This is a genomic window from Halobacteriovorax marinus SJ (genome assembly GCF_000210915.2).
Classification (GTDB): Bacteria; Bdellovibrionota; Bacteriovoracia; order Bacteriovoracales; family Bacteriovoracaceae; genus Halobacteriovorax; species Halobacteriovorax marinus.
Genome location: NC_016620.1, coordinates 2,359,587 through 2,474,929 on the forward strand (window position 1 = coordinate 2,359,587; position 115,343 = coordinate 2,474,929).

Genomic DNA, 115,343 nt, shown 5'->3' on the forward strand with positions numbered 1-115,343 from the left:
AAGACCTTAATTCCTGGTCTTAGAGGGGCCTTTGAAATCTTAGATTGTGCTTCCAGAGCTTTTAAGAATTGAAATGGAAGTCTCTTTTGAAGCATATTAACTAACCAAATTGGAAGAGATCCTCTAGGGTCAACTAATAAGGTCATCTGAACACTGGAGTTATTCTGCGCTCTCTTAAAGGCAAGTGTTCCAAAAGTCATATGGGCCCTTACGACATCCTTAGGAACGGGATAGTTTTCATAATCAACTGAATAGGTATCGACAATAAGTTCTTTCTTTTCCTTATCAAGCCTGAGTTCATTCATTTGTATCATATCTCTATCGGCAGCAGGCCACGGAAGGTCGTTATTACTATAAGTAATTGCCTTTACATCACTGATCTCTTTTAGCGTTGATTTTTCAATCATATTTGGGGCCCAACTAATCGTGCCTTCCACATCTCTTAAAGTCGCCAGTATATTCTCAAGAGGAGCCTCTAAAATTGCCTCGGCCCTAAAGCCAACTAGACTTGAGTGCTTAGACTTTTGTGAGTAAACCACAACTCCACTCTTAGTATAAATTTTCTCCCACCCGTCTGGGTTAAAGAACTCTTTAAAATCTGCATTGGCAAATGTTGTAAAAGATAAAAGAAAAGTAAAAAGAGCAAGCGTCTTCAAGATAGCAGTCCTCAAAATAATTATTTCATTTATGGTAGCATAAACTTAGATTTTTTATACGGGAAATATCTAACATTCTTCCTTAATTTCAAGAAGTTAGCTAAATAATCTATTGCGCTCCTCGCAAAGTAAATTTGTCTATTTTAGAGACTTATTATACATTCTCTGCATGAAAATAACTCTCTTACTCACTTTCTTTCTTTCGTTATCTGCTACGGCGACTAAGCTTGAATTCATAAGCCTTTCAAATATTCACCCAACTCAAGCATTTGTGGGCCACGATCAAATCCCTTTAAAAATAGAAAAGATTCAAAAGAAGTTAAAAAAGAAGAAGCTAGACTCTTATTTAAAAGAGAAGTGGAGTCCGGCCATTATTGGCCCAGATGAAAAATATTGGATACTTGATCGCCATCACCTGAGTTATGCACTTTTAAAGTCAGATATTGCTGATAAATATAAAGGCCTCTATATTCGTGTTCTCCATGACTGGTCAAGCTACTCGTGGAATCACTTCTATAATTCTATGAAAAGAGAAAACCTCTTTTATCTAAAGAATTGTAAATTTGAAGAAATTTCTCCAGAAGAGATCCCCACTCAAATCAATACTCTTGGCAATAATCCCTATAGAAGCTTGGCCTACTTTGCCAGAGAAAAGGGATGCTTTAATAAAGTAGACATCCCTTATCTAGAATTTATGTGGGGAGAATTTTTCTATAGGAATGGCCTAACTATTAAAGAGAGTGCCAATAATAAGAAATTGATTAAGAAAGCGCTGTCCCTATGCTCTAAAAGTAGTGCCTCCCACTTACCAGGATTTAAGCACTGAGTTCTTCGAAGTTTTCTTTGATTCTTGACTTTATCTCATCCAAAGTTTTACCTCTTAACTTCGAAGCACGAAGATAGACCTCTTCAATTTTTAAAGAGGAGTCATCAGTTTCAAAGAATAGCTTGGAGAGAGGAATTAATGTAAAGGACTTGAATCCCTTTGTCTGCTCATTAAAGAGCTTAATTCCATATGAGAAGTAATAACCCCTTCCGATGAGCTCTCTCGTGATTTGTTCATTTCCATTATAGTCGTGAAAGATAAGCACTCCTTCATAACCCACTTCATTAACGAGTTTTAAAATATCGTTATATGCACGAACACAATGAATAACGACAAAAGGATCTTTTCTCTTTTTGGCAAATTCTAATTGAAAACGAAAAAAGTTACATTGAGTTTCAAAATCGACTTCTTTAAATGCACGATCTAAACCAATTTCACCAATACATTGATATTCTCTACCTTGAAGTAGTGCTTCTAATTTTTCTAAATTGTAACCAGAGAAGGATTGAATCCACCATGGATGAATACCAACACATCTAAAGTGACCTTTTGAAAACTCATCATCACCCTTTCTTATATCGACATTATAGAATTCAATATGACTAGGGTCCTTACTAAGAATGTGAGTATGGATATTGATGTACATAGGTTTATTATAAGACTTATTTAAAGAAAATAAAATTAATCTCTAGAACAGATTGATTTTACGACTTCCCCAGCAGCAACAAAGCCAAAAGTCCCCGTCACAAAAGTAGCACTGCCAAAGCCAGTATAACAATCTAGACGATAACTTCTTTGCTGATCCTTTCTTATCTGACAAACCTCACCTTCTTCATCGGCGAGAAAAGGAAGCTCTGGAGAAAAGACGCTCTTAACACCAAAGAGAGAATCATCCAATGGGAAGTCAAAATCTTTTCGAAGCTTCTTTCTAAGCTTTTGTAAAAGTCTATCATTCCAAGATTTAGATAAATCATCGACTCTTATCTGAGTAGCGTCTTGCTTTCCACCGGCGCCACCAACTGTAATAATTGGCAAAGACCTTTTTAGTGCTTCATTTATAAGAATGGCCTTATTGTCTAAAGAGTCGATAGCATCAATAACGTAATCAAATTTTGTGCTCAGAATTTCATTCACAGAGTCCGCAGTGAGAAAGTCCTCTATACAGTGAATTTTGACTTCTGGATTGATTAATAGGCATCTCTGCTCTAGGGCCCTAATCTTTAGCTTACCGATATTTCCATCTAGGGCGTGGAGCTGTCGATTCACATTAGTAATACAAATATCATCTAGATCCACTAAAGTAATTTCACCAACACCAGAGCGAACAAGGGCCTCAGCGCTCCATGAGCCAACTCCCCCAAGTCCAATAATACAAATATGTGAGTTCTCTAGTAGCTTTCCAGATCGAGCTCCATATAATCTAGAGATTCCTGTAAAGCGAAAATTTTCTTCAGTCATATTTTTCTAATAGCATATCTTCCCATGGTTGCAAAAGTTAAGTTTGCAGAATATATAATAATGATGACATCCAAAGAAGCAGCACATTCATTTTATAATCAATCCCTTGAAGAGCTCTCTCACACTCTTCACGAATCAGGGTTTAAGCAAAAGAGTGCTGATGAGATTTTTAGATTGGTTTACAAGAGATTTAACCCTAACTTTGAGGCTGTCGATACTCTTTCGAGGAGAACTATAGATTTTATTTCTAATCACTACAGATTTGATTTGCCAAAAATTGTAAAAGTCCAAAACGCTGACGATAACACTGTGAAGTTTCTCGTTGAGCTTGCAGATGGAAACCAGGTTGAATCGGTCCTCATTCCCTTTGCTAAGAAATATACTATTTGTCTCTCTAGCCAAGTTGGATGCGCAATGAAGTGTAGCTTCTGTTTTACAGGTCTTCAGGGACTCAAGAGAAATCTAGAGGCAAGTGAGATAATTGGGCAATATATCGTTGCATATAAATGGTTGCGAGAAAATCGACCTGAGAAAATAGCTTCTCCTAATATTGTCTTTATGGGACAGGGAGAACCTCTACATAATTTTGATCAAGTAAAGAAAGCAATTGAGATTTTTCTAACAACCGAAGGGCTTCACTTAGGATTTAGACAGATTACTCTTTCAACTGCGGGGTATTTACCAGGTCTAGAAAGGTTTAGTGAACTTCCAAATATTAATCTAGCACTCTCTCTTCACTCTCCTATTGATGAAGATAGAAATAAACTCATTCCCCTGAATAAGAGATATAGTCTGGAAAAACTCTTTGAGAAATTAGATCAAATCAAACTTCTAAAAAGACAATTCATCACTTATGAATACTTACTCATTAAAGATCTAAATGATAGAGACGAAGACATTACTCTTCTAAATAAATGGCTGGGACAAAGAAGGGCGATAATCAATATTATCCCTTTTAACGAGTTTCCAGGTGCACCCTATAAAAGACCTCTCACGAGTAAGGTCAATGAATTTAAAACCAAGCTTGAGCGCCTAGGTCTTACTGTAAAGGTCAGAACAACAAAAGGTAGTGATATTCTGGCAGCATGTGGCCAATTGAATACCTTACAGAGTAAAACCCTGTAATAATTCCAACTTTTCCTTTCATTCATATGACTTTATTACAGACTCGCAAATATGAATTGCTAGTTTCTTTTTAAATATGATTTTATATCGTACGAGGGAGAATCTATGCGTAAACTAAATCTACTTATTACACTATCACTACTATTATCAATAACTGCCTGTGAAGACGAAGTGGCCACTTGTAAGGATACATTTCAGTCTGATTATAAGTCATTGATGCAATCATTCAGTGATGTTTACAATCCAAAAACAACTGTTGAAGAATTTAATCAATTCAAAAATAAGATTACTGCTTTCCAAGAAAAATATCCTGAAAAGTGTGCTTTAAATGATGAGATTTATGAACACAATAAAGAGCTAGATAAGTTCCTAGCGATGGTAAATCAAAAAACAGTTATTACTCCTAAAGTTATTTACGGTAAGGATGATAGACTTGATATTGCAGACTCTACAGATGCAAGACACCAACAATGGGCAAAGTCTGTTGCGGTACAGGTTTCTTCAGCTAAGATTGGTGCTGGTGGCGAATTAAATAGTACAACAATCGCTGATAATATGTATCTATGTGAAGACGAGCCATTTGCAGATCAAATTAATCCTGGAAGATGTTCAGGGTTCCTAGTGGGTGAAAATATTCTCGTAACTGCTGGTCACTGTGTAGAGAGCCAGAGTGATTGTTCAAATTATAAATGGGTCTTTGGATTTAAGAAAGGCGTATCAAAATTAAGCGATGATCAGATCTACTCTTGTAAAAGTATTATCTCACAACAATTAAGTAGCTCTACTAAAGCAGACTTTGCTGTACTAGAATTAGATAGAGCAGTAGTAGACGCCGCTCCACTAACATATAGAGCTTCAGGTTCTGTTTCAGTTGGTGACCCTATCACAGTAATGGGACACCCTTCAGGACTTCCAATGAAAGTAGCACCTGGTGCAAATATTAGAACAAACTCAAACGATTGGTACTTTGTCGCAAACTTAGATACTTTTGGTGGTAATTCAGGTTCTCCAGTTTTCAACTCAGACACAGGTATTGTTGAAGGTATCTTAGTTAGAGGTGAAACAGACTATACTTGGAAGACAGATAGCAGTGGGAATTCTTGTAGAGTCTCATTTCAATGTGCAGATGATTCATGTCGTGGTGAAGATGTTACTCGTATTACGAAAGTGACAGGGCTTCCAAAACAAGAGACTCCTAAAGAGGTTCTTGCTAGCTTTTTTCCTAACTCTACTCTACCACTAGACGCGAAAGGTATCTCGTTTAAGGTTCAGGTAAAGAATGGTCCAACCAAGTACCTTGCTGGAACAAAATTTCTAGAGGCCTGTGCACTCCATACTGCTGAGAATTCAGATCCAAGAAATTGGCTAGATTCGATAGTGGCAAATTGTGAAAGAGATCAAGTTCAACTTCTTCAAATAGTTGAAACTTTTAAAGACTAAAATTCAATAAAGACTATTTTTAACAAAATCTTCATACTCCTTAGCTAATCTTTAAATAACCTTTTAGCTAAGGAGGAGTCATGCTCACAACACATCTTCACCCTATTTCTTCTGCAGATGAAGACGAAGTCGAAATGTACTACAAAGTCGAAGAGACCATGGTTGAGAATGGTGACTTAAAAATGTCACAAGAGGAGCTCTATGATGAAATAGACTCCCATCACAGTCTTTATATTCTTAAAACTCATGAGCATTTCCATATATTCACACTCATTGTAGCTGCTTTAATTTACTATATTGCCTACGAGCAATATCTCGCCTTTGACGGACCTTCGATATTTGGAATAATACTGACAATACTTGGAACACTAATGTTAGCTTTAAGCTGGGTTATATCTAATCCGACTCTAAAGCATGAAACAGAAGTTCAAGATTACTACAAGTCCCATCGTATGCTATTTCTCTACGATAAGGATCATTCAAAAGTTAGAGAATTAAAGTGATTAGACTCTGGGCTCAGGTGAGCATCGACCACTTGAGCCCATCATATTTATAGCTCTGCAATTTTAATGAGTTCTCATTGCACTTCGCACAGGGTTGATACCAAGGGTCTGAGCGTACGATTTCCCAATCTTCATCAATCGTCTCTGTTAACTCTTCAAGTAACTCTGAACTAGTTTTTCTAAGAACAGCAAAGCGCTCATAAAGAGTTTTCATCGGAGAGCTAAAGATATCCTCTAGAATTAATGTATTAATCTTTGCAGGAATCTGTGTTGCTATTAAATCTCGTTGGGTCACAAATCGACTTTGACAATGAGAACAACAGTGGACTTTCAAGCTCTCAAGTTTCTCGTCTTGAAATTCGCTCAACTGAGTTTTTATATCTTTATCTAATTCCAGACATTGAAAATAGATTCCAATAATCGCTCTAAGTTTCCAGAATAATGTAAAACTCCAAGGGTCTTGAAAGTGAATATCATTCAAAGTCCCTGCCCCGCCAAAGGCTTTAGAGTAATGATCATAGGCATCCATTGCATTGGCGTCGACCATCTTCTCCACAGAGTTCATCCAATGGGACCATTGATGATGATTTTCATAATCAAGTAATGCGCTAAAAGACGCTAGAAAAGATTTTAGATTCTCTTGCATAAAGACCTTCCTGAGTTAAGTATTATATAACAAAATCAAAAGCTTATGTCGTGTAATTCTTTTCATTTCCATTGTGTTTTCCCCCACTCTCTGCTACTTATTCCCCCTTATGACAAAGAAACCAGAACTTCTACTTCCTGTTGGAAATATTGAGATGTGCAGGGCCGCCATTCACAATGGCGCCAATGCAATTTATGTAGGTATGCCTGAATTTAATGCTAGAGGTAGAACTACAGATCATAGCTTTGAACAATTAGAAGAAATTATTCAACTGTGTCACCTCTACGGGGTGAAAGTTCACGTGGCCTTTAATATCGTCATTTTCCAAGATGAACTTGCAAGAGCGATAGAGTTACTACAGAAGCTACTTCCCCTTGGCCCAGATGCACTAATAGTCCAAGATCTAGGTCTAGTAAGAGTTATAAAAGAGATGGCACCATGGCAGGAAATTCACGCCTCTACTCAAATGACCATTACAAATGAGTTGGCCATTGAATTAACTAAAGACCTGCAAATTGAGCGCTACGTTCTAGGTAGAGAAAATAGTCTAAGTGAAATAAAAACGATTAAAGAGAATACTGATAAAGAAATAGAAGTCTTTGTTCATGGAGCTCTCTGTGTTGCCTATTCTGGACAGTGCTTTACTAGTGAAAGCATTGGAGGAAGAAGTGCAAATAGAGGTCAATGTGCCCAGAGCTGCCGTTTTGAATACGATCTCATTGTCGATGATAAGAAAGTTGATCTCATCGATCAAAAGTACTTGGTCTCACCTCAAGATTTATGTGGAATTAACGAAATCGAATCACTTAAAGAACTTGGTGTAGACTCACTCAAAGTAGAAGGTAGACTTAAGAGTCCTAACTTTGTTGCCAGTGTAGCAAGTAGCTATAGAAAGGCCATTGATAAATCTAAATTTACTAAAGAAGATATTGAACAAATGGCCATCAGCTATTCTAGAGGATTTTTTCCAGGCTGGCTTCACGGAGTGAACCATCAGGAATTAGTTGATTCAACATTTGGTAGTAATCGTGGATTAAAAATTGGACAAGTTCAAGAAGTAAGGAAGAGCTCTATTGTCATTGCTTCCGATAAAGACTTAAGCAATGGAGATGGCCTACTCTTTGCCAGTACAAATCGTGAAAAGAAACTAGAACTTGGATCTATGATCTACGATATAAAGTCTCTAAAGAATAGAAGATTTGAAATCTTCTTAGCGAAGGATTTTAAAACACAATCTGTTCAAGCAGGATTCAATGTCTATCAAACCTCATCACCTTCACTCACTAAAGAATTAACAAAGTCATTTAATGATAGAGAAAAGCTTTTAAGAAGAGAGATATCTATCTCACTAGATGCGAAGGTGGGAGAAAAATTACAACTTACGGCCTCTATAGATAAACAAGAAGTAACTGTACAAAGTGAATCAGAACTTGAAGTCGCAAAGAATGATATTAACTTAGATAATATTAGAAAAGAGCTATGCGCTCTTTCATCGACACCCTTTAAGTGTCAAACTCCAATCATTAATATATCTGAAAACTCTCCTTTTATCGCAAATAAAGTATTAAAAAATCTAAGACAAAGAGCAGTTAAAGAGTTGAGTGAAAAAATTCTCAAGCATGACTTGGGAGAAGTTCTCTCGGCAAAGCTACCAGATTTAAGTGAGTCATTTAATCAAAGAGAGAGTAAAATAAGGCCTCTCTTAAGAGAGTTAAGTCAACTTGAGGGGCTCATTCCTCTATTAAACTCTAATCCAAATATCAAAAATAAGATTGAATTCATTATTCTAGATTATGAATTTGGAAAAGATTATAAAGAGTCATTAGAGCTACTAAAATCTGCAGGTATAGAGTCTGCTATAGCAACAAATAGAATACTAAAACCAAATGAATACCACCATCTAAAAGTCTTAACGAGGCTAGCACCTGACTATGTCTTAGTGAGAAACTTAGGAGCACTACAATTCTTCAAAGAGAATGCGAGCAATTTAAAACTCATCGGTGACTTTAGCCTAAACGTTACAAATTCAATCACAGCAGATTACCTCTACTCTAAAGGACTAATGACTCTAACACCAAGTTACGACCTCAATAGAGATCAGTTACTGTCCATGGTTAAACATAGTCAAAGAAAGGACTTCGAAGTCACTATTCATCAATACATGCCAAGTTTTCACATGGAGCATTGTGTTTATGCTGCCTTTCTCTCAAACGGTAAGTCTTTTAAAGATTGTGGGAAACCGTGCGAAAAACATAAAGTTGAGCTCCACGACAGCTTTGGAAATAAACACTTTATTAAAGCTGACTCGGAGTGCAGAAATACAATGTATAACGCCGTTGCGATTTCAGCGCCTACATTACTTAAAGACTGTTTAGAAATAGGTGTCTCGCGCTTTAGGATTGAGGCTCTACATGAAGAGAGTTCTGTTATCTTTGATAAGCTTAAAACTTTTTGTAAATTACTTGAGAATGAATTGTCTCCAAGTGAAGTTAACCTTCACTTAGGTCTCCATGAAAACTACGGCCTTTCTCAGGGACAAATTTTTAAAGAAGATACTTATGTAGATAGAAAGAAGAGCTAGTTTAGCTCTTCTAATGCAGCATCCATATTCTCTATCGCTTCTTTCATCACTTCAACATCATTATTTTCAACAGCAATCTCAACCTCTTCAGCTTCTTCTTTTTGAACTTCTACCTCAGTTTGAACTTCTAACTCTACTTTCTTATCTAAGATTTCAAAAAATCCTGCACTTTCATTTCTTGTATAATACTCTTGTCTCTCACTTGAAAATAGATCGAGAAAAGAATTTGTTTCTAAAGATAATTGTATAAAGATGCTCTCTCCTGCTGACACAGTAAAGGACATAGGAGGAAGCACAAGTGAAAATTCCCCCTCACTACTATCTTCAAAGTAAATAGAGCTTCTACTAATTCCATAAGTCATATAGTGAGGAACTTCCCATGCTCCCTCTTTTGAATAGAAGAGTGAAGCAACAAGTGAAGACTTAAAAAGGGAGCTCTTTGCTTTTAACTTTAATTTAAGTGGACCATTTACGACAATTTTCTTATCTGTCGCTACGGTGAAATATGTCTCACCTTTTAACTGAGTTCCTCTTCGATTCGTTATCGGGCTCGTATCCATCTGTGGAACTTCTATGTTGATCGAATTAAACATCTCATCAATTTTCGAAGTCGGTTGTGAATTAGAAGTTAGAGTTCGATACTCTTTCTTAAGCTTTGAAAACTCCAAGTTCATAAATTCATTACCAAAACTAGTTTCTAGGAAATCGCCACAACCGTGTCCACCATGGTGGATATAGAGATAATTATTTTCTGGATACCTACCTTCATCAACTAAGTACTTATGGCCCAGAATAGTATCACGACCATCTTGATCATTATTAGTACCAGCAACATGGAAAATAGGAATATGACTCTCTTTTAACTCGTCCAGAATTGAGCGCTCTAACATATATTCATTTAAACTTCCTTTATCTCTGGCATTAATTAGATCTTGCCAATCAGCAATATCTCTTCCGTAGAGAATATTATCAAACTGAGAGTATGGAATACCTTGTTTGACAAGATAATTAATTTTCTCTGCAAAGAGATTAATATCTTTATGATTCTCTCTCTCTGCGACATAGGCCAAGAGAGAGGACTCAACTGTTTCTGCGGCAGTGAAGGAATCTGTACTAGCATTTGCTGGTGCACTACAGGCAATTGTGTAAAGTAAGCCTTCTGCATTACTGGCAGCAGCAGCGAGAGCATTATATCCATCATAGGAAACGCCAAAAGAAAACACAGAACCATTTGAGAAGGTTTGATTTCGTATCCAATCGATAGTTTCTTTTGAGTCTTGAATATTTTTTTCGTGCAACCATTTAAAGTTTCCACTCGAAGCATGCGATCCTCTATTGGATTGAATGACTACATTGTGGCCTTGAGTAATAAAACCTGCAGCCTTAGTTAAATAATAACCGAAGCTTTCAGTATGTAGATATGGAGTTTTTATGAAACCGACTCTAGAGGCCTTATCATCTTTAGAAAATACTAATGATGATATTCTCTCTCCATCACTCATCTTAACGTATCGATGATCAATATTCATATCATCACCTGATAGAAAGTAGTACTCTACAATTTTACCACTCTCATCAACTCTAAAGAGTCCGTAGAGAGAGTGAGGGTTTGAGAGCTTAAACTTAATGATAAAAAGTGGGTTATAATCAAATACAATTTGTGTCGATTCGCATACATTTGAGAGTGAGAGTATATTCTTCATATACGCTTCAAATTGCTGAAACTTAACTTTCTTTGAGAAGTACGCATCAAAGAGAAATGGGTTATCATACGAGCTTGTTTGAATCATCTGACATAAGTCACGACTTAGGTTACTCACGTATTCACCAGATGATTTCTCTTCATTATTTAATTTAAATGCTGCTTGCTGATTAGCACTCACCTGCTGGGCCTGTTGCATATTAAGGTATTCAATTTGAGAAATCTTTCTTGTGTATTCAAAGTCTTTTTCCTTCTTTGAACAAGAAACTAAAGTCAAAATCGATAAACAGAGTATAAGACTCTTCTTCATTACAAACCTTCTTTAAAATGAGTAAAACATTAGATAAGAAGCAAGAATGATGCCGCCTACAACTCATTGTTAAGTCGTACTAGAAAGCAAGAAAGTGTCTAAATTTTAAACAGATGAGTTAACTTGAAGACAGTCTTTGAGTTTGTAACTCCCCTAAAAGAAGTTATATTGCCAATTCAATCAGGCTATATTTTCATTTCAATACCTTAGAGTTGAGTTAAATCCTATGCATAAAGGAGGGAGAAAAAACTTTACTTTCTTAACCTCTGCCATATTCGCACTATATAGAAATCAAGTATGAAGGCATCTTAAGCTCAAAGAGAAATATATGAAATTTAACCTCGAAACTGGTTCAAAGTAGTAGATATGAAAGTAATTATAGCGATGGCCATTATTTTACCATTTCTAAGCCTCAATACGATGGCGGCGTCTTCTAGTGCCAGGGCCACCCTTTTAGTTACTGAACAGGTAAAGATCACTGTAATAGAAAATAAAGATTCTAAGAGGGTTATAACTAAAAATCGTATTCAAGTGATGCCTCATAGAATGCTTACAATTCAATACGGCAAAGATTCACAGACAATTTCTTCAGGGGAAAATGGAATCATCTCTAATGATAATAAGAAAAGTAGCGACATATTCTTTTAATAAATCACATCAATAGTAAATGAACCGGAATAAGCGCCAGGGGCTTTATTTACACCAATAGCGTTCAACGTAGCTCCGACTTTGACAGTTTGCTTACCTTTAGAGTTAAGTAAACCATTCGCTCCAGCAGCAGGTCTTGATTTAAAATTTCTGACCTTTATCTTTTGACTCCCGTTACCACCTAGATATATATAAGCTTCCGTAGGCAAGAGAATGGTGTAGGATGTATTCTTATCGCCTTTAACTAGGAATCTTGCATTATTCGGTTCACTACCCTTGGGAGAAATGACTTTCTTAGGGTCTCCTTGAACTAGAGTACCAAAGTCGAGATCTCTCTTATTTGTAACAGAGATGGGTTTTGAATATACCGAAAAACAAAATAGAAATATCAATATTCTATAGATCATATTCTAACTCCTTCGAGAAAGAGGCTATCTCCTTCCTTTGGCATATTAAAAGTCTTTTCAAAGACACGACCATCACAATCATCACAAATAACTTTTAAAGTATACTTTCCAGGCTTAATTCCTCCTGAATAAAAGTATCCATCTTTATCAGCATGTATTCTCTTTAATATTTTTCCATTCGACACAAGATTAGCAGTAATCTTCTTTCTTTTATTCCCATCGATGAAATCAATCTCTCCTTCTATATCACCCTCGATCTGTAGTGGAAACTCAACGCTCGCCGTTTTGCCTACCCTTCCCCAAACTCTCTTCCCTAAAGTCTTAGGCCTTAAATATATATTTTGTATATTTGTTAAACTTATTTTTATGTCGGTAGGACTAAAGGGCTGAACAAAACTAAAGAAGGCATAACCTGTATGATTGGTGCTCTCTCTTTCATTTCCAGATAAGCGATAGAATTCTACATCTCGAATAAGCTCTTCATTATCATTTCTAATGCCATCACCATTTAAGTCATGAAAGGCAGATGCCTTTATATTTGAGTACTCTGTAGTTCTCTTATTATATAAATTGATTCCAGTGTCCTCATCATAAACAAGTCCATATGAGAGATTAACTCCTGCTCCATAATCACCTTTATTCCCTACATCTAGACTTACCCCAGCAAAGAAGTTCCTAAATCTTCTATCAGCTCTAAATCTTAGATTAGTTGTACTTTGCTCATAGGCATAAACCAATGCAGATGAGTAACTATTCTTCTTTCTATTTGAGAATGTATAACTAAGCTCACTATCCCTCAGTCCTTCTTTTCCCCATCTATTTTTAAATTTAAATGAAGATTTACCAAAGTTATATCTAGTGAAGATTTCATTGGTAAAAATTGTATTTTCAACGCTCATAGAATTTGAAATATAGAAATTTCGAATTGAAAGTGAGATGCGATTTAGAAAATCTGTATAGTTATCATCAATTCCAATTTTCTTCTTATAACTTATTCTATTAAATGTTTGTAAATTTTTAATAAATCTTAAAGGTAGTAAGAAGTTTGCATTCCACGAATAATCCACAGGGTTGGAATGACCTAGAATGCTAGATTTAACTCCACTATTATTGATATAGGACAAGTTTGTATTAACACCGAGAGTATTAAATTTAAGCGCTGTTTCTATGGCCCTATTCTCGCCATCATTGATATAATTTAGATCCAACAAAGTACTATTTAAAAATGTATTGAGCGATCCACCAAAATAATTAGTAGTAACTCCAGTTGTATATTCGTAGGATTTTACAGTATTGAGTTCAAACTGAACTCTCTTAAATAAGTTCTTTGAGAGACTTAAGCTATAATTCTCTTTATCATTCTCATCAAAACCATAAGCTCCTGCTACATTTACTAATTTGTCTGCTTCAATAAATGCGTCAGTTATATTAAGATTTTTACTTTCATACCTTCTCTCACCTTTTGGTCCATAGAAGATAAATTTAAATCTATTCATGCCATAATACAGATCAACACCATTAAACTCATAGCGCTGCTTCTCTGCTGTTCCAAGCTCCCTTGCGATGAGAATATCATTTTGATAGAGCTCAACTTCCCAGTCTTTTTCTAAAGGTCCGGAGAAATCTTCCTTTGTAAAATTTGATGCCTTATAAAGAGAGCGATTTGAGAAATAAATCCCTGTAAGTTTTTGTCCTCCTCCTACTAAGTTCGTAGTAGGAAGATTGAAGTTCACTACTTTAACTTCACTTAAACCAACATCACCAAATATTCTATTTCTATAATCATTTCTCTCAAGACTTAGCCAAAACGACTCCTGCTTCCTATCTACTCCTCTATAATCAGTATAGAGCTCAGACTTTAGAAATTCTGCAGAAAGTGATGTCTCATGCCTTATGGCCCCTCTAGAATCTCCCGATTGAGATCTATAAATATCTCCCGAAATATCTTGATCAAAATTGAATCCATCAATCCAGTCTCGCTCATTTTTCTCTACCGGGAAGATCGCTCTACGCTTGGCCTTACCTATTTTTCTCTCACTCCTCTTCTCTTTTTCCTCTGGTGGAAATAGACTGTGATACTCTAGTGTCATTGAAGAGCTAAGTGAGTCGATTTTTATTTTAATATCTATTAATTTTTCAACTACGGGAGTACTAAGCAGAAGGTAGTCCTCTAGAGGGATAAAGTCATTACACTCAAACTTTTCTTTTCTATTTTTTAAATAAAGAACGCATTCATTTAGATCAATTTTGTAAACATTACTTTTTTTAAAAATGAATCCCTGAATTACTCTCTCATTCTTATTGTACTTATAATTTGCACCAATAGAATCAAATAAATCCTCCAGCGGAATATACCACTTATTGGATTTACTATATGTAATAAGACCTTCATCCAAGATAAAATTACTTTTAGACTTAATGAGCATAATTCTTTCATAGTTATACCACTCTTCACTAGCGTGAGTTTGCATAATTGAGAATATGATCAATAAGAATAGTTTCACTTTCAGAGTTTAAAGCTATCTTTTGCTACAGGTTGTTTGGCAAATTCATTTTCGTAGAATCGTATTTCATAGACTCCACTCCTCTCCTTAAAATCTTCCATTTTAAAAGTGAATCGTCTCTCTGGAATATATGAACTGACTCCATTTACAATGGCGACCATCTCTTCTTTTTTATCGCCAACTCTAAAGACTTTAAAAGTTCCAAAGGGAAAGATTGCTCCCTCTTTTTTCATAACGACATTAAAGTAATTTCCATCTTTATTTTTAGAGATTGAAAAATTCTTTAAATCAACTTTTCCATCAACATTTCCATGGGTATAAATAATTGGAACATTGATCGCAATTCTTGCATCAATCTTCATCATAACTAGATTGTCTCTCCCACTACCGCTCTCATCTTCTTTCTTGATAGGTTCAAATCTAATGTGGGCCCTATAATCTCCCGTGGAGAGACTCGCAGTCTTTCTAACCATAAAGCGCACTACTTGCTCGTCATTTGGCGCTAAAGTAATCCTACGAGGAGAGAACCTTAAGAATTCAATAATCGAGTGCCCACTTGACCCCGGATCTTCAACCTTCATCATTTGCCCATCAAATGATTGTTTGTAATAAACTGCGCTCAATTTATAGGTTGTTTTAAAAGTGGATTTATTTCGAATTGTTACAGTTGCAACCTTTGTTCTAGTCGATAATTTAATCTTTGTTGGAAACACCTGTAGACTAGCTCGGGAATGCATAGAGAGCAGAAATAATCCGGTTAGCCATAAAAATCTTAACTTCATTAACTTCTCCACTTTTTCAAGTACTTACACATGATTATCCGTAAAAATTGGCTCAAATGTAAGGGGGAAATAAAAAACCCCTCACTAGTAGTGAGGGGCATAAATAACTTCTATTTTTCTGTAAATCTTAGTAAACAACGTCTACTGTGAAGTTTGCAGAGTAGTTACCTGCAACTTGAGTTGCACTAAGAGCGTCTCTTGTTGCACCTACATTTAGTGTCTGTGCCCCAGAACCGTCTAGAAGTCCATTGGCCCCTGCCGCTGGAGTAGAAACAAATGAATTTACTCCAATTTGCTCATCCGCTGTAGCACCTGCACCAGTAATCATAGTAACAGTAGCATCGGCCGGAAGAGTGATTGTATAAGCTGTATTGGCCTGTCCTGTTACAGCAAACTCAGCAGCTGTACCATCACCAGGAGCCACTGTTGAAGCTGCATCACCTTGTACAGATGAACCAAAATCTAGGTCAGAGACCTGAGCAATATTAATGGCCGCTGTTACTACAGCAAGAGCTTGAGCTGTGTCTGAAGCGGCCTTAGTCACGTCTACTGACATAAGTCCAATAGTTGATAATCCTAGAACACAAGCTGCTGTAGAAAATTTCTTCATCGTCTTTTTCATCATTCCCCCTAATTTAGAATGGTTAATTTTCTTAATTTCGATACAACTCTATCGGTTAAGAAAATTAACTCTTGAGCAATTTTAACATCTTGAGGGATTATTCTTTAAGAATCTTTAGGAATCAAGTAGTTGTAAACCTATAAATAATATTTAACTACTTACTAGCTGGCCTTGGAACAAACATAGAGAGTGAGCTGTTTCATGGTCGTTTTACTATATGGTTTATTGATGAAGAGAATTTTATCAGTTGGTCCAAAGATCTCTAAATAGTCCTCCCAACTATATTGTTGAAAGGCCGTGCAAACGATAAATTCAGTCTGAGGATACTCTTCTCTAATATGTTTAATAGTTTGAATACCATCCATACCAGGGGGCATTCTAATATCCATTATGACAAGAGAGTATGGCTCTTTATTGCGATAAGATTCCCTCACCTTCAACACACCAACTTCACCTTGAAAGCAGTGATCAAGTTTAAATTGCATTCCAAAATTTTTTGCGTTCATGGTTTCAATGATCTTCTTGTAGAGTTCATGCATTTCTTCAGAATCATCTACCATTAAAATTCTATGTTCCATTATTTAATTGTCGCTTAAATTTAGTTATAATTCCTCTAAATTTAATATAAAAATAATGAAAGTTTAGGAATTCTAGTATGATAAAGATCGCCATTTTAACTTGTAATGAAATAGATCCTCTCGCCTGTAACGATGATCATCAAATTATTCCTTACTTACAAGACCAAGGAATTGAGGCAGTTGTTAAGGTTTGGAATAGCCCCAATGAAAATTGGCAAGATTTCGACTTTCTCATTATTCGATCAACATGGGATTACTGTGAAAATATCAGTGAATTTAATAAATTCATTAAGAGTGATGAAATAAAGAATAAGATTTTTAACTCTCCAGATATTGTTTTAAATAATTATAATAAGTCCTATCTCTTAGAATTAGAGAAAAACCATTTTGAAATTATTCCAACGACAATTTCCCCTCTAGATGAGAGTGTGATCAAGAGTTCATTTGAAAAGTTTAATACGACGAAGCTAATTGCCAAGCCATTAGTTGGCGCAGGAGCCTCAGGAATTACCGTACTCGAAGAAGGAAGTTTATCTATTCCTAAATCTGAGCAAGAAATGATGATTCAACCCTTTCAAGAGAGTATTGTAAGTGATGGTGAAGTCTCACTTATTTTCTTTAACTCTAGATTTTCTCATGGAATTTTAAAGCTTCCTAAGGAAGGAGACTTTCGTTCTCAAGAGGAATTCGGGTCCAAGATAGTAAGTTTCACTCCCGATAAAGAACTTGAAGACTATGCTAGAGAAGCACTACTCTCTATGACTAAGGAGAGCCTTTATGCAAGAGTTGATCTCTTAAAAAATAGTGAAGGACACTGGCGATTAATTGGTGAAATAGAACTTATAGAACCGGCCCTATACTTAAGTTTTGACCAACAATCTCCAGAGAGATTTGCCAAAGCTATCTCCAAGAGAGTTAAAGGGTAATAGCAATTATTTGAGTGCGCTTGATTTTGTCGATCTTATCGCTCCAGCGCACTCCTTGAATTTCATCATTAGAATTTACCTGCAAGAAAATATCCCCCTCGCCAACTCCACTTTGCTCCCTAGTATCACAAGCATGAGGAGTCTTTGTGCAATCAAATACTCTCACTCTTCGAAGACTCTTCTTTGTACTCATTTCAAGATCAATGACTATCGCCATATGACCAGTGTCACCACTTTTTGGAACACTATCTTTTCTCCAGCAAAGAATATCTCCCACTTCAAGCTTGGAGTAATGACTTTTGAATTCAAAGTGATTCCTTACATAATCGTAGAACTCATAACTTTTAAAATACTTCGCCTCACCAACGATATCTTTATATAACTTTGGTCTTTCAATTGAGAGTAGTGACGAGAAGAAAGATGCGCAGTCGCAATGGTAGTCACCAGAGTAGGAATAAAATAGACCACCTCTTTTAAATGAAGTGGTCTTAAGACTAGTTTTAATTTTAAATATAGAATCTAAAAGAGAATGGATCATTATTCTAAAATTTTAATAAACTTCTTTCTATCAAAACGAATTTGCTCTCCATAAATTCCTTTCTCTGATCTCTTTCCTATACTGATAACCATCACAAAGTGAGCACCACTTCCTAGATGTAGTAGATCCTTAATTCGCTTAGAATCTGCTCCCTCCATTGGACAAGAGTCATACCCTAGGGCCCTAGCGGCCAACATAATATTTTCACAGGCCAGAGCTGTAGACTTTGAGGCCCAAGTAATCATCTGAGCATTTGAAACAGGCTCTCTTGGAACAACCTTCTTAAGTCCCGTAATAAAAACAGCAAGTCTTTTAATAAGCCCAAAGAGACCAAAAGGACCTTGCGAATAAGCTAGTGGAACTAATTTCTCGTAATAATTCTTAGCGGCATCTGGGACACCTTCAGCGCTATTGAAAATCTCTAACATTTGCTTAGCATTCTCTCTCCATGTATCTGTTCGAGCAATACACACAATGAGCTCAGGCGCTGTAGCAGCAGCAGGTTGAGAAAGGCAGGCCGAAACGAGTTCTTTTTTCTTCGTTTCATTCTTTACCCAGTAAAACTCCCAAGGTTGAAGATTTGAAGAGTTTGGTGCAAGAAGAGCAGCATCTAAAATTTTTTGCATATCTTCTTCTTTAACTGGATCATCTTTAAAGACGCGCACACTTCTTCTGCTTCTTAAAACTTTAAAGAATTCTTCGCTAATTATCTCTTGGGCCTCTTCTCTGTAGCCTGTATCCTTTACCTCTGAAAATATATCATTTCCCATTATTTTTCCTTTTCTTTGAACTCTCTTCTATATAGAGTAAGTTTTATGAAAATATTATTTATTTCACTATTTATTTTATTTGGAACATCCATCCAAGCAAAAGATAAGTTTCTTTGTAGCGCCCTTACCCTCTACAAATATAGATCATTAGTGCCTAAAACGGAATTCGATAAGGTTAAACATTGCACTTATTCTTGTATTATGGCCAAGAAGTGTGGAGCATTAGAGTCTTGGTCAGTTGGAATTGCAAAAGAAATTGCTGACTTACTCGGCATGGGAACTCCAGATCTAGAGGATATTGCTGCCAATAAATTAGGAATAAGGCTCTCTAAGAAAATTGATCACATCAATGAATGCCTCCCCTCTTGTCGGGAGTTATACGATAACGGTTATCTATGAATTGGAGACTCATTTCCCTGGCCTACTTAAGCCTCTTTGCACTCTCCCTTCTAGATAATGGTAGATCTCCAACCTATAATGCAATTCTAAAGGATTTAAGTCTAGGCCCTGCTAAGGGTTCTTATATATTCTCTATCGCAAGCTTCATAAGCCTCATAGTGAACCTCACGGCCATTAAGTGGCTCCCCAAGCTAGGTCCTGTCGTCTCAACTAGAATTGCTCTCTCTCTAATGGGAGTGAGCGGATTATCTATGTACTTTACAGGAGTCTGGGTCAGCTATACTTTTCTCATTATAAGCTCTATTTTTCTTGGACTAGGTCTCGCTATCTGTACAATAACCATGAATGTCCTAGTCATAAATGGTGCAACACTTAGTGCCCGTAAGAGACTCTTCTCAGGACTTCATGCCATCTACGGATTCTCATCACTGTTGGCACCTTTTATTCTAAGCTTTCTTATTAAACTGGGTGGAGACTGGAAGGGATACTTTCTCTTAAGTGGTCTCATCGCTTTCTTTGTCATTATTCTCACCTCTAAAACAAAGACACTTCCTCCTAAGAGTGAGGAAGAAGTGAAATCCAATCAAGATGTTGCACTTAAGTATAGAGTTGTCTTTGGACTACAACTCGGTTCTTATGTTGCAAGTGAAATCGCCCTTTCAACAAGGCTTCCCTACTACCTCAATCATACGCAGGGAATAGATGAAGTAAGTGCAGGCTATTACCTCAGCCTCTTCTTTCTTGCTCTATGTGCGGGAAGATTACTTTTTTCATTGAAGAACTTTAATTTTAAGAATGAACATCTCATTGCTTTTTCTCATATCACAACTCTTATTTCATTCTTTCTAGGTTACTTTATTCATCCTCTCTTTCTCTCACTCTGTGGACTAACTATGTCTTATGCATTTCCTATGGCCATGGACTACTTAGTAGAGGTCTTTCAAAGAAAGAGTGACTATATGATTACTTCTGTAATGACATGGATTGGAGTGATGCTAGCGCTGATGCACTTTCTCTTTGGTCAAATTAATGAAGTCTTTGGAGCTAAGATAGCGCTACTAATATGCCCGGCCCTTACAATTACTTCTCTTATGTCTCTCATTATTTTTAATCTACAAAAAAGGAAGCTTAATGAAAGTAGTGGCCATTTCTGACACTCATCAAGCCTATTTAGATAATATGCCTGCTGGAGATATTCTGATTCACTCAGGAGACTATTCTCTTTTGGCTAAAAACATAAAAGAAACAAATCCAAGTCTCATGGAAAGTGAGTTAAGAGATTTAGCCGCTTGGTTTAAATCTATTTCTCATCTCTATCGCCATATGATTTTGGTACCAGGAAATCACGACTGGATATTTGAGTGCGACTACGATTTCGCCTGCTCAATTCTTGAAGGAGTGAGCGTTCTCAATGACCGATCTATTGAAATTGATGGAATTAAAATTTGGGGAAGTCCTATTAATTTAGAATACAGAGACTGGGCCTTTAATAGAGCGGCCGGTGACGAAATTTTAAAACATTGGAATGCTATTCCAAAAGATACGGACATACTCGTCACTCATGGACCACCTCTTGGTATTCTTGATCAGGCCTACCCTCAAGATAATAGTCCCCTTCTCGGAGATATTGATCTTTTAAATACTGTTAAGAATTTAAACTTAAAGGCCCATATCTTTGGCCATATACATGGCTCTCATGGAACAAAGGAAGAATTTGAAACTTTATTTGTAAATGCGAGTATTATGGATGAGAGTTATAGCCCAACTTTTAAGCCAATCACTTTTGAAATTTAAAAAACCAGAGAGATAATATTTTACCTCTCTGGCCTCTTCTGTTCTTTAGAATCTGTAAGAGAACTCAATATTACGACCTTGATTTTTCTTAATCGTAACTTCGTTCTTGCCGATACTGATGTCGACTGGAGCACTAACTCCCTTCTTAAAGAACCTCTTCACAAACCTTTTAACTTTAGACTTTGAAGAGTTCAGGGTTTCATTCGAAACAACTAAATCCCATTCATCATCCCCAACTGGCGTTAGTACAAAGTTTGCAAATACCCCAATACCTAACTGTAATCTAATCGTAGGATTATTATTTCTTTCAACTTCTGTCCCAGTAATATATAGGTCAGAAATTTCAGTACTAAAGTCTTCTTCTTCAAAGCTTAAATCGGCCTTTCCTCTAGCATCTACCTTAACAGAGTCATAATAAACAACTCCTGAATTATCATTCTCTGGTTGATCCTTATCAGCGATATAAACTGCAAGAGACTTATCAATACTCTTATCCATAATCATATAGTCAGGTGCGATTTCATCTCTAAAACCACCCTTACCAATTTTCTCGTGCTGAGGGTGAGCATAATCTTCTAAAAGACCTGCATCAACATAGAGCACACCTTTCATTTTGGACTCGTCAACTCTATAAACGTTACCAGTCGTATTAGTCTTTGCTTCATAAGAACCAAGGTCCTCACCATCAGTGAAGTTGAACATTGTTGGATAAGTATCCATAACAAATGTCCCCTCTTCTAATCTTCTATTCATTGGAATATTTCTACTCTCAACCTTTTCTTTATCAGAAGAGAAGTTCTTAGTAGAATAAGCATTATTCTTAGTTAAGATATAACTCCAATGATTCGTCTTCTTAGCATAATTAGATCTATGCCCATCAAGAAGTGCTTCTTTAGCATAGACTTTAATGATCGGAGTCCCTACAGGTAAGATCTCTCTTAAGTAAGCAATCGCCTCATTATTCATTCTAGAACAACCAGAACTTCTTGGATTAGCAAAAATATTTGTAAACGTTTTCTTAGTCGCTTTAATCAGGTCATCTTTATCTGATCCCCAACCTACAGTTCCGTGTGTCCACTGCGAATGATGGTTAGGACCAACCCATGCAGTATACCAACCGAAAGCTCCTCTCATATCACCTTTTTTCTTTCCACCAACTTCTGGCATATACTTATTCTTAAACCATTTTAAGAATGAAGATCCCGCCTCAGGTGGCATTGGGTAATTATCTTGATACCAAGATGGGTAGTGAGCGGCATGATCCTGATAGAATTTCCACCAATCAGTTATTCGGTATGAACCAACATATGATCTCGTCTCTTTTGTATCTTCACCAATGGCCATCTCTGTTTCCATAACCATTTTATTGAGACAAACATTCTTTGCATCACATGACTTCTCATAAACTCTAAGTCTCTCAGTCGCCAAGTTTTGGATTACAAAGTACTTACCATTAAAGTCTTTATAGTCTTCGATTCTGTCTAATAAATACTTGAAAGAAACAAAGTACTTATTTGCTGTTTGAATATTGTGATATCTCATGGATTTAAAAGTCACTTGCACATAATTTTCTTTACCTGCAATTCCCTCTAAACTAACAACAGTCACTTTATCGTGTCTTGAAAGTAGACCTAAACGATTACCATTCTCGTCTCTTACAATAAGAGCGGATGTTGTGTAATAGTTATTTCCAACTTCAACTTCACTTAGTGAAGTCATGGCACCCATCATTGTTTCATAGGCGGCATTACCAGTATTAGGATACTTTTCATTCCTTCCCCCACAACTCGTGAGAAGAACGCCAGACACGGCCAAAACTAAAAGGGACTTATTCATAGATGTCTCCTGACAAACGCATAAATTAAACTTTTACTGGCTTAAAATACATAATTCGACACATCGCATCAACACAATACGCCTACTCATGTAAAGATTACTTAATCTAACTAGCTGAAATAACGATATAAATAAATTCATTTACAGGAATCCTTCTGGGAAACTAATAGATATTATTAGAAATAATGAAAACTTTCCTTGAAATTCTATGGCAATAGTCCTAGATTCGATGCACCTCACAAACTAGGATATTTAGTGAAAAGTATTGCCCCTATTTGCGCTCTCTTAATACTCACCTTGGCCTCTGGAAATTCATATGCCAGAAACCAATCTTGTGAAGCAACTTGGAAGAAGCTCACCTCTTCAAAAGAAATAAAAGCAAAATTTAAAAAGCTTATTGGTATTTGCGATAGAGATGCCAAGAGAATACTAGGCCCAATGAGCCGACAGTCTAGAAGTTTAAGCTATAGATCTGCTCGTGAGAAGATGTTTGGAGCAGTAGATAACCACGGCGGAAAAGTATGTTCTGTGTACTCTAGTGAATGCCTTCGCACCAACTCTATTCCAGACCACAGAGTAATGAACGCTGAGCACACATGGCCTAAGAGTAAGGGAGCGAGTAAAAAGCCTGCTGTTAGTGACCTTCACCATATCTTTCCTGCAAACTCTGAGGTAAACTCTATTAGGTCTAGCTACCCTTTCTGTGAAGCCCAAGAAGTTAAATGGACAAATAATATGTCTAGCCTTGGAAGCGTGAGAGGACTTGGAACTTGTTTCGAACCACCAAAAGAGCACCGTGGCAATATTGCCCGCGCCATGTTCTACTTCTCTGTGAGATATAGCCAATCTATTAAAGACGTCGAAGAAAGCTTCCTAAGAAAGTGGCACTACGATGACCCAGTGGACCAAAATGAAAAAGATCGAAATAGTGAAATTCAACGACTCCAAGGTAACTCAAATCCATTTATAGAGCAGCCCGGTCTAGTTGAAGTTATTGAGAATTTTTAGATTCCAAAAAATTTAGATAGACCCTTCGCATCGACAAGTTTTCACACAAAAATTTGTCAAGCCCTCTTCTTTACAGGTAATATCACTCTTCATACACAAAATTGAGAGAGGTATTATCCATGAAGAAAATGGCAACATTAATGGCCTTTTGCGCACTTCTAAGTTCGTGTGTAAAAGAAGGTCCAAGCAAGAAAACTTTTGTTTACTGTTCCGAGGGAAGTCCAACGGCATTCAACCCGCAAATCACAACAGATGGAACTTCTAATAATGCTTCCGCCCATACAATTTATAACCGCCTTGTTGAGTTTGAATATGGTTCAACAAAATTAGTTCCTGCCCTAGCTGAGTCTTGGGATATTTCTGAGGACAAATTGGCCTATACTTTTAAGCTAAGAAAAGGTGTTAAATTCCATACAACAAAGTACTTCACTCCTACTAGAGAGATGAACGCCGACGATGTGATCTTCTCGTTTGATAGAATGAGAGATGAATCTAACCCTTACTATAAAGTTAGTGGTGGAACTTATGAGTACTTTAATGGAATGGATATGGGTAACCTTATCAAAGATATTATTAAAGTAGACGAGCACACTGTTAAGATTACTCTCACTAAGCCAGAGGCACCTTTTCTAGCGAATATGGCAATGAGCTTCATGAGTATCCTTTCAAAAGAATATGCCGATCAATTAATTAAAGAAAATAAACTTGGAAATATTGATAATATTCCAGTTGGTACAGGACCATTTGTTTTCAAGTCTTACCAGAAAGATAATATTATTAAGTTTGAAGCATTCAAAGATTTCTACGGAGAGAATGCCAAAGTAGATAGACTTGCTTTTGCAATTACACCTGATGCTTCAGTTCGTTACCAAAAGTTAAAAACTGGTGAATGCCACCTTATCATTGAGCCTTCACCAGCAGATTTAGATTCAATGAAAGAGAATAAAGATATTACTCTTCTAGAGGGTCCAGGTCTAAACGTTGGTTACCTAGCGATGAATACGCAAAAGAAGCCTTTTGGTAATTTAAAAGTTAGACAGGCCATTAATCACGCTCTCAATAAGCCTGCATATATTGATGCGATTTACTTATCTCACGCTAAAGTAGCTAAGAACCCTCTTCCTCCAACAATTTGGTCTTATAACGATGCTGTCGTTGATTACGATTACAATATCGAAAAAGCGAAACAACTTCTTAAAGAAGCGGGATATCCAAATGGTTTTGAAACAGAAATTTGGACTCTACCTGTAACTCGTCCTTACAACCCTAACGGTAAGAAGATGGGTGAAATGATGCAAGCGGACTTAGCTAAGATTGGAATCAAAGTGAAGCTCGTTTCATATGAGTGGCCAACTTACTTAAAGAAGTCGTCGGCCGGTGAACACGCAATGGTTCAACTTGGTTGGACGGGTGACAACGGTGATCCAGATAACTTTCTTTACACACTACTTGGTTGTTCTGCTGTTGAAGCTGGATCAAACTATGCTCGTTGGTGTAATAAAGACTTTGAGTCACTTGTCGTAAAGTCAAAGAGAATTACAAATATTGACGAGAGAACAGAACTCTACAAGAAAGCACAAGTGATCTTCAAAGAGCAGGCTCCTTGGGTTCCAATCGCACACTCAATTATCTTCAGGGCCATGAGCAACAAAGTTAAAGGATATAAGATCGATCCACTAGGTGGAGATATCTTTAAGACTGTGGAACTTAAATAATGCTAAAATACATTTTAAAGAAACTCTTAGATCTAATCCCTACATTAGTAGGGATTTCTATACTCTCATTCATTCTTATTAGACTCGTTCCAGGTGACCCTGTCATGTTAATGCTAGGTGAAAGAGGAGCTGATCCAATCGTCTACGCAAAAATGCAAAAGGCCCTAGGTCTAGATCTACCAATGCATGAGCAGTATATTTCATTTGTTAAAAAAGCGTTCACCGGAGATCTTGGAACAAGTATTGTCTCTAAGAGATCTGTAACGAGTGAGTTCTTTTCTAGATTTCCTGCAACACTTGAGCTTGGAATCTGTGCTATTTTCTTTGCGGCCATAATTGGTATCCCCTTCGGTATCCTGGCAGCAGTAAAGAGAAACTCCTTCTACGACTACTTCCTAATGGGAAGCTCTCTAGTAGGTTATTCAATGCCTATTTTTTGGTGGGGACTTATTCTCATACTCTTCTTTTCAGTACAGCTTGGAATCACTCCAGTTTCGGGAAGAATCTCAATTATGTACGATGTACAAGTTGTCACAGGCTTTATGCTTATTGACACTCTCCTACCACAGAATATTGCAAACGAAGGACTTGGACCATTCTTTTCAACAATTAGTCACCTCTTACTTCCGGCCATTGCGATGGGAACAATCCCACTAGCAGTGATGGCGAGAATGACAAGATCAAGTATGCTCGAAGTTCTTGGAGAGGACTACATCAGAACTGCGAAGGCCAAAGGACTTCCCCTAAGAAAAATCATTGGTATTCACGCCCTAAGAAATGCCCTCATACCTATTGTTACAGTAGTGGGACTTATTTTTGGTTCAATTATTACTGGCGCAATTTTAACGGAGACTATTTTCTCATGGCCAGGAATTGGAAAATGGCTTGTGGCCAGTATCAACGCTAGAGACTATCCCGTAATTCAAGGTGGGGTACTCTTCATTGCCACAATGATAGTTCTAATAAACCTAGCAGTAGATTTTATCTACGCTATCGTTAATCCAAAGATGAGATAATTGAAATGGAAAATATATCAGTAGAAAAAATTGACCACCCATTGGTAGAGTTTTGGCAACAATTCTCAAAGAATAAAGGAGCAATCTTTGGACTAGCGATTATCGTAATCTTTACTTTAATTGCACTACTCGCTCCTCTCATTGCACCACACTCTCCTACAGCAATAGACCCTGAGTTTCTAAGAGTCTCTCCAGCATTTTCAGAGGGAGGAACATCTAAGTACTTCTTTGGAACAGATGATGTGGGTAGAGATCTACTTAGTCGTCTTATTCACGGTGCTCAAATATCTATGCTTATTGGATTTTTCGTCGTTATCATCTCCTGCGCTATAGGAACTTTTCTAGGACTTATATCTGGTTACTATGGTGGATGGGTCGATAGACTCATTATGAGATTCATAGATATTCTTATGGCCTTCCCATCTATTCTCTTGGCCATCGTTGTAGTTTCTGTTATGGGCCCAGGTATTTCTAATGCCATTATTGCTGTTGCTATTGTAGCAATTCCCGGCTTTACAAGAATCGTCAGAGGTTCTGTACTAGCAGAGAAGAAGAAGCAATATGTAATGGCATCAAAAACATTTGGAGCAAGCTCTTTTAGAATCATGTTCTTTGAAATTCTTCCAAACTGTATGGCACCGCTCATTGTTCAGGCTTCACTAGGTTTCAGTGATGGGATTCTAAATGCAGCTGCACTAGGCTTTCTTGGACTGGGAGCACAAGCACCTACACCTGAGTGGGGAATCATGCTCGCCGATGCCAGGCCATTTATTGAGAGTTCTCCTTGGATGGTAACACTACCAGGGCTTTGTATTCTCTTTGCCGTATTAGGATTCAATCTCTTTGGAGATGGACTTAGAGATGCACTAGACCCAAGGCTAAAGAGGTAAATATGTTACTTGATATTCAAAATTTAAATTTAAAATTTCACACCTCTAAAGGGATTCTTCACGCCATTAGAGACCTCAGCTTTCATATAAAAGAAGGAGAGACTCTAGGAATTGTTGGTGAATCAGGTTGTGGAAAGTCTATTACAAATCTTGCTTTAATGGGACTCCTACCTGACACAGCAGAGCTTACTGCTGACAAGCTTGAATTCGAAGGAAAGGATCTACTCTCTTTTAATGAAAAGCAGTGGCAAGGAATTCGCGGCTCTGATATTGCGATGATCTTCCAAGATCCTATGACTGCACTCAACCCATGTTTTACTGTCGGCTATCAAATTGAAGAAACATTAGAACTACACCGTAAAGACTTAAGTAAAGAGCAAAGAAAAGAATATGTCTTTGAACTTCTCGATCAAGTTGGCATTCCAGCTCCTAGAGATAGGGCCAAATCATATGCTCACGAACTATCAGGGGGAATGAGCCAAAGAGTTATGATTGCTGGTGCCATTGCATGTAATCCAAAGCTTCTCATTGCAGATGAGCCGACGACGGCACTAGATGTAACAATCCAAGATCAGATTTTAAAACTTTTAAAAGATATTCAAGAAAAGAATAATATGGCGATGATTCTTGTTACACACGACTTAGGAGTTGTGGCCGAGAATGCCGATAGAATACAAGTGATGTATGCAGGTGAAGTTATTGAGTCTGCAAGTTCATCAAGTGTTATTCAATCTCCCAAGCACCCTTATACTAAAGGACTATTAGACTCTCTTCCAGGTAACGGCAGTGCAGGTTTTAGAACACCATTATCATCAATAGCAGGGATGGTTCCAGATCTTAGGTCAAGACCAAGTGGATGCCAATTCAATCCTAGATGCTTTAAGTTTCAGGATGATTGTTCTAGCAACAGACCAAGTCTCAACAGTGACTCACACCAAGTTAGCTGTTTTCACCCACTAAGCGAAGGTTAAGATGATTTTAGAAGTTAATAATTTAAAGAAGCACTACCCAGTGAATAAATCATATAACGAGACAGCCTTAGTTAAGGCCCTTGATGGAGTTAGCTTTAAGGTTAGCAAGCAGAAAACGCTTGGTATTGTAGGTGAATCAGGTTGTGGAAAATCAACACTTGCAAAAGCTCTTATGGCACTTGAGCAGAGAACTCAGGGCTCAATTGAAATTGAGAGCAAGAATATTGATGATCTTCACCAAAAGACATTTAAGAGTGCAATACAGATGATCTTCCAAGATCCCTACTCTTCTCTGAATCCAAGAAAGAAAGCGTGGCAACTTATCAGTGAGCCACTTCAAATAAACACAAAGCTCTCTAAGAAAGAGTGTTTCGAAAGAGCGTGTGAGTTAATGGAAAAAGTGGGTCTACGTCCAGAGATGGCCCAGAGATATCCACACATGTTCAGCGGTGGTCAGAGACAGAGACTAGGAATTGCTCGTGCTCTTGCTCTTCATCCTAAGATTCTTATTTGCGACGAACCTGTATCTGCACTTGATGTTTCTATACAAGCTCAAGTACTCAACCTTTTAATGGAATTGCAAGATGAAATGGGTCTGACTTACCTCTTCATCTCTCACGATCTTCACGTCGTAAATCATATCAGTGATGATATTCTTGTTATGTACCTTGGAAAGATTGTAGAGTATGGCCCAAGGGATAAAGTTTTTGATAATCCTCTCCACCCATATACAAAAGCGCTTATTGCAAGTTCACCTTCTGTTAAAACTGATAAAGAGGATCATGAACCAATTAGTGGAGAACTTCCGTCACCACTTAATCCTCCAACGGGATGCGCATTTCATAAGCGTTGTCCTATAGCGACTAAGAAATGTGCGGAGTCTTCACCAACTCTCAAAGAAGTAGATGGCAGAAGCGTTTCCTGCTTTGAAGTCTAGTAACAAATAAGAATTTGTAAAAATTACAGCACGGTGCCCGCTGACACCTAAAAAACAGTATCACTTCGGCTCCACAAATCGGTGGAGCCATTTTTCCAACTCTAACTCTACATAATCATTGTCCAAACTTTGGCACCAAAGTCGCATTAGCATTGTCCAACAAGCAAAATTCATAAAGGAGAGAGAAATGAAAAGTAATTCGACTATGATTAATGCTTTATTAAAGAAAGAAACATTCTTTTTAGTACTAGTACTATTTTCTTTAACATCAATTAATGCTCTAGCTGTTGAGAGAGAACTTGTTACGATTACAAATGATGACACTCCAACAGTCTTTAAAATGGTTATCGACACAGACAATAACTCAGACATTCAGAAGTTCTATAAAGATACATATGAAAGGAATAAGAGAACGAGCCGAGAAATTATTCCATTAGATAAAATTGTTGATGGGGTTAATCTTGAGAAGAGAGACAAGTACGAGATAGTAAATCTTAAAAGTGATAACTTTGCAGCTCATAATGGTGGAGATATCGAGTTGGACACTCTCTACAACGGTGCCAAGGGAACAAGAAAGAGCTATGACTTAGAAATCGAGAGAATTGGTGACTCTTGGGAAATTCAAAAAGACGGACGTCCAGTAAAAGTTCTTCATCTTAAATCGAATAAGGTTTTTCTACTCGGAACAGTTGGTATCAAAGATATTGAGGTTAAGAAGTGAATTACACTGAACTTCTAACAAATAGGGTAGTTTTTAAAACTACCCTTATTTATTTCTCAGTGATGTTGGCCCTAATCTTGAGTCACAACAATGAAATCACTAGGCGGCTTCTTGCTCTAGTGGACGCTCAATTGAGATCTTAGAGATTTCATGACTCAATTCTTTTTCTACAATATCGACTAAACCACCAAAGAGTTCGTATGGAGTTTGTTCCTTACATGAGAATGTAATTTCAGAGTAAGGAATGAAAAAGAAGTACTCACATCCATTACTATAACTAGCATTATTCATATTGGAGATATTAGTAAAACTACTCCCCTTTATATACATATAGTCCTTACCATCTGTAGCATTTGCCTTAAATGACTTTAGAGATTTAAAGTCTTCATGTTTTTGGAAAGCATTAATATTCATTTTAATGGCAATACTCTCACAACTCTTCAACTTATTAAATGAGTGACCATCAATTGATAAAATCACACCTTGCTTTGAGAATTGAGTTAACTTCATTTTCATCTGACTTAAAGGTGAATTATTAACTTCGGCCATTAGCTCAATATTTGCAGAGAGCCTAAATTCTCGTAGAGGAAAGTATCCTGTTAGTAATTTTCTATAGACAAAGAAACTATATGTGGACTTATCCATCCAGCGCATTGAAGTCAGAGAGATAAAAGGACCTGCTTCATGATGTAATGAGACCAGTGTATTTTTTTGAAAGTCATGCCAAGTGACCTTTAATCTTGGATCAAGGTAAGCTTCATAGAGTTCATAGAGATTTGACTTAACTGACTTCAAATTTCTTTGAAACCAAATTGTTTTTGTCTTAAGGGCCTCAAGAGTATTATCTATGAAGTCAATTTGATCAATTCCCTTTCCAAGTAAGTCTTTTTGAAGTTTACAAGTCTCACGCCAATTGGCCCAATGAAAAAAGAGCTCACCATTAGAGCTAATTTCAAAATTATCTTTGAACGTATTCGAATGAATATAATCTACCAACTTCATAGGTCCCACTTTGTTTTTTCTAATAGGAAAATGCTATTCAATACTACTATAGAGAAGCTAGGCACAGTTGATAGTAAAATTAGGTTAACTTAAGATATACGTTTAAAATTGGTGTCTTATCTTAATTTTTAACTAAATAAGAGCATCTCTTAAATCCCAAAATATCGCCCATTTTCTGAGTATTTCAACAGAAATTAGTGAATAGAGAGCTCTTTTTGAGTCAATTTATGCCTGCGCTGTAAAGACCTTCAATTTAAAGATATTATTAACTTATGACTGCTTTTGATGCTTTAAAACAAAATTCACTCAGCTTCCAATTGCTACCAGTTTCAATTAGAGAATTATTTTTTCTAAGTGAAACTCCATGCGATATCTTTGGAATGTCGGATGGACTTTATAAATTGATTCTAAGAAAGCACTCCTTTGTAAACGCCCAAGTCTTAAAGGACTTAATTGCAAAGAATCACTCTACTATTTTTGTTCATCAAGATATGAGAAATAATCTCATTGAGCTTCAACAGAATAACTTAAGAAGTGTTACGCGCTCTCTTTCCATTGGTGACCCAATTGAAAAAGGTCGTAAGCAAATTGGTCTACTCACTTTGAATATGAGTTATCTTTATAGTGACCCTACAAATGATGACACTCTAAACTTACAGTATCAATCAGTTAAAAATCTATGCGCCTTTCTTTATGAGAGACCAGAGATTCACGAGAAGCTATATAAAGAGTTTATTAAGCAGAAGCACCATTTTATTTTCGCTCAGCCACTACTTGCATCACTCTTTCTAATTGGAGTGCTAAAGCAAAGTCACGTCTATAGTTTTAAGGAAGTTGAGTCTCTCTTTATTACGAGTTATTTTAAAGATATTGGCATGAGTGTGATCCCATTAGAGAAATATGATCAAACGACACTTTCAGAAGACGATACAGAACTTCTGCGCTCACACCCTCACACAAGTATACAAATTCTTCAGGGAAGAATAAAACTCTCCCCTGCTCACTTAGCTGTTATAGAAAATCATCACATGTTTTCACTTTTAACCAACGATCTACATGTTCCAGATACTTCTAAACTAGATGAGAAGAGTGTTCGTATGATAAGTGGATTTGAAACAATGATCGTCTCTATTACAGATGTCATTGCGGCCATGATTACACCAAGGCCTTATAGAAGTGCGACATCGCTCTTTGATTCTCTCGACTTAGTAAAAGCACTAATAAGCGACGACTACCCTACGGAGTTTCGTCTCATTGTTAATTACTTCAAGAGTGTCTTCTTTAGAAATAATTAAAGTAACCGACCTTTCTAGTCTAACTCTGTGAAATTATTTACTTTTTTCTTTTACAATTCGTTTTCACTCATACATCATTAATTATGAGGAAAATTTTGCAGGGATCGCTAATTTTCCCAAGCTGCTCATTGAAAATTTTACGTTTTTAGTTCTAGGGAGGGAACATGGCGTCGTATCAAGAAATAAGTCCTGTCACAGGAATCATTGACGAATGCCAAGTCGTAATCGACTTTGGTGAACACGAAGGAAAATCAGTACTTGAAGTTGCTGATGAAATTCCTGACTTCTATGACTTTCTTATCGAAAGTAGAGAAAAAGGCTCTTGCACAATTAGAAGATCTAAAGATAAGTGTTTTAGACTCTACGTGACGTCAACTCTTCAATAGAGAAGGCCACTACAAATGACCCCTATTTCATAGGGGTCGAAATTTATTCTCCGCTTACTAGTCCACGACCTCTAATATCAGAAACACCTCTAAGCATTCCATCTTCAAATGAAATGGCCTGAACTCTACATCCAAGCTTCTTGTACTCAATTTCATGTTCCATTCGCTTTAGTTCTTTAATCGTTCTCTCAGGCAGTCCACTCTCCTCTACATAGAGAATATTTGGCTTCCATTGATGATGCACTCTAGTCGCGGCCATAGACTCATAGAGAGGAAGATTATGATCGATATAATTCATAATCGTCTGTACAACACAAGTTAAAATTCTCGTACCAGATGGAGAGCCTAGTCCTAGAACAGGTTTTCCATCTTTCATGACAATAGTTGGTGACATAGAACTAAGAGGTCTCTTCTCTGGCTGCACTAGATTCTTTTCACCGCCAACTGCACCAAAGAGATTATTTGCTCCAGGCTTAGTAGCAAAGTCATCCATCTCATTATTTAGAAGAATACCAGTTCCAGGAACAACTACTCCTGAGCCAAGGTAACCATTTAATGTTTGTGTAGAGACAAAAATATTTCCTTTTCCATCTGCAATAGTAAAGTGAGTTGTCTCATTGGATTCATGTCTCTTTAATAGCTCTCTTCCCTCTTTTGCATCAAATTTAAATGGGTCATTCATATTTGCCCAGAGAGAGTTGAGGGCTTTATTTTCAGGAATAGAGAAACGTATATCGTCTGCATATTTCTTTGAAGTAAGACCTGTTACTGGTACGTAAGTGAAGTCAGTATCACCTAAGTAATTTGCGCGGTCAGAAAATGCGGCCTGCATGGCCGATGCTCTTAAGTGAACAGTTTTAGAGTGCTGTAAACCATAAGTCTTTAAATCATCTTTTCTAAGAATATTTAAAATCTCTACAATATGAACTCCACCAGAGCTTGGAGGACTCATCGAGAAAACTTCATATCCTTTATAGTCACCTCTTATTGGTGTTCTATATTTCACTTCATATTTATCAAGATCTTTTTGAGTCATTAGCCCTTTAAGTCTTCTATGTTCTCCAACGAGTGCTCTTGCAATTCTTCCTTTATAGAAGCCGTCTCTTCCATTTTTAGAAATCGTCTCGATTGTTTTAGCTAAATCTTTTTGAACGAGAAGGTCTCCCTCTTTTAAAACTTCCCCTTTCTTATTACAGAAAATCTCACACGTGGCCTTGTATCTCTTAATGATATTTTCACGCTTTGAAATTGCGTGGGCCAGCTCCGGGTAGATCTTAAAACCGTTTCGGGCCAGATCAATTGCATCTTTTAACACCATAGCAAGAGGAAGCTTTCCATGTTTCTTATGTAATTCAAGCATACCGGCAACCATACCTGGAACACCTGCTGAGAAAATTCCATCCAGACTCATTCTAGAAATAACTTCACCTTTATCATCTAAGAACATTTTTTCATGAGCATCAATTGGGGCCTTTTCTCTGAAATCAACAGTGAGAGGAAAGTCTTTATTTCTCTTCACATCATGAAAGAGCGCGAAACCTCCACCACCTAAGCCTGTAGACTGAGGTCTTTCTACAGCTAATACAAATGAAGCAGTTGTTGCGGCATCAATTATATTTCCACCTTTTTTGAAAATAGAGTAAGCCGCCTGAGAAGCGAAGCGTCCCTGCGTGGCTATACTAATATCCTTAGTTAACTTCTCATGATCTTCTCTCGTTTCACCGGGAGCCAAATTTACAAAGCGTATTTCTTTTTCATATGGAATAGATGCTTTAAAAGCAGAACAAGAAGAAATAAGGGCCAGTACTGATAGAATATATATTTTTTTCATTGATACCTCTGAATTTTTGGACCCTTAACTCTAGCCATATATCCATCAAGTGACCAGAGGAAACCCTATTTTTTATGTATTTTCAAAAGGTTATACAACATCGACAAAGCGTCACGCCCCGCAAAGCAAAATCAAATAGTCATCTAACACAATCCTAACAAAGCAGTTTCCATATATTGCTATAAATTAATCAAGTATTTTTACAAATGGTTTAGGAGTTCAACACAATGAAAAAGTTATTTTCAATTTTAGCCGTATTACTCATTTCTACTCAAGTACAAGCAGTCACAAAAGTAAATGGTGCAGGAGCCTCGTTTCCTTACCCTATCTACTCTAAGTGGTTCTCAGAGTATGGAAAATTAAATAAAGACGTTCAATTTAACTATCAGGCCATTGGTTCAGGTGGTGGAATCAGACAACTCATTAAGCAAACTGTAGACTTCGGAGCTTCTGATGCTCCTATGAAGGACAAAGATAAGAAAAAAGCTGCTTGGCCAGTAAAGCATATTCCTACTGTACTTGGTGCAGTGTCAGTTGCCTTCAATGTTGAAGTTGGTGGAACTTTAAAGCTAGATGGTCAGACACTAGCAGATATCTTCATGGGAACAATTACAACTTGGAACGATGAAAGAATTCAGAAATTAAACCCAGGACTAAAATTACCAGCAAAAGATATCTTAATCGTAAGAAGAGCCGATGGTTCTGGTACAACGTCAATTTTCTCAGACTACCTCTCTACTGTTTCAAAGAAGTGGGAAGATAAAATTGGTAGAGGGAAATCTCTTAAGTGGCCAGTTGGTATTGGAGCAAAAGGAAACGATGGTGTAACAGCTGCCGTTAAACAAACTAGTGGAGCAATTGGTTATGTAGAGCTTGCCTATGCACTTAAGAATAATCTAGCAACTGTTGCTCTTAAGAATAAAGCGGGAGAATTCCAAAAGCCATCAGTAAAGGGAGTTTCTCTTTCTGCGGCAACTCTTCCAGAGAACGCTTCTGTTACAGCTTCAATAGTAGATGCCAAAGGAAAAGGTGTTTATCCAATTTCTGCATTCACTTATATTCTACTTCCAGTAAAAGAAGAAACGACTCAATTAAAAGAAGTAAAGAAATTCTTAAACTGGGCACTAACTGATGGACAAGAAATGACTGAAGAGCTTCACTACGCTCCTCTACCAAAGTCATTAGTTAAAAGAATGTTAAAAGAAATTAAGTAAGGGACATTGTGATTAGAGATTCTGAAAATATTCATAAAAGTTTTTCCAACGAGATGAAGGAAGATATCTCTAAACAATCTAATAGTCCTAAAAAGCTCCTCAGCTACGGTGAGCAAGATAAATTTGCTTATCTCTTAATAAAAAGTATTGCCGTAGCTGTAGTCATTCTTCTGATAGGAATGATTATTATGCTTATCAATGCCTCATCATTGGCCATCAATGAGTTTGGGTTTGATTTTACTATAAAAGACAATTGGAACCCTGTTGAAGATGAGTTTGGAGCACTCGCCTTTCTTTACGGAACCATTGTCACATCGTTTATTGCGATTCTTATAGCTGCTCCAATAAGTATTGGAGTGGCCTTGTTTATCAACGAAGTTCTCCCTAAGAAAATTGCCAATATCGTCTCACTCTTTGTGGAGATGATTGCAGCTATACCTAGTATTGTCTTCGGACTATGGGGAATTTTCTTCTTGGGACCATTTGTTAAAGAAGTACTCTCACCAATTCTAAAAGAGTACTTAGGCTTTCTTCCGCTTTTTCAGGGAGCAAGTTTTGGGATTGGGATCTTAACAGCGGCCTTAATCCTAGCAATTATGATTACACCTACTATTACATCGATCTGTAGAGAAGTTCTTAAGACGGTACCCAAAATTCAAAAAGAAGCTGCTCTCGCCCTTGGCGCGACTAGATTTGAAATGATAAAAATCGCCCTTTTAAAACCATCTTTCTCTGGTCTAATGGGAGGAGTCGTCCTCGGACTAGGTAGGGCCCTTGGAGAGACAATGGCGGTTGCGATGGTCATTGGGAATTCTGCAATGATTTCAACTTCCCTCTTTTCACCAGCAGCGACTATGGCCTCTGTAATAGCCAATGAATACGCTGAAGCAGATAGTGATCTTCACCTTTCAGCACTTTGTTATATTGGTCTACTTTTATTTCTTGTTACCTTTACAGTAAATGCAATCGCCAGAGCTATCGTTTGGAAAAAACAAAGAGCAGTAAGGAGTAAGAAATGAATTACTTCCAATATAGAAAATTAAAAAATATCGTTTTCCATAGCTGCCTTGTGCTTGCGGCAATTATTGTACTTCTGCCACTATTTCTCATTGTAAGCTATGTATTTAAAATGGGTGCTACCTCTCTAAATCTAGATTTCTTCTTCTCGCTTCCAAAGCCAGTAGGTGAAATTGGAGGGGGAATGAAGCACGCTATAATTGGAACACTCTATCTCGTTGCCATTGGAAGTTTAATCTCTATTCCAATTGGCCTCTTTTGTGGGATCTACCTCAGTGAGTTTGGAAAAGGAAAAGTTGCAACACTACTGCGCTTCTCAATTGATATGCTGACGGGAGTTCCTTCAATTATTATTGGTATCTTTGCCTATATTCTCATTGTTGTTCCCCTAAAAGGCTTTTCCGCAATTGCTGGGGGCGTGGCCTTGAGTATAATCATTCTTCCAATTGTTTGTAGATCAACTGAGGAAATTTTAAAGCTAGTTCCACAGCACATTAGAGAAGCAGGACTCGCTCTTGGACTACCCAGATGGCGAGTCATTCTCAATATTGTCGTAAAGGGAAATCTCTCATCACTTATTACAGGAGTAATGTTAGCAATCTCTAGAGCTGCTGGTGAAACAGCCCCCCTACTCTTTACTGCATTTGGAAATATGTACTTAAGTTACAGAGTGGATGAGCCAATGGCCTCACTACCAGTTCAAATTTATAATTATGCAATTTCTCCTTTCGATGATTGGAGAAGACAGGCCTGGGCAGGTGCCTTTGTTCTTATTGCCCTAGTACTTGGGATAAATTTACTTGCTAGAGTTCTAGTTAAAGCTCCTAAGTTAAAAAATCTTCTGCAAAAGAGGTCTTCATGAGTAATGATATTGTTTTAGAAGTTAAGAACCTAAATGTTTGGTATGAAGACTTTCATGCTGTAAAAGGGGTCTCAGTTTCTTACCCTAAGAAATCAATTTCAGCGATTATCGGACCTTCAGGTTGTGGTAAATCGACATTCTTAAGATGCTTAAACCGTATCTATGAAGAAGTTCCAGGCGCAAGGGCCACGGGAGAGATTATCTTAGAAGGAAGAAATATCTTAGATAAAGGTGTCGACCCAGTAGAGCTTAGAAGAAGAATTGGAATGGTCTTTCAAAAGCCAAATCCATTCCCATCAATGAGTATTTATGAGAACGTTGTTATAGGATTAAAGCTTCAAGGAATTAAAGACAAGTCTTACCTTATGAATGTAGCCGAGCAATGCTTACGAAAAGCCGCACTATGGGACGAGGTTAAGGATAAGCTACATCAACTTGGAACAAGTCTCTCAGGTGGACAACAGCAGAGGCTCTGTATAGCAAGAGCATTAGCGGTCAATCCTCCAGTGCTTTTAATGGATGAGCCAACTTCAGCTCTAGATCCAATTGCCTCGGCTAAGATTGAAGATCTTATGAGTGAACTTAAAAAAGAGTATACTGTTATTGTTGTCACTCACAATATGCAACAAGCAGCAAGGATAGCAGACTATACTAGCTTCTTTGTTCTAGGTGATCTTATAGAGCATGGGCTTAGTTCAGATATATTCACCAACCCAAAGCAAAAGAAAACAGAAGATTATATTACTGGTCGATTTGGTTAATTAGGAAAGTTTATGGAAATTTCTAGCGCAGACTTAAGAGAAATGATTTTAAAGATGGCAACATCTGTTGAATCTATCGTAGAGAACTCAGCAAAAGAGAATGTCTCTCTACAAGATATTTTTCAAAATGAAAATGAAGTTAATAAATTTCATACGGATATAGATGATCACGTATTCAAATATATTGCTTTAAAAACACCTGCTGCAACAGATCTTCGAATTGCACTCTCTGTAATGAAAATCAACTCAGAGCTTGAGAGAATTGCCGACCAAGCGGTAAATATTAAAAGAAGCATGAATAAGCTATCAAAGCCCTATAAACAACTCGCCTCACTTAGTGATGAAGTTAAGGCCATGCTCAAAAATAGTATTGATGCCTTTGTTAAGCTCGACTCAAAACTTGCAACAGATGTGATTCAGCACGACCAAGAAGTCAACGATCTCTACCGCGAGATTATGAGAGACTTCATTAAACGAATGAAAGCAGATAGTGTTGATTTTGATGAGGGATTTGCTGTGATTCGCGTTGCAAAATGCCTTGAGAGAATTGGTGATCAAACCACTAATATCGCAGAAGATGTTATATTTTTAGAATCAGGTGCAGACATTAGACATAATGCTGATGTAAAATTTGGACGTAGAAAGGAAGATAAAATCCTATTAAAAGGACAACAAGAGGATAAGTAATGGCAAAGGGTCATATTCTAGTCGTTGAAGACGAGAGAGACATTTCAGATCTATTAAAATTACAACTTCAATCTATGGACTATCAAGTCACAGTTATTGAAAATGGTGATAGTGCCCTAGAGCTTATCCAGACTCCTGTCGAGCAAAGAGAAAATAGTACACCTATAGACCTCTACATCTTAGATCGAATGCTTCCCGGAACTGATGGCCTAGAGATCTGTAAATTTTTAAGAATGTATCGCCAGACCAAAGAAAAGCCAATACTGATGGTAACCGCACTTACTGAGCCTGAACATATTATTGAAGGTCTTGATGCTGGTGGCGACGACTATATTAATAAGCCATTTGATATAAATATTTTAGCAGCAAGAGTTAGATCACTAATGAGAAGATCTACTCAAATGGAAAAATCCAATGCCACAACAGAGGAAGTCATTACACTTGGTCCAATCACTCTAGACATGAGCCAATGTAAAGTTTCTATTGATGGAAGTGATTTAGATCTTACCCTAAGTGAATATAAATTAATGGTGGCCTTCTTTCATCAACCTGGAAAAGTTCTTACTAGAAACCAGTTGGTAGAGTTTATTCAGGACGGTCCCGTTCATGTAACAGATAGAACAATTGATACGCATGTCTTTGGCCTTAGAAAAAAACTTGGTGATCACTCTGAGTTAATTGAAACTATTAGAGGTATTGGATACCGAGTTAAGAGTTATGTCTGAACAAAGAGTTAAAGGATTTATAAACTCAATTCCTTGGCGATTCTTTAAGAGGATTACACTCTCTCAAATACTGCTAACGACGATAATCATTTTAGTTACAGCGTTCTCTGCAAGGTACTTTCTTAAAGTCTACATTACAAACCAATCAATTAATCAAGTAACCGAATCACTAGAGCTGATTAAGCACTCAATTACGACTCAAAAAATTGATCCTATCGCTTGGTGTAAGTCGTTAAAACTCAACTGGGCCACACGCTACACTCTAATAGACTTAAATGGTAAGGTCCTATGTGACAACTACCTCGACTCGACTAAACTTGATAACCACCTCTATCGTCCAGAGGTTCAAAGTGCCCTAAAAAAAGGAATTGGAACATCAAAGCGCTATAGTGAGAGTGCCGAAATCGATATGATCTACGGAGCGATGAAGTTTAAAACGGATAAGTCCTATATTATTAGACAGGCCGTTCCTCTAAAGCAAGTCTCTATTGCCATGAGAACGCTCGATAGATCGATCATCATCTTCTTCATTCCCCTATTGCTCTTCACTTCTCTACTAAGCCTTTGGACTTCGTTACAAGTGTCGTTTCCACTTAGGTCATTAATTAAGAAAATTTCAAATTTAGAGAACTTGAAGCTAACTCCCAAGGGTCTTGAGTCCGCCATGGCCATAGACGATGAGTGGCATCTCGTCGAGAGAACCCTTGACCGCGCAGAGGTTGAGCTAGCAAATTATATTGAGGAACTACAATTTGAAAATAAGAAGTTCTCAATTCTTATGGAAAGTATCTCGGATGCCATCTTGGCCATTGATATCCATGAAAATGTTCTCTTTATAAATAAGAGATTTCAAAAGAGTTTTCTAAATGAAAGAGAGTCTAACTCTAAGAGTGCGAAAGGCTTAAAACTAGTTGAAGTCTCCAGAAAGAAAGAGGTTCACGAACTACTTAGAGAAACAATTAAAGATAGAACAAGTAGTAAGGTTAGAAATATTGAAATTGAAATGTCAGATAGAACTGAGAAAGGCTGGTTTGATATCTCTACAAGCCCTCTAATTGCTGATGACGGCCAAATACTTGGGGCCATCTGTACATTTAGAAATATTTCCCATAAGAAGCTAGCTCAACAAATGAGAGAGGATTTTGTAACAAATGTCTCCCACGAAGTGAGAACACCTCTTACAGCGATGAAGGGATACGTTCAGATTCTTCTAGGAATGAAAGAGCTTACAGAGAACCCAACGGTAAAAGAGTCTCTCAGCAAGATTGAACACAACTCCAATCGCCTTGCGATCCTCTTTCAAGAAATACTGAATCTATCTATGATTGAGTCTAGACATAAACTTGATCTGGTAAAGTCATCTACTCAAGATATCACCCAAAATGTATTGATGAACCTCAAACAAGTTCACAAGAACTCCAATAGAAAAATACATTGTGACTATAGTGCAAAAGAAGTTCTCGTCGATAGTTCACTAATTGAACAAGTTCTCACAAACTTAATAGATAACTCGTATAAATACGCTAATCAAGATGGCGAGAGTTTTATAAAGTGGGAGCAAAACGAAAGTTCATTCACTCTCTTAGTGGAAGATAATGGTCCGGGTATTGAAGCAATTCATCAAAAGAGAATCTTTGAAAGATTCTATAGAGTCGACTCTAGTAGATCTAGAAGCCTGGGTGGTACAGGGCTTGGTTTAAGTATTGTTAAACATATTGTGCAAAAGCATAAGGGCACAATCTCTGTTTATAGTAATGACCTTGGAGGTGTTAGCTTCAAGATCATTATTCCAAGTGTGTAGATAAATTACTCTGCGTCTAAATCATTTAGGTTATTAAAGAGCTTTCTCTTTTCCTCTAAATGAATCACTTCCTTATCATCAGATAAGCAAACAGAGTGGTAATTATGTGACATAATATCTTCAAAATTATTGTCACCGATAGAGATATTATCTTCAATGGTCGTAAAGGCCCAAAGCCCTTTTAGATTAATTTCCCCATCAATACGCTGAAAGATAAGTGCTGGCATTGAGCTCACTTTCTCAAGCCTTCCACCATCATAATTGGCCATAAATATACTGGTAGGAGCAAGATACAGATTACAATTCTGTTCTACATCTCTCACTTTATAAACTTCGCCAAATGATTTCGCGCAGATACATAGAAATACTAATAGTAGTAAAGCTCTCACATTTATCTCCTTTTATGAAAATATAGCAAGAACTAATCTTTAATTTGAATTGAGTGTAATAAAAATAGAGGCCGTCAATTTTTTAGACACGTTTTGTCTTACTCTCTAACACTGTCCACTCGACGCACCAAGGTTACAATTCTTTAGACTGATATACAAAAAGCTATTTTTAGAGAGAGTACACCTATGAATTAACAGCCACTCTTGTACGCGTAGTAATAATTTGGCCTCTCTCCTTTTTTGTAAGGAGTATACCAAAATTCAAGTTTTTCAGTATAACTGATCCCCTCTGCACCACAAGACCCTTTTTCACTAGAGAGCTTTACCCATAGAACTCCATCAATCCACTTATATTCTTTTGGTAAAAAGTCTACCTTCTTAGTTCTATTTTCTGAATAACGCTTTAAAGAGTCTGGAATGGTAAAAACTTCACCTCCAGGAGTTTTAAAAAATTCTATTTTGTTAACATTCGCAGTTATTCCCCTAGGGTCTAGGATTAAGTTTTCAACTTTAGTTATCCGATGATAATTTGATTTGTGTGTCCAAAAGTATTCACCTTTATAGAACACCTTGTAGAAATCTCCTCTTCTCTCTCTACTATATATTCCCATGAATTTGTAAACCCCACTCTTATCATCAAATAGCTCATAAAAGTCCGATTGATATTTACTAGATTCGTTCATGTACTCCACTTCATGCAGGATCGGAGAATTTCTATCAGGATCTTTATATAAAACCAATGATTTTAATTTTAGAGTTTTCAAAAAAGTGCCTTCAGCAGTACCAACATTTAACTCAAACAATTCATGAAATGCCTTTGTTGGTCTTGTTCCATCTGCTAGTGCACTACTAAACACTAAAGAAAATATAAGAATCGATAATATAGATCTAGAAAAAATCATAATTTAATCCTCTTTAATTATTAATAAGCATAACAGCTTCCGTACTTTCACAATTTTAGCATCTACGTAATATTAAGTCCCCAAGCAAAAGCAGCGTGAATATGTACCTTAAATTATCCTCTATAATTGAAGAACAACCAAAATTATTTCTATCGAGAACTTTACCTAAAAGAAATGAGGCAGTTAGAGTAGTAACTATCAAGGTTTCTAAAAGAGTGACTTTTGTACTTTAAGTTACTGAAGTTAAGAAAAGAAATCACCAACAACCCCATTAACAAAGGATTTCAGAAGGTGGCAATAAATTGTGGAACTGTCTCTCTATTTCTCAAGAAATCTTAAACAATTTAATTATTAGGGCCACCCTCCCATGAGAGAGACTTGGGAGGGAGGCAGAGTAATGAGCACTCTAAGTACGAAACGATCTAATCTCGTGTGAGAAGATTAGAAGAGATTGGCATGTTTTCTATGTAGCCTTTGCTCATACTTTATCTTTCTAGGTAATGAGCTTTTCATTTTTCTAAAAACTTTTAAGACAGAGGCGTAAGCGTTACCTGCCTTGCCCTCCATTTTAAAAATCTTACCACTGGCCTTAAATCGAACTGCTGCTTTATAAAGTCCGCCTTCTCTAGAAATGTCCCAATTAATGTTTGAGAACTTTTCCTTGTTTTGAGAGAAATGCTTCATCTTCTCTTCAACAAATTCATTTAAAGCATTTGATTTGTCTACGTGATGATAACTAACTTGCATACATAACCTCCGATGTTTGATAAGTTTCTATCTTATCTAAGAATTATATTACCCCTTTAAATCGAAAATCTGTCGTAGCTTAGTCATAACTTTGTAAAGATTAAGTAAATTAAACCCGACTATTTTACTACCCTTAAAATGACACACCTCTACCTTATAACTAGTTGCAAAAAATTCTCAACTTTAAGAGAATAGAAGGGATATTTTTATTGTAAGGAGAAATAATGAGAGTAATTGATTATATAGAGCAAGGCGGAGTAATAATGTATATTTTACTGGCCTTAAATATCATTGGGTTCGCTATAATGATTTCAAAGTTCTTTATCTTAACTAAAGAGTCAAAGAGATCATCTCAAGTAGCTAACGAATTAAGTGACAGAGTTAAAACTGTGACTAAAGATAGCGATACGAACACTATTATTGAAATTGCTAAGCAAGAGCTTTCTAACCACATTGCAGGGCTTGAGAAGGGTTTAAATACGGTTAAGATCATCGCTTCTATCTCACCTCTACTTGGACTTCTAGGAACTGTTATTGGTGTACTTGTTGCTTTTAAAGTTATGTCACAGACAGGACTTAATAACCCAGCATCTTTTGCTCAAGGTATTTCCATGGCATTAATAACAACTGTTGGCGGTATGATTGTTGCGATTCCACACTATATTGGTCACAACTACCTTATTGGTATGGTTGATCAATTTGAAACAAGACTTGAGAAAGAACTACTCTCCGACGTACTTTAAGGAGCACTCATGAAGAAAAGATCTAGAGAAGCAGCAGCTCCTGATATCACTCCAATGATTGATGTCGTTTTTCTCCTACTCATCTTCTTTATGGTTTCGACTGTATTTAAAAAAGATGAGATGGCACTGCTCTTAAATCTACCTAAAACAGAAAAGGGAGAGAGTGTTCAAAAAGAGCAGAAGACAATTTACATTGAGTTATCAAAAACAGAAATTGCTTACAATGGAGAGAAGACAACTCTTGAAAATATAGAGGGATCACTTAAGGCCATTGTTAAGAAGACTATGCCAATAGATCTTCGCATTGATAAAGATGTTAAATACGATCGTGTCGTTCAGTTAATTGGTAAGCTTAAGAAGTATGAACTCACTAATGTTTCACTCATCACAGATGAGTAGTATAGAGATTCATTAAGTCATTGGCAGTATTCTTCCAATGAAATTTCTGAACAAATTCATGGCCCTTTTGGGCCATTTCTTTTTGAAGCCCCTCATCTCTTAGTATATCCAGCATACCTTTAGAAATATCTTTAATATCGTAAGGGTCTACATACCTTGAATTCGGCCCTCCAGCTTCCGGAAAGCACCCACCTTTTGAAGTGACCACTGGCGTTTTTGAAAAGAGTGCTTCTATAATCGGAATTCCAAAACCTTCATAGAATGATGGAAAAACAAAGAGCTTGGCCAATTGAAAGATGGCGGGAAGATCTTCATCTATCGCCTCGTCTAAAATGCGAACTCTATTTGAGAGGTTTTTCTCTTGAATATACTGAATAACTTTTTGCTTATACTTCTTACCTCTCCCTATAAGAATTAAATCCTCCTCAACTTCAGAGTGAATTAACTCATAGGCCTTAAGTATTCCTAAAGTATTCTTATTCTCTTCCATCGTTGCGATATGAAAGATAAATGGTTTTTGTATTTTATATTTCTCTTTAATTCTAATGAGATCATCAATAGATTTATGATAATAGAATTTAGGAGAACAGCTTTGGTAGACGACGTGAATCTTATCAGGTGAAACTTTATAATGCTCTATAATATCAGCTTTAGTTTGTTCACAGATAGCAATAATAAGATCACTCTTCTCACAGCTATATGTAAATTTCTTGTGATACGTGAAACGATCTATGGCCGAAAAGAATTGAGGGAACTTCAAGTATAATAAATCATGAATAGTAACAACTTTAAGAGCATTGACTCTCTCGATACCAATGGGAAGTTCATGACTTAGACCATGATAAATATCGATGTGATTATTTTCAATTTCACTTGTGAGCTTAAAGCTTCTCCATAGACTTGGAACCTTGCTAGAAATAAAACCTTGAGGAGAGATTAAATGAGCATTGTCACCTAAGCCTTGGTACCAAGTTAGTAACTCTTTCTTTTTAGTTTCTGGGGAAAATAGATAGAGTTCATTATCACTATAATGCTCGTCTAAACTCTTTATTAATGTTCTACTATAATTTCCAAGACCTCTAAAGTTATGAAGGGCCCTCTTTGCATCAAAACCAATTTTCATAACTTCAGTCTATCTTAGAATGATGAACTTGCCTAGCTTTCACTAGGTATGATTAAACTCTGACCTTTATAGATTCTATGTCCTCTTAAATTATTGGCAACAACAATCTTTCTAATTGAAGTATTAAACTTTCTAGCAATAACAGTTAAGTTATCCCCTCTTCTTACTTTGTATCTACTGACAGTCATTGGTATAGATAACCTTTGACCAACCATGATTTTACTTCCACGAATATTATTTGCTCTTTTAATTTTTCTAATTGGTAAGCCAAATTTCTTAGAAATCCCTGTTAGATTATCTCCTCTCTTAACTCTATAAATAGAGCTAACCTTTCTAGAAATAGACTGAGAAACAGATCTTCTTGCAACTGGTCTCTTGGTGCTAAAGTTCAAGCTAGCAAACTTCTGAGAGTATCCTTTTGGAATTAATAATTTAAAAGGTCTTCTTCTTGTTACAGCTACCCAATCTTTCTTTACTTCAGGATTTAAGGTTTTCATATCTTTAAGACTAACTCTTAAACCCTTTGCAACTTTTGAGAGAGAGAAAGATCTAGTGGCCTCAACCTCTTCAACATTAGTGTAAATATCTGAATGAAATCTCTTTGCTCTTAGGCCATACTTCTTTCTATTTTCAAAAAGGTACTTAGCAGCAGCAACTTTTGGAACATAGTTTATTGTTTCTCTTGGAATTAATTTCTTTCTAACTAACTCTCTATAGTCCCTAGTATTCCCTCTTCTAATGGCGTTAATAATTCTATACTCTCCTGCATTATATGCACAAAGAGCAAGTTCCCAACTACCAAAAATATTGTAGAGATCTTTAAAGTAATTCGCCGCTGCGTGAGATGCTTTATAGATATTTCTTCTCTCATCTAAATATCTATCTATTTTTAATCCGTATCTCTTTCCTGTTCCCTTAATAAATTGCCAAGGTCCAACTGCCGAGGCGTGAGATCTAATATGAGTGTTATATCCCGACTCAATTAAACCAACATAAAAGAGATCCGCAGGGAGCTTATGTTCCTTTAAAACTTCTTTAACAATAGATTCAAACTTAACACCATTACTCATATGGCGCTGGAATCTCTCCTTCTCTCTCTTTGAGAAGTATTTCTTCCAAAAATTATAATGCTTTTCTTTGTATCTAAGGTTTAAACCTTTCTTATCAACAGATGAGACTGTTGCTGGAAATATTTTTTCTAAAAATGATTTTTCTTGATCAATCGGGTCAGTTGTTTGAACAACCTTCTTTTTTACTACAGATTTCTTCTCTACCTTAGGAGTCTCTTCAATATTAATTTTAACGCTATCGTAGCTCTTATTTGAAGTGAGAGAGGCGATACTTGATCTAGGCTGGGGCTTTATCTTTCCAAGCAATGGTCCAATATGAGAACAACTAGATGAAACAAGTAATACAAGTAAAATGCTCAAATTCTTCACGATACAAAATCCTTTAGTAGCTAATGAGTACTACTATTTTACTTAAGGATTTATTTTTTTCAAACGCGGAAAGAATTAGGGTTAAAAACCAGGATTGATTTTTATTAAAAAATCAAATTTTGTTTTGAGTCTAAGATTTGCTTTTGGAACGGCATCAACTTTAAGTCTTATATCAATTGAAAATGTTCTATTATTTTTTAAAATATCTTTAACCTTTCCATTATCAATTTTCATTCTAAAACACTTAAAATCACAATTCTCATCAATCTTTCCATCCCTCTTATAACTAAAGAGAATGGTAGAATCTTTTCCGTCGTATATAGGATTTGGATTTTCAGTGTCGAGATAAGTCGGTTTAACTTGTGTAATAGTTGCTGGAAGCTTGTCCACAATAAGAAAGACATCTAATGATTGTACGAAGCTCAGGTCTACAACTTCTTGTGTAGTGGCCTCACCATTTGCATCAACTTTTTCAACTACCGCTTCAGAAGTGTCAATAAGCCTTACTTCTGCACCTGTAAACTCAACTTCTTTTAAAATATTAAAGTCTATTTCATTTAGCTCAGGAAATTCATAGGTCATTGTCTCAAGCTCAATATACTGCCCGTCACCCTCTTGTAATTCAATATCGGCGAAGCTAGCTATAAGACGCTGAAGAATATCCCCGACATCTCCACCTATACCTCTGACTTCTGTTCCAAAAGCATCAACGTTTATATCATCAACATCATATGAGAGCTCCACTGCATTGTCCTCTAGCTGTGCCTCAAGGGTCTCTATTCCAAAAGCAGGAGTTATTTTCTCTTTTGAACAACCAAGAGTGCAAAGAGAGAGAATAAGTAGCAGTGATACAATTTTCATAAGTCTCCAGTCATTTACTAACGCAACCAGTCATACCAATAATCTCCATCACAAACAATATCTATGTATAAATTTCAGGAGGATAAATTTATAATAAATACAACAACTTAGCCTTGAGTATTTTTTTCATACAGACTATCAATTAAATATTTTTTAACTATAATGACACCATGCACAACAAACTAAAGCAAACGCTATTTACCGTGGCGATTCTCTTCTCTAGCGAGATGACTCTGGCCGCCAGCTACGACACTTTACCAAAGGGAGTGCGTCTAGGTGGATATCGTCATGTCTTAACTGATGGAATCAACTCTGACTATGGATCAAGTAGTACAGAGAGCCAGTACGCTTTAAAAGAAAGCCTTGATGCAAAAAATCTTGAATCAATTAACGATGCAACTAAGCAATACTTTGAGCAATTAAAAAGTATCAACCCAGGTGCCTATGATAGCTTTACCTTTGGAGAATACGCCGCAGATGCTGAAGGTAGAGTCTCTGTAAATGGCTTTGGCCTTGGTTGGGGAATCACTAATAACTTAACCGCCTATTTCTCTGTTCCAATCTATAAAGCAAATGTGAAATTAAATATTCACAGAACTAAGGGAAATAACCATAGTGAGACTCTTAATCATATTAATCAAAATTCAAACTTAACTGCTGAACAGAAAGTTATCCGTGATATCACGGCTCAACTTCCAGACGCTAAAGAAGAGTTACTTCAATCTATTATCGTAAATTACTATCAATATAAGCCAATCGGAAATTGGGAAGCCCAAGGACTCGGAGATATTGAAGTTGGCGCTATCTATAAATTAGTAGATGCTGGAGATTATGGACTCGCTGTTGCCGGCGGCGTTGTTCTCCCAACAGGAAGAGAGGATGATCCTGATACACTTCAGGACATATCATTTGGAGATGGCCAAAGTGATATCTTTGCAGAAGTATTTACTGGAAGAAGTTTCTTTAAACGAAAGCTAGACTTAGATTTAAACTTTAGGCTTACTTATCAAATGTCAGCAGAAAAGCGCTTAAGAGTTCCAGAGAGCTACGACTTTCCCCTCTCTAGAGAGGTCGATTACTTTAAAGAAAAACTTGGGAATAAAGTAAATCTTTCTTTTGGACCTACTTATCACTTTACTCACTGGGCTTCACTATCTTCAACATATGGTTACGAGCTCCAAGGAAAATCGAAATACGAATCATCCCATTCTCAGGCAAACGATATACTTGCACACAACTCTGATAGTGAGTCCCACAATATTAGGCTAGCTGCTAGTTTTAGTACAGTGTCTCTCTATCAAATGAAGAAATTTGTTATGCCTCTATCAGTTTCTCTTAGAGCACAAAAGAAAATTGCTGGAAGAAATACGCCTAAGCATTCTCAGTATGAATTAGATTTTAAGTTCTTCTTTTAATGTAGATGGGCCAAGAAAACTTGTCCTCCATCTTCATATAAGTAGTTAAATGGGTCCTTCTCGAGTAATAGAAAACCGTCTAAATCCAAGTAATCTACTCCATAGGCAATATTAATGGCCGAATTAATTCCTAGAGAAGTCTCAACCATACATCCAACCATTGTCTTTAGCCCTAACTCTCTTGCACTACGTAGTTGGTTAAGTGCTTTAAAATAACTTCCGGACTTCATCAATTTGATATTTATTCCATGAAATTGATTCGCCAAATCTCTATTCACATCCCCGTTTGTAATGGATTCATCAGCTATAATCTCTACAGGAGAAATTGGCTTTAATGCTAAGTATTCTGCATGAGAGTCACTCGAGAATGGTTGCTCTAAGAATTCAATATTGAAGTTTCGAAGAGGTCCTTCAAAGAGCTTCATAACTTGGTCGGGGTCTTTCCAACCTTCATTGGCATCAATGCGAAGAGGTCCTTTGTAAAACTTCTCTACTTGTTTAAGAAATTCAATATCTGACTCTGCGCCTACTTTAAGCTTTAGAGCACTAAAGCGCTCTAGCCTATTGTCAGCAATAAAGGACTCAACTTTTGCTGGATCCATAATTGGCACAGAGAACGATGTTTTTACTTTTGAGAGTGTATTTGCCCCAATGATTTGGGCCACAGACATATCGGCCACGTGGGCCATATTGTGTATAAAGGCAGACTCTATTCCGAATCTAAGAGAGCTACATACATCAGCTTTCTTAAATACCGGTTCTAGATCGGCTAAAGTCGTTAATGATCTTGGACAAAGAGAGATAAACTTAGCAAATTGTTCTTTTATCAGCTCTAGAGACTCTCCATACCTTGAATTAAATGCGACCTCTCCTAGCCCAAGAACACTATTGCTATTGTACTCAACAATTAAATTCTTCTTAACGTCACAAGAACTCCTTGAGATCGCCCAAGAAAATCGCAGTGGTAACTCTATTTCTCTAATTTTCCAATTACTCATAATGACAACTTTTCACTCACAACATATCATAGATAATAATATTACTATTATCCCTCGAATTGCTATGAATTTAAAGCTTGAAGATTTGTCACAATATATAGTTCTTTTAATTTTTATCCTAGTCATTATAAAAGTTCTAGGGGCAGGTTTCTCAACGACCTTAATGGAACTACTCACAGGAAAAAAGAAAGAGGAAGAATTCGATCTAGACACCTTAGTTAAGAGAAAGGCCAATCAACTAAACTTCTCTAATCCCCCATCAACACAAGAGAAGCAGAATTTAAAAACAAAATTAAATCAGCTAGAGGGAGATAAGAAACAGGTCTTAATTGAGCTTTTAAACTCTCTTGAATGGGGAGATATTATAAAAACTGAAGCTCCTGAAAGTACAAAGTTACTCACCGACTTTCAAAGTACAAGAGGACTTTCTAAAATAGTGAGACACTTCTTTGAAAAATGTTTTACCTCTGACTCTGATGAACTTTATAAGAATTGGCAGAAAGTTTATGACAACTCAATTCTTTGGACTTCACTAGTTAACGGGTCCAAGACAGTACCCGAGAAAAAAGCTCTCATACTATTTAGAGTCAATAATATTGAAGAAGTTCATAAGATGAAGCCTGAGCAGATTACTAGGGAAATGGAGGCTTCTCTACTTCCAGAACATATTGAGCAAATAAAGTTTAACGATTCAGACTTCACAACTGTAAAAACTGCGGAAATATTTGAAAATTTCACTAAAAAAACGAATCTTTTCAAAAGCTTATTGCCTATTTCTCCGAAGAGTAAGGAAAATACAAAGGAATGGGCTTACGAAGTACTGGAGTTAAATGATACGCCTGCAGATGAAGAAGTAGTAAAGAAAAGATATAAAGAGCTAACATCAAGAATTCATCCTGATAAGTTTAGTTCTCTTAATCTAAACGAAGAAATGCTTCTTACTCTAAATGCGAATCTTGCTCTCGTTAATAAGGCCTATACCTTTTTGAAAAAATAGGTGTGTCATGAACAAGAAAAGAGAACAACTCGTAAATCAGCTAAAAGTTGAAATTGTAAAAATTATTAGTGAGACAAATGGGATCTCTCTCAGTGACACCCTAGAGCTTTTAATTCAATCAATTAAAATTAAAGAAAACTCGCTAGTTGAGAAGTCACTTTTGGAGTTCAATCATTTACTAACAGGTTTTCAAATTGATGAAGTCGATATAGACACGCTCCTCACTCACCCTGTGGGAGAAGCTCTGTTTGGTTTCTTTAAGTCATTTCCTATTCCCTACAATGAAGAACATATTCACTTAACAGGTTCACTGAATGCTGAATTTATCTACCCAAGATTAAAGAAACTACTTGAGGGAGAGAATAAGGCCATCTATGAAAAGAAGATTAAAGATGTATACGGCGAAGACTCAATCCCTATTAACTCCATTGATGATGTAGATAATTTAATTCGCTTAAAAGAAGGTGAACAATTTAATAAATATTTAGAGATTCTCTATCTTGCTAAACTTGTTCTTGTAGATAGAAAATCTCATGAAGATGCCTCATATCACATGGCAAAAGAGCTTTATACGAAATTCAACGTCGGTCAGATTAGGCTAAAGTTTACCCTCTCTAGATCGACGACAATTGAAACAGAAAAGATTCCTGGAATTGAAGATATAACAGAAGAAGATGTTGTCCTAGGGCTCTATGATGGATTTAAAAAGTTTCAACAAGAGAATAACTTCTTTAAGTTCATACTCTCTCCAAGTTTTAGGAAAGAGAATAACTTCTTTGACTCTGAAAATTATGAAACTAAGCAAGATCATTTTAATGCACAAGTGAACTCTCTACTGGAAATTCTCGATAAGCACTCCTTTTTACGTCCTTATGTATCAGAGGTAGATACAGTTGGAGACGAGAGGGAGCTCTATAGAAAAGTTCACTTTAAACAGATGAAGTCAGGCCTTAGAAGATTACAGTACAATGGTTTTCAAATTAGATCACACCACGGTGAAACCTGGAAGACTCTAAAGAAAGGTGTGCAGTCTGTAGATAATGCTATGAATATTTGGCATATCGATACTCTAGAGCACGGTCTCTCTCTTGGTATAAATCCAAACTTCTACTATCACTCACTTATGCAAAGAGTTTTAGAGAAAAATCAAAAAGAAGAGAAACTCAAAGAAGGAAGTCAGGAGTATAACGAAATTCAAGATATGGAGTGGCATGATCAAAATGTTAAAGAAAAAGTTCTTGGCGGTACTCCTTTATCAGATGATGAAATTATAAGCTTTACCAAAACGAAGTTCCATACTGCAAGAGAAGTTGAACACTACCAGCATGACGTACTCAATCGTATGATTAATAAACAAGTTTCACTAGTGGCACTTCCCTCCTCTAACTTAAAGCTTACCGGATGTTTCCCTGACTATAAGGACCATCCGTTCTCTTGGTGGGAAAAGAAAGGTGTAAAACTTGGTGTTGGAACTGATAACTACATCACTCTTTCTACAAACTTTATTCAAGAGATGCTAATACTTCTCTTTTCAGACCCTATTAATTTAAAAATTACAAAATTACTTATGGTCTCTACAAAGGAAAAGAGAAGACCGTTTATTAGTCACTTACTCTGGGAAATGAGAAAAGAAATTGTTAAAGGGAAAGTTGAGCCTTAATCTCACTGGAAACCATTTCTGGTGTTATATCAACCATACACTTTTGCCAGATATCTTGAGAACACTTGCCGCGTCCGTCCTTTGTACACGGTCTGCATGGAAGATCTACTTCCAAGGTCTTAATGTGATCTCCTGTTGCAAAGCCAAAGGCAGTTGGGCCCATGAGAGAAATCCCTTTTCTTCCTAGTAGATCGGCCACATGAATGAGCCCCGTATCAGCAGAAATTAATAATTTAGTTTTAGAAACAATATAACAGCTCTCAATTAAGCTCAATTTTCCAGCAAGGTTCGTTACCCTTTGTGGATCAATCTCTCTGAGTTCCTCGCAAAACTTATCCCCTGGGCCACCAAGTACAGTAAACTTTAACTCTTTATTTAAAGAAATTAATCTCTTCCAGTAATCCAGTGGCCAGCGCTTCATTTCCCAGGCAGCGGAAGGAGCAATAGCAATAGAGTCACTTTCAAATGAAGTTGGAATACTTAACTTAGAAAAGTCCCACTCTGTCGGTTTAAAGTCTCTCGCATCCTCAATTCCCCACTTTAGCAATGGAGTGAGATAGCTAATTATTCCGCGATATGGATTTTCAAAGTAATTCTTTCTAAACGTAAATAAAAGAATTCTCTTAATCCTCTCCTTACTTCTTCTTATAAAGTGAGGTGGAAAGAGAAATGAACTTAGAACTCTTGAGCGTAAATTGGAGTGAGCATCATAGACGTGAGTATAATTCTCTTTTCTTAGCTCCCAAGCAAGTTTTAATAGACCAAGAAATCCCTTCTTCTTATCAAAACTCCAAACTTTATCTACAGATTTATTTAATAATAAGAGCGAGGACATATCACTGCGAGTCACCCAGTGAACTTCTCCCGGAATATTCTCTTTAACCTTGGGCAAGATACTCATACATTGTACAATATCTCCAAAGCTTGAAAATCTTATTATCAATACTTTATTCATCTTTCCATCATAACTCATTTTTTTTAATTTGCCCAAGAGCTGAATAAAGTCTTATTATTGAATAATAACAAAAGAGAGAATTATGATGCGTATTTTACTTTGCCTAGTCCTATCAATAAACACCTATGCTTCTGTCCAAAATGATGTACTAACCACACTTTGGCACGAATTAGGTCATCCACCAAAGAAGATAGTTAAAAAAGAGAATGATCAGCGCAACTATCCTAATACTCTGGCTAAGAAAGAAGAAAAGAAAGTCATGCCCATAAAGGAAAAAGAGCTCAGCCCCGGTCAAAGAAAAATAGAAGAAATAAAAGCGCGCAACAGAAAGTTAATTCAACAAAGAAAGGTAGAGTCTCACGCTTCAGATAATATATACGATCAATATAGAAAGAACTTAAGCGATCTAAAAAGACAAACAACGACTACACTTGCCTCTCAAAAAAATATGATCAACAAAACAAGAGAAAGGTGGAGAGCAGCAAGAGATGAGTTCTTAAAAAATCTCTCTCATTATAAAGAAAATACATTTTCACTTGAAAGTGTCGGTGGAAACTTCCAGCGAGCACCTCTTAAACTTCTTTCAACTTCGACTCCCCTCTCCAGAGGAGAAGATTACTACGTCGTTAAAAATGCTTTTAAAGTTGGAATTAAAGACCAAGGAAAGAGACCTACCTGTAGTGCATTTGCAGGAGCCAGTGCGATAGAGATTATGCTAAGGCAAAATCAATCGAATGTGGATGTCTCTGAACAATATCTATATTGGTCCTCAAAGCCCTATTGTCAAAAGTCTCCATGCTCTAAAAAAGGAAGCTGGATTAGCTACGCCTATGACAATTCAATCAACTCTAAAGGATTCAACATTCCTAGCGAAGGAAACTGTCCTTATAATAGTTTATCTAGGCCAGGAAATGAGACTCAGATCCCTCTCAGTTCAAGTTGTCAAAAAGGAGTCGTAAAAGTAGATAGCTATCAGAAAATTTCTACATCTTCTAAAATCATCGAAGCTCTCGAAAAGGATCGTCCCATCATCATTGGGGTAAAACTCTCTCCTAATTTCTACACCACTTCAGGAATCATTACCTACCAAGATTCACTAGTTGGTGGTAAAATGGATCAACATGCAAGTGGTCACGCACTCTTACTTATCGGCTATATGAAGCTGCCTAAAAAGCTCGCCCATGAAGGAAGAGTTTGTTACATCACTGCAAATAGCTGGACTCAGGGATGGGGAGCTGGAGGCTACGGTTGCCTTAGCGAGAAATGGTTGACTCAATATAAAGTGAATAATCCATTTCTAGCACTTTCAAAAGTTAGGAGTTTATAAATGCCGTTTACATTACAAAATTTTACAAGTCTGATAAAGGTTGCGGCCCAAAATAATGCCAGTGATGTACATATAAGAAGTAATGAATCTCCTAGTTTGAGAATTAGTGGTGAATTAGTTCCCGTTCAATCTAAGCCATTTAGTTCTGAAGATATTGAAGACATTATTAGAATTATTTCAAAAGATAAAACTCACGAAGTAAATATAGCCGAGTTAACTGAACTCGACGGCGGGATGGAAATAGAGAACCTCTGCCGAATAAGATATAATATTTTCAAGTATAATGGTATGTTTGGAATTGTTCTAAGGTTAGTTAAACTTCAAATTCCAACTATAGACCAATTAAACCTGCCACCAATTATTAAGAAGATTTCAGAGAATCAAAGAGGGCTCGTCCTAGTAACAGGGGCCACAGGCTCAGGTAAGTCTACTACTCTTACGGCGATGATAGATCACATGAATAAAACAAGGGCCTCACATATTGTGACGCTTGAAGACCCTATTGAATATATTCACACAAATAATAAATCTAGAATTTCTCAAAGAGAAATTGGTACAGATACACCTAATTTTACAGTGGCCCTAAGGTCAGCTTTAAGACAAGACCCAGATATCATTCTCATTGGAGAAATGAGAGATGCGGAGACGATTTCAACAGCTCTCAAGGCAGCCGAAACCGGTCACCTTGTTCTCTCTACAGTTCATACTACAAATGCTCTATCTACTCTTAGTCGTATTATCTCAATGTTCCCACACGAGGAACAAGATGAAATTAAAAAGAGGCTTGCAACTTCACTAAAGGCCACCATTTCTCAAAGAATGCTCAAGGCAAATACAAAGTCAGGAATTGCAATAGCCCAAGAGATAATGATTACCAACCCTGGTATTAAGGAATGTATCCTTGGAGAGGAGCCTCTAAGTAGAATCGTTAATATTATCAGAGAAGGAAAAGGAAGATCTGGTACAGGATCACAAAGCTTTGATCAACATATTATGGATCTATATAACGATGATTTAATTACTAAAGAAACAGCGCTTGGTGCAGTTGAATCAGAGTCAGATTTCTTACAAATGTTAGATTTCGAGTAGTTCTAGCTATTGTCTAGAACTACTGTTCCCGAAATATAATCGTGAAGTCCACGCCTTCTTCTATTTAGAGGTATCATCACAATGCCAATAACTGAGGCTATCGCAATTGGCTTAGCAAAGTACTCCCTTATGATTATAACCCCTAGCGGTGCCTTTGCCTTAAGAGTACCGATTACTTTCAACTTTAAAATCTTTTTTCCAAGGGACTTCTGTGTTGAGGCCTGGGGAATAACAACGATTAAAAAATGAATGACTAGCGCTATGACTATACCGCCAATATCAAGAGGGATTAAATTAATGATTTCTGGGCCAAGTATTGTTTTAAAAGTTTCTCCGAACTCAGGATAGAAAACAACACCTGCTTGTCCTGCAGCAACGATAACAATAAGAAGCGCCAAATCAATAATAAAGGCGATACCTCTTTTCCAATTTGGTGCCGGATCTACGATATCTCTATCTTTTATAGAAGTGCCTCCCGCCTCTCTTGCCATTTGTCTTCGAGACTTTCTACGAGGAACAGATCCTGCATCTAAATCTATTTTCACTTCTTTTTTAGAATTTTTTAATAATGGTTTATTGGTAATTTTCTTCTTTTTCTTCTTCGCTGGAGCTTCATCGTCTAGGCTGAAGTTCCAATCATCTTTCTCATCTGACATAGTATGTTTAACATCCTGTTAAAGGGCCTTAATTTCGGCCACAACTCGATCAACTTCTTTCTTTGCCTCATCACAGGCAGTCTTCCACTCCCCGTGACTTAGGTCTTTATTTAAGTTCATTAATAACTCACCTAACTTCTTGGTGGCATTATTAAATTCTCTAAGTTTCTCAACTGCGAGAACTTCATCATCTAAGTTCTCGAGTTTTTCCATAATTTCATCTAATTCAGTATTATCAATACTCATACTTATTTAACCGCCGTGAGCTTTTCGCCTTTTTGCATGTGAATCATATCATTTAGAATAAAGAGAGCTTCTTCTAGACCTGCATCTTGTCTAAGTTGCTTAGTCCAATCATCATTACGATCTTTGAAGTCTTTCTTCCACTTCTTCTCATCACCTTTTTTAATCTCTTCATGCATACGAACACTATCTTCGTAAAATGAAACCATTAGATCTTTATTTTGCTCATCTAACTTTAGTTTTTCAGACATTTCTTTATTTAACTTATCTTCTTTAATTACTTTTTGCATATTTAAAGAAACTTTTGTGTCCTCTCTTCTCTTTGTTAAATACTCTACCGATTCTTGAATTTTAGAGAATCTCTTAGAGCTCTTAACCCTCTTAGAACTTCTCTTCTTAAGAGTTGAAAGATCATACTTATTCTTATCCCAGTGCTTAAATGTGAGCGGCTGAACTCTATCCCAAGGAAGAGCATATTCTAAATCTTGCTCTCTACTCTTTGTATATTCATAAGGATCTGGAATAGTAATATCTGGAGTTACACCTTTAAATTGAGTTGACCCACCAGTTACTCTATAGAACTTTTGGATTGTTACTTTTAGTGCTCCCATTTCTCCACCAAGAAGTTGCTGAATAGGTCCATGGTTTAAGTTTAAAACTGCTTGAACAGTTCCCTTACCGTGAGAGTGAGCCCCACCTACAATTACAGCTCTACCATAATCTTGTAATGCTGCTGCTAAAATTTCTGACGCCGAAGCTGAGAATCTATTCGTCATAACAATCAATGGTCCAGCATAAGTTACTGAAGAGTCAGTGTCGTTTAATACATCTACTTTTCCATCGTGATTTTTAATCTGAACAATTGGACCTTTTTCGATAAATAGACCAGACATCTGCTTGGCGTCTTCAAGAGCTCCACCACCATTATTTCTAAGGTCTAAAATTACACCATCAACGCCTTTAGTTTTAATTCTCTCAAGCTCTGCTCTAACATCAGCTGTACAATTTATTGATGAATTTTCAAAATCTCTATAAAACTTTGGTACGTGAATATAGCCAACCTTTAATCCAAGACCTTTTAACTCTAAGACAGAAGATTTCGCGAATGACTCACCAATCTGAACAACGTCTCTTTCGATCTCAATTTGCTTTCTAGAACCGTCAGCTTTCTTAACCTTCAGTTTTACGATTGTTCCCTTCTTTCCCCTAATATATCTAACAGCATCGTCAACACGCATACCTACGAGGTCTACAAAGTCACCTGTCTCTTGCCCAACAGCTAGAATTAAGTCATCAACTTCTAATTCCTTCTGTCTCCAAGCAGCTCCACCAGGAACAATTTTAACAACCTTGATATATGGATCTTCTTCCGAGAGAACTGCTCCGATCCCTTCTAAACTTCCAGAGATATCAATGTCGAAGTCTTCTTTTCTCTTTGGTGGAAGGTATTGTGTATGTGGATCATAAATTGAAGCTATTGCATTAAAGAATTTTTCTTCGTAGTCATTTCTATCATCTTTCATAAGACGGCTAAAGAAACTCTTATATTTTTTAGAAATTCCTTCATGAGCTTTTTTTCTAATTTGAGCATCTGTTAGGATCTCTACCTTCTCTTCTTTCTTGGCCTTCTTCTTTTTCTTATCTTTTTTCTTATCATCTTTTTTAGGATTCTTTAATTCATCCTGCTCTTCTTTCAAACTTAGGTATCTATTTAAAGTTGCCTGCTTAAAAACTTTTCTCCAGTGATTCTTAAGTTCTTTGTGATTCTTAGAGAAGTCTCTTTTTTCAGGATCTAGCTCTAAGCTCTCATCTAAAGACCAATCGAATTCTTTCTTAAAAATTTCTTGCCTTACCTTATCTACTTCAACAACTCTTTCTCTAAAGATTTTAATCGCATCATTAACTAATGAATGCTTACCTGAGAGCATTTCATTGTGCATCTCACCTTTATACTTACTGAGAAGCTTAACATCACTCTTTAAGAAGAATTGCTTACCGTAGTCTATCTTCTTAAAGAATTGATCATAGGCCTTCACCGATAGATCATTATTAATTTTTAACTTTCTATAATGATAAGTCTCAAGAGCATTTCTTAGGATATTTCCAATAATCTTTTCTTTTTTTACATTTGGAACAATGTCGGCAGTAATTAAATCTACACTTCTCGCTTCTTCCTTCTTTTTAAAACTCGTTTGAGCCAATTTCTTAGGTTCTTTAGCATTAATTTGAAGGCTTAAAACAAGCGATAAAATTAATAGAAAATTTAATCTTCTTTTCATTTCTTCTCCGACTTAGACTATTTAGAATTGCGATAGTCCTGTAATTTTACATCTTTATATGATACGTGCAAAATACAACACCATAAAGTGAGAAAAATATCACAGATAAGAAAATTAATTGTTATGGGAATGTCAAAATATTAACGTAGCAAAGTATTCGGCTATTTAAGCAACTCTTCACACTCTCCTAATACATTTATACGATAAACCTCTGCATCCTTAATTGCCTTCTTTAAGAGGTCTGTATAATTGTGTTCAGTTGCAAAGTTCTCCATATACTTATAATCGGCTTTTATAACTGGGTGCTTCGGAGAAAACAAACTACAAGCATCATCATGTGGAATGATGGAGATATCGTGTGTTCCTACTTCTTGGGCCTTTCTAATAATTTCAATTTTATTAAAACCGACTAGAGGTCTCAGGATTAATCTCTTAGAGAAATTATCTAAGACAGACATATTCCTCATTGTTTGACTTGATACTTGACCAAGAGCATCTCCTGTTACTAGAGCATCAGCTTTTACTCTATTTGCTAAAAGGTTTGCTGTATCGATCATATATTTTCTAAAAAGAATTGTTCTATACTCTTCATAACAGTCGTTAGAAATTGCATTTTGAATTTCTCCAAATGGAATAACCCAAAGCTTACAGTTCTTTTGGTACTGTCCTAGAACACTACAAATATCAATGATCTTTTCTTTTACCTCTTCACCTACATAAGGATAAGCGTAGAAGAAAATGAAGTCTTGCTTACATCCTCTCTTAGACATCATGTAACTTGCGACAGGAGAATCAAATCCTCCGGAAATAAGTGTTACCACGTGTCCACTTGTTCCAACAGGAAGTCCACCTGTCGCTTTAAACTTCTCAGTTGAAATAAAAATATTCTCCGACATAACTTTAATATCGATAAGAATTTCTGGATTTCTTACATCAACCTTCAATTGACTAAATTCTTTTAAAAGAAAGTGTCCTAACTCGCGTTGTAAGTCCATTGAACCATGAGGAAATGACTTATCCACTCTCTTACACTTTACTTTAAATGTAGTGATTCTATCTGTTAGCTCTTTCTTTAACTTTTCTACGATCGCTGGAAGAATTAACTCTTTTTCTCTATCGATACTAATGGCAGGCTGGACCGTTGAGATTCCAGGGATTTTAACAATCGCGGCAATACACTCTGATGAAAATACATTTTCGGCCTCAGCGACTAGTCTCTGTTGATCATTTCTAAGACTAACTTTCTGTTCAGTTTCACAAGCTCTAAGCACTGCTTGAACATGCTCTCTGAGGGTTTTAAAGTAGAACTTTCGATTCTTACCTTTTAGCCACAACTCATCTATATTTATAATTAAATTTTTGTACATTTTATTCTCTCTATATTCTTTTAATTTCTTTAATGACTCTATTTAGATTCTCTATAAAAGAATCAACCTCTTCTCTAGTCGACTCTCGTGAAAAGGAAACCCTTAATACAAATTTATGTTTTGCTTCATCAATCCCCATCGCAGCATAACCAGCATTATACCCCTTGGCCTTTGAAGAACATGCCGAAGAGCTTGCCACAAAAATATCTTTCATCTCTAAATGTCTAAGGACAATATCACTTGAGATCTGAGGAAGTATTAAACTTAAAATATAAGGCGACGTATTCTGGAAAGAGAAAGGAAATTCAATTCCAAGATTAAGTTCCGCTAACTTTTCTCTCAGATAGACGTTTAACTCACTTACTCTACTAAAATTATCGCTCAGTTCACGTTGGCCAACATCTATGGCCGTAGCAAGACTTAAAATAAGTGGAGTATTCACTGTGGATGATCTTAGGCCTTCCTCATGTCCACCACCAAGCATTTGTGCGCTTAACTCTACGCCACTCTTTATAAAGAGCGCCCCCACTCCCTTTGGTGCACCTATTTTGTGTCCAGAGATAGTGTAGCTATCAATACCTGTCGCTAGCTTTACTTCGATTTTATTAACCGCCTGAACACCATCGACGTGAATATGAATGCGAGGATTCTTTGCCTTTACCTCTTTTGAAATCTTTTCTATATCGTAGAGATTACCGCTTTGGTTATTCACATGACTTAAAATGAGCAGAGCTGATGAGTCATCAATTTTATTAACGAGATCGCTCAGGTCTATATCCCCACCTAAATGTAATTTAATTTCTTCTTTTTGTGTTTGTAGACTCTGTGCTGGAACAACTGTGGAAGGATGATCTCCCATAGAGAAGTGAACTTTATCCGAATCTCTTAACTCAAGTCCCTTAATAATGAGATTATTCGCCTCAGTTGCAGATGATAGAAAAATGAGTTGATCACCACGCTTGGCCTTAAAGGTCTTTAGAATATTAGCTCTGACTCTTTCAATCTTCTTCTTTGAAAGTTTTCCCAGTTTATGAGCGGCAGAGGGATTAGCATAATCCTCTTGCAGTGATTTTACTAAGACATCTAACGCATCACTAATTAGCGGCGTAGATGCTGCATGATCAAAGTATATCATCTTAAGTCCTTATATTTCTAAGTGAGGGATCATGCCTTACGTAACACCTAATGTCAAAACAAGTTTTCCCCTCTAGACCCCTATATAAGTTTTGGATTATTTACGGACAAGAGTCTACAATTAGCTGTTATTTTATTTAATCAAAGGAATGATTTATGTCTCAAGCTGGATACTATAGTGCACCTGAAATATATGGAAATAAACTCTACTTTATTTGTGATGATGATATCTGGTGCCAAAAGCTAAATGAAACGTCTTCTTTGGCCACAAGAATAACTTCAGAAAAAGGAAATATAACTGGGCTTAAGGTATCTCCTGATGGAAGTAAAATTATTTATACTTCAACACTAGAGGGAGGAAGAGATATCTACCTCTGCTCAAGTGAAGGTGGAATACCTACGAGATTAACATTCACTCAAGGAATGAAGATCCTCTCTTGGAGAGATCAAGATGAAGTCATTTGCTCTTCTTCACATGAGCACTTTACTGCTAGAGAAACTCTTCTCTACTCACTAGATTTAAAGACTAAGAAATTGACGCCCTTAAGCCTTGGTCCTGCAACTTACTTTGAGCAAGCTCATACAGGAGAGCAAGTTCTCGGCAAGAATAATGGAGACCCTGCAAGATGGAAGAGATATAGAGGTGGAACCGCTGGAACTATTTGGCTAAAAGAAGTCGGAAAGAACTTTAAACAAATCCTTAAAAATATTCCTACAAATCTAACGTGTCCAAAAATTATCAACGATCGTATTTTCTTTATCTCCGACCACGAAGGTATTGGAAATATCTACTCAGTGACTTTAAAAGGACGCGGACTTAAAAGGCACACGCACGAACAAGAGTTCTATGTAAGAAGCTTCTCTCACTATGAAGGAATTATTGTCTTCTCTTCGGGGGCAAAATTACACTCGCATAACTTGATGACTGATGAGAGCTTTACACTTGATATCGTCGTAAACTCACAATTTCTTCAGGCCAGAGATAGATTCATCTGCGCAGAGAAGTACCTCCAAGATTTCTCACTTTTTAAAGACGCGCAAAGAATTGCAATTAACTCTAGAGGGAAATTATTTGTAATTCCTCCTTGGGGTGGAGCTCCAACAAGAATTGGTTCTCCAAGTTCTCGCTACAAATTACCTAGAGTCTTAAATCTAAAGAAGAAAGAAGTTATATGCTCCCTCAAACTCGATGCAGAAAATGAAGAGCACCTGGTTTTCTTTAATTTAGAAAGCAATAAAGAGACTTCCGTTTTTGAAAAGGAGGATTGGGGGAAGACTTTTGAGCTCTCCCCAAACCCAGTTGAGCCTATCATTGCACTCGCTAATAATAGAAATGAATTATTTATTATTAATATTGATAAAAAGAGTCGAAAGAAAATAGAAGACGGTGTTGGTGATCATATTAGAGATCTCTCTTGGTCTAAAGACGGGAAGTATTTAACTTATATAAAGTCTGATAGTCCATCAGAAGTCGACAAGAGTATAAGAGTTTATGATCTAAAAAAGGGAAAGACTCATAGAACAATTAACAATATTGTTTCAGACACTTCTCCTATTTTTAGTGACTGTGGAAACTATCTCTACTTTATTGGCGCTAGAGAGTTTAATCCTTGCCCTTCAGAGTACCTATTCCAATTTGGATTCCCATTTCTTGGTAAGGTTTACGCCTTGGCCTTAAATAATCATACCCAACCACCATCAAAGAAGTTTTTAAACCTTGATATCGAAAAAGAAGATGAGAAATCTGACGATAAAGAAAGTGAGATCACTATCGACTGGAACGGTTTATCAGATCGAATAGAGTCGCTCCCCTTCTCTCAAGGTGGCCATTACAAGCTCTTCACATATAAGGATATGGTTATTTCATTAAAATCAAGTATCGCTCCAAACGATCCTAACCAAGAGAGGTGGGGAAGTTCTTCTTATGAGCTTGTCAGCTACTCTTTGAAGGATAAGAAGGTAAAGACACTACTCTCTCAGGTAAGTCCTGAGAGAATTGATATTCAAGGTAAATATCTAATCTGTGAAACAGAGGGTGAACTTAGAATTATTAACTTAGAAAGTAAGCCTACTGATGAAGATGAATACAATAAAGTAGATGGATGGGTCGATTTATCGAGATTAAAAGTAAAGCTCTCACCTCGAGAAGAGTGGAAGCAGATGTATAGAGAGGCCTGGATACTGCAAAGAGAGCATTTCTGGGTAAGTGATATGTCAAAAGTAGACTGGGAAGAAGTCTACTTAAAGTACTTGCCAATACTTGAGAGAGTCAATACTAGGAGTGAATTTAGCGATCTTATTTGGGAGATGCAGGGAGAGCTTGGAACAAGCCACGCCTATGAATTTGGAGGAGAATACCCTAACTCTGGAAACAACTTAAGAACGGGAAGCTTGGGAGCGACTTTTTCATATAATCCAAAAACTCAATCCTATACTATAGAAAATTTTCTCAGAGGAGATAGCTGGCTTCCAGGACACCACTCACCATTGGTTCAAGCAGGTGTCTCATTAGAAGAAGGAGATCAAATCTATTCACTAGATGGAGAGCGTTTTGAATCTCAAAGCTCCCTAAACCTTCTTCTTGAAAATAAGGCAAACGAATTTATTTCACTTGAAGTTTTAAGAAAGGGAAAGAAGAAGAAGGAAAGTGTCGTAGTTAAGACTTGCTCAAGTGACACCATCATTCGCTACCGCCAGTGGGTCAATTCTAATAGAGAGTATGTAAAGAAAAAATCTAATGGAAAACTTGGCTATCTTCATATCCCCGATATGAGTTTAAAGGGTATGTCTGAATTTTGGAGGGCCTATTCAGTTGAGAGTTTCTGTGAAGGTCTAGTTATCGATGTTCGCTATAACGGCGGGGGAAGTATTTCCCAGCTCCTACTAAAAGAACTTCAACAAAAAGTTCTGGCATTTAATACGAGTCGATGGTTTGGAGAAAGTCACTACCCTATCTATTCTGTAAATGGACCGCTCGTCTGTGTTACCAATGAGCACGCCGGAAGTGATGGAGATATTTTCTCCCATGCTTTTAAAATGCTCAAACTTGGTAAGCTCATTGGAAAGAGAACTTGGGGTGGTGTAATAGGTATTTGGCCAAGACATACTCTAAATGATTTCTCTCTAACGAGTCAGCCAGAGTTCTCTTTCTGGTTTAACGATGTTGGATATAACGTAGAAAATTATGGAACAGAGCCTGATATCGAAGTCGATATTACACCAGAGGATTGGCATATGGGTAGAGATACTCAATTGGATATGGCCATTGAGACAGTTCTTAAAGACTATAAGAAATCGCCCCCAATTAAGCCCAATCTTTCAAAAAAACCTAACCTTAAAGCGCCAAGGCTTCCTAAGGATAAGTCATGATCAAAAATCCTATGAAAATTCTAGGGTGGAGGGAGTACTGCTCCCTCCCAAGCCTAGGGTGTAAGAAGATTAAGGTAAAGGTAGACTCCGGAGCAAAGACCTCTTCACTTCACGCTTACAACTTAAAATATTACAAGAGAAATAATAAACAATATGTAAAGTTTGACATCCATACTTTTGAAAATAAAACTCCAGTTTCAATTGAGACAAAGGCCCGCGTCTTAGAATTTAGAAAAGTCAAAAGTTCTAACGGACACGTGGAAGAGCGACCAGTTGTAGAGACTGAAATAATTTTACTAGGCGAAACTTGGAAAATAGAGTTAACCTTAACCAATAGAGATGAGATGGGGTTTAAAATGCTCTTAGGTCGAGAGGCCATTAAAAAGAGATTCCTCATAAATCCAGCAAAATCATTTCTATGTAACAAGAAGGTAAAGAATGAAACTAGCAATTCTCTCAAGAGAAAAAAATAATTACAGTACAAGAAGATTAGTGGAGGCCTGTAAGGCCAGAGGTCATGAAGTAAAGGTATTAAATACTTTAAAGTTTGCACTTGATCTTGAGGAAGGTGATCCTGATCTATATTTTAACCAAAAGAGATTAGCCCACTACGATGCTATTCTCCCAAGAATTGGAGCTTCTATCACTTACTTTGGTACGGCGGTAGTGAGACAATTCCAGGCAATGGAAGTGTATACTCCCAATTCAGCAGACGGTATTCTCAACTCAAGAGATAAGCTTAGAAGTTTTCAAATCATGAGTCGTCATCATATTGGTCTTCCCTACACAACTTTTGTTAAAGACAAGAAAGATATCATACCTGCCATTAATAGAATTGGTGGTGCGCCAGTAGTTATAAAGCTTCTCGAGGGAACTCAAGGAGTTGGTGTTCTTCTGGCCCATACAATGGAGTCTGCGACTTCTATTATTGAACTGCTCCAAAGCCAAAAGCAAAATATTCTCGTTCAAAAGTTCATTGCTGAAAGTAAAGGAAGAGATATACGTGCGATCGTTGTTGGAGATCAAGTTATCGCAGCAATGAGAAGAGTTGCCCAAGGCCAAGAGTTCAGAAGTAACGTTCACAGAGGTGGAAAGACTGAACTTGTTGAATTATCGGATGAGTATAAAGAAGTCGCTATTAAGGCCGCCAAAATCATGGGTCTTGGTATTGCTGGCGTTGATATGCTAGAAGGAAAAGACGGGCCTCAGATTATGGAAATCAACTCATCTCCTGGTCTTGAAGGTATTGAAGGATGTACTAAGATTGATGTTGCTGGTGCATTTATTGATTATATCGCTGCACAAGTAGACTTTCCCGAAATTGATGTTCGCCAACAGCTCTCTGTGAGTAAAGGTTTTGGAGTCTCTGAAATCTATATCCCAAAAGAGTCTGCCTTTGTTGGAAACTCCATTATAAAATCGGGACTTCAAGAAAAAGATATTAACGTTCTCACTCTACACAGAGCGGGAAAAGTTATCCCCAACCCTAAAGGCGAGAGAATTTTAGAGGCCGGAGATAAGTTGGTATGCTTTGGAAGAATGGACTCTATGAAAGAGCTTATTCCGCTTAAGACTAGAAAGAAAAGAAGTCCAAAAATTAAAAAACTTAGAGTTAAAGATATTAATAAGGCAAAGTCTACAGAAGAGAAATATGAAAAGTAATGACAATAGAGATCCTGAAGTTTTAAAAATTGGAACTCACTCTATTAAAAGAGGACAGAGAGTTAATATCTCTATTAAAGTTGCTGCTCTCTACGACCACACTCCTCTATCAATTCCATTAGAGATTATTAGAGGAAAAATTCCGGGGCCAACTCTCTTTATTAGTGCCGCCATTCATGGTGATGAACTCAATGGTGTTGAGATCATAAGACGTATTTTAAAGAGAAAAGAAATTTCTCATTTAAGCGGAACTCTCATTTTGGTTCCTGTTGTAAATATTTTTGGGTTTAATAATAAATCGAGATACCTTCCCGATAGAAGAGATCTCAATAGATCGTTCCCAGGAAATAGTAAAGGATCACTGGCCAGTAGAATGGCCAAGATCTTCATGAAAGAAGTTGTTAAGAAATCTACTCACGGTATTGATCTACATACCGGAGCCATACACCGTACAAATCTTCCGCAAATTCGAGCTTGCTTAGACGACGAGAAAACTCGTGAGCTTGCACAGAGCTTTGGCGTGCCAGTCATCATAGATTCTAAACTTAGAGACGGCTCACTCAGAGAAGCGGCCAGAAAGAATAAGGTGACAACACTGCTCTTTGAGGGTGGAGAGGCCTTAAGATTTGATGAAGATGTTATAAAGTCAGGGGTAAAGGGCTGCATATCGGTGATGGAAAAAATCGGCCTCATCCCCAAACATAAGGCCAAGAAAGTTAAGAAAGTTCAAGAAGTCTATATTGCGAACTCTAGCTACTGGATAAGATCACCCCACTCGGGAACATTGAGCTTTAATAAGTCTCTCGGAGATAGAGTAAAAAAGGGAGATATTCTGGCCACAGTTTCCGACCCCTTTGGAAGAGAAGTAATAGAAATAACCTCTATAGATAACGGGATCTTAGTTGGGCAAAGCAAGCTTCCTCTCGTCAATCAAGGAGACGCTCTCTTTCACATTGCCACCTTTAAGAATTCAACTAAGGTGAAGAAAGCTCTAGAAGAATACAAGGATTCTCATACATAAAATCAAGGTGTTGTAAGATTTATTGAATAAGTAATAATTTCAATTTACACCCGCGCCGCACCATTTCATGATACAAGATGCCATTAATTTAGTTAGGAATAATTAATGGCAAAAATTGTATCGACAATCATGCTCATTTTCTTTTGCGCCAATCTTTGGGCGAGTGAAGTTGCTGGAAGCTTTATTTCTAGCGCACACTCTTTATTGCCTTCAAAGATGCAATTCCTAGAGACTGAAGTAAACTTCAAAAGAATGAATGAGAATGAACTAAACTCTCCATGCGATGAAGAAGGGTTCATCTACGGAAAGTATACTGAGAAGAGTGATGCCATTACTCTAAGTGAGCAGTTGCTAGATCACCTCCACCCTTCAGAGGAAATTCAATTTTCTTGTAAGCATAGAAATTTTTATAAGACAGCTCTCTCAACACTACTCCACGAATATATGCACGCCTACGAAGCAACACTTGATAAGTCAGAGAAGCTTTCAAATAACTATGAATTTCTTGCTCTAGGATTTTGGAAATTAAAGAAGGGCAATAAAAATAGAAATACTTATGCTCAGAGATCTCCAAATCTCTACGAGTACTCTTCAGCTAAAGAATTCATCGCTGTAAACTTTGAGTACTTCCTACTTGATCCAGAATATAAGTGCCGAAGACCAAACCTCTACAAGGCCTATGAGAAAAGTTTAAAACACTCTCCATTTAAAGATAAGCAATGTGATTCTTTAAGCGATATTTCAATGTCTGATACACAAGAGATAGACCTATTAAATATTGACCCTAAGAAGATTAGAGAAATCCACTACCTCTTTGCCTCTAAAGGAGAGGCCATGATGAGTCGTTGGGGTCACAGCATGTTTAAACTAGTAACTTGTGATGAGAGCTGGACTCTAGAGAAGTGTAGAAAGAGAGGAAAGTTTGTAGTCATTGGTTTTCTTGCCCAAGTTGCAGACGTTTCTATAAATGCTATTAAAGGAATCTTCGGCGAGTATCCAAGTGATATGGTTATCACAAGCCTAGATGCGATGAAAAAGCAGTACAATAGGGCCGAGCTTCGAGACTTAGAGAGTATTCCTCTCGACCTGAATCAACAGGAGAAGCAGAGATTTCTAAACCATCTCTTAAGAGTTTACTGGGAATACTCTGGTAAGTACTACTTCTTTACAAATAACTGTGCTGATGAGGCATTTAAGCTCATTCAAATTGCAAAGAATAAAGAAAAAATCTATGAGAAGAATATAATCACTCCAGTTGGTATCTATAAGTATATCCAGGAAAATAACCTCTCAAAAGACTACTCATTTAATAGTCGCGAAGAAAATATAAGAAACTCTCTTCTCTACCCAAGCTTTGCAAAGAACTTAGATAAGAGTTTTGAGAACCTCTCTTCCAAGTACAAGAAAACGTTTAGACAGAAAATTAAAAGACCAAATATTAATAGAGCAGAGAGAAACTTTAGAGAGCAATATAGAAAGATTAGATCAATCTCTGAGTACTCAAAACTACCGACCTTGAAGAGAAGAGAGATTATTGAAGAGGTAATCAAAAAGAAAGATAGAAAGAACTTCTTAGATCTATTTGCAATAGAGACTCAGGCCAATTATGTGACAAATAATCAACTACTATCTCAAATGCAGGAGCTTGCCTCAAAGAGTAAAGATGAAGAAGCAAAAGAGATTTTCGCAAAGTTAGTTGAATTGAAGAACACTATTACATTTGGAACAAGTTCAAGTGAAAGTGGTTATGGAATTCCTCAGCTTGGAGATATTGAAAGTGTGATTACACCTGAGGTAGAAAGCGCAACTCTTGAACTAAGAGAAGTTAAAGAGCAACTACAAGAAAAATACAAAACTATATTTAAGAATGAATTTATACAAATGGAAGAGTCCAATTTTAACAAAACAATAATCAAAAAAGCACTTCGAGATGTTTTATAAGGAGACAAACATGAAAAAGCTATTTTTAAGTTCAATGGTATTATTATTTGCAACTCAACAAGCACTTGCTCACAGAGAGACAAGATGTACAACAAGAAGAAATAGATATGGAGAAAGAGTTCAAACTTGTAGAACTGTTCACCACACTCACAGAGGTTCAAACTATGGAGACGGTTTCTTTGACGGAATGCTAGCTTCTACTCTACTTCTTATCACATCATCAGATGCGGATAGTGATTACAATAGAGACTTCTTAGAGTCAGAGATCACTTTTGCACTTGCAACTGCTGAAGGTGAAGAACTAGTACTCTCTACTGAGTTACAAGAACTTGTTGACGAGACAAGAGCTCTTAACGAGGGAACTGAGCTTTCTGACGAAGAAATTCTAGAAGCTTACCTACTTGAATTATAATTAAAATATTACGCCACAGGAGTAATCTTGTGGCGTATTTCTAGACAGTGTCCAAAGATAAGTCAGCCTAACCTACCAAAATCACATATATTTTCTGGCCCTAATTTTGCTTTTAAATATATATGAATTTAAAACTCTTAATCCTATTTATCCTCACCTTCTCAAGCGCTCTGGCCAGCGATGGCGAGTATACTTGTGGCAGCGTCCAGGGTTTTAATTTCAATACACTCTCTCAAAAAGTACTGGGAGTTAGCTATCAAATTGATAAAGTAAAAGAGTTAAAAAACAGTGGACTCAGAAGCTCTGCTCTGAACTTAGTTCAAGAAGGGATGAGCAAAGTCCAAAGCATCAGTGAAGAGTACAGAAGCTATGAGTTTTGCTACTCCTTCTCTAAAAGAGCACAACATAAAATCGACTTACTGGCCAAGTATAAAATTGAATTAGCTCTACTTCAAAAAGAGCTTAAAGAATTTGATGATTGTACCTTTGCTATAATGAAACTCGAAGAAGAGAGTAAGAGCATAAGCGAAGAGTCTTCATTCTATGAGAAATTTACTCAGACCTCAAAAACGCTTACTAAAGCTGAGCTCATTAGAAGAGATTACTCTTGTAACCAAGTGCAAAAAGAAAAGCTATCTCACTTCTTAATTGAGAAAAACCTCCTACTTTCAAAGCTTTATAAAGATAGTAAGAACTCATAGATTTCATCTATAACATATTAGGTTTTCCCAAATTGACCCTTCGGCATATTCTAGTCATAATAAACAGAGTTAAATTAAAAACTTCAAAGGAGTTTACTATGAGTATTAATATTGGAATTGCAGAAGGAAAGAGAGTTGAAACAGCTAAGGGACTTAGTCACTTACTAGCTGATAGTTACACACTCTATCTTAAGACACACAATTATCACTGGAACGTAACTGGACCAATGTTTACAACTCTTCATGAAATGTTTGAGACTCATTACAACGACCTCGCACTTGCAGTTGATGAGATTGCTGAGAGGATTAGAATCTTAGGTGTTAGAGCACCAGGTACATATAAAGAGTTCGCAGAGCTTTCAAATATTAAAGAAGATGACACTGTTCCAAGTGCAAACCAAATGATTCAAAATCTTCTTTCTGGGCACGAGCAAGTTGTTAATACGGCCAAGAATCTACTACCTATTTTAGATGGTGGTAATGATGAAGGTACACTTTCACTTCTTAGTGCAAGAATTGAGTACCATGAGAAAACTGCGTGGATGCTTAGAAGTTTACTAGAATAGATTACCTACGAATCAACGACTGGAAGCCAAGTTTAAAAATATATTTTATTCCAAGCTGTACAGTCGTTGTCGTTCCCTCACTATCAAATTGATAGCGATCAATAGAGGCATAAACATTAAAGCCTCTATTTTTTTTGAAGAAGTCAAAAGCAAGTCCGTAATTCAAACCTCCATGACTCTCACTCTTAAAACCATAAGTACTAGCAATGGCCTCTCTCGTGTGTGCTGCGACGTCATTTTCAATTGAATGAGTTACTTTATAAACGCCATAACCAAACTTAAAGTAAAGTCTAGGATTTAAATAGACATTCATATTTCCAACAAAAGATTTTTGATTGTGATTAATCGTATTGGAAGCACCGTCGTGAATGATATCACCTGTTGCATCAGTTCCAATATAAGAAAACTCAAGACCTAAGAAACCACTTCTAAATCCAAGAAGGTACCCTAGCCCCGCCCCCATTGGCTTAACGTTATACTCTTCCATTGGTTCATAATTTACCTTCGAATAATTTCCGGCAACTCCAATATACGTGAGAGCAGAAGAATTCACTGAAAGAATAAGTAATATGAGAATTTTAAATAAAGTTATACGAGTCAATTATTACTCCTCAACTTTATTCATTGTATCAATATATTTCTTAAGATTCCTTAAGGAATTGTTTTCCGATTCTACACATCATCTATTTAGACTTGCTAGAATAGGCTAAGAAATCTTTTGTAGAAAGGATACGATATGCCCAAGTTCACCACTCAAGTTCTCATTTTAATCACGGCCCTGAGCTTATTCTCTTGTAAGCCTGAGCCTACGCCGTCGACTTCAAGCTTCTATATACTCCCTGGAGATATTGTTGTTTCAAATATTACTAATGATTCTGTTGTAGTCTACTCTAGCGATGGAGTGTTTAAGAGAGTCATTTACGATCTAGAAAATAATGCAGAAGTTCCATACGGTGTTGGATGGAAGCACGATACATTAGAGGTCATGGTTGCTGTAGATGGTTCTGACCGAGTAATGGGAATATCTGCCATTGATGGCAGTGTGAGAACAATTATTCAAAGTGCCTCTCTCTCAGGAAGTATTAGAGGTGTTACTCAATTAGTTGATGGAAGTATCTTGGTGGCAGAATCAAATGGTATCGAGAAATTTACAACTAATGGAGTTCGAGTGACTGATGGCTTCCCTCTTAATGGCGGGATAAATAACGTTGAAAATGTTTTTGCAAAAGCAGATGGTGGATTCGTTGTTTGTGCCAGAGGTGGCGATGTTACAAGAACCTATGAAGCGGATGGAACGATGGAAAACTCGACTGCGTCTGGTATAGGTGGGACGACTGATGGTTATGGTTGTACAGAGCTCGAAGATGGAACGATAGCTTCCGCTTGGTCAGGTTCTACCGATACGATTTCCTTCTATGATTCTGGACTAACAACTCTTGGCTATTCTTATAATGACACTTCTCTACTTCCATCACCTAGAGGGGTTGCCCAACTAGCTAATGGAAATATCGTCGTAGCAGATGCGACCTATCATCACCTTGTTGAAATAGATGCAGGCTCGGGAGACTTTGTTGGAATCTTGGCCAGCTCAGGACTTTCCACTCCAAATCAAATAGTCGTTATCCCTGATTACTTATAAGGTTTGCTGCTCCTGAAGCGGCAAATCTCTTTTGTTCCATTTTAATTCTAGCATTTCTAATTGTAGTCTCAGGAACTCTTTTGAGTTTCTTGGCCATGCCTACTTTAGACAAAGACCAGATCGCCCACTTACTTGGATCAAAGTGGTACCACTTAACTCCGTTTCTATAATCTGCTTGAAATGTGTGGTGAAAATTATGATAACCCTCTCCAAAAGTGAATAGCGCCATGATTGGACTATCTTTGGCAGTATGCTCATCAGAGTAAGTCTTCGCTCCAAGTACATGGCATAGAGAGTTTATTAGAAATGTTGAGTGGTGAACGGCAACAATTCTTGCGAAACCAATCACAGCAAATCCACCAAGAGCACTACCAAGTAAGTAACCAACAAGACCAGGAAGGACAATGCCAACAAGAACAGCAATTGGTAGATAGTACTTATGTTGCCAAACGACTAACTCGTCTTTTAGAAGGTCCCTAGACATCGGAAATTGATCTTTAAATTTTGAAGGCTCTCTAAACATAACCCAACCCATGTGGGCCCAAAAGAAACCTCTATTAATATTGTAAGGATCTTTTTCTGTATCACAGAATTTATGGTGAACTCTATGATCACTTCCCCACTTTAGAAGTGAGTTTTGAAAAGCCGCTGCACCAAAAACAAGAAGAAATAATTTAACAGGCCATGCTGCTTCAAATGTTCGGTGAGAGAAAAGTCTGTGGTAACCAACAGTAATAGAAATTCCACATAGGCACGCAAAGACGAGTGCAGCAATAAAGATAGATGGCATAAAACCATCTTTGTAGATATGTAGTGCTGTTAAGCTAATAGCGCTTAAAGGTGTCAGGATAAGGAAGAGTGTATTCACCCAATCAATATTTCTAGCTTTCATGTCGCCCAGCCTCCGTGTGTTAGGACAAGACTAGAATAGCAAGAGAAATGTATTTTAATTGTAAAAGGAGTGTAAAAGTATTCTAAGTGACTAAAAAAAGGGCCCTATATTAGGGCCCCTTTCTTATTATGAATTTAAATTTCTTAAAACGTATTGGAGAATTCCACCATTTTTAAAGTAATTCAGCTCATCTAAAGTATCAACTCTTGAATCAAGTGTTACTTTTTCAACGCTTCCATCAGCTTTAGTGATAGTCATCTCAAAGTTTTGCTTAGGAGAAAGCTTTCCATCAAGAGACTTGATAGAGATTTTTTCACTTCCATCAAGACCTAAAGTCTTTCTCGTAACTCCCTGTGGGAATTGAAGAGGAAGAACACCCATACCAATAAGGTTTGATCTGTGAATTCTTTCAAAAGACTCAGTTACAACAGCTTTCACGCCTTGAAGATTAGTTCCCTTTGCGGCCCAGTCTCTAGATGATCCAGTTCCATATTCTTTACCTGCTATAATAACAAGTTCAGTTCCAGCATCTTTGTACTTCATTGCTGCATCATAGATAGACATTTGTTCACCAGTTGGAAGGAACTTTGTATATCCACCTTCTACACCAGGAACTAATTCATTTTTAATTCTAATATTTGCAAACGTCCCTCTCATCATTACATGGTGGTTACCACGACGTGAACCATAAGAGTTAAAGTCATATTGCTTAACGCCTCTATCAGCTAACCACTTACCTGCAGGCTGATCCATTTTAATTACACCAGCTGGAGAGATATGGTCAGTAGTTACAGAGTCACCTAGAAGAGCAAGAATAGTTGCGTCTTTAACTTCATAAGTATCAATTGCTCCATCTTTAATATTTTCAAAGAAAGTTGGGTTTGCAATATATGTAGACTTCTCATCCCAATCATATAGCTCGCCTTCCGGAGATTGTACTTTTTGCCAAAGTTCGTCACCTTCAAAAACATTTGAATAACGAGACTTATACATCTCAGAAGTAATATGCTTAAGAACAACTTCTTCAATTTCTTGATTAGATGGCCAAATATCTTTTAGATAAATATCATTCCCATCTTTATCCTTAGCAAGAACATCCGTTGCAACATTTACATTTAAATTACCTGCGATTGCATAAGCAACAACAAGTGGTGGAGAAGCTAGGAAGTTTGCTTTTACATCTGGAGAAATTCTTCCTTCGAAGTTTCTATTTCCAGACAGAACTGAAGTAGCAAGAATATCATTATCATTAATTGACTTAGAAATTGGTGCAGGAAGAGGTCCTGTGTTTCCAATACAAGTTGTACAACCGTAACCAACAAGGTTGAAACCTAATGTATCTAGGTGCTCTTGAAGACCTGATTCTATTAGGTAGTCAGTTACAACTTTAGAACCTGGAGCTAAAGAAGTTTTAACCCATGGCTTAGACTGAAGACCAAGTGCCGCAGCTTTCTTAGCAACAAGTCCAGCTGCAACAAGTACAGAAGGGTTAGAAGTATTCGTACAAGAAGTGATTGCTGCAACAACAACATTTCCGTGCTTCATTTTAAAGTCTTCACCTTCAACAGCAAATTCCTTGTGAAGATCAGATGGATTATATCCAAAAGTCTTAGGGAAGATCTCTTCTGTAAATTTAGTATTTGCTCCGTCTAGAACAATTTTATCTTGTGGTCTTTTTGGACCTGAAATACATGGAGTTACTGTAGAGAGATCAAGCTCAACAACACTTGTGAATACTGGATCAGCTTCACCTTCGTGTGCCCAAAGCCCCTGCTCTTTCGCATAAGACTCAACTAGAGCAACAGTCTCGTCGCTTCTTCCTGAAAGTTTCATATACTGAATAGTCTTCTCATCAATTGGGAAGAAACCACAAGTAGCACCGTACTCAGGGGCCATATTGGCAAGAGTTGCTCTATCAGCAAGAGAGAGGTCTCTCATACCTGGTCCGTAGAACTCAACGAATTTACCAACAACACCATGCTTACGAAGGGCCTCAACAACGTTAAGAACAAGGTCAGTTGCAGTAACACCTTCATTAAGTTTTCCATCTAATTTAAATCCTACAACTTCAGGAATTAGCATTGTTACAGGCTGTCCTAGCATTGCAGCTTCAGCTTCAATACCACCAACACCCCAACCAAGAACGGCTAGACCATTAATCATAGTAGTGTGTGAGTCTGTACCAACACAAGTATCAGGGTAAGCAACAGTTTCACCGTCTTTATCATTCGTCCAAACAACGTCTGCAAGATACTCTAGGTTTACTTGGTGAATAATCCCTGTCCCAGGAGGAACAACTCTAAAGTTATTAAATGCTTTTTGTCCCCACTTAAGGAAGTTATATCTTTCAGCATTTCTTTCGTATTCAAGTTCTACGTTTTGCTCGAATGCTTCTTTAGTACCAAAGTGCTCAACTTGAACAGAGTGATCAATTACAAGGTCTACCGGTACAAGAGGGTTAATCTTTTGAGGATCACCACCAAGAACATTCATAGCGTTTCTCATGGCCGCTAAATCAACAACAGCTGGAACACCAGTAAAATCCTGCATAACAACTCTTGCTGGGTGATAAGCAATTTCATGATCAGACTTTTGACTGTCTGCCCACTTATTTAAAGCTTCAACATCGTTCCAAGTTACACTTGTACCGTTCTCATTTCTAAGAAGGTTCTCTAATAAAACTTTTAAAGACTTTGGAAGCTTATCAACATTTCCAAGACCCAGGGCCTTAGCTTCTTTGATTGAATAATAAGCATAGTTCTTACCATCAACATTAAGGGATTTTTTAACCTTACTCATTTAGGGCTCTCCTCTTTCAACTCAAGACCTCTTTGCGTCTAGCAAAGGGCTTAAGCCTCTTCTTTCTAAAATCAATTTAGAGGAAGTATACTTTAAAAGAGACTGAACGTCACCTAAACAAGCTGGATAAAGGTCTTAAAATAAAGAAAAATAAACCTAGGCATCTAGTCGGTCAGACAATAACGCCCAACGTCCACCGCCCTCAGAGCGGATCATATAGCCTACGGTATGAAGCTTTCTTCTTAGATTGTAGAGGTGAACATCGACTGTCTTAGGGTGAACATTAGTTCTTCCCCAGACTTTTTCTAAAATATCGTCACGAGTCACAGTTCTATCTCTTGAATCTAGAAATAGTGAAAGTAATTGCTTCTGCTTAGATGTCAGATTATCGATATCAATTCCATCGATTTTAACTTTCTTATGTCCAGAGCTGGCCATACTCGGTCTAGCTGGACCAGAGAGCACATTCTCAATTTTTACTAGAAGCTCATTCTTTTTAAATGGCTTTGTTAAATAATCGAGAGCTCCCTCTTTGAAGCAAAATCTAAGAGCATCAATATCATCAATTGAAGAAACAATTATAAAAGGAATATTTAAAATATTAGAATCTTTAGAGTTCGTTAGAAAGTTTAAGAAATTCCCATCCCCTAGCATTAAATCGGCAATAATCATCTGAGGTAATTCAGATGTAGGAGTGTTCTCAAGCCCTTCAGTAAATGAGTCTAAGCGATCAAAGTATCTAGTCGAATATCTGTGATCAAGAGTCTGCTCGTAAACAAATTGACAGCCCTTATCGTCCTCTAGAATCCAAATTGATTTATTTGTATTAATTGCATCACTCATCTAAAACCTTCATATTCAATTCAACTCTAAAATTTTGATCTTCACTAATGACTTCCATTGTATAGAGATCAGAATCAAGAATTACTTTATGTCCTAAGTTCTTTCTATGTACTTTCGCGCCTGGCGATGAACTTTCATCTAGCCCTTCAAATACGCGTGTTTCTACAGATTTACTACTACATAGTGTAAACTGACAATGTTGAGAGTCAAGTTTTTTTAGTGTTAGTTCAACGTCTAACCCGTCTATTTGACCCTTTTTGAGTTCCTCAAGATAAATTGCCATTACTGAGAAGATCACACCACCTACTTCAGAGTATGGAGCACTAAGTCGCCACTCTTGCATCTCAGCGTCAATTTTAAAATTGATCTTTTTAAATTCATTCCAAAAATTGACCTGAACAGCATGAAGGACGTTCTCTAAAAATGTTCGTGCTGAAATTGCACCCTCAACAGGAGAATCTTTCTTAATATATGTACGATAAAAAGAAATAATATCTGTTAGCTCATCGAGACTCGACTGTAGTCGATCCAAATACTTCTTCCCATCTTCAGATATTTGATCCTCAAGCTCCTCTACGCAAAACTGCATAACGTGAACCTGTCCAGAGATATCGTGAGCCGCAACACTTGATGTTTCAAGCATAGCGTCAACATAGTTTTTCAAATCTAATCTACTCATAAGTACATCCATGTATCTGTAATTTATATTATAGGACAATTTTGTCATTGCATCTAGACAAATTATTTTTTGGAGTGATTTCTGTTTTAGCAAAGACAAACCCAGCTCCCCATGCTAGTTAGATGCACATGAAAAAAGATAAATTCTTCGCTAAGGAAATGAGCTCTATCCAGAGTTTTGAGTTTAATCACGACGTGGCCGAGGTCTTTGATGACATGGTCAGCAGATCTGTCCCATTCTATGACGAAATCCATAGAATTATTCTAGATCTGGTAGATAGAAAATATAATGGCGGGGCCATCTATGATCTAGGTTGCTCGACTGCCACAACAATCTCCATTCTAGATAAACACTTCAAAAAAAGAGGAATCCCCTCACCTGACTATATCGGAATTGATAATTCCTCACCTATGCTAGTTAAGGCGAAAGAAAAAATTAAAAAGAATAAAGTCGAAAACGCAGAATTTATTTGTAGCGATATTGCCGATGTAGCCTTTAGAAAGTCGGGCATGATTATTATGAACTACACGCTGCAATTTATTAAGCCTACATCACGACCAGAGCTTTTAAAGAAAATATATAAGTCGCTCGATAAAGGCGGAATGTTTATCTTGGCAGAGAAGATTAAGTGTTCTGGTCACACTATCAATGATCTTCTTATTGAACTTTATTATGACTTCAAAAGAAGAAATGGTTACTCTGAACTTGAAATTTCTCAAAAGAGAGAAGCCCTAGAAAATGTACTCATTCCAATTACTCCCGAGAAGCAAATTGAGCTTCTAAAGAAAGCGGGCTTTAAAAAAGTTGAAATGATTTTCAGATGGTATAACTTCGCTTGTTATCTAGGAGTAAAGTAATGTCACTAGACTACCTTCTTCCCTACAAAGAAAAGCTCAACTTCGATGCCCTTCTAGAACTTAAGAAAGATCGAGATACATGGATTGATAGAAAATCAAATCTAGAACTAAAGAATATTTTAGAAAGTCTTCCCTCTCTTGAGAAGAGTTCAGTTGATCTCGCTTGTGATGCCGTCAAGATTGGGGATAGAAGTGATCTAGACCCTGAGACTGCCTCTAAAGTTATTGAGTTGGCAAAAGGGCTCAAACCTTGGAGAAAAGGTCCTTTTAATTTCTATGGAGAATTGATTGATGCTGAATGGAGAAGTGACTTCAAATGGAATCGCTTGAAGGATCACGTAGACAATCTAGAGGGTAAGACTGTTTTAGATATCGGTTGTAATAATGGTTATTTTCTCTTTAGAATGGCCGCTCAAAACCCAGAGTTATTACTGGGAATAGATCCAGTAGTACCTTGTGAAACACAATTTAAATTCCTACAGCACTTTGCAAAAGTACCCAACCTACATTTTGAAATGTTTGGAGTGGAACACCTCAACCACTTCAAAGAAGTTTTTGATGTGATTTTTTCAATGGGTATCATTTATCATCACCGTCACCCACTTGAGCAACTTATTCATATTAGAGAGGCGCTAAAGCCTGGCGGTCAGGCGATTATTGAAACAATTGGTATCCCTGGTGAAGAGAGCTACGCCCTCTTCCCTGAAGATCGCTATGCCAAAATGAGAAATGTCTTCTTTGTTCCAACTCTTAGTTGTTTTATTAATTGGTGCAAGAAAGCAAAGCTCATTGATGTAGAAGTTGTAGCCGCGACACCGCTGACTTTTGAGGAACAAAGGTTAACAGATTGGTGTCCACCTCCAAGTCAATCTTTAGAAGACTTCTTAGATCCAAATGATACATCAAAAACAATTGAAGGCCATCCGGCTCCAATGAGATTTTGCCTTAAGGCAAGGAAGAAACCGGCACAGAATGCTAGCAAAAACATCTAAGGCCATATTTATTGCTTTTGGATTTATCTCTCTGCTACTTGGAGTGTTGGGAATCTTTTTACCTCTTCTTCCAACAACCCCACTACTCATTCTAAGTGCCTTCTGTTTTTCAAAAGGCAGTGAGAAACTACATAGCTGGCTTTTAAGTAGGCCTAAGATTGGTGGAATTATAAAAGACTGGGAGGAGAATAAGGTTATTAGACCAAAGGCAAAACTCATCTCTGCCATTATGATCATACTTCTCTTTGGCTACACACTCATTTTTGTAAAGGTTCACATTACAATTAAAATCATCAGCACACTTATAGGAATAAGCGTGCTTAGTTTTATCTTAACAAGAAAGTCTGCTTAATTTTTTCGGGCCACACATGCCAGCCACGGCTGTTCACTTCTAGGTAGTCCCTCAGGTCTATAGTAATGATCTTCCAGAGTTAATCCAACCGCCTCTAGGTGCTCATTGAACTCCTCTAATTCCATATAGTACCCATATCTAGCTCCGTTAAATCCTTCAGAGTTTCCTCTTGGGTTTGAAGAAAAGAGAACTCCTCCCTTTTTCAATGAAGCTACAATATCTCCAAGTACTCTTCGAAATTCAGACTTCGGAATATGAAAGAGACTTGCATTGGCAAATATACCATCAAAGTAATTTTCTCTTAGTTCTAACTCTAGAAAGTTTTGATGAAGAACTTCTGAACCAGAGTGTTCTTTTGCCATAGAGACAAAATTCTCACAACCATCTAATCCCGTAGGAATATGTCCAAGGTTTTTAAGTGCGAGTGTGTCTCTTCCCGGACCACACCCGAAATCTAAAATTCGATAAGGTGCATCTGCTTTTATGGATTGTAAAAGTGCATTTATATTTTGTGAAACATCGTGATCCTTAGTCCCTTGCCAAAACAAATCGGATCTTTCACTATAGTGACCGAGAGTGGATTCTGTAATATTTTTCAATTCTTTTGATTCACTTATTTTCAAGGAATACTCCATGGAAGTTCAAATTTTTAATTCTATAAATGATATCAAAGAAATTGACTGGAACCAACTTGTACATAGTGACGATATCTTTAACAAATATCACTTCCATAGGGCCCTAGAAAACTCAAAGAGCATTGGTGCAGAGAGGGGCCAACTCCCCTTTTATATTACGATTAGAGAGGGCAAAGAATTACAGGCCGCGTGCGTGGTCTACCTCAAGACCCACAGCTACGGTGAGTATATCTTTGATTGGTCATGGGCTGATTTTGTAGAGAGAAGTGGCCACTCTTATTATCCTAAATTAGTCGCACAAAACCCCTTCACTCCAGTTATCAACAGAAAATTCTTAGGAGATTTACAATTTGTCCCTCAACTATTAGAGGAAATAGATACGCTTGCTAAGAATCTCAAGTGCTCTTCCTCTCACCTTCTCTTTTTAGAAAATAAAGAATCGAAGAAAGTTAGTGAGAGTTATAAGAGTAGATCTTCTTTTCAGTATCACTGGAAAAATAGAGGCTATAAGAGTTTTGAACATTTTTTAAACTCTTTAAAAAGCAGAAAATCAAAGCAAATTAGAAAAGAGAGAGCTTCAGACTTACTTATTAAAGTCATTGAAGGGAGCGAGCTTTCCAATTTTGGTTCGAAGTTCTATGCGCTTTATCAGTCAACGATTGATAAGAAGAGATCCTTCGCCTATCTCACTCCAGAGTTTTTTAATTACATCTTTAATCACTTACAAGAAAGTACGATGCTCATCGCTGCATTTAAAGAGCAGAATCTAGTTGCAGCATCACTCTTTTTCAAAGGAGAGAAGAAATTATATGGAAGATATTGGGGTGCTCTTGAAGAGTATAAGAATCTTCACTTTGAGCTATGTTACTACCAAGGAATTGAATACTCTATAAAATATAATTACGAAACTTTTGAGGCCGGTGCTCAGGGTGAGCATAAAATCCCAAGAGGCTTTGAACCAACTCTGATTAATAGTGCTCATTGTATTTATAATGAATTATTTCAGGGTCCAATTTACAATTTTATTGATCAAGAAGCTTTAGAAGTTGAAAAGATAATATCTGAACTAAGTCATAGACTTCCTTTTAAGAAAGTCTAAAACCATTTTCAAATGCCGAATACTTCTTAAGAGGTAGTCTTGAATTAATAATCATCTTTTGACCTTTAAAAAAGCAGTAACATGGCCCATGAAATTTGATCGAATGATCTTCAATTATTATTCCACTCCCATCAGGTAGAGCATAGAGAGGAATATTGAGAGACTTGGAATACTTAATTAAGTCATCATCATAGCGTTTAGAATTTTTATAATGGGGAAAGAACTCAAAGCGCACTAAGTTCATTGCTTTAAAGTTTGATATTCGAACGTCATTATCATCTCTATCAAACTCAGGGAAACCTGCTGTCTCAATTCTTGGAGTCATTAAAATTCCTCCAGCACTAAGACCAGTAAGCACTCCACCCTTGGCCACAAACTCTTTTAAGTGTCTCATCATGCCACTCTTTCTTAGGTATTTGAGAAAGTAGTATGTATTTCCACCGTCTAAGTGAATGATATCGCTTTTAAGAACTTCTTTTAAAAGAATTTCATCGTAAGGAATATCAATTGGAAAGTGAAGAAATTGTGTTACCCCATGGCGCGAGTATTGATTCACAAATTCTTTAAAATCATATTCTGATTCGTATGACCAAGATGGTATAAACGCCATCTTAGGCCTTGCCTTGTTGGTAAGATTTAAAGCGATTTGATCCAATTCAAAATTATCATCCCTATCGCCTCCAGAATAAAAAACTAACTTCACAGACCCTCTCTATACTCACGTACGATCTGTAACATATTTTTTACAAATTTAGTTTGAACTCTCTTTTCTCTATTTTCCCCAATAAGATTATTCGGATCAAAATTCTGATAAATACAGAACTCTTCTACTAAATCAAATAATTGAGTCGGCTTAATCTTTGGCTTCTTTGCAAGAACTCTGTCTACAATTGTTGAAATAGAGTCTCCAGTCACTCGGTCATATTTATTAATGACACTCGATCTCATCGTCAGCTCTAAAAGCATTTGATTAAGAGTTAATTCTTTATTAGCAGCAAGCTTGATGCAAAGTAATTCATAAGTTTTTTGAAAACTTGTTATCATTTTTCTTCTGTGAGTTGTCATCTGAAGGTCTTCTTCAGTTGCGTAACTTGATTTAATCACTTGTAAGAAGTCTTCATAACTAAGGTGCTTCCCCCCTCTTGCTAATAAGAGCTGTGGAAACTCCCTTAGAATATCTCTCATGCAGAAGATTGCTGACCAATTAATACCATCGGCAACTTCGTGAATCCCCTCTTTAGACTTTGACCTTTCAAAGTAAGAGAACGCCTTGAGGTACTTTTCAACTGTTTTTCTTTCGTTTTCAATTAAGTAATTTACATCTGCTCTTCTAAAGCCCGTCTTAAAGAGAAGATTTTCTAATTTCTTCTTTCTAAAAACAGTTTCAAAATTCTTTACGGCAAAAGACTTCGCAAATTTTCTAATCGACTTCCTCTCTCCTGTTTTAAGAAAGTCAACGAGCTGAGCAAAGGTTTGTACCGTATACTTGGCCTTACTTTTTTGCTCTATGATACTAGTGGAGTATCTCTCCACATCGTCATAGCGGTAATCACTATGAAAGAGTCCAAATTGTCTAATGGAACCATAATCTATAATTCCACCATTCATTAAAATATTGTCACCATCCCAGTCCAGCCAACAAAAGATATACTCATCTTCTAGTCGTGCGGCCATACTAGCAAAAATCTCAGTTTGCTTTTCTAGAAAGTAATCGAGCTTCTTGGCCCTCGTTTTTGGAACATCTGTAAAGACACCGTTACTCTGCTCTCTATCAATATAGTAGTGAACCATTCTTTCTAAATTTTCAAAATCACCTTGCTTTAAGTAATTGAACATATGAGAAGGCCTTAGAAGATTTCTCTGGGCCCTAATATTAATAGCAATTCCCTTTTGAAACTCAATGATCCCAAGGACTCTCTCTGTTTCAATATGGTTCTTGTGAAAGATCTCACTAAAGAAAAGAGTTCCTAACCCCTCATCAATTTCTGAATATCCACAACCATAAGAAATTGAAGGATCACCCGTCTCCCAGTACTTCCCATAAATATGAGTTGCCGGACTTAGACATGTCGCCCCAGTACCAGAGCTTGAAATATCCCATCTAACACCTTTATTTGTTACGGAACCATTCCAAATACTGCGTCCATCTCCTGAAGTCTTACCTTGTTTATTTGGGTGTTGTAATTGTAAGTACCTAGTGGCCATATACTTATGTGGCCTAATCTCTTCTTCTGGATATTGAATTTCATTAATAATATCGTACTCATTAATGATTACGAGACTAAATGTTTCTAGGATTTTTTCTTGTAGCTCTTTAGTCATTTCATTGGGATGACTCTTTGGAATGAGTCCCATTTCTTTGGCCAGATCAAAGTTGAAGAATGAAACCTTACCGCCCTTTCTCGTTCTAACATGATAATTGACAGTTGAATCAGGGACTTCTTTTTGAAGAGGATGTCTTCCATCTATTTGATTGAATTTTCTATAATTAAAATTTACTTCTTCTGTTTTACTTTCTTTCTTAATACTTGCCATAAAATTTTCCAGCGATTGAACAGAGACTGAAAAGTCTTTGTTGAGTAAATTATATCAAACTCCTATAACCTCCTATTTTTAAAGGACATTTTTTCCGACAAACACTCTATTAATATAAGACAAGTACTTAATTTCAGGGTAAAGTTGAGTTCTATCATCAACTTAAAAGAGATTAAATATGGCCACACAAACATGGGGAGATAAAGAAACCCAATTCTTCTACGAATTAAGCCCTGAGAAAATCCTATCATGTGTCGAGTCTCTTGGTTTTAAAACAACAGGTAGGGCCATGGTTTTAAACTCTATGGAAAATAGAGTTTATGAAATAGAAATATATTCGGACTCCCCTAATCCATCAGAGCACTTTTTAATCTCTAAGTTTTATCGTCCAGGTAGATGGTCAAAAGAACAAATTCAAGATGAACATGATTTCTTGCTTGAGCTAGATGAGAGCGAAGTTCCAGTCATTGCCCCATTGGTTATCGATGGACAAAGTGTTTTTACAGATGAGGTCTCAGGATTATATTACTGTCTCTTTCCAAAGAAAGGTGGCCGTGCTCCCGATGAGATGAATATCGACGATCTAGAAATTCTTGGGAGAACTCTGGCAAGACTTCACACTATAGGGGCCTCTAAAAAAGCAGAGCATAGATTAAAAATTACTCCACAAGTTTATGGAAGACAAAACCTCAACTACTTACTTAATGCTAAGGTCATCCCCTCTCACTTAGAGAAAACTTATAATGATCTTGTTCTGGAAGTTTGTAATATCTCTGAACCTTACTTCAATGAAGAGAAGTTCATTCGTATTCACGGTGATTGCCACTTGGGAAATATTATCAGAAGAGGTGATGCTTCATTTCACCTTATCGATCTTGACGATATGGTCATGGGGCCAGAGGTACAGGATATATGGCTCTCAATTCCAGGAGTCGATCAATACGCTCTACAAGACAGGGCCATTCTACTTGAGGCCTATGAATCTATGCGTCCTTTTCCAAGAGAGCAATTAAAACTCATTGAGTCACTTAGAACACTGCGCTTTATTCACTTTAGTGCATGGATATCAAAGAGGTGGGAAGATCCAGCTTTTAAGCTTCACTTTCCTCAATTTGCAGAACATCACTACTGGGAAATACAGATACAAGACTTAAGAAGCCAGCTCGAGCTTATTAATAACTCACTAAATAATCAGTATCTTTATTGATCAATCTTTAAAATATCTTGTAGGGAAATATTTCTCAACTCATCATTCAATTCAATGACACAGAGATGTCCATGTATCTCTGTTTCATTCTCAGAGATCGGTGATAGCTCCAATGACTCCATTAACTTATCAAGAAGAACTCTCTGTCCTTCAAAGTACTTATCTTCTCGCATTGAAATACAGCCAGATGTAGTCACGAATGGATAGTATTTAGTATAGAATAATTTATTTTTAAGCCCTGTACCATGGATTCTCAAAAGGGAGCGAGAGAGTTCATCTGCGATGACTGCACTTTTCCACCAATTGTGCTCTAATAAAATTTCATCAAAACTCTCTTCAATTTCTTCTCTAGAAATGAAATCAATAATTAACCTTCTATGCTTACCAAAGAGCTTCTGTTGGTCCGCCTTTGGCATTACTGAATCAATTTTATAAAAACCTGTAGGTGTATCACCATTAGGAAGGTAGAACTTCTTATTTACTCTCCCCTTGGCAAGGGCCTCAATAGACCACACAGAGTCTGCATCCTTGATTAAATTACCTTGATCATCAACTAATACGATTCGTCCTTTATACTTTCTATCCTTTCTGACAAAGAGAACAGCTTTGACGCCCTTATACTTTTGTAGATCAGCTTTTAGTTGCTTCCAGTGATTAGAAGAGAACGAAGAAAAGTTCTCGCTTAATTTTGCAAAACTCCACTTCTGTGACATCTCATAATTAATTGAGGCATCTAATAATTCATGAAACTTCTCAGAGAATAACTCTCTAAAGAAATAAACTAAGTAGAGCTCTTTATGGGCGAACTCACCTTTTTGAAAGGCCTTAATGAGATCAATTTCAGACTTCAGTAAATCAGAAGTATTTAAGTTATAAATATGAGCAAGAATAAAGTACTTAAGAAGATCTGAATTATTATCAATTTTAGGATAAATCTCTTTTAACTGATAGCGTCTCTTGGCAGACTCTATTACGCCAGTTTTCCAATTATCTTCCCATAAATTATTTAATTCTTTCATCAATCTGCCTATGACCTTAACAATAACAATGCTTTTCAATTATACTAGACCCTATTACCAACACAAGCAACTAGTGAGAATGTTCAATGTTTATTAAGGAAGCAAATTTAGAAGAACACCTGGAAATCATTGCAAAGTTTCAAGTTGAAATGGCCATGGAAACAGAAAATTTGAAACTAGACTATCCTATCGTTAAGAAAGGAGTACAAGCGGTCTTTGAAGATCCTGCAAAGGGAAAGTATTACGTGGCCATTGATGAAAATGGCAAATGCCTAGCGTCTCTTCTAACTGTTTTAGAGTGGAGTGACTGGAGATGTAAGAGTGTCACTTGGATACATTCTGTCTATGTAATAAAAGAATATAGAGGAAAAGGTGTATTTAAGAAAATGTATCACCACCTCAAAGAGCTTGTCTTAGGGAGTGAAGATCTAGCTGGTCTTAGACTCTATGTAGAAAAAGAAAATACCAATGCACAGAAAGTTTATGAGAAGTTAGAGATGACAAGAGAACATTATCATCTCTATGAGTGGCTAAAGTAGCTTCAAATACTGAAGCTACTTCTTTCTATACATTTTTTTAATGATGATATTTTCCATTGGAACATCACTCATATAACCCTTACGAGTTGTTTGAGCTTTTTTCATTTTATTAATGATGCTCATTCCTTTAACCACATTTCCAAATACAGCATAACCGTATTCACTTGCACCAGTTCCTCTATGATTTAAGAATGTATTGTCATTTACATTAATAAAGAATTGGGCAGTTGCTGAATCTACAACATTAGTTCTGGCCATTGCAACAGTACCAGTCGTATTAGAAATTCTATTTGTTGCTTCATTCTTAATCGGTGCATGAGTTTTCTTTTGCTTTAAGTTGATATCAAAGCCACCACCTTGAACCATGAAATTATCGATGACTCTATGAAAAATCGTACCATCGTAGAACTTCTCATCTACGTACTTTAAAAAGTTCTTAACCGTGATTGGAGCAGACTCGTCAAAGAGCTTAATCTCAACCTCCCCCATACTCGTTTCCATAACAACAGTTGTATTCTTTTTAGCAAATGTATTTAAGCTTAGAATTGTTAAAAAAGTAATTAAAATGTATTTCATCATTGCCTCATTAGTTAAATGGATGGTTCTTTAAAAAATTATTGTATTTATTTTGATCTAAGGGATCTTTATTAGCAATAAATAACTCTAAATACTTAGTAGAGTCATTCCCCCAGAATAGTTCCTCTTTATAAATAAAAGTTGGAAGACCAAATACACCTTTAGAGATGGCCTCCTTCAGTACACCTTTGAGTTCAATGCGAATCTCCTTAGAAGTAGTCTTCTCCATTAGAGACTCATCTATCCCTAACTCTTGTAATAACTCAATCAAAGACTCCTCTGTACCTATCTCCCCACCTCTTCCCCATCCTTTTGTAAAGATAGCATCAATGAGATCAAATCTCTTACTAGGCTCACTGGCCAATACAAGTCTAAGAGCATAGAGGGAATTGAATGGAAGGGTTTTAGGAGTATTGAATGGTATGTCATTTAAGACAGAGTATCTTACACAGTCTTTAAATAAGTACTCTCTCTTACTCTTTATTTCAGCAGGCCCCTTAGTCTCATAACTGTGAATAAGCTTGCTCAAAATAGTGGGCAAGTAATTAACCTCAATATTTAAGCTCTCCAATAATGATTTATTCTTCTTAAGCCACTGAAAAGCTAAATAAGAATATGGAGAGAGAAAATCAAAATAAAAATCCATATATACCTCAATTTAGAATAAGAAAATCATAGCAAATAGAAGTTGAAAATAGAACTTATTCGCTCGGGTATGAGCTAGGAAATTAATAATTTTAATGCAATTTATTTAAATCATTCTTAAAATATAGGTAATTTAACCTAACGGATTTTAAAATGGCCTATACTCCACTAAGAATTAGTACAATAAAGCCCAATAGAGAGCTTACATTTCCACTCTATATATTTTTTAAAGAGCAATACATCCCTTATGCTGCAAAAGGTACTTCAATTGAGGAAGAGAAGTATAAGAAACTTAGAAAGCAGAAAATTGCTAAATTCTATATCGACGAAGAAGATGAGATTAATTATCAAAACTTTCTCGATGCTCTCCTCATGGAAACGATGAACTCTGAAACAGCAACGGTAGAAGAGAAAGTTAATATTGTTGAAGGTGCTTGTGGATCTGCTGTTGAGAGAATGCAAGAAGACCCAGAGAGTGAGTCGTCTTATAGAATGACTGAGAATGCAGCCAGAACCCTTAGACAATGTATCTCGGAGAATCCTGAGGCCATGAAGGCAATCTTTGGAAAACCAGTTGAAAAGAATGAGATCATAGTAAAGCACTCACTCAATGTAAGTGCCCTAGCAACTAAGCTTGGTCAAAAAATGAAATTAACAGAAGAGCAATTAGATGAGATAGCTGTCGCTGGCCTTCTTCATGATATTGGCCTTATGCAATTAGATGAGAAGACGAGAGAGCTTTTTAATAAAAATAAAAAAGACTTCACACCTGAAGAGAAACTCGCTTACGGAGCCCATGTAAAGGATTGCATCTCCGTTCTAAAAGATAAGCCATACGTTAATCAAACTTCCATGGAATTAATCACCAACCATGAAGAAGTAAAATCAGGGCATGGTCCAAATAAGAAAACTCAATTAACTCAAAGTGAGTATATATTATCTCTCGTTAATATTTACGATAAGACTATTATTACAACTGATTTAACTCCAAAAGAAGCGATTAAAGAAATCCTTATCGATGAACTTGGAAATTTTGAATTAGATCTACTCAATAAATTCAAAGAAGTTTTAACAGAAGAGGGATTACTTGATCTCTAAAATATTCTTCACACTTCTCTTCTCGCTACTTTCATTCTCTTGCACCAAGAAGGACTTTACTCAAGCTGAATGTGAAACGCTTTCTATGAAGAAATTCAAGGGCCATCACAGAGAATCACATCAATTCGACAATTACTGTAAACAGTATAAAATTCACTATTCTCAAAAGCGTTGTAAAACTGCACTCAACCAACTCATTCTAGGGGCCAATCTAGAAAAGCTCCAAAAGGCCCATGGTCTAGATATCGCTGAGTGCTTTACCAAAAATGATCTTAAAAAATTTGGTCCTAAAGGATCACTCTAAAACTATCTAGCTTTACGCTACTTTGATCAAGAATAGATAAGAGTTCACTCTTTTTCATTTCTAGCCATTGTAGCTCTTCATCTTTTACTGATGAATTTATAGACTTAAGATATGTCAGACGTTCAACGTCCCTAGCTATCAACTTAGTTAAGTTTTGCTTAAATAAGTCCTTATCTCTCGCTGCTATTTCTCTGGCAACTTCATTGGCCTTAGTGATGATCTTAGTCACACCGGCCTTAGGGAACTTAGATACTTTCAAAATATCATCGCGGTCCCCACCACTTACCTTAGAGTCTAGGAAAGACTTATCCCACTTCTCAGAGAAGTCTTCACCCTTATTATCTAGAAGCACCCTAATAACCTTAGGAGGGAAGTACTTATTCGATTCTAGTTCTTGATTGTGAATAGTTTCAAAAATAAAAAAGAATTCAAAGAAAATCTTAGTTCCCTTACTCTCTCTTCTCTTTGCAACACTATATGAGCCAATACTCTCACTTATAATAAGATCACTTACACCTTGAACCATAGGATGGTCCCAAGTTAAGAAACCAAACTCTTCTCGCTCAAGCGCCATTAATCTATTAAAAGTATATGTCTTGCCGTCCCTATCTAGTTCTGGAAAGTGAGGAAGAAGCATATTGTCAGTAGGCCTTAAAAAGAGCGTATCTTCATTTATATCGTCAGAGTCTACACCTAAGTGATGGAAGACAGAGTCTAAGAAATTTCTTAACTCTCTTGATTGATCAATATCTCTTATTTCTGAACGAATACTAAGCGCCTTATCAGACTTATAAGAGTTCTTCTCGATGAGGACATCTCTTCCCTCTTCTAGTTCTTTAGAAACAAGTTTGTACTCTGCTCTCGTTCTTTCAATTAAAGAATCAATATCTTGATTTTCAATATCTTCAACTTCATCTTTAAACTTTCTAAAAAGAATTCCCCCGCACTTGGCGGCATCAGTAAAAGCGTTGAAACCTTCTTGATACCATCTAAAAAGTAAGTGCTCACTTGATTCTTTAACAAGAGGGACATGGATTTGAATATCTCGCTTTTGACCAATCCTATCTAATCGACCAATTCTCTGCTCTAGGTAATCAGGATTAGACGGTAGATCGAAGAGGATTAAATTAGAGGCGAATTCAAAATTTCTTCCTTCCGATCCAATTTCAGTACACAGAAGAATTTGCGCTCCATTATTATCTGCAAAGTAAGCGGCTTGGCGGTCACGCGCCATAAGCGAGAGATCAGAGTGAAAGACTGCAGTATTAGTGCTTGTCGCATTTTCTCTAATAAATTTTTCAAGAGCTAAGACCTTTGCTTTTGACTTACAAATGAGAAGTGCTTTCTCTCCTTTTAAGTCTTGTAATTTTTCAATTAACCAAAAGGCCTTAGAGCGAAAGATATTTACATCTAAATTATCAGTTTTTGCATCTAGATCAATTAAGTCTTCATTTAAAATTCTCTGAGGAAAGAAATCAAAAACCTCTTTCATTCTCTCTCTTGTATTTCTAATATAAATACGACCAGTACCATGCCTATCGAGCAGAGATGAAATGATCTCTTCCTTCTCTTGGTTCGCATCAATTCCAACACTGGTGAGAAGTTCCTTTTCTTCTACGTCTAAGTCAACTCCTCCCTCAATCTTTCTAACGATACCAGCAAAGTGCTCAAAGCTCTCATGCTCTTTTACAAAGTCTTCATAGGAGAAGAATCTATCGGGGTCTAAAATTTTCAAACGGCTAAAGTGCCCCTCTAGCCCTAATTGTTCAGGAGTTGCCGTTAGTAATAAAACTCCACTAATTCTTGCAGCAAGACTTTCAACTAATTTATACTCAACAGAAGCCTCTTCTCTACTCCACTTTAAGTGGTGGGCTTCATCAACAACGAGCATGTCAAAATCTGCTTGATTTAGAAGCTCTCTTGCTCTTTCGGCACCTCTTAAAAGCCCAAGGGAAACGATGATATTCTCATTGTCTAGAAAAGGATTTGTTCCTGGAGCAAGCTCGGTCTCTTGATTTACGACTGTAAACGATAGAGCAAATTTTCTGTGTAGCTCAATGAACCACTGAAATACCAAAGAGTCAGGAACTACAATTAAAATTCTCTGCGCCCTTTTAGAAATAAGCATTTGATGTATGATCATGGCCGCTTCAATGGTCTTTCCTAAACCAACTTCATCGGCCAATAAAACTCTAGGAATAGGTCTATTAAAGACTTCTTTTGCAACATAGAGCTGGTGAGGAATTAAGCTCACTCTAGGGCCAAGCAGCCCCTTCACATCTAGAGCACTATATTCATTTTTGTACTTTAAAGTTTCATAGCGAAGTTGAAAATGTTCGTGAGGATCGCAGAGACCATTTAATAATTTATCTTCGGGCTTATTGAAAGACATTAAGTCACTAAGGTCGAGTTCAGAAATAATTCTTTCCCCGCATAAGTAGAAAGCAAGTCCATCTTGCTCTGTAACCTTATCAACCAAAAGACGCTCGCCTTCCTCAATAAGAATCTCATCTCCTGGACCAAAGAGTACTCTCTTTATTGGACAGGTTTTAATACCGTAATTTCTCTCGATTCCACTGGCAGAGAAAACGATGGAGACTGTTTTATCTGTAAGATTATTAATAATACCAAGGCCAAGCTCTGGCTCGGCCTCACTGATCCATCTTTGACCAATTGTAAATTTATTCATTTATTTTTCCTAATGACTAAAAGCCAAGACCGTAGAAAAGAAGTCCACAAGCTGCAATGATCATTGCATAGAGAATATAGAGATTTGTCTTTCCTCTTTTTAAATCCGCTTTTGTAATTTTTGGAGAGAGAGTATTCTTATTATTTTTAGACTTTGGCTTTCTTACTTTATTCTTTCCCATGACTCACCTATTTATTTAACTTTTAAACATCTCTTTGAAAAAAGAGATTACGCCTGGCTTAGTATTTATCTTCTTCATCTCAGAAGAAAGTTCTTTAATTTCTTGATCGAGCTTTAGTTGTTTATCATCAACGTAGCTATCCCAGTCCCTCGCTTTTTCAAGCTCAACAAAACCGTCCCTTAGCTTATCAACTAAGTCATTATTTTCTTGTACTTTCTTTCGAGCATTCTTTACGGCTTCTCTCGCCGCAATAGTTCTTGTCTGAGTTCCGAGCTTTTCAAAACCTTCCCAAGGTCTTAACACTCTTTGTTCTTCGACTTCCATCGACTTGGCCTTTGTGGCCTTATTCTTTGCAGTTACATCATTAAGCCTTAACGCCATAAATTCTCTGTTCCTATTTGATGGTTATCATTTGAATTCACTCTCCCACTAAATTGGGCATAGCTCTGTGGACTCTCACTTTCAGTAAGAATACTTACTCGCTGATGAACTTCCTTTAAAACTTCGGTCATTTCATTGGCAACATTCTTCCCAGGACAATGCTCAATTAAGGACTTATTCATCGCTGTTGCTTCCTCACCAGAAACACTCTCTCTCACTGCACCTGCAATACAACCTGGAACATTCTCACGATACCATTCGAGAATATCCTGACTTAATTTACGATTTAAACTATAGCGAGTTGGAACAAAGATTGATTCAAAGTCCATTCTCATCTCATCTTTAAATTCCTGTAAGAATTTTGAAAAGACTCTAAAGTTTCTAAAGTTATTGATCTTGCACTCAAGGGGAGAAACTAAAGCATCACAGGCCACTAAAGCGTTTGTAGTGAGCTTATTCCAATTAGGTGAACAATCCATCACAACTAAGTCAAAATGTTGCTTTAGAGGGTCGACGACCTTTTCTTTTAACCAGAACTCTCTTCTATTTATATTACTTAAAGAGTCATTTAAGGCCACTAACTCCGGCGTCTCAGGAATTAAGAAGAGATTCTCATTATCAGTGGAGACAATAGTTTCATTAAGTCTTACAGAGTTTGAAAAAACATCTGAGAGACCTTTAGTTCTATTTAACTTCTCTAGTATATAATTTAAATCCCCAGAGTCCTCTATTCCATCATCAAAGCCTAATGCTGTCGTTACATCTCCTTGAATATCAAGGCCAACAACGCAAGTCTTGAGTCCGTGAAGGGCGGCGGTGCGGGCCAAGTTAAGAGCGAGGGTACTCTTTAGAACCCCACCTTTAGTTGTAAATACACATAAGCTTACTGGTCTATTGAATTTTTTAAAAAAGCCAATCTTCTCACCAATGAGAGGAAGGTCACTTTCTTTAAAGCCCTTGCGATAGAGGGCACCAGATCTATATTTTTCTTGAGCAGGAATTTGGCCAGATTCCTCTAGCTTTACAATCTCTTCCTTGAGCTCGGGACCTCCAAAAATAGAGGCTACTTTCTTTAGAGAGTAATAAGTCTCATTCACTCTTAATCTTCCTGTTTTGAGTATCCTAAAATTATAGAAAACAAAGGGATAGAGTGTCAAAGTTTGTGCAAACTTAATTAGTCAATTGCTAAGACCTCTTGTGTCAAAAAAGAACTCTCCCAAGAGTTCATTTCTCTTGTTAAGATAAATTTCCAACTAAAGGAAAACTATGCATGCATCAGTAATTTTTGGCACAATACTCTGCCTCTTCTTTCTCTTTCTTATCTCTAAGATCTTTTACAATCTCATTACGAACTCGCACCTACTAAAGTATGAGTTTCCAGAGGGCTGGAGTAAGAAAATCACAGAGCGCTACCCAATCTTTTCTAAGCTTGATGACAAGTCTAAGAATGAAGTTGGAAAGAAAACGCAAATCATTGTGGCACAGAGAAAGGTTCACGGACTTCTTGAGCTAGATGTTAAGATTGATCTAAGGCTTGCTCTAGCATTTGAAATGTCATTTCTTAACCAAGAGAGAAGAACAGCCCGCGTTTACTCTAGCATCGATCCCATTAGCGTTTTGCCATGGAGCAGCTACCAAGAACATAAGAATAGGTCTTCTTTTACAATTTACTGGGACGAAGACACTTATACCCTCTATCTTGAGACTCCTGCCAATGAGCTCCTAAAGGGAACTTACTATCTTTGGCTTAAAGTAGATAAGAGGTTTAGCCATTTAAGCGATGAGCAACTCCTAACGATTCATCGAGAGCTCTCGGAGTCGACCTGGCCAATTAGCCTAGAGGCCGGACAAAGAATTCTTAATTCAAAATTTAGTGAATCCTAGCCTATAGACGTGGTATATTAAAATTGTGATTAGCATCAAGTCTAAGGACGGTAAAAACTATATTCTCAGACCTCTAACAAAAGACGATAAGCACAACTTAGTTGAGGGGCTGAAGAAACTCTCATCGGAATCTATCTACAATCGCTTTCAAGGCTTTAAGAAAGAGTTTAATGAGAGAGAGCTTAGTAACTTAACTGAGCTAGATGGAGTTGACCGCTTTGCTTTTGCACTTGGAGAAGTTAAAGAAAATGGTGAAGTTGAAGGCGTCGGCATAGCCCGTTACCATAGGGATAAAGAGCTAGACCCAGAGAGAGCAGAATTTGCTATCACACTTATTGATCGTATCCAAGGACAGGGCCTTGCCAAGAAGGTCACTCTTGAATTAATAAAAGTTGCAAAATCTAATGGCATTAAGTTTTTAGATGGAACACTCGAGAGTAATAATACAAAGATGATTAACCTCATTCATTCGCTAGAAGGCTTTGAGACTAAGAGACAAGAAGGAAGCCTACTTACAATGGTTGGTGATTTATCATATTACTAAGCCTTCTCATCGCAAATATCCAGGCCTCTTGCCACTACTCACTCCCCTACGCTCAAGGAAGTTCTTATCGACTGCTGCAAGTTTGGAATGGAAAGTATAGCCATACAAAAGAGTTAAAATATGGACTTGATTTCGACTTAAGAGTTGGAACCCCCATTCACGCGGCAAGAAGCGGTATTGTCTATGAAGTAAAGAGTGACTCTAACGTCAGGGGAAAAGATAGATCGTTCATAAAGAAAGCAAATTACATAAGAATCAAGCATAGTGACCAAACCTATTCACTCTACGCTCACCTAAAGTACCAAGGCGTCTTTGTAAAAAAGAATGACGTTATCAAAGAAGGTCAACTTATCGGACTCTCCGGAAACACTGGATATAGCGATGCTCCTCATCTTCACTTTGAAGTTTATAAAATCGATAAAGAGGGGGAAAAAAGAAGGTCACTTCCTGTGACCATAGCAACACAATATGGGTCACTATTTGGCCTAGAACTTGGAAAAAGTTATAGGGCCGTTAAAAACGATAAGCCTTGCCCATGAACTACTACATTGAGCATTCCAAAAGGCAGCGCAATTGAAAAAGTCACAGGAATAAAGATTCCCATACCAATCCCTACTGCAAACGCCATCCATAGCATCTTCAAAAAATGAAGAATTGACTTCATTAACGACTCCATCCATTAATAATTTTGTTCTATATTAATATGCTAAAGCGTTTACAGATACTTGTCAGCAATACCTTTCTAAAATTGTATGACATTTACTTACATGAAATTAATATTATTTGATCTTAACCATTTTGAAGTTTTGAGAATAATCATCTTTATCGAGTGAAGATTCAGTAGAGACTTTTTCAATCTTCTTAACGATCTCTGCAACTCTTTCTAGAGAGCTATAAATCTTATCATAATCATCTAACTTTCCTGTGAGCTCATACTTTTGTAAATAGCCCATGGCCACTGTTAGTGGATTATTTATTTCGTGATTGTAAGTAACAATCATAGCGTTCGCAGTCTCTAGCTCGCTCTGCCTAACACTTTGTTCATTGAGCTCTTTAATAGAGAGATGAGTTTTCATTCTCGCTTCTAAAATATCCATATTAACTGGCTTATAAACGTAGTCATTCGCCCCAAGTTTTAAGGCCTTAACAATATCTTCGGTCTCTTTCATTGATGTAGTCATAATTATTGGAAGTTCAACTTGAGAAGAAGTCTCCCTAAGCTCTTTCATAACTTCTAGGCCCGTAATATCTGGCATCAATATATCTAGTAATATGAGATCGAATCCATGATTTTTCTCGCGAAGAAGGTTAAGACAATCCCCTCCACAATGAACAGTAGTAGTTGAAAAGCCTCTCTTCTTAAGCCTTTTTTCAATTAATTTAGATGTGATCTGATCATCGTCTACGATTAAGATATTCAAGACATTCTCCAAGTTCAGTCTTGGAGAGAATTATCTCAAATTAAGAAATATTAAGAAAGGGGGAAGTATTCCCCCTATTCACTACTTTCCTAAGAACTCTGCTCCGCCTAAATACGGTCTAAGTTTCTCAGGTATTCTTACTCTTCCATCTTCTTGTTGATGACACTCTAAGAATGGAACTAAAGTTCTCGGTGTGGCCACAGCAGTATTATTTAATGTGTGAACAAATTGAACCTTGCCATCATTATCTCTATATCGAGTATTCGTTCGACGAGATTGCCAGTCATGGAGCTGAGAACAACTATGTGTTTCTCTATATTTTTGTTCCGAAGGAACCCAGCATTCAATATCGTACATACGAACTTTCCCTGTTCCCATATCTCCAGTACAACACTCAACGATACGGTAAGGTAGTTCAAAGTCTTGAACGATCTCTTCAGATGTTTCTAAAAGAATTTTATGCCACTTATTAGACTCTTCAGGTGAGTTCTTACAGATGACATATTGTTCAACTTTCATAAATTGGTGAACTCTAATAAGACCTCTAACATCTCTACCATAGCTTCCCGCCTCTCTTCTAAAGCACGGTGAATAACCAGCGTAGAGAATTGGCAGTTTATCTTCACTTAAGATATCTTTTGAATGAAGTGAGTTAAGTTGCACTTCTGCTGTACCAGAAAGGTAGAGGTCATCCTCTGGTAAGTAGTAAACTTGATCTCTTCCTGTCGGAAAGTGACCTGTTCCAACGAGGGCCTCTTCACGCGCAAGTGATGGCGTAGACACAAGTGTAAAGCCCTTACTCTGAAGCTTCTCTAATGCATATCTATGCATGGCCATCTCAAGTAGAACCATATCGTTTCTTAGTGAATAACTTCTAGACCCACTTACAGCAGCAATTTTCTCAAACTCTGCCCAGTTTTGTTTTTCTAGAATTTCCACATGATCAAGTGGCTTGAAGTTAAATTGAGGAAGTTCTCCGTGCTTCTTAACTTCAACATTATCATTTTCATCATTTCCAATAGGAGCATCTGGAGATGGAATCATTGGCGCTTGTAAAAGTAAATTTCTAAGTTCTAATTCCTTCTCTGTTAGAGATGGCTTAATAGCGTCGAGCTCAGTTCCGATGGCCCTCCCCTCTTCAATGAGAGCTGGTCTCTCTTCAGCACTGGCCTTAGGAATTTTCTTAGAGTGACTATTTCTCTTTTCCTGAAGCTCTTGAACCTTTCCTTTTAATTCTGTGATATCTCTATCTAGGTCTAGGAGTAGATCAAAATTGAAATCAATATTCTTAACTTTGGCTGCATTCTTTACGGTGTCTAGATTTTCTCTAATGAACTTGATATCTAACATTTAAGGTTCCTCAATTGTATAAAAAATTATATTGACCAATTTATTATAAAAGTCTCTAATAATCAAAGACTGACACAGCACGCACACAGTCAAATATGTTGCAAAATCTAAGACTCGTGCAATAATTAGCGTATGAAAAGAATTTTAATTGTAGACGACGAACAAGTTTTAGCCGACTGCCTTCGGGAAGAGTTTGAGTTTCTAGGTCATCAAGTCACTGTCATCAACGACTCCAGCGAAGCCGCCTCTGCTTTATTTACAGAAAGCTTTGACATTATTCTCCTAGATATTAAAATGCCCAAAGTTAATGGTGTTGAGCTCTTTGAGCAAATAAAGCCCCATACTGATGCTAAAATCGTCTTTCTTTCCGCAATAAGCGACATGATGAGTCACGATCCAGCATTACAAAAAGCAGATATGATCCTTGAAAAGCCATTTTCAGTAGAAGATATTAAGAAAATTGTAGATTTAGCGAAGTAGGAAGTTATGGCAAAGTGTAAATTTTGTAGCAAAGATATTTCATGGTTAAAAGAAGGGAGAAAATTCACTCCTATCGAAGGCGATGGAACAATTCATAAATGTGAAGAAATGATGAGCTCTATGAAGAGTATCAAGAAGATGGAGCGCTCTTCCCTCTCTGCAGAGGAAATAAAGAAGTATGAAGAGGCCATCAACAAGAAGAAATAATCCCTCTAAAGCCCCGTTAATAGGAAGATTCCACTTTTTTGCCCGCTAGAAGCCAGTGTTCATGGTAGGATATAGTTAGTAAGCAAGAAGGAGGCGCCTATTAATCGCTGCTTTAGCCTATTTCTGACTTTCTTTTTTCTCATTCAGAGTGCCCACTCTAAGGACATCACTGAGCATCAAGAAGAACAGTCCTTACAATTTCAATGTATTCAAAAAATTCTCATGCACCCCTTTACCAAAACCCACTACCCCAACCTAACCACTGATCTCACTTCATCCATGTATTATGAATTCTTGGTTGAAATAGAACAATTCTGTCAGTGTAAAGGAAAGCTGCAAAAGAGTGAGAATATTGAAAAAAGGCATGACTACTTTAACTGGAGTTTTAAAGATAAGAGAGTTGCCTATGAGAAAGAAGATCAATGTATTCTAAAAAATTTCTCTGACCATGCTATTCATACAATTTATACCATCTCTTTAGATACAAAAATTAGAAAGCACTTAAGTCTTCGCCTAAAGCATAGACTTCCAAGCTCAACACATCACTTGGCCACTGAGGACTCTAAGCTCCAGAGGTTTAGTTGCATAGAAGAAAAAATCTTAAAGAGATGCTCAAAGATAAAAAGCCTAAGAACAACATATAACTGTATTCAAACAGCAACTGATAGTTTTAAAGAGTTCGAAGATTACGAGCGCCAGTGTCCACAATTTGAAAATGAACACAGGATTGCTCGCAACGTAGATTTAATTTAAATATTATTTGGAAGTTTCCCACCCAGCAGCTCTGCCAATGTCTTCGTAGTCTCAATTCTAGAGAGAACGATCTTCATCACGGCCGTCATAGGGACAGCAAGGAACATTCCAGGAATCCCCCAAACGAGTCCCCAGAATAATAAGAATAAAAGTATCACAATAGGATGTAATCCTAAATTCTCTCCCATAATCTTTGGTTCAATGACATTTCCAATACAAAATTGAATAGCGCTAGAAATACTCATTACTGTAACCAGCTCCCATCCGGCCCCAAATTGTAAGAAGAGCACAGGAAGTGGAATTAAAACGGCAATAATTGATCCGATACTTGGAATGAAGTTTAAGAGGAAAGTTAAAATAACAAACATAAAAGCAAGATCTACTTTTAAAGAGAAAAGTAAAATCCCAACAATAACTGCTGTAATAAAAGACATAAAGAATTTAGTCGCTACATACTTAGAGATTTTATAATGTACTTGCTTAACCATATCATTCTTTATTTTTGTAACGCCCTCACCAGCAATTAAGAATAAGACCATAATAATAATCAAGACTGAATTGGAAACAAAGTTTACTAGCCCCCCAGAGAACTTCTTTACAAGAGAGAGCACTGGTAAGTTTCTTACTGTGTCTTTAATCATCTCAGGATTTATCTCAATACTATAAGAATTTAGAAAGGCCACTACTGAATCAACAGCAAGAGTAAAGCGGATATGGTAGTCCCCTATTCCATCAATAAAAGCGTTAAGACTTTTAACAATGAAGAGACTTACAACAAACGAGCTTAGTATGAAAATCCCCATAGTCAGGGCCACAGCTAAGAACCTCGGGGCCTTGAGCTTTGTTTCAAACCAATCTATTGAAGGACCAGATACTGAGAATATAAATAGAGAAATCACAAATGGTATTAATATAGACTTGGTATAAATAAGAGCGCCAGTAAAAGCGATAAAGGTTAGAATCACTAAGCAAACGTTATTAATACGATCGTATGTATCTTTCAAAGAAGACCTCCAAATTAGTTATTAAATGATAGCGACATTAACTTAAACACGCAATATTGTTGAGATTTCAATAGGTTAAAAATAGTACTAAAGCTAATCACTCAAGTACCCGAAAAGCTAAACTATGAAGAAGTTTTGCTATCTATTTTTATTCGTAACTCTCGCCTCTTGCTCAAGTACTTCGAGGTATAACTCCTCTAGAATGCCAGCGAGCGCGGAAGATGATCCAAACTGCGCCAATATAGTTCGAAAGTTTATTACTAATGACTATAATGAAAAATTACTTCAAGAAATTGAAAATAAAGATCTTATAAAAAGGTCTACAAATAAAATGCAAATTAGACTTCCTAAGAGAAGTTGGTGGAATAAATTTAAAGATTCGTGGACACATACTTTTAAAAATTGGAACGATAATAAGTATGTTTCATTCTATATGTTCGACGACGAAGAAACAGTCGCCAGTGCAGCGGCCTACGCGAAGATTCTAAGAAAGACAGTTGACCAACATGAAATTTCAAAAGATGAAGAAGATGTTTTAAAGACTATTGATACTTGGTTTCATAAATTTACTCATTATGAAAAGGAATTAGATGATCTAATCAATGAGAGGATCTCTCTTGCTTATAATAGAGATATATTAAAGAAGTATCACTTTGAAGGTAATCGCGCAGAAGTTGATCTAACTTTTGTTAAGGGTGGAAAAGAAGTTGAAGAGAAAATGGTCTTCTACCGTGACGATAAGAACCTGCAGTACTATATCAAGCAACTCGACAAGAGAATAACTGAACTAGACGGTGGTGTCTTTGATTGGTGGTTTGATGAGGGCCTTATTAAACAGAGAATCATTCAACAAGCAATGCTGCAAGATAAGCTTATTATCACTCACCGTGAGCTAGAGTACTTTATTAACAATACTGAAGGAATCACTGATTCATCTTTAACTGCTTTAAAAATAAAGCTAGAACAAATTCAAACGGCTATAGATGATCTTGACTTTCGTCCAGCAAATTATGGAATTAATAAAATTGCCAATCGCTCAATTAGAAAAGAAATTGCAGCACTTCCAAAAACTATCCGCTCTTTCAAAAAAGTACAGGACGGAAAGAAAGTAATGAACGAACTCTTAACAGACCAAGATAAGGATCGCTTAAAGTTCTTTACCAATGGTTATGCAAGAGTCTTTCAAGGAACTGCGCTCGGTGCATTCATGACAGGATCGGGTACCTCTATTTGGCTAGGGCTAAAAGATTATTTCATGTGGGGAGAGAATAAGAAGTATGCTTGTGTAAAACTTCCTTCTGAAAAAGAATTTTTAAATTGTATTCAAGATTATATTGAAAATAGATATCCAGTCCTCTTTCAAGCGGCCATTTTAAGTGGAGACTTTAATCCTTTTGATTATGAGAATATTCCAGAGTCACAAAAAGCTGAATATATGGAAGAGCTGGAACATATAAAGAGATTGAGAGTTACATTTAAAATCTTAGAAGATAGAAAGAAAAAGACAAGAGAAGACCTCGCCGAGTCCATTAAGACAATGTATGACTCAATTGTAATAAATGAAGATGAACTACACTCATGTGCAAGAATGACTTTAGAGCTCTTCCCAGGGTGTATGATCGATTATCTCATGCAGAGGTTCCCTGGTGTATTTGCGGCCTGGACGACTCAAAACGGTGAACTCAAAGGTGGAGATATTGATATCTACGATTTCGAATCAATACCTGATCAATATAGAGAACTCTATAAAGTTGAAGTTCAAAAGATAAGTGCTCAAAGAGCAACTTACGAAGACTTTTATAGCGATTTTTCTAAAGATGCTATTTTTCTACTGGAGTGATAGATTTTCTATCACTCTTCACAATTAAAACTAGCCCTAGAATAATCATTAACGAACAAAGAATCTGCCCCATTGTAATGAGACCAAAGTAGAGTCCTATTTGTGGGTCAGGATTTCTAAAAAACTCTACGAAAAATCTAAACATTCCGTAGCAAAGAACAAAGACCCCAGTGGAGAACCCTTCTCTTTCTAATCTTTTAGAACTCCAGAAAAATTGAATAAGAAAGAGAATAAACCCCTCTAAGAATGCTTCATAAAGCTGAGAGGGATGCCTTGGCGAATTATCATAAAACTTAGGAAAGATAACGGCCCAAGAAACGTCGCTTACTCTCCCTGCCAACTCACCATTTATGAAATTCGCTCCCCTCCCAAGAAAAAGTCCAATTGGAGCAAAAATAGAAACTCCATCAGTTAGACTAAGGAAGGCGATTCTATATTTTCTTGCAAAGTAAATAGAGAACAACCCTACGGCAATCAGAGCTCCGTGAAAACTCATCCCCCCTTCCCAGAGAGCGAAGACTTTTGAAGGTTCCTTAAGGTAGTAACTAAAATTATAAATGAAGATATAACCTAATCGCCCACCTAGAATAAGCCAGAGAAACCCCAATGAGAGATAGTGATGAATTAAAGTTTTAGAGATGTGTACTTTCTTATTCTTTGAAAAGAGCATCATCCCAAAATAGACAGCAAAAAAGCCGAGGATATAGGATAACCAATACCAAGGTAGTATAAACCAGCCAATCTCAATGGCCATAGGTGATAAATTATGAACGTAGTAATCCATCTCTAAAGCATATCATAAGAATGATTATTTACTATAGAAGTTCTTTAACATCCTCATGTAATTTCGTAACGGCCATAAGAAATTGTTCATGGTATTGATTTTCAATTTGAAAACGTTTCATGTCTTCTTGCATCCTATCTTGTTTGGCCAACTCATTTCTCTTTTCATGAGTTTTGAAATCTTTTAGCTCTTCATACATTTTAAAGAAAACTTGGTAATCACTCTTCTTAGAGTCTAACATCTTTGAGCGACCAATTAGCATGCGTATCCTGATACAGCCTTCGGAGATCTCACATTGCTCCTGAGAAATGGCCTTCGCGATTATATCTAAGCTCTCGAGAATAAACTTCTCTTTTTCACGAGTCTTTCTAATACTCTCATTCGCAATATCTGTGTCCTTTTGAATTCTCTTCGCTAAGAAAAAGATCAGTGTACTCAAAAGGGAGATCAAGAAAATGAGGGCCACTAAAATTTCAAAAAAATACTTATCTAACAAAACAAACCTCTAAAGCATATGCTGCGGCGTCTCTGGGTAAATTCCATCAGGAATCTGAGTAAGCCACTCATCAAGAGTTTCTAATATCATTGATGTATCACGTTTTAAGCTTCCACCCAAAGGAAATTGATTAGACACATGATTCGCCCTGAACAAAATTTCACCACGACTAGGCTCTATGTTAGAGATAATCTCTCTCATCTCTCTAGTGAGCTCTTTAGTAGTAAGCATATTAAATTGACCGCGCTCAACCATTCTCTTAAGAGGAGTTCCCCTCACCGCAACCGTTGTTAACAATGAAAAATATTTTGGAGATATCTTACTAATGATTTCCGCTGTATCTGCTATATGTTCATTACTAAATTCTCTACCACCAATTCCAAGCATTCCTATTATTGAAATGTCCCAGCCCGCCAGGTGTAATTTCTCACAACCATCGATCATATCTTGAGCAGTATTCCCCTTCACTATTCTGTGAAGAACTTTATCATTACCACTTTCAAGGCCTAAATAAGCAATACTTAGTCCAAGTTCCTTTAACTCTTCCAATTCTTCCTGACTTTTATCCAGCATATTCTGAGCTGTAGCATAGACGCCTACTCTCTCAACACTTGGAAATAGCTCTTTAATGGCCCTAAGACTCCCTCTTAAGATATCCATCGAGGCTCCTAGAGCATCTCCATCACAGAGAAAGACTCTACGAGGACTATAGTTAAGCCTTTGAAAATACTCATGAGTCTTCTTTAATTCTTGCTCAATTTCTAAAAGCTCTCTCTCGCGGTACTTCTTTGAACGATACATATTGCAATAAGTACATAAATTATGAGAGCAACCTATTGTCACCTGCAATAAGAAGCTCCTCCCCTCAGATGGGGGGCGAAAGACTGGCTCATCATACTCTATAGGAAAGTCATACATAGTTTTATCTCTTTTAATAATATGATATGAAGACTTGATGAATACCATAAACATGAATTTTATTACAGATGAAAAAGAATATTGGATTACTTCAATAAGTAATGAAAATCATATCGTTATTTTTAAAGACAAAGAACAGGCCCACAGCTATAAGCTCTCGCTACTCCTTGGAACTATTTCACCTCCATGGGAAGCGCCTCTTGATTACACATTTATACGTGACCACGAGGGAAAGTCTTTCTATCACGTAAAGGAAGATAGAGAGGAAAATAATGAGTGGAAAGAAGAAGCATGTTGCCAATCAGGTTGCCCCGGCTGTCCGTGGACAATCTCACAAGGATTATAATGGAAGAAGTTAAGAAGTTTATTTTTAAGGGAAAGCCCAAAGGAAAAGAGAGTATTACTCTTTTAGACTTCTTAGACGAAGTGACTTCTCTCTCAAAATCTCAAATAAAGAAACACGCAGCAAATGGTGGAATTTGGATTAAGAAAAAAGGTGTTGGTCCTCTCAATAGAATTAGACGAGTTAAAACTAATTTAACCTCTGAAGATCATATTGAATGCCATTACGACCCAAACCTGCCAGAAGTAGATATGTCTCTAGTGCAAGAGATTTATAAAACTAAGGGATGGGGTGTTTGGTATAAGCCAGCAGGAGTGCTTTCTCAAGGTACAAAATTTGGCGATCAAGCTTCTATCCTAAGGCATGTAGAAAAGAATGTTCCTAATGCATACCTCATTCAGCGACTAGATAGAGAAACTTCGGGGCTTATGATTATTGCATATACCGATAAAGTGGCGAGAATTTTTACCAATGCCATGAAGAATAGATTGATTAGAAAATTCTACCAAGCAGAGGTTTTAGGTACTCTTAGACAAGAGCAAGGGGAAATAGCTTTTGATCTCGATGGCAAGAGTGCCAAAACTCTTTATCAAGTTCACGAGGAATTTGAACAAAGTACACTACTTGAAATTGAAATTATCACTGGCCGCTTTCATCAGATTAGAAAACATTTTGAAAAGATCAAGCACCCTGTTATTGGGGATCCAAAATATGGTCGTCATAATAAGAATGATGATGGATTAAAACTGGTGGCCCATAAGTTGGAGCTCAAAGATCCAATTACAAAAAAGGACCACCTCTTTACATTGCCTGAAGAATTAAGACTTTTTTGATTTCTTTCCAAGTTTCGCAACTTGAATCTTTCTGCGCTTAGCAACCGCAGTTGAAGGGTCTACTTTTAAAATTCCTTTTTGAACAGGATAGAGAATCCCTTGTCCAACGAGAAATACTTTTCCAATTTTTGCGATATGTGCCAACTTAACTCCTAAATTAAAGTTACGAACTCCTTTTAGGCCCTTCAAAGGCAATAATCCATACGCTCCACATCAAAGTCTAACTCTTAGAAACCAAAATCTTTCTATCTTTCTTATATCTCTCTAAATGCTCAAGGTCCCTTTGATAGTCCTCTGCCATTAAAGGCGAAGAGATGAGAAAGTCTGCACTCGTTTGATTACAGGCCAGAGGAATATTCCAAACCGTCGCCAGTCTCAAAAGAGCCTTAATATCTGGATCATGAGGCATACTCTCCAAAGGGTCCCAAAAGAAAATTAAGAGATCAATCGCACCTTCTGAAATCTTCGCACCAATTTGCTGATCTCCGCCTAGAGGGCCTGAAATATACTTAGTCACACTTAGGCCCAATTCCTTTTCGATCAATGTTCCAGTTGTTCCTGTTGTAAATAAGGAATGCTTGGATAGGATTTCCTTATTCTCCCTACACCACTCTATTAGTTTAGGCTTCTTAGAATCATGGGCGACTAGCGCTATATTCTTGGTTTTCTTAATCACTTCTGCCTCCTATTTCCTTTATATTTTAACAAATATAGAGGCCCTATACCAGAATAGATAATACTTATTAGAGTGATGATCATAATTTATATAGACTATATAAAAAGGAGTTCACTATGACTGAGAAAATATATGAAACAACTGTAATTGGAGGAGGATCAGCTGGAATTATGGCAGCGCTAAGATCAGTGCTTAATAATGATGAGACACTCTTCTTTCCAGGTAATCAAAAGAATAAGAAAAAATCTAGGGCCATGTGGGTAAGAAAAGTTGAGAACATTCCAGGCTTCCTAGACTTCAAACAAGGAATAAATAATCCAAATAAACAAGCCTACGATTTTTTATCTAATGAGAGGTTTGAAAAAGTATTCTATCCTCAATTGAATACAGGTGTGCAATCTATTGAAAAAGATGAATTAGGAATTTTTACTTTGGTTGATTCCAACGGACAAACATGGAAAACAAAGTACGTCATTCTCACTACAGGTATGATGGATGTCCAACCTTTTATTGAGGGTGATATCAGATCAATTTTTCCATTTGCTAATAGCCAAGCGATTGAGTACTGCGTTCGTTGCGATGGACATCATACTCATCAAAATGAAATTGCTGTTATTGGCCACACAAGCTCTGCTGCTTGGGTAGCTATTATGATAAACGAGCGCTATGACATTCCAAATCTTACCATCCTAACAAATGGAAAGAGTGCTGACTTTGATGAAGAAACATCAGAGCTCATTGAACTCTACAATATCAATGTTGTTGAATCAGAAATTGTCGACTTTCTAGGAGATAAGAAAGAAGGGAAGCTTGAGGGATTTATTCTAGAGTCTGGAGATATCATTCACGCTCAAAATGCTTTTGTCTCTCTAGGAGTCATTGTCTATAACGAACTCGCCAAAGAGCTAGGTGCAAAATTAGATAATAGAGGCTTTGTTGTAACAGACGAAAAGGGTCAATCTTCCGTTGAGAATTTCTATATTGCTGGAGATCTTAGAGCAGGTATAAAGAAGCAAATCTATACTGCTTGGGACTCTGCTGTGGATAGCGCTGATGATATAAACGCCAAAATAAGAAGAGAGAGAAGGCAAAAACAACTCCTAGAGTTTAGGACAAAAAAAGGAGATAATTAGTCAAAAGGAGATACCCATGATTAGTGAAAGTAAATTTCAAATGTGGAGAGGAACAATCGCTCTTGCACAAGTAGATAACCATGTTTCAAAGGAAGAGAAACTATGGCTCGATCAACATTTGAAAAAGATTCCTTTCACTAAAGAGCAGAGAGAAATTCTACAGAATGACTTTGAAAAAGGTATAAAGCTTGATGATATCTTTTTAAATTCACTAGAGCCAAGAGAGCGTGGAATGCTAGTCAGTTTTGCCAATACAATATTCAAACGAGATGGTCTCGCCCCCGAAGAAGAAATTGTTCTATCTCAATTGACAGGACAGATTATGGGAGATCTAAAGGTAGAAGAACTGACAAGTGAAGTGGAAAGAATGGAAGAAGAGAGTCACGAAGAAGAGAATATCTTTAAAAGACTAGTGACGATTATCACCTCTCTTATTTAATGATTATTCTTAACAAAGTCCCAAGTCCAACAGAAGTTACTAAGCTTACAGATGCTAAGGATATTTTCTTTGATATGGATGGCACTCTAATAGACACTGAACTCCATCATGCAAAGGCCCTAAGAAGAACTCTCGATCACTTTAATGTTGAGCGAGACTCCTCTTCAGAAGATTTAAAGAAAAGATTTCAAGGAGTAGCAGACGATAAAGTTTTTGAATTCTATAAAAAAGAACTCAATACTAGTGTTCAGAAATTTCTCGAAATAAAGAATCAAAAAGTCATTGATATAATCGATTCAGAAAAAGAGATCATAACGAAAGAAATCAGAAATTTACTTCAATCTTTAAAGCTTATGGGACTTAGAATATCTCTGATCACTGCTTCAGAGAGAAAAGTTACTGAGTTTATTTTACAGAAAGAAAAAGTTAAAGAGTTATTTGACCTTGTTTTGACTAGAGAAGATAGCACTGAGACCAAGCCTAGTCCTCGCCCCTACTTAGATGCTTTAAACTTCTACAAGATCACAACAAAAGAAGCATTCATTTTCGAGGATAGTCCTACTGGTTTAGAAGCAGCAAGGGCAAGTGAAATTCCCTTTGCCAAGGTAACTTGGTTTTCTAATCGTGCTTAAAGTAGTAAACATTCTCCCTAACCTTGTACACCCCATCACGTTTGTTTAAGTAAGGCCTTCTCCCCTTTATTAATCTAGAGAAGATACTACGAAGCTCTCTATTCTTCTTTTTAAGATCAGTAATGAAATGTCTATGCCCAGTGAAGGTTAATTTAGAGATATTTAAATATTTTGCATTATTCGATCTTTCTTCATTTGATTTTTTGACTGCCTTATCAACATTCTTTCCAAGTCTCGTTCCCTCATATTCTTCAAAGTCATCACTAAAGCGATCAAGTTGCTCACTACCAAATAAAACAATGTCATTGTCATTATAGGTAATGAAATTTTCTTTTGAAAAATCTATCTTATCAACCCACGATTGGTGATCTCTTACCGGAACATCTGCGGCATTTAGAATAAGCGTATCAAAGAGATTATACTTAAAAGAGCCACTCGAATAATGATTCTGCATCATCTCTTTAAAAACAATATTCCCCATACTATGAACAAGTAAAGAGAACTTTAATCCAAATGTTTTAAATGGGTGCTCACTAATATAGTTATTTAATGCGTTCAAAAAGACATAGAGGTCTTCCGATGATGAAATAGCATTACCCACAGGGCGCTCAACAGCAGATTTCCAAGATGGCCAATGAAACATAATACTGGAAACACCATACATATTCTCAAGTTCAGACATTACACCTAAACCCTTCTCTGGATGCTTACCTCTGCCATGTACAAAGATATTAATTCTTCTCGTAGTATTATGCATTAGAACGTCATCCATAATAGATTCTATATCTGAAACATCATAGCGTGTTCCTGTAGAAAGATAGATACCTGTTTGCGCAAAAGATGAAACGCTCAGTATAAAACCGATTAATAAAATATACATCTTCATAGAGATGCCCCCCTCACTCGTAAGAATCAGTTATTAATCGACCTAAAAACTTAGGACATTTAGACTAATGGGAAAAAACTTCCACTAAAAATTAAGAATTTGATTACTTTTGACGGGTTAGTCGCCTTAAGCGACAAAAACACTCAGTTTTAAAATCAGGCTCAAAAATTGAGTTCATAATCCGATAGGTTTTATAACTAAATTTAGAGGAAACTATGCTTAAAATTCTATCGATTCTACTTCTTATTAACTCAAGCTGGGCCGACTATAGCTTAGATGAAAAAATTGGGCAGATGATTTTAGTGGGCTTTCGCGGAAGTGAAGTAGATGCTAATCACCAAATTATAGAAGACATTCATAAATATAAAATAGGATCAGTAATCCTCTTTGACTATGATGTTACCTTAGAGTCAAGAAAGAGAAATATTATAAATAGAAAACAAGTTAAGGATCTGACAAAGAGAATACAAAGAGAGAGTGAAATTCCACTTCTCATAACAGTGGATCAAGAAGGTGGACTAGTTCAAAGACTTAAGCAACGTCATGGATTTAACAAAGTGCTCTCACCAGAGAAAGTTGGTAAGAGAAATAATCTCAATTTCACTTATAAAGAGAGTAAGAAGTTAGCACAAGATCTTGAATCAGTAGGTATTAATTTAAATTTTGCTCCTAGTGCTGATGTAAATACAAACCCAGATAACCCTGTAATAGGAAAAATAGAAAGAAGCTACTCAAGCGATCCTCTTAAGGTTAGTAATAACGTTGCCGCATTTATAAAATCACATCACGATTTAAATATTGGAACAACAATTAAGCATTTCCCTGGTCACGGATCTTCAAGAGGAGACTCGCACAAAGGCTTTGTGGACGTTACTGATACATGGAGTGAGATCGAACTTATTCCATTTAAAAATATGATAAATCAGGGCAATGTTGACATACTTATGTCTGCTCATATTTTCAATGGTTCTCTTGATCCGTACTACCCGGGAACTTTGTCAAAATCTATTTTAGACGATCTTTTAAGAACAGAGCTAAAGTATGATGGAGTCATTATAAGTGATGATATGAATATGAGTGCTATAACAGATCACTATGGATTTGAAAGGGCCATCGAACTCGCGATTAACGCTGGAATAGATATTCTACTCTACGGGAACAACCTCGTTTACGATAAAGAAATTGCCAAAAGAGTTCACACAACCATAAAGAAACTATTGAATGAAGAGAGAGTTACCATCGATCAAATCAACAAGTCATTTAATAGAGTAATGAATCTTAAAAAGAAATTAAAAGTAATTGATAAGTTTAAAAGTGTGGCAAGTACTAATAAATCTATTCGAAAAATTGCAAATAAGACCTCAATCCTCGACTCTAAAGAAAGAGACGAGAAGAGAGAAATCTTTAAAAAAATTAAGAAGATGGAAGAGTAATCTAGGCCGCAACATGGCCTAGAAAGTTTTCTATTTTGAGTTGGCTTTCTCTAGTTAGATCGAAGAATTCAATCTTAAAGTGCTTATCACTAACACCCATCAATCGTTTTACCCTCCCCTTTGTTTGGACAACCTCTTTTCCAGGGAAAGTTATTATACAATCAACGACTTCATCTTTCTCACATTCAAAGATCAAGTGTGGGTCGTCAACAATAACACTTCTAGTATCTAATTCCATTGCATGAACAATGTCCACAAAGTTCTGCCCAATAATATCAACACGGACATCCTTGATATAATTATCTCGTTGATTAATAAATGACCCAAGAGATTCGCTCAAGTCTGCAATGAGGTGAACTAAGTCACTATAAAAGTCATCCTTTGGTAAAAAGATAACGTGATCATGTTCTTTAGGAGTAGGACCTGACTCTACATATGCAGATAGAATAACGACTTCTTTTGGTCGTTGCTCAGGTTCTAAACTCTTTAAAGACCTTACAAGCTCTAATCCGTCTAGAACAGGCATTGAGAAGTCTGTGATTAATAAGTCAATATAGTCTGACCTCAATACTTCTAAAGCTTGATAACCATTCTTTGCGTGAAAGAAGCGCGTTTGATAATGGAGAACCCCAAGCCTCTCTTTTAAGAGGACATAGAATTCTTCATTATCATCGGCCACAAGAATTTTTAATTCCTTCATAAAACAACTCTTATCTTTTACCAAGAAGACTCATTTAATTCTGCCACTGCTTGTAAAATGGCCTTCCTAGAAATTGTTCCAATAACTCTTCCCTCTTCAACAACAGGGTATACTTGAAAATTATTTCTTAGGAAGAGCTCTACGACAGATGTTAGTGAATCATCTGGCGAAATTGACATGACTTGAGTCGACATATAATGAGTCGCGCTCGATGGAGCATGATTATAATACTTCGAATCTAAAATATATTTTAAGCAATCCTTTTCAGATAAAAAACCAATCATAGAACCATTTTCATCAACAACTGGCGCTCCAGTTAATTCGAAGCGAATCAACATCTCACTGGCTTCTAGAATTGTGCTCTTATTAGAGATCGTTTGAAAATTCTTAGCGACATAATCTCTAATTGTGAGACCTGGCTTAAGCCCCTCTTTAAGTTCCGTTTTCCCAACTACTGCAGGTGTATAATTAACCATTAGAACCTCCTTATAAAGTACGGAAATTATAGCAAGTTATTATAAATACAATTAAGAGATCTCCCCTAATTCTCTTAACATTTCCTTCATAATTGACAATTATAATTATTTCTATGAGTAGGATATTTCATCACGACACTATTCTCATACTCTCCATGGACGACCAAGCTCAGACAAGGCTCTCTTACGAGCTCTCTCACAATGATTGTGAAATTCGCCAAGCCTATAACCTAACAGAGCTAGAAGATATTGTTGGAGAATCACCTACTCTATGTTTAGTCATTTACTTAGATACTCTTCACCCAAACTTATACGACATAGACATTTACAAAGAGATGGCCGATCAATTCTTCTTGGTCATAATAGATGCCCTTGGGGAAGATCTACCTAGAGATGAATTAGACGAGATACCCTTTACAGAAATCATTGGAAAAGATGACGAAGCCGCTCTCTATGATATCGACTCATTTCTAAATGAGTTCTATGGTGAAGAAAGTGCAGCTTGATTAATCCACTTCTTCATATACAAAACTACATCGATACCAACATACATCAACTAGTCCTTTCAGCTCTTCAATACTTTTATATTCAATATTCTCAGCAGAGGGAGACCTCGTATCTTTGTCCATCTCATGAACCTCTTCAATATTCATTGTTGGCCAGTAGAGCTCCTCACTCTCTTCAAAAATATAGGTTGAACCTGCATAGGTCTGAACTTGCATAAAAAGGGCTAAAAAGAATAAATTTAGAAAAGGCTTCATTCTTCATCATACCTATCAAGTATTAATAAAAACTTAATCCATAAAGCATTGATTTTAGGTGCATAAAATTATGATTCTCTTACATTTTTTCACATCAATTGATCCACACTATAAAGAGGAGTAAATTCATCTATCCCATAGAAAAGGTATCTTATGAAAGAATTACTCTTAGCAACACTGCTCCTTGCAACTACATCCACTCTGGCCAACCAGGGAAATATTGTTAAAGAAGGCTATTTTGTAAATGACTCGAAAAGAGACTTCCTAAAAACAATACATGCACAAAAGAGATTTACAGTAGATCATCCTAATAAGAGAGGCTATGAAGTCTATGGCCCAAAAGATTTAGGAAAATGGCTTAAGGAAAATTCTCCGTTTAGTTTTAGCTCGTTAAGACTAGAGGAAAAAGAGAAGTCTCTAGCCACTTATCCAACGCCAGAAGAAATTGAATTAAAACTTAAAAAGCTCGCAAAAGATAATCCAAATATTTTTAAACTCTTTAGTATTGGAAAAACTGAGAGAGGCAGAGAGCTCTGGATGATGAAGGTTTCTGACAATGTTGAAGTTGATGAAGTTGAGCCTGAGTTTAAATATGTTGCCAATATGCATGGGGATGAAATTGTTGGACGAGAGATGATGGTTTCACTTCTTGAAGAGTTAGCAAAGAACTATAAGAGCTCAGATCTCGAAACAACGACATTGATTAATAATACCGAAATTTACATAATGCCCTCTTTAAATCCAGATGGTGCCGCCTCTAGAAGAAGAGGAAATAGTAACTGGAGAGATCTTAACAGAGATTTTCCAGATGTTGTAAGAGATGGGCAAATTGAAGATACTCACTCCCATAGTATTTTTGATAATGAATCTAGAGACAGACAAAACGAAACTGTTGCTATGATGAATTTTCAAAAGAAGAGACACTTCGCACTTTCAGCAAATTTCCATGGTGGAACGGAAGTTGTGAACTACCCTTGGGACACTACGGGAGATGACTTCCCATATAAAGATCTTGTGGTTGAACTCTCGCGCGAATACGCAGTTAAAATTCCATCAATGAGAGATAATTGGGAATTTGTTGACGGGATAGTAAATGGTTACCAA

121 protein-coding genes (2 of these 121 cut by a window edge) are annotated in these 115,343 nt (G+C 36.8%); 65 read left to right on the plus strand and 56 right to left on the minus strand.

Features of this window, described 5'->3' with window-relative positions; genetic code table 11:
* Positions 1-656, minus strand: partial view of an START domain-containing protein gene (locus BMS_RS11150; protein ID WP_044557541.1) — the 5' portion only. The gene continues 28 nt to the left of window position 1, outside the view; the window shows 656 of its 684 coding nt (coding positions 1-656); the start codon lies at positions 654-656; its stop codon lies beyond the left edge, outside the window.
* Between the two features lie 169 nt (positions 657-825).
* On the opposite strand from BMS_RS11150, the gene BMS_RS11155 reads away from it, so the two are divergent.
* Entirely contained in the window at positions 826-1,482 is a 657-nt protein-coding gene (locus tag BMS_RS11155; RefSeq protein WP_044557542.1) for a ParB-like protein, read from the plus strand.
* On the opposite strand, the gene BMS_RS11160 is transcribed toward BMS_RS11155, so the two are convergent.
* Both BMS_RS11160 and BMS_RS11165 read right to left on the minus strand, forming a co-directional pair.
* Positions 1,472-2,128: a TatD family hydrolase gene (locus BMS_RS11160; protein ID WP_014244925.1), complete on the minus strand. Its 657-nt coding sequence runs from the start codon at positions 2,126-2,128 to the stop codon at positions 1,472-1,474. The genes BMS_RS11155 and BMS_RS11160 overlap by 11 nt on opposite strands.
* Before the next feature lie 35 nt (positions 2,129-2,163).
* A complete protein-coding gene (locus BMS_RS11165) occupies positions 2,164-2,940 on the minus strand; it encodes a tRNA threonylcarbamoyladenosine dehydratase (RefSeq protein ID WP_014244926.1) in 777 nt (258 codons plus the stop codon).
* A 24-nt stretch (positions 2,941-2,964) separates the two neighbouring features.
* Here BMS_RS11165 and rlmN point away from each other — a divergent pair, with 24 nt between their 5' ends.
* The 3 genes from rlmN to BMS_RS11180 all read left to right on the plus strand — a co-directional run bounded on the left by rlmN (position 2,965) and on the right by BMS_RS11180 (position 6,008).
* Positions 2,965-4,065 carry a 23S rRNA (adenine(2503)-C(2))-methyltransferase RlmN gene (rlmN, locus tag BMS_RS11170; RefSeq protein WP_014244927.1) on the plus strand — a complete coding sequence of 367 codons (1,101 nt, stop codon included), beginning with the start codon at positions 2,965-2,967 and terminating at the stop codon, positions 4,063-4,065.
* 105 nt (positions 4,066-4,170) lie between these two features.
* Entirely contained in the window at positions 4,171-5,505 is a 1,335-nt protein-coding gene (locus BMS_RS17055) for a trypsin-like serine peptidase (RefSeq protein ID WP_052590667.1), read from the plus strand.
* Positions 5,506-5,585: 80 nt separating this feature from the next.
* Positions 5,586-6,008, plus strand: a complete 423-nt coding sequence (locus tag BMS_RS11180) for a hypothetical protein (protein WP_014244929.1) — start codon at positions 5,586-5,588, stop codon at positions 6,006-6,008.
* Positions 6,009-6,021: 13 nt separating this feature from the next.
* Here the strand turns inward: BMS_RS11180 and BMS_RS11185 are convergent, their stop codons facing one another.
* The gene (locus BMS_RS11185) at positions 6,022-6,654 is read right to left on the minus strand and encodes a hypothetical protein (protein ID WP_014244930.1); all 633 of its coding nucleotides are present in this window, start codon (positions 6,652-6,654) and stop codon (positions 6,022-6,024) included.
* A gap of 109 nt (positions 6,655-6,763) precedes the next feature.
* Here BMS_RS11185 and BMS_RS11190 point away from each other — a divergent pair, with 109 nt between their 5' ends.
* Entirely contained in the window at positions 6,764-9,235 is a 2,472-nt protein-coding gene (locus BMS_RS11190; protein WP_044557543.1) for a U32 family peptidase, read from the plus strand.
* On the opposite strand, the gene BMS_RS11195 is transcribed toward BMS_RS11190, so the two are convergent.
* Complete coding sequence (locus BMS_RS11195; RefSeq protein WP_014244932.1) at positions 9,232-11,247, minus strand: CocE/NonD family hydrolase; 2,016 nt, start codon at positions 11,245-11,247, stop codon at positions 9,232-9,234. The two genes, BMS_RS11190 and BMS_RS11195, sit on opposite strands and share 4 nt — an antisense overlap.
* Positions 11,248-11,613: 366 nt before the next feature.
* On the opposite strand from BMS_RS11195, the gene BMS_RS11200 reads away from it, so the two are divergent.
* Positions 11,614-11,895 (plus strand): hypothetical protein, encoded by a 282-nt coding sequence (locus BMS_RS11200; RefSeq protein WP_014244933.1) that lies wholly within the window; start codon positions 11,614-11,616, stop codon positions 11,893-11,895.
* On the opposite strand, the gene BMS_RS11205 is transcribed toward BMS_RS11200, so the two are convergent.
* The 5 genes from BMS_RS11205 to BMS_RS11225 all read right to left on the minus strand — a co-directional run bounded on the left by BMS_RS11205 (position 11,892) and on the right by BMS_RS11225 (position 16,788).
* Positions 11,892-12,302 carry a DUF4402 domain-containing protein gene (locus BMS_RS11205; RefSeq protein WP_014244934.1) on the minus strand — a complete coding sequence of 137 codons (411 nt, stop codon included), beginning with the start codon at positions 12,300-12,302 and terminating at the stop codon, positions 11,892-11,894. The two genes, BMS_RS11200 and BMS_RS11205, sit on opposite strands and share 4 nt — an antisense overlap.
* Positions 12,299-14,806, minus strand: a complete 2,508-nt coding sequence (locus BMS_RS11210) for a hypothetical protein (protein WP_014244935.1) — start codon at positions 14,804-14,806, stop codon at positions 12,299-12,301. Before BMS_RS11210 ends, BMS_RS11205 begins: the two co-directional genes overlap by 4 nt.
* 2 nt (positions 14,807-14,808) lie before the next feature.
* Positions 14,809-15,519, minus strand: a complete 711-nt coding sequence (locus BMS_RS11215; RefSeq protein ID WP_157868279.1) for a fimbrial biogenesis chaperone — start codon at positions 15,517-15,519, stop codon at positions 14,809-14,811.
* 196 nt (positions 15,520-15,715) lie between these two features.
* Positions 15,716-16,210, minus strand: a complete 495-nt coding sequence (locus BMS_RS11220) for a DUF4402 domain-containing protein (RefSeq protein WP_044557547.1) — start codon at positions 16,208-16,210, stop codon at positions 15,716-15,718.
* Between the two features lie 161 nt (positions 16,211-16,371).
* A complete protein-coding gene (locus tag BMS_RS11225; protein ID WP_014244938.1) occupies positions 16,372-16,788 on the minus strand; it encodes a response regulator transcription factor in 417 nt (138 codons plus the stop codon).
* A gap of 77 nt (positions 16,789-16,865) precedes the next feature.
* Between BMS_RS11225 and BMS_RS11230 the strand changes: the two genes are divergently transcribed.
* On the plus strand, positions 16,866-17,714 hold the full coding sequence (locus tag BMS_RS11230) for an ATP-grasp domain-containing protein (protein ID WP_014244939.1): 849 nt from the start codon (positions 16,866-16,868) through the stop codon (positions 17,712-17,714).
* Here the strand turns inward: BMS_RS11230 and BMS_RS11235 are convergent.
* Positions 17,704-18,252: a hypothetical protein gene (locus BMS_RS11235; protein ID WP_014244940.1), complete on the minus strand. Its 549-nt coding sequence runs from the start codon at positions 18,250-18,252 to the stop codon at positions 17,704-17,706. The genes BMS_RS11230 and BMS_RS11235 overlap by 11 nt on opposite strands.
* Entirely contained in the window at positions 18,252-19,022 is a 771-nt protein-coding gene (locus BMS_RS11240) for a nitroreductase family protein (protein WP_014244941.1), read from the minus strand. Before BMS_RS11240 ends, BMS_RS11235 begins: the two co-directional genes overlap by 1 nt.
* Positions 19,023-19,067: 45 nt before the next feature.
* On the opposite strand from BMS_RS11240, the gene BMS_RS11245 reads away from it, so the two are divergent.
* From BMS_RS11245 to BMS_RS11255, 3 genes are read left to right on the plus strand one after another with little or no spacing between them, the layout of a single operon-like run.
* On the plus strand, positions 19,068-19,421 hold the full coding sequence (locus BMS_RS11245; RefSeq protein ID WP_044557548.1) for a hypothetical protein: 354 nt from the start codon (positions 19,068-19,070) through the stop codon (positions 19,419-19,421).
* A complete protein-coding gene (locus tag BMS_RS11250; RefSeq protein WP_014244943.1) occupies positions 19,418-20,575 on the plus strand; it encodes an MFS transporter in 1,158 nt (385 codons plus the stop codon). Before BMS_RS11245 ends, BMS_RS11250 begins: the two co-directional genes overlap by 4 nt.
* A complete protein-coding gene (locus BMS_RS11255; RefSeq protein WP_014244944.1) occupies positions 20,553-21,215 on the plus strand; it encodes a metallophosphoesterase family protein in 663 nt (220 codons plus the stop codon). The genes BMS_RS11250 and BMS_RS11255 overlap by 23 nt, the downstream gene beginning before the upstream one ends.
* A 45-nt stretch (positions 21,216-21,260) precedes the next feature.
* Here BMS_RS11255 and BMS_RS11260 read toward each other — a convergent pair whose 3' ends face one another.
* Positions 21,261-23,051 (minus strand): L,D-transpeptidase, encoded by a 1,791-nt coding sequence (locus tag BMS_RS11260; protein ID WP_014244945.1) that lies wholly within the window; start codon positions 23,049-23,051, stop codon positions 21,261-21,263.
* A 255-nt stretch (positions 23,052-23,306) separates the two neighbouring features.
* Here BMS_RS11260 and BMS_RS11265 point away from each other — a divergent pair, with 255 nt between their 5' ends.
* From BMS_RS11265 to BMS_RS11295, 7 genes are all read left to right on the plus strand, one after another.
* Positions 23,307-24,059 (plus strand): endonuclease I family protein, encoded by a 753-nt coding sequence (locus BMS_RS11265; RefSeq protein WP_052590668.1) that lies wholly within the window; start codon positions 23,307-23,309, stop codon positions 24,057-24,059.
* A gap of 119 nt (positions 24,060-24,178) precedes the next feature.
* The gene (locus BMS_RS11270) at positions 24,179-25,774 is read left to right on the plus strand and encodes an ABC transporter substrate-binding protein (RefSeq protein ID WP_014244947.1); all 1,596 of its coding nucleotides are present in this window, start codon (positions 24,179-24,181) and stop codon (positions 25,772-25,774) included.
* Positions 25,774-26,790 carry an ABC transporter permease gene (locus BMS_RS11275; protein WP_014244948.1) on the plus strand — a complete coding sequence of 339 codons (1,017 nt, stop codon included), beginning with the start codon at positions 25,774-25,776 and terminating at the stop codon, positions 26,788-26,790. Before BMS_RS11270 ends, BMS_RS11275 begins: the two co-directional genes overlap by 1 nt.
* A gap of 5 nt (positions 26,791-26,795) precedes the next feature.
* On the plus strand, positions 26,796-27,680 hold the full coding sequence (locus BMS_RS11280; RefSeq protein ID WP_014244949.1) for an ABC transporter permease: 885 nt from the start codon (positions 26,796-26,798) through the stop codon (positions 27,678-27,680).
* A gap of 2 nt (positions 27,681-27,682) precedes the next feature.
* A complete protein-coding gene (locus BMS_RS11285; protein WP_014244950.1) occupies positions 27,683-28,651 on the plus strand; it encodes an ABC transporter ATP-binding protein in 969 nt (322 codons plus the stop codon).
* A gap of 1 nt (position 28,652) precedes the next feature.
* Positions 28,653-29,588: an ABC transporter ATP-binding protein gene (locus tag BMS_RS11290; protein ID WP_014244951.1), complete on the plus strand. Its 936-nt coding sequence runs from the start codon at positions 28,653-28,655 to the stop codon at positions 29,586-29,588.
* 187 nt (positions 29,589-29,775) lie between these two features.
* Positions 29,776-30,309, plus strand: a complete 534-nt coding sequence (locus BMS_RS11295; RefSeq protein WP_044557549.1) for a hypothetical protein — start codon at positions 29,776-29,778, stop codon at positions 30,307-30,309.
* Positions 30,310-30,408: 99 nt separating this feature from the next.
* Here the strand turns inward: BMS_RS11295 and BMS_RS11300 are convergent, their stop codons facing one another.
* Positions 30,409-31,311, minus strand: a complete 903-nt coding sequence (locus BMS_RS11300) for a hypothetical protein (RefSeq protein ID WP_044557550.1) — start codon at positions 31,309-31,311, stop codon at positions 30,409-30,411.
* A 272-nt stretch (positions 31,312-31,583) separates the two neighbouring features.
* On the opposite strand from BMS_RS11300, the gene BMS_RS11305 reads away from it, so the two are divergent.
* Positions 31,584-32,606, plus strand: a complete 1,023-nt coding sequence (locus BMS_RS11305) for an HD-GYP domain-containing protein (protein ID WP_014244954.1) — start codon at positions 31,584-31,586, stop codon at positions 32,604-32,606.
* A gap of 164 nt (positions 32,607-32,770) precedes the next feature.
* Entirely contained in the window at positions 32,771-32,992 is a 222-nt protein-coding gene (locus tag BMS_RS11310) for a hypothetical protein (protein ID WP_014244955.1), read from the plus strand.
* A 43-nt stretch (positions 32,993-33,035) separates the two neighbouring features.
* On the opposite strand, the gene ggt is transcribed toward BMS_RS11310, so the two are convergent.
* A complete protein-coding gene (gene ggt, locus BMS_RS11315) occupies positions 33,036-34,823 on the minus strand; it encodes a gamma-glutamyltransferase (protein WP_014244956.1) in 1,788 nt (595 codons plus the stop codon).
* Positions 34,824-35,050: 227 nt separating this feature from the next.
* On the opposite strand from ggt, the gene pstS reads away from it, so the two are divergent.
* From pstS to BMS_RS11350, 7 genes are read left to right on the plus strand one after another with little or no spacing between them, the layout of a single operon-like run.
* Positions 35,051-36,037, plus strand: a complete 987-nt coding sequence (pstS, locus tag BMS_RS11320; RefSeq protein WP_014244957.1) for a phosphate ABC transporter substrate-binding protein PstS — start codon at positions 35,051-35,053, stop codon at positions 36,035-36,037.
* Between the two features lie 8 nt (positions 36,038-36,045).
* The gene (gene pstC, locus BMS_RS11325) at positions 36,046-37,056 is read left to right on the plus strand and encodes a phosphate ABC transporter permease subunit PstC (protein WP_014244958.1); all 1,011 of its coding nucleotides are present in this window, start codon (positions 36,046-36,048) and stop codon (positions 37,054-37,056) included.
* Entirely contained in the window at positions 37,053-37,916 is an 864-nt protein-coding gene (gene pstA, locus BMS_RS11330) for a phosphate ABC transporter permease PstA (RefSeq protein ID WP_014244959.1), read from the plus strand. Before pstC ends, pstA begins: the two co-directional genes overlap by 4 nt.
* Positions 37,913-38,677 (plus strand): phosphate ABC transporter ATP-binding protein PstB, encoded by a 765-nt coding sequence (pstB, locus tag BMS_RS11335; RefSeq protein ID WP_014244960.1) that lies wholly within the window; start codon positions 37,913-37,915, stop codon positions 38,675-38,677. The genes pstA and pstB overlap by 4 nt, the downstream gene beginning before the upstream one ends.
* 12 nt (positions 38,678-38,689) lie before the next feature.
* A complete protein-coding gene (gene phoU, locus BMS_RS11340) occupies positions 38,690-39,364 on the plus strand; it encodes a phosphate signaling complex protein PhoU (RefSeq protein ID WP_014244961.1) in 675 nt (224 codons plus the stop codon).
* Positions 39,364-40,089, plus strand: coding sequence for a response regulator transcription factor (locus tag BMS_RS11345; protein WP_014244962.1), 726 nt, complete (start codon positions 39,364-39,366; stop codon positions 40,087-40,089). Before phoU ends, BMS_RS11345 begins: the two co-directional genes overlap by 1 nt.
* Positions 40,082-41,890, plus strand: coding sequence for a sensor histidine kinase (locus BMS_RS11350; protein WP_044557551.1), 1,809 nt, complete (start codon positions 40,082-40,084; stop codon positions 41,888-41,890). The genes BMS_RS11345 and BMS_RS11350 overlap by 8 nt, the downstream gene beginning before the upstream one ends.
* A gap of 5 nt (positions 41,891-41,895) precedes the next feature.
* Here BMS_RS11350 and BMS_RS11355 read toward each other — a convergent pair whose 3' ends face one another.
* The 3 genes from BMS_RS11355 to BMS_RS11365 form a co-directional block, all read right to left on the minus strand.
* The gene (locus BMS_RS11355) at positions 41,896-42,279 is read right to left on the minus strand and encodes a hypothetical protein (RefSeq protein WP_014244964.1); all 384 of its coding nucleotides are present in this window, start codon (positions 42,277-42,279) and stop codon (positions 41,896-41,898) included.
* Positions 42,280-42,470: 191 nt separating this feature from the next.
* Positions 42,471-43,181 (minus strand): hypothetical protein, encoded by a 711-nt coding sequence (locus BMS_RS11360; RefSeq protein ID WP_014244965.1) that lies wholly within the window; start codon positions 43,179-43,181, stop codon positions 42,471-42,473.
* 441 nt (positions 43,182-43,622) lie between these two features.
* On the minus strand, positions 43,623-43,928 hold the full coding sequence (locus BMS_RS11365) for an HPF/RaiA family ribosome-associated protein (protein WP_014244966.1): 306 nt from the start codon (positions 43,926-43,928) through the stop codon (positions 43,623-43,625).
* Between the two features lie 224 nt (positions 43,929-44,152).
* Between BMS_RS11365 and BMS_RS11370 the strand changes: the two genes are divergently transcribed.
* Together BMS_RS11370 and BMS_RS11375 are read left to right on the plus strand one after the other, a co-directional pair.
* Complete coding sequence (locus tag BMS_RS11370; protein WP_014244967.1) at positions 44,153-44,671, plus strand: MotA/TolQ/ExbB proton channel family protein; 519 nt, start codon at positions 44,153-44,155, stop codon at positions 44,669-44,671.
* A gap of 9 nt (positions 44,672-44,680) precedes the next feature.
* Positions 44,681-45,070 (plus strand): ExbD/TolR family protein, encoded by a 390-nt coding sequence (locus BMS_RS11375; protein WP_014244968.1) that lies wholly within the window; start codon positions 44,681-44,683, stop codon positions 45,068-45,070.
* Here BMS_RS11375 and BMS_RS11380 read toward each other — a convergent pair.
* The 3 genes from BMS_RS11380 to BMS_RS11390 all read right to left on the minus strand — a co-directional run bounded on the left by BMS_RS11380 (position 45,057) and on the right by BMS_RS11390 (position 48,493).
* Positions 45,057-46,193 carry a glycosyltransferase family 4 protein gene (locus BMS_RS11380; RefSeq protein ID WP_014244969.1) on the minus strand — a complete coding sequence of 379 codons (1,137 nt, stop codon included), beginning with the start codon at positions 46,191-46,193 and terminating at the stop codon, positions 45,057-45,059. The genes BMS_RS11375 and BMS_RS11380 overlap by 14 nt on opposite strands.
* A gap of 32 nt (positions 46,194-46,225) precedes the next feature.
* A complete protein-coding gene (locus BMS_RS11385) occupies positions 46,226-47,632 on the minus strand; it encodes a lytic transglycosylase domain-containing protein (RefSeq protein ID WP_014244970.1) in 1,407 nt (468 codons plus the stop codon).
* Between the two features lie 81 nt (positions 47,633-47,713).
* Positions 47,714-48,493, minus strand: coding sequence for a hypothetical protein (locus BMS_RS11390; RefSeq protein WP_014244971.1), 780 nt, complete (start codon positions 48,491-48,493; stop codon positions 47,714-47,716).
* A gap of 170 nt (positions 48,494-48,663) precedes the next feature.
* Between BMS_RS11390 and BMS_RS11395 the strand changes: the two genes are divergently transcribed.
* Positions 48,664-49,908 (plus strand): hypothetical protein, encoded by a 1,245-nt coding sequence (locus BMS_RS11395; RefSeq protein ID WP_014244972.1) that lies wholly within the window; start codon positions 48,664-48,666, stop codon positions 49,906-49,908.
* Here the strand turns inward: BMS_RS11395 and BMS_RS11400 are convergent.
* Complete coding sequence (locus BMS_RS11400; protein ID WP_014244973.1) at positions 49,905-50,906, minus strand: enolase C-terminal domain-like protein; 1,002 nt, start codon at positions 50,904-50,906, stop codon at positions 49,905-49,907. The genes BMS_RS11395 and BMS_RS11400 overlap by 4 nt on opposite strands.
* Positions 50,907-50,970: 64 nt before the next feature.
* Between BMS_RS11400 and BMS_RS11405 the strand changes: the two genes are divergently transcribed.
* A complete protein-coding gene (locus BMS_RS11405; protein ID WP_157868280.1) occupies positions 50,971-51,903 on the plus strand; it encodes a J domain-containing protein in 933 nt (310 codons plus the stop codon).
* A 7-nt stretch (positions 51,904-51,910) separates the two neighbouring features.
* Positions 51,911-53,563 carry an amidohydrolase family protein gene (locus BMS_RS11410; RefSeq protein WP_014244975.1) on the plus strand — a complete coding sequence of 551 codons (1,653 nt, stop codon included), beginning with the start codon at positions 51,911-51,913 and terminating at the stop codon, positions 53,561-53,563.
* On the opposite strand, the gene BMS_RS11415 is transcribed toward BMS_RS11410, so the two are convergent.
* Positions 53,541-54,518, minus strand: a complete 978-nt coding sequence (locus BMS_RS11415) for a glycosyltransferase family 9 protein (protein WP_044558103.1) — start codon at positions 54,516-54,518, stop codon at positions 53,541-53,543. The genes BMS_RS11410 and BMS_RS11415 overlap by 23 nt on opposite strands.
* Positions 54,519-54,600: 82 nt before the next feature.
* On the opposite strand from BMS_RS11415, the gene BMS_RS11420 reads away from it, so the two are divergent.
* Positions 54,601-55,845 (plus strand): C1 family peptidase, encoded by a 1,245-nt coding sequence (locus BMS_RS11420; protein ID WP_014244977.1) that lies wholly within the window; start codon positions 54,601-54,603, stop codon positions 55,843-55,845.
* The gene (locus tag BMS_RS11425) at positions 55,846-56,934 is read left to right on the plus strand and encodes a type IV pilus twitching motility protein PilT (RefSeq protein WP_014244978.1); all 1,089 of its coding nucleotides are present in this window, start codon (positions 55,846-55,848) and stop codon (positions 56,932-56,934) included.
* Between the two features lie 2 nt (positions 56,935-56,936).
* Here BMS_RS11425 and BMS_RS11430 read toward each other — a convergent pair whose 3' ends face one another.
* The 5 genes from BMS_RS11430 to BMS_RS11450 all read right to left on the minus strand — a co-directional run bounded on the left by BMS_RS11430 (position 56,937) and on the right by BMS_RS11450 (position 62,614).
* A complete protein-coding gene (locus tag BMS_RS11430) occupies positions 56,937-57,590 on the minus strand; it encodes an RDD family protein (RefSeq protein WP_014244979.1) in 654 nt (217 codons plus the stop codon).
* Between the two features lie 18 nt (positions 57,591-57,608).
* Complete coding sequence (locus BMS_RS11435) at positions 57,609-57,836, minus strand: hypothetical protein (RefSeq protein WP_014244980.1); 228 nt, start codon at positions 57,834-57,836, stop codon at positions 57,609-57,611.
* A 2-nt stretch (positions 57,837-57,838) separates the two neighbouring features.
* The gene (locus BMS_RS11440; protein ID WP_014244981.1) at positions 57,839-60,112 is read right to left on the minus strand and encodes a carboxy terminal-processing peptidase; all 2,274 of its coding nucleotides are present in this window, start codon (positions 60,110-60,112) and stop codon (positions 57,839-57,841) included.
* Between the two features lie 161 nt (positions 60,113-60,273).
* Positions 60,274-61,479 carry a tRNA uracil 4-sulfurtransferase ThiI gene (gene thiI / locus BMS_RS11445; RefSeq protein WP_014244982.1) on the minus strand — a complete coding sequence of 402 codons (1,206 nt, stop codon included), beginning with the start codon at positions 61,477-61,479 and terminating at the stop codon, positions 60,274-60,276.
* 10 nt (positions 61,480-61,489) lie between these two features.
* A complete protein-coding gene (locus BMS_RS11450; protein ID WP_014244983.1) occupies positions 61,490-62,614 on the minus strand; it encodes a cysteine desulfurase family protein in 1,125 nt (374 codons plus the stop codon).
* Between the two features lie 155 nt (positions 62,615-62,769).
* On the opposite strand from BMS_RS11450, the gene BMS_RS11455 reads away from it, so the two are divergent.
* The 8 genes from BMS_RS11455 (at position 62,770) to BMS_RS11490 (ending at position 72,285) form a co-directional block, all read left to right on the plus strand.
* Positions 62,770-65,982 carry a S41 family peptidase gene (locus BMS_RS11455; RefSeq protein ID WP_014244984.1) on the plus strand — a complete coding sequence of 1,071 codons (3,213 nt, stop codon included), beginning with the start codon at positions 62,770-62,772 and terminating at the stop codon, positions 65,980-65,982.
* A complete protein-coding gene (locus BMS_RS11460) occupies positions 65,979-66,455 on the plus strand; it encodes an ATP-dependent zinc protease family protein (protein WP_014244985.1) in 477 nt (158 codons plus the stop codon). Before BMS_RS11455 ends, BMS_RS11460 begins: the two co-directional genes overlap by 4 nt.
* Positions 66,421-67,644 (plus strand): RimK family alpha-L-glutamate ligase, encoded by a 1,224-nt coding sequence (locus tag BMS_RS11465; protein ID WP_014244986.1) that lies wholly within the window; start codon positions 66,421-66,423, stop codon positions 67,642-67,644. Before BMS_RS11460 ends, BMS_RS11465 begins: the two co-directional genes overlap by 35 nt.
* Positions 67,634-68,665 (plus strand): succinylglutamate desuccinylase/aspartoacylase family protein, encoded by a 1,032-nt coding sequence (locus BMS_RS11470; RefSeq protein ID WP_014244987.1) that lies wholly within the window; start codon positions 67,634-67,636, stop codon positions 68,663-68,665. The genes BMS_RS11465 and BMS_RS11470 overlap by 11 nt, the downstream gene beginning before the upstream one ends.
* A 105-nt stretch (positions 68,666-68,770) precedes the next feature.
* Entirely contained in the window at positions 68,771-70,606 is a 1,836-nt protein-coding gene (locus BMS_RS11475; protein ID WP_014244988.1) for a DUF7844 domain-containing protein, read from the plus strand.
* A 10-nt stretch (positions 70,607-70,616) separates the two neighbouring features.
* A complete protein-coding gene (locus BMS_RS11480) occupies positions 70,617-71,018 on the plus strand; it encodes a hypothetical protein (protein ID WP_014244989.1) in 402 nt (133 codons plus the stop codon).
* A gap of 122 nt (positions 71,019-71,140) precedes the next feature.
* Positions 71,141-71,719, plus strand: coding sequence for a hypothetical protein (locus BMS_RS11485; protein ID WP_014244990.1), 579 nt, complete (start codon positions 71,141-71,143; stop codon positions 71,717-71,719).
* A gap of 98 nt (positions 71,720-71,817) precedes the next feature.
* Positions 71,818-72,285 (plus strand): Dps family protein, encoded by a 468-nt coding sequence (locus BMS_RS11490; protein WP_044557553.1) that lies wholly within the window; start codon positions 71,818-71,820, stop codon positions 72,283-72,285.
* Position 72,286: 1 nt separating this feature from the next.
* Here the strand turns inward: BMS_RS11490 and BMS_RS11495 are convergent, their stop codons facing one another.
* Positions 72,287-72,886 carry an outer membrane beta-barrel protein gene (locus BMS_RS11495; RefSeq protein ID WP_014244992.1) on the minus strand — a complete coding sequence of 200 codons (600 nt, stop codon included), beginning with the start codon at positions 72,884-72,886 and terminating at the stop codon, positions 72,287-72,289.
* Between the two features lie 135 nt (positions 72,887-73,021).
* On the opposite strand from BMS_RS11495, the gene BMS_RS11500 reads away from it, so the two are divergent.
* Positions 73,022-73,924 carry an NHL repeat-containing protein gene (locus BMS_RS11500; RefSeq protein ID WP_014244993.1) on the plus strand — a complete coding sequence of 301 codons (903 nt, stop codon included), beginning with the start codon at positions 73,022-73,024 and terminating at the stop codon, positions 73,922-73,924.
* Here the strand turns inward: BMS_RS11500 and BMS_RS11505 are convergent.
* The 4 genes from BMS_RS11505 to BMS_RS11520 all read right to left on the minus strand — a co-directional run bounded on the left by BMS_RS11505 (position 73,905) and on the right by BMS_RS11520 (position 79,137).
* On the minus strand, positions 73,905-74,816 hold the full coding sequence (locus BMS_RS11505) for an acyl-CoA desaturase (protein ID WP_052590670.1): 912 nt from the start codon (positions 74,814-74,816) through the stop codon (positions 73,905-73,907). The genes BMS_RS11500 and BMS_RS11505 overlap by 20 nt on opposite strands.
* Before the next feature lie 126 nt (positions 74,817-74,942).
* The gene (acnA, locus tag BMS_RS11510; protein ID WP_014244995.1) at positions 74,943-77,615 is read right to left on the minus strand and encodes an aconitate hydratase AcnA; all 2,673 of its coding nucleotides are present in this window, start codon (positions 77,613-77,615) and stop codon (positions 74,943-74,945) included.
* Positions 77,616-77,771: 156 nt separating this feature from the next.
* A complete protein-coding gene (locus BMS_RS11515) occupies positions 77,772-78,458 on the minus strand; it encodes a response regulator transcription factor (RefSeq protein WP_014244996.1) in 687 nt (228 codons plus the stop codon).
* Positions 78,451-79,137 carry an ATP-binding protein gene (locus tag BMS_RS11520; RefSeq protein WP_044557554.1) on the minus strand — a complete coding sequence of 229 codons (687 nt, stop codon included), beginning with the start codon at positions 79,135-79,137 and terminating at the stop codon, positions 78,451-78,453. Before BMS_RS11520 ends, BMS_RS11515 begins: the two co-directional genes overlap by 8 nt.
* A 128-nt stretch (positions 79,138-79,265) precedes the next feature.
* On the opposite strand from BMS_RS11520, the gene cmoA reads away from it, so the two are divergent.
* Genes cmoA through BMS_RS11535 form a run of 3 tightly spaced genes read left to right on the plus strand, consistent with a single transcriptional unit; the run spans position 79,266 to position 81,338 of the window.
* The gene (cmoA, locus tag BMS_RS11525) at positions 79,266-79,994 is read left to right on the plus strand and encodes a carboxy-S-adenosyl-L-methionine synthase CmoA (RefSeq protein WP_014244998.1); all 729 of its coding nucleotides are present in this window, start codon (positions 79,266-79,268) and stop codon (positions 79,992-79,994) included.
* On the plus strand, positions 79,994-80,986 hold the full coding sequence (gene cmoB / locus BMS_RS11530) for a tRNA 5-methoxyuridine(34)/uridine 5-oxyacetic acid(34) synthase CmoB (protein ID WP_014244999.1): 993 nt from the start codon (positions 79,994-79,996) through the stop codon (positions 80,984-80,986). The genes cmoA and cmoB overlap by 1 nt, the downstream gene beginning before the upstream one ends.
* Complete coding sequence (locus tag BMS_RS11535; protein WP_014245000.1) at positions 80,967-81,338, plus strand: YbaN family protein; 372 nt, start codon at positions 80,967-80,969, stop codon at positions 81,336-81,338. Before cmoB ends, BMS_RS11535 begins: the two co-directional genes overlap by 20 nt.
* Here the strand turns inward: BMS_RS11535 and BMS_RS11540 are convergent.
* Positions 81,335-81,973, minus strand: a complete 639-nt coding sequence (locus tag BMS_RS11540) for a class I SAM-dependent DNA methyltransferase (RefSeq protein ID WP_014245001.1) — start codon at positions 81,971-81,973, stop codon at positions 81,335-81,337. The two genes, BMS_RS11535 and BMS_RS11540, sit on opposite strands and share 4 nt — an antisense overlap.
* On the opposite strand from BMS_RS11540, the gene BMS_RS11545 reads away from it, so the two are divergent.
* Complete coding sequence (locus tag BMS_RS11545; RefSeq protein ID WP_014245002.1) at positions 81,972-83,072, plus strand: GNAT family N-acetyltransferase; 1,101 nt, start codon at positions 81,972-81,974, stop codon at positions 83,070-83,072. The two genes, BMS_RS11540 and BMS_RS11545, sit on opposite strands and share 2 nt — an antisense overlap.
* On the opposite strand, the gene BMS_RS11550 is transcribed toward BMS_RS11545, so the two are convergent.
* Positions 83,059-83,775 carry a Type 1 glutamine amidotransferase-like domain-containing protein gene (locus BMS_RS11550; protein WP_014245003.1) on the minus strand — a complete coding sequence of 239 codons (717 nt, stop codon included), beginning with the start codon at positions 83,773-83,775 and terminating at the stop codon, positions 83,059-83,061. The two genes, BMS_RS11545 and BMS_RS11550, sit on opposite strands and share 14 nt — an antisense overlap.
* Positions 83,772-85,607, minus strand: coding sequence for a hypothetical protein (locus BMS_RS11555; protein WP_014245004.1), 1,836 nt, complete (start codon positions 85,605-85,607; stop codon positions 83,772-83,774). Before BMS_RS11555 ends, BMS_RS11550 begins: the two co-directional genes overlap by 4 nt.
* 178 nt (positions 85,608-85,785) lie before the next feature.
* Between BMS_RS11555 and BMS_RS11560 the strand changes: the two genes are divergently transcribed.
* Positions 85,786-86,814: a serine/threonine protein kinase gene (locus BMS_RS11560; protein ID WP_014245005.1), complete on the plus strand. Its 1,029-nt coding sequence runs from the start codon at positions 85,786-85,788 to the stop codon at positions 86,812-86,814.
* On the opposite strand, the gene BMS_RS11565 is transcribed toward BMS_RS11560, so the two are convergent.
* Positions 86,808-87,833 carry a hypothetical protein gene (locus BMS_RS11565; RefSeq protein WP_044557556.1) on the minus strand — a complete coding sequence of 342 codons (1,026 nt, stop codon included), beginning with the start codon at positions 87,831-87,833 and terminating at the stop codon, positions 86,808-86,810. The two genes, BMS_RS11560 and BMS_RS11565, sit on opposite strands and share 7 nt — an antisense overlap.
* An 86-nt stretch (positions 87,834-87,919) precedes the next feature.
* Between BMS_RS11565 and BMS_RS11570 the strand changes: the two genes are divergently transcribed.
* Entirely contained in the window at positions 87,920-88,372 is a 453-nt protein-coding gene (locus BMS_RS11570; RefSeq protein ID WP_014245007.1) for a GNAT family N-acetyltransferase, read from the plus strand.
* Between the two features lie 15 nt (positions 88,373-88,387).
* Here BMS_RS11570 and BMS_RS11575 read toward each other — a convergent pair whose 3' ends face one another.
* Both BMS_RS11575 and BMS_RS11580 read right to left on the minus strand, forming a co-directional pair.
* The gene (locus BMS_RS11575) at positions 88,388-88,951 is read right to left on the minus strand and encodes a peptidylprolyl isomerase (RefSeq protein WP_014245008.1); all 564 of its coding nucleotides are present in this window, start codon (positions 88,949-88,951) and stop codon (positions 88,388-88,390) included.
* 7 nt (positions 88,952-88,958) lie between these two features.
* Positions 88,959-89,594, minus strand: coding sequence for a 2-hydroxychromene-2-carboxylate isomerase (locus BMS_RS11580; RefSeq protein WP_014245009.1), 636 nt, complete (start codon positions 89,592-89,594; stop codon positions 88,959-88,961).
* Between the two features lie 152 nt (positions 89,595-89,746).
* Between BMS_RS11580 and BMS_RS11585 the strand changes: the two genes are divergently transcribed.
* Positions 89,747-90,691, plus strand: coding sequence for an HD-GYP domain-containing protein (locus BMS_RS11585; RefSeq protein WP_014245010.1), 945 nt, complete (start codon positions 89,747-89,749; stop codon positions 90,689-90,691).
* Positions 90,681-90,995 carry a hypothetical protein gene (locus BMS_RS11590; protein ID WP_044557557.1) on the plus strand — a complete coding sequence of 105 codons (315 nt, stop codon included), beginning with the start codon at positions 90,681-90,683 and terminating at the stop codon, positions 90,993-90,995. Before BMS_RS11585 ends, BMS_RS11590 begins: the two co-directional genes overlap by 11 nt.
* On the opposite strand, the gene rapA is transcribed toward BMS_RS11590, so the two are convergent.
* From rapA to BMS_RS11605, 4 genes are read right to left on the minus strand one after another with little or no spacing between them, the layout of a single operon-like run.
* Positions 90,979-93,684, minus strand: a complete 2,706-nt coding sequence (gene rapA / locus BMS_RS11595; protein WP_014245011.1) for an RNA polymerase-associated protein RapA — start codon at positions 93,682-93,684, stop codon at positions 90,979-90,981. The two genes, BMS_RS11590 and rapA, sit on opposite strands and share 17 nt — an antisense overlap.
* A gap of 16 nt (positions 93,685-93,700) precedes the next feature.
* Positions 93,701-93,865 carry a hypothetical protein gene (locus BMS_RS17640; protein WP_014245012.1) on the minus strand — a complete coding sequence of 55 codons (165 nt, stop codon included), beginning with the start codon at positions 93,863-93,865 and terminating at the stop codon, positions 93,701-93,703.
* Between the two features lie 15 nt (positions 93,866-93,880).
* Positions 93,881-94,246, minus strand: coding sequence for a hypothetical protein (locus BMS_RS11600; protein WP_014245013.1), 366 nt, complete (start codon positions 94,244-94,246; stop codon positions 93,881-93,883).
* On the minus strand, positions 94,237-95,343 hold the full coding sequence (locus tag BMS_RS11605; RefSeq protein WP_044557558.1) for a ParA family protein: 1,107 nt from the start codon (positions 95,341-95,343) through the stop codon (positions 94,237-94,239). The genes BMS_RS11600 and BMS_RS11605 overlap by 10 nt, the downstream gene beginning before the upstream one ends.
* Before the next feature lie 169 nt (positions 95,344-95,512).
* Between BMS_RS11605 and BMS_RS11610 the strand changes: the two genes are divergently transcribed.
* The 3 genes from BMS_RS11610 to BMS_RS17995 all read left to right on the plus strand — a co-directional run bounded on the left by BMS_RS11610 (position 95,513) and on the right by BMS_RS17995 (position 97,213).
* Positions 95,513-96,130, plus strand: coding sequence for a zinc-dependent peptidase (locus BMS_RS11610; RefSeq protein ID WP_014245015.1), 618 nt, complete (start codon positions 95,513-95,515; stop codon positions 96,128-96,130).
* Positions 96,131-96,155: 25 nt separating this feature from the next.
* Positions 96,156-96,674, plus strand: coding sequence for a GNAT family N-acetyltransferase (locus BMS_RS11615; RefSeq protein WP_014245016.1), 519 nt, complete (start codon positions 96,156-96,158; stop codon positions 96,672-96,674).
* 74 nt (positions 96,675-96,748) lie between these two features.
* A complete protein-coding gene (locus BMS_RS17995; RefSeq protein WP_407635800.1) occupies positions 96,749-97,213 on the plus strand; it encodes a M23 family metallopeptidase in 465 nt (154 codons plus the stop codon).
* On the opposite strand, the gene BMS_RS17645 is transcribed toward BMS_RS17995, so the two are convergent.
* The 3 genes from BMS_RS17645 to serS form a co-directional block, all read right to left on the minus strand.
* Positions 97,177-97,338: a hypothetical protein gene (locus BMS_RS17645; protein ID WP_157765770.1), complete on the minus strand. Its 162-nt coding sequence runs from the start codon at positions 97,336-97,338 to the stop codon at positions 97,177-97,179. The genes BMS_RS17995 and BMS_RS17645 overlap by 37 nt on opposite strands.
* A 115-nt stretch (positions 97,339-97,453) precedes the next feature.
* Positions 97,454-98,095 carry a response regulator gene (locus BMS_RS17060; RefSeq protein ID WP_052590672.1) on the minus strand — a complete coding sequence of 214 codons (642 nt, stop codon included), beginning with the start codon at positions 98,093-98,095 and terminating at the stop codon, positions 97,454-97,456.
* Positions 98,096-98,176: 81 nt separating this feature from the next.
* A complete protein-coding gene (gene serS, locus BMS_RS11625; protein WP_014245019.1) occupies positions 98,177-99,445 on the minus strand; it encodes a serine--tRNA ligase in 1,269 nt (422 codons plus the stop codon).
* Between the two features lie 132 nt (positions 99,446-99,577).
* Between serS and BMS_RS11630 the strand changes: the two genes are divergently transcribed.
* The 3 genes from BMS_RS11630 to BMS_RS11640 all read left to right on the plus strand — a co-directional run bounded on the left by BMS_RS11630 (position 99,578) and on the right by BMS_RS11640 (position 100,885).
* On the plus strand, positions 99,578-99,925 hold the full coding sequence (locus BMS_RS11630) for a response regulator (RefSeq protein WP_014245020.1): 348 nt from the start codon (positions 99,578-99,580) through the stop codon (positions 99,923-99,925).
* A gap of 6 nt (positions 99,926-99,931) precedes the next feature.
* Positions 99,932-100,132 (plus strand): hypothetical protein, encoded by a 201-nt coding sequence (locus BMS_RS11635; protein ID WP_014245021.1) that lies wholly within the window; start codon positions 99,932-99,934, stop codon positions 100,130-100,132.
* Between the two features lie 294 nt (positions 100,133-100,426).
* Positions 100,427-100,885: a hypothetical protein gene (locus tag BMS_RS11640; RefSeq protein WP_044557559.1), complete on the plus strand. Its 459-nt coding sequence runs from the start codon at positions 100,427-100,429 to the stop codon at positions 100,883-100,885.
* Here BMS_RS11640 and BMS_RS17065 read toward each other — a convergent pair.
* Positions 100,882-101,889 carry an AI-2E family transporter gene (locus BMS_RS17065; protein ID WP_014245023.1) on the minus strand — a complete coding sequence of 336 codons (1,008 nt, stop codon included), beginning with the start codon at positions 101,887-101,889 and terminating at the stop codon, positions 100,882-100,884. The two genes, BMS_RS11640 and BMS_RS17065, sit on opposite strands and share 4 nt — an antisense overlap.
* Positions 101,890-102,013: 124 nt before the next feature.
* On the opposite strand from BMS_RS17065, the gene BMS_RS11650 reads away from it, so the two are divergent.
* On the plus strand, positions 102,014-103,729 hold the full coding sequence (locus BMS_RS11650) for a hypothetical protein (protein WP_014245024.1): 1,716 nt from the start codon (positions 102,014-102,016) through the stop codon (positions 103,727-103,729).
* On the opposite strand, the gene lgt is transcribed toward BMS_RS11650, so the two are convergent.
* From lgt to BMS_RS11665, 3 genes are all read right to left on the minus strand, one after another.
* Complete coding sequence (gene lgt / locus BMS_RS11655; RefSeq protein ID WP_014245025.1) at positions 103,710-104,513, minus strand: prolipoprotein diacylglyceryl transferase; 804 nt, start codon at positions 104,511-104,513, stop codon at positions 103,710-103,712. The genes BMS_RS11650 and lgt overlap by 20 nt on opposite strands.
* Positions 104,514-104,544: 31 nt before the next feature.
* Positions 104,545-104,952: a DUF2489 domain-containing protein gene (locus BMS_RS11660; protein ID WP_157765772.1), complete on the minus strand. Its 408-nt coding sequence runs from the start codon at positions 104,950-104,952 to the stop codon at positions 104,545-104,547.
* Between the two features lie 66 nt (positions 104,953-105,018).
* A complete protein-coding gene (locus BMS_RS11665; protein WP_014245027.1) occupies positions 105,019-105,981 on the minus strand; it encodes a radical SAM protein in 963 nt (320 codons plus the stop codon).
* Here BMS_RS11665 and BMS_RS17650 point away from each other — a divergent pair.
* Positions 105,965-106,273 (plus strand): hypothetical protein, encoded by a 309-nt coding sequence (locus BMS_RS17650; RefSeq protein ID WP_157868281.1) that lies wholly within the window; start codon positions 105,965-105,967, stop codon positions 106,271-106,273. The two genes, BMS_RS11665 and BMS_RS17650, sit on opposite strands and share 17 nt — an antisense overlap.
* Positions 106,273-107,103, plus strand: a complete 831-nt coding sequence (locus BMS_RS11675; RefSeq protein WP_014245029.1) for an RluA family pseudouridine synthase — start codon at positions 106,273-106,275, stop codon at positions 107,101-107,103. The genes BMS_RS17650 and BMS_RS11675 overlap by 1 nt, the downstream gene beginning before the upstream one ends.
* Here the strand turns inward: BMS_RS11675 and BMS_RS11680 are convergent.
* The gene (locus BMS_RS11680) at positions 107,089-107,247 is read right to left on the minus strand and encodes a hypothetical protein (protein WP_157765774.1); all 159 of its coding nucleotides are present in this window, start codon (positions 107,245-107,247) and stop codon (positions 107,089-107,091) included. The genes BMS_RS11675 and BMS_RS11680 overlap by 15 nt on opposite strands.
* 76 nt (positions 107,248-107,323) lie before the next feature.
* Complete coding sequence (locus BMS_RS11685; protein ID WP_014245030.1) at positions 107,324-107,779, minus strand: methylglyoxal synthase; 456 nt, start codon at positions 107,777-107,779, stop codon at positions 107,324-107,326.
* 116 nt (positions 107,780-107,895) lie between these two features.
* Between BMS_RS11685 and BMS_RS11690 the strand changes: the two genes are divergently transcribed.
* From BMS_RS11690 to BMS_RS11700, 3 genes are read left to right on the plus strand one after another with little or no spacing between them, the layout of a single operon-like run.
* Positions 107,896-108,912, plus strand: a complete 1,017-nt coding sequence (locus BMS_RS11690) for an NAD(P)/FAD-dependent oxidoreductase (RefSeq protein WP_014245031.1) — start codon at positions 107,896-107,898, stop codon at positions 108,910-108,912.
* A 16-nt stretch (positions 108,913-108,928) separates the two neighbouring features.
* Positions 108,929-109,351 carry a tellurite resistance TerB family protein gene (locus tag BMS_RS11695; RefSeq protein WP_014245032.1) on the plus strand — a complete coding sequence of 141 codons (423 nt, stop codon included), beginning with the start codon at positions 108,929-108,931 and terminating at the stop codon, positions 109,349-109,351.
* Positions 109,351-109,983, plus strand: coding sequence for an HAD family hydrolase (locus BMS_RS11700; protein WP_044557562.1), 633 nt, complete (start codon positions 109,351-109,353; stop codon positions 109,981-109,983). The genes BMS_RS11695 and BMS_RS11700 overlap by 1 nt, the downstream gene beginning before the upstream one ends.
* On the opposite strand, the gene BMS_RS11705 is transcribed toward BMS_RS11700, so the two are convergent.
* The gene (locus tag BMS_RS11705; RefSeq protein ID WP_044557563.1) at positions 109,970-110,869 is read right to left on the minus strand and encodes an alpha/beta hydrolase; all 900 of its coding nucleotides are present in this window, start codon (positions 110,867-110,869) and stop codon (positions 109,970-109,972) included. The genes BMS_RS11700 and BMS_RS11705 overlap by 14 nt on opposite strands.
* Before the next feature lie 215 nt (positions 110,870-111,084).
* On the opposite strand from BMS_RS11705, the gene BMS_RS11710 reads away from it, so the two are divergent.
* Entirely contained in the window at positions 111,085-112,302 is a 1,218-nt protein-coding gene (locus BMS_RS11710; protein WP_014245035.1) for a glycoside hydrolase family 3 protein, read from the plus strand.
* Between the two features lies 1 nt (position 112,303).
* Here BMS_RS11710 and BMS_RS17070 read toward each other — a convergent pair whose 3' ends face one another.
* Positions 112,304-113,002, minus strand: coding sequence for a response regulator (locus tag BMS_RS17070; protein ID WP_014245036.1), 699 nt, complete (start codon positions 113,000-113,002; stop codon positions 112,304-112,306).
* 17 nt (positions 113,003-113,019) lie between these two features.
* Entirely contained in the window at positions 113,020-113,478 is a 459-nt protein-coding gene (locus BMS_RS11720) for a CBS domain-containing protein (RefSeq protein ID WP_014245037.1), read from the minus strand.
* A 113-nt stretch (positions 113,479-113,591) separates the two neighbouring features.
* On the opposite strand from BMS_RS11720, the gene BMS_RS11725 reads away from it, so the two are divergent.
* Positions 113,592-113,984: a hypothetical protein gene (locus tag BMS_RS11725; RefSeq protein ID WP_157765776.1), complete on the plus strand. Its 393-nt coding sequence runs from the start codon at positions 113,592-113,594 to the stop codon at positions 113,982-113,984.
* On the opposite strand, the gene BMS_RS11730 is transcribed toward BMS_RS11725, so the two are convergent.
* Complete coding sequence (locus BMS_RS11730; RefSeq protein WP_014245039.1) at positions 113,985-114,239, minus strand: hypothetical protein; 255 nt, start codon at positions 114,237-114,239, stop codon at positions 113,985-113,987.
* A 153-nt stretch (positions 114,240-114,392) separates the two neighbouring features.
* Here BMS_RS11730 and BMS_RS11735 point away from each other — a divergent pair, with 153 nt between their 5' ends.
* A protein-coding gene (locus BMS_RS11735; RefSeq protein WP_014245040.1) for a M14 family zinc carboxypeptidase crosses the window boundary here: on the plus strand, positions 114,393-115,343 show its 5' portion. 402 nt of this gene lie beyond the right edge of the window; 951 of the gene's 1,353 nt are visible here — the first part of the coding sequence; its start codon is at positions 114,393-114,395; its stop codon lies beyond the right edge, outside the window.

Bases quoted from the DNA above. Each gene is read 5' to 3' on its own strand.
- BMS_RS11155 (WP_044557542.1), top strand. From the start codon at position 826: ATGAAAATAACTCTCTTACTCACTTTCTTTCTTTCGTTATCTGCTACG.
- BMS_RS11160 (WP_014244925.1), bottom strand. From the start codon at position 2,128: ATGTACATCAATATCCATACTCACATTCTTAGTAAGGACCCTAGTCAT.
- BMS_RS11165 (WP_014244926.1), bottom strand. From the start codon at position 2,940: ATGACTGAAGAAAATTTTCGCTTTACAGGAATCTCTAGATTATATGGA.
- rlmN (WP_014244927.1), top strand. From the start codon at position 2,965: ATGGTTGCAAAAGTTAAGTTTGCAGAATATATAATAATGATGACATCC.
- BMS_RS17055 (WP_052590667.1), top strand. From the start codon at position 4,171: ATGCGTAAACTAAATCTACTTATTACACTATCACTACTATTATCAATA.
- BMS_RS11180 (WP_014244929.1), top strand. From the start codon at position 5,586: ATGCTCACAACACATCTTCACCCTATTTCTTCTGCAGATGAAGACGAA.
- BMS_RS11185 (WP_014244930.1), bottom strand. From the start codon at position 6,654: ATGCAAGAGAATCTAAAATCTTTTCTAGCGTCTTTTAGCGCATTACTT.
- BMS_RS11190 (WP_044557543.1), top strand. From the start codon at position 6,764: ATGACAAAGAAACCAGAACTTCTACTTCCTGTTGGAAATATTGAGATG.
- BMS_RS11195 (WP_014244932.1), bottom strand. From the start codon at position 11,247: ATGAAGAAGAGTCTTATACTCTGTTTATCGATTTTGACTTTAGTTTCT.
- BMS_RS11200 (WP_014244933.1), top strand. From the start codon at position 11,614: ATGAAAGTAATTATAGCGATGGCCATTATTTTACCATTTCTAAGCCTC.
- BMS_RS11205 (WP_014244934.1), bottom strand. From the start codon at position 12,302: ATGATCTATAGAATATTGATATTTCTATTTTGTTTTTCGGTATATTCA.
- BMS_RS11220 (WP_044557547.1), bottom strand. From the start codon at position 16,210: ATGAAAAAGACGATGAAGAAATTTTCTACAGCAGCTTGTGTTCTAGGA.
- BMS_RS11225 (WP_014244938.1), bottom strand. From the start codon at position 16,788: ATGGAACATAGAATTTTAATGGTAGATGATTCTGAAGAAATGCATGAA.
- BMS_RS11230 (WP_014244939.1), top strand. From the start codon at position 16,866: ATGATAAAGATCGCCATTTTAACTTGTAATGAAATAGATCCTCTCGCC.
- BMS_RS11235 (WP_014244940.1), bottom strand. From the start codon at position 18,252: ATGATCCATTCTCTTTTAGATTCTATATTTAAAATTAAAACTAGTCTT.
- BMS_RS11240 (WP_014244941.1), bottom strand. From the start codon at position 19,022: ATGGGAAATGATATATTTTCAGAGGTAAAGGATACAGGCTACAGAGAA.
- BMS_RS11245 (WP_044557548.1), top strand. From the start codon at position 19,068: ATGAAAATATTATTTATTTCACTATTTATTTTATTTGGAACATCCATC.
- BMS_RS11250 (WP_014244943.1), top strand. From the start codon at position 19,418: ATGAATTGGAGACTCATTTCCCTGGCCTACTTAAGCCTCTTTGCACTC.
- BMS_RS11255 (WP_014244944.1), top strand. From the start codon at position 20,553: ATGAAAGTAGTGGCCATTTCTGACACTCATCAAGCCTATTTAGATAAT.
- BMS_RS11260 (WP_014244945.1), bottom strand. From the start codon at position 23,051: ATGAATAAGTCCCTTTTAGTTTTGGCCGTGTCTGGCGTTCTTCTCACG.
- BMS_RS11270 (WP_014244947.1), top strand. From the start codon at position 24,179: ATGAAGAAAATGGCAACATTAATGGCCTTTTGCGCACTTCTAAGTTCG.
- BMS_RS11275 (WP_014244948.1), top strand. From the start codon at position 25,774: ATGCTAAAATACATTTTAAAGAAACTCTTAGATCTAATCCCTACATTA.
- BMS_RS11280 (WP_014244949.1), top strand. From the start codon at position 26,796: ATGGAAAATATATCAGTAGAAAAAATTGACCACCCATTGGTAGAGTTT.
- BMS_RS11285 (WP_014244950.1), top strand. From the start codon at position 27,683: ATGTTACTTGATATTCAAAATTTAAATTTAAAATTTCACACCTCTAAA.
- BMS_RS11290 (WP_014244951.1), top strand. From the start codon at position 28,653: ATGATTTTAGAAGTTAATAATTTAAAGAAGCACTACCCAGTGAATAAA.
- BMS_RS11295 (WP_044557549.1), top strand. From the start codon at position 29,776: ATGAAAAGTAATTCGACTATGATTAATGCTTTATTAAAGAAAGAAACA.
- BMS_RS11300 (WP_044557550.1), bottom strand. From the start codon at position 31,311: ATGAAGTTGGTAGATTATATTCATTCGAATACGTTCAAAGATAATTTT.
- BMS_RS11305 (WP_014244954.1), top strand. From the start codon at position 31,584: ATGACTGCTTTTGATGCTTTAAAACAAAATTCACTCAGCTTCCAATTG.
- BMS_RS11310 (WP_014244955.1), top strand. From the start codon at position 32,771: ATGGCGTCGTATCAAGAAATAAGTCCTGTCACAGGAATCATTGACGAA.
- ggt (WP_014244956.1), bottom strand. From the start codon at position 34,823: ATGAAAAAAATATATATTCTATCAGTACTGGCCCTTATTTCTTCTTGT.
- pstS (WP_014244957.1), top strand. From the start codon at position 35,051: ATGAAAAAGTTATTTTCAATTTTAGCCGTATTACTCATTTCTACTCAA.
- pstA (WP_014244959.1), top strand. From the start codon at position 37,053: ATGAATTACTTCCAATATAGAAAATTAAAAAATATCGTTTTCCATAGC.
- pstB (WP_014244960.1), top strand. From the start codon at position 37,913: ATGAGTAATGATATTGTTTTAGAAGTTAAGAACCTAAATGTTTGGTAT.
- phoU (WP_014244961.1), top strand. From the start codon at position 38,690: ATGGAAATTTCTAGCGCAGACTTAAGAGAAATGATTTTAAAGATGGCA.
- BMS_RS11345 (WP_014244962.1), top strand. From the start codon at position 39,364: ATGGCAAAGGGTCATATTCTAGTCGTTGAAGACGAGAGAGACATTTCA.
- BMS_RS11350 (WP_044557551.1), top strand. From the start codon at position 40,082: ATGTCTGAACAAAGAGTTAAAGGATTTATAAACTCAATTCCTTGGCGA.
- BMS_RS11360 (WP_014244965.1), bottom strand. From the start codon at position 43,181: ATGATTTTTTCTAGATCTATATTATCGATTCTTATATTTTCTTTAGTG.
- BMS_RS11365 (WP_014244966.1), bottom strand. From the start codon at position 43,928: ATGCAAGTTAGTTATCATCACGTAGACAAATCAAATGCTTTAAATGAA.
- BMS_RS11370 (WP_014244967.1), top strand. From the start codon at position 44,153: ATGAGAGTAATTGATTATATAGAGCAAGGCGGAGTAATAATGTATATT.
- BMS_RS11375 (WP_014244968.1), top strand. From the start codon at position 44,681: ATGAAGAAAAGATCTAGAGAAGCAGCAGCTCCTGATATCACTCCAATG.
- BMS_RS11380 (WP_014244969.1), bottom strand. From the start codon at position 46,193: ATGAAAATTGGTTTTGATGCAAAGAGGGCCCTTCATAACTTTAGAGGT.
- BMS_RS11390 (WP_014244971.1), bottom strand. From the start codon at position 48,493: ATGAAAATTGTATCACTGCTACTTATTCTCTCTCTTTGCACTCTTGGT.
- BMS_RS11395 (WP_014244972.1), top strand. From the start codon at position 48,664: ATGCACAACAAACTAAAGCAAACGCTATTTACCGTGGCGATTCTCTTC.
- BMS_RS11400 (WP_014244973.1), bottom strand. From the start codon at position 50,906: ATGAGTAATTGGAAAATTAGAGAAATAGAGTTACCACTGCGATTTTCT.
- BMS_RS11405 (WP_157868280.1), top strand. From the start codon at position 50,971: ATGAATTTAAAGCTTGAAGATTTGTCACAATATATAGTTCTTTTAATT.
- BMS_RS11410 (WP_014244975.1), top strand. From the start codon at position 51,911: ATGAACAAGAAAAGAGAACAACTCGTAAATCAGCTAAAAGTTGAAATT.
- BMS_RS11415 (WP_044558103.1), bottom strand. From the start codon at position 54,518: ATGAATAAAGTATTGATAATAAGATTTTCAAGCTTTGGAGATATTGTA.
- BMS_RS11420 (WP_014244977.1), top strand. From the start codon at position 54,601: ATGATGCGTATTTTACTTTGCCTAGTCCTATCAATAAACACCTATGCT.
- BMS_RS11425 (WP_014244978.1), top strand. From the start codon at position 55,846: ATGCCGTTTACATTACAAAATTTTACAAGTCTGATAAAGGTTGCGGCC.
- BMS_RS11430 (WP_014244979.1), bottom strand. From the start codon at position 57,590: ATGTCAGATGAGAAAGATGATTGGAACTTCAGCCTAGACGATGAAGCT.
- BMS_RS11435 (WP_014244980.1), bottom strand. From the start codon at position 57,836: ATGAGTATTGATAATACTGAATTAGATGAAATTATGGAAAAACTCGAG.
- BMS_RS11440 (WP_014244981.1), bottom strand. From the start codon at position 60,112: ATGAAAAGAAGATTAAATTTTCTATTAATTTTATCGCTTGTTTTAAGC.
- thiI (WP_014244982.1), bottom strand. From the start codon at position 61,479: ATGTACAAAAATTTAATTATAAATATAGATGAGTTGTGGCTAAAAGGT.
- BMS_RS11450 (WP_014244983.1), bottom strand. From the start codon at position 62,614: ATGATATACTTTGATCATGCAGCATCTACGCCGCTAATTAGTGATGCG.
- BMS_RS11455 (WP_014244984.1), top strand. From the start codon at position 62,770: ATGTCTCAAGCTGGATACTATAGTGCACCTGAAATATATGGAAATAAA.
- BMS_RS11460 (WP_014244985.1), top strand. From the start codon at position 65,979: ATGATCAAAAATCCTATGAAAATTCTAGGGTGGAGGGAGTACTGCTCC.
- BMS_RS11465 (WP_014244986.1), top strand. From the start codon at position 66,421: ATGAAACTAGCAATTCTCTCAAGAGAAAAAAATAATTACAGTACAAGA.
- BMS_RS11470 (WP_014244987.1), top strand. From the start codon at position 67,634: ATGAAAAGTAATGACAATAGAGATCCTGAAGTTTTAAAAATTGGAACT.
- BMS_RS11475 (WP_014244988.1), top strand. From the start codon at position 68,771: ATGGCAAAAATTGTATCGACAATCATGCTCATTTTCTTTTGCGCCAAT.
- BMS_RS11480 (WP_014244989.1), top strand. From the start codon at position 70,617: ATGAAAAAGCTATTTTTAAGTTCAATGGTATTATTATTTGCAACTCAA.
- BMS_RS11485 (WP_014244990.1), top strand. From the start codon at position 71,141: ATGAATTTAAAACTCTTAATCCTATTTATCCTCACCTTCTCAAGCGCT.
- BMS_RS11490 (WP_044557553.1), top strand. From the start codon at position 71,818: ATGAGTATTAATATTGGAATTGCAGAAGGAAAGAGAGTTGAAACAGCT.
- BMS_RS11500 (WP_014244993.1), top strand. From the start codon at position 73,022: ATGCCCAAGTTCACCACTCAAGTTCTCATTTTAATCACGGCCCTGAGC.
- BMS_RS11505 (WP_052590670.1), bottom strand. From the start codon at position 74,816: ATGAAAGCTAGAAATATTGATTGGGTGAATACACTCTTCCTTATCCTG.
- acnA (WP_014244995.1), bottom strand. From the start codon at position 77,615: ATGAGTAAGGTTAAAAAATCCCTTAATGTTGATGGTAAGAACTATGCT.
- BMS_RS11515 (WP_014244996.1), bottom strand. From the start codon at position 78,458: ATGAGTGATGCAATTAATACAAATAAATCAATTTGGATTCTAGAGGAC.
- BMS_RS11520 (WP_044557554.1), bottom strand. From the start codon at position 79,137: ATGAGTAGATTAGATTTGAAAAACTATGTTGACGCTATGCTTGAAACA.
- cmoA (WP_014244998.1), top strand. From the start codon at position 79,266: ATGAAAAAAGATAAATTCTTCGCTAAGGAAATGAGCTCTATCCAGAGT.
- cmoB (WP_014244999.1), top strand. From the start codon at position 79,994: ATGTCACTAGACTACCTTCTTCCCTACAAAGAAAAGCTCAACTTCGAT.
- BMS_RS11535 (WP_014245000.1), top strand. From the start codon at position 80,967: ATGCTAGCAAAAACATCTAAGGCCATATTTATTGCTTTTGGATTTATC.
- BMS_RS11545 (WP_014245002.1), top strand. From the start codon at position 81,972: ATGGAAGTTCAAATTTTTAATTCTATAAATGATATCAAAGAAATTGAC.
- BMS_RS11540 (WP_014245001.1), bottom strand. From the start codon at position 81,973: ATGGAGTATTCCTTGAAAATAAGTGAATCAAAAGAATTGAAAAATATT.
- BMS_RS11555 (WP_014245004.1), bottom strand. From the start codon at position 85,607: ATGGCAAGTATTAAGAAAGAAAGTAAAACAGAAGAAGTAAATTTTAAT.
- BMS_RS11560 (WP_014245005.1), top strand. From the start codon at position 85,786: ATGGCCACACAAACATGGGGAGATAAAGAAACCCAATTCTTCTACGAA.
- BMS_RS11565 (WP_044557556.1), bottom strand. From the start codon at position 87,833: ATGAAAGAATTAAATAATTTATGGGAAGATAATTGGAAAACTGGCGTA.
- BMS_RS11570 (WP_014245007.1), top strand. From the start codon at position 87,920: ATGTTTATTAAGGAAGCAAATTTAGAAGAACACCTGGAAATCATTGCA.
- BMS_RS11575 (WP_014245008.1), bottom strand. From the start codon at position 88,951: ATGATGAAATACATTTTAATTACTTTTTTAACAATTCTAAGCTTAAAT.
- BMS_RS11580 (WP_014245009.1), bottom strand. From the start codon at position 89,594: ATGGATTTTTATTTTGATTTTCTCTCTCCATATTCTTATTTAGCTTTT.
- BMS_RS11585 (WP_014245010.1), top strand. From the start codon at position 89,747: ATGGCCTATACTCCACTAAGAATTAGTACAATAAAGCCCAATAGAGAG.
- rapA (WP_014245011.1), bottom strand. From the start codon at position 93,684: ATGAATAAATTTACAATTGGTCAAAGATGGATCAGTGAGGCCGAGCCA.
- BMS_RS17640 (WP_014245012.1), bottom strand. From the start codon at position 93,865: ATGGGAAAGAATAAAGTAAGAAAGCCAAAGTCTAAAAATAATAAGAAT.
- BMS_RS11600 (WP_014245013.1), bottom strand. From the start codon at position 94,246: ATGGCGTTAAGGCTTAATGATGTAACTGCAAAGAATAAGGCCACAAAG.
- BMS_RS11610 (WP_014245015.1), top strand. From the start codon at position 95,513: ATGCATGCATCAGTAATTTTTGGCACAATACTCTGCCTCTTCTTTCTC.
- BMS_RS17645 (WP_157765770.1), bottom strand. From the start codon at position 97,338: ATGAAGTCAATTCTTCATTTTTTGAAGATGCTATGGATGGCGTTTGCA.
- serS (WP_014245019.1), bottom strand. From the start codon at position 99,445: ATGTTAGATATCAAGTTCATTAGAGAAAATCTAGACACCGTAAAGAAT.
- BMS_RS11630 (WP_014245020.1), top strand. From the start codon at position 99,578: ATGAAAAGAATTTTAATTGTAGACGACGAACAAGTTTTAGCCGACTGC.
- BMS_RS11635 (WP_014245021.1), top strand. From the start codon at position 99,932: ATGGCAAAGTGTAAATTTTGTAGCAAAGATATTTCATGGTTAAAAGAA.
- BMS_RS11650 (WP_014245024.1), top strand. From the start codon at position 102,014: ATGAAGAAGTTTTGCTATCTATTTTTATTCGTAACTCTCGCCTCTTGC.
- lgt (WP_014245025.1), bottom strand. From the start codon at position 104,513: ATGGATTACTACGTTCATAATTTATCACCTATGGCCATTGAGATTGGC.
- BMS_RS17650 (WP_157868281.1), top strand. From the start codon at position 105,965: ATGAATACCATAAACATGAATTTTATTACAGATGAAAAAGAATATTGG.
- BMS_RS11665 (WP_014245027.1), bottom strand. From the start codon at position 105,981: ATGTTTATGGTATTCATCAAGTCTTCATATCATATTATTAAAAGAGAT.
- BMS_RS11675 (WP_014245029.1), top strand. From the start codon at position 106,273: ATGGAAGAAGTTAAGAAGTTTATTTTTAAGGGAAAGCCCAAAGGAAAA.
- BMS_RS11690 (WP_014245031.1), top strand. From the start codon at position 107,896: ATGACTGAGAAAATATATGAAACAACTGTAATTGGAGGAGGATCAGCT.
- BMS_RS11695 (WP_014245032.1), top strand. From the start codon at position 108,929: ATGATTAGTGAAAGTAAATTTCAAATGTGGAGAGGAACAATCGCTCTT.
- BMS_RS11700 (WP_044557562.1), top strand. From the start codon at position 109,351: ATGATTATTCTTAACAAAGTCCCAAGTCCAACAGAAGTTACTAAGCTT.
- BMS_RS11705 (WP_044557563.1), bottom strand. From the start codon at position 110,869: ATGAAGATGTATATTTTATTAATCGGTTTTATACTGAGCGTTTCATCT.
- BMS_RS11710 (WP_014245035.1), top strand. From the start codon at position 111,085: ATGCTTAAAATTCTATCGATTCTACTTCTTATTAACTCAAGCTGGGCC.
- BMS_RS17070 (WP_014245036.1), bottom strand. From the start codon at position 113,002: ATGAAGGAATTAAAAATTCTTGTGGCCGATGATAATGAAGAATTCTAT.
- BMS_RS11720 (WP_014245037.1), bottom strand. From the start codon at position 113,478: ATGGTTAATTATACACCTGCAGTAGTTGGGAAAACGGAACTTAAAGAG.
- BMS_RS11725 (WP_157765776.1), top strand. From the start codon at position 113,592: ATGAGTAGGATATTTCATCACGACACTATTCTCATACTCTCCATGGAC.
- BMS_RS11730 (WP_014245039.1), bottom strand. From the start codon at position 114,239: ATGAAGCCTTTTCTAAATTTATTCTTTTTAGCCCTTTTTATGCAAGTT.